The organism is Sphingomonas parva (ex Maeng et al. 2020), from assembly GCF_004564275.1.
Taxonomy (GTDB): Bacteria; Pseudomonadota; Alphaproteobacteria; order Sphingomonadales; family Sphingomonadaceae; genus Allosphingosinicella; species Allosphingosinicella parva.
Genome location: NZ_SPDV01000035.1, coordinates 1 through 89,634 on the forward strand (window position 1 = coordinate 1; position 89,634 = coordinate 89,634).

Below are 89,634 nucleotides of genomic sequence, written 5' to 3' on the forward strand. Positions count from 1 at the left end.
GGCCGAGGCGCTCCTCGACCGGACCAGCATGCGCGAGGACGGCTATTTCGACCCGGCGATCGTCCACCGCCGCTGGGAGGATCATCTGAGCGGGCGGCGGGACTCCACGCCTGCCCTCTGGGCCGTCCTGATGTTCCAGGCCTGGCTGCGGGACGCCAAGCAAAGCTGACGCTGCTCCCTCCTCCACGGCCCGCTGCCGGACCGCGCCCGGCGCCTTGCTGCCGCCTGCGACTGCCCCTAAGCCGCGAGATCACGAACGGAGGGATTGATGAGCAGCGCCGCTGACCGGACCGACCGCCGGGTGACGCCGGTGATCCTCTCGGGCGGATCGGGGACGCGCTTGTGGCCGCTGTCGCGGGCGGATCGCCCCAAGCAGATGTTGCCGCTGCTCGGAGACCGGCCGATGCTGCGGATGACGCTCGACCGCGTCGCCGACGACGCCTTGTTCTCGACGCCGGTCGTCGTGGCGAGCGAAAGCCAGGTGGAGCAGATCGCGGAGCAGATCGGCGATGCCGACGCCGGCACCTACCGCCTCATCCTCGAGCCGGCAGCCCGGAACACGGCGCCGGCGATCACATTGGCGGCGATGGCGGCGGCGCCCGACGACCTGCTGCTCGTCATGCCCAGCGACCATCTGATCGGCGATCCCGCCGCCTTCACGGCCACGGTGCGCAAGGGCATCGACCTCGCCGAACGCGGAGCGCTCGTGACCTTCGGGATCAGACCGACGCGCCCGGAGACCGGCTACGGCTACATCCGACAGGGCGCGCCGCTGGGCGATGGCGCGTTCAGGGTGGAACGCTTCGTCGAGAAGCCGGACGCCGAACGCGCGGCCGCCTATCTTGCCGCCGGCGATTATCACTGGAACGCCGGCATCTTCCTCTTTCGCGCGGAAACCTTCCTGCAGGCGGTTCGCAGCCATGCGCCCGCGGTCGCCGAGGCCTGCGCGGCCGCCTTGGCAGGGATTGGTGAGGAGGCACGCGTGCAGCCGGATCCCGCATGCTTCGCCGCCGCGCCCAGCATCTCGATCGATTATGCCGTGATGGAACATGCCGACAATATCGCCGTCGTGCCGATGAGCGTCCCCTGGTCGGATGTCGGAAGCTGGCAGTCACTCTACGAGGTCAGCCCCTCCGACGAATCAGGCAATTCCATCGCCGGGGATTGCATGATGATCCGTTCCACCGGATGCCTCGCTCGCAGCGACGGGCCGCTCGTCGTGGCCATCGGGGTCACGGATCTGGCGATCATCGCCACCCCGGACGCCGTCCTGATCGTTCCGCGCGAGAACAGCCAGGACGTCAAGGACGCCATCGACCTGCTGAAGAGTCGCGACGACCCGCGACTTTAGGCCCGCTGGGTTTCCACGTCCGCCAATCGCCGCCGCTCTAACGGGCGCCAGAGCCCGTCATCACCGTCTTCACGGTTCCGGCGATGATCAGCACGTCGAGCCAGAACGAGAAGTTCTTGATGTAGTAAAAGTCGTACTGGAGCTTCCACAGCACGTCGCTCACCTCGGCGACATGCCCCTGCCGCACCTGCGCCCAGCCGGTAATGCCCGGCCGCACGATGTGCCTGTAGCGATAGAAGGGCAACTCCGCCTCATACCAGTGGGACAGCGGCACCGCTTCGGGGCGCGGGCCGATCCAGCTCATGTCGCCGCGGATGATGTTGACGATCTGCGGCAGCTCGTCGATCCGGCTACGCCGAAGGAAACGGCCAACGCGCGTGACGCGATCGTCGCCGTCTCTGGTCATCGCCGCCTGCCGGGCGTCGACGGCGTCCGACCCGTGACGCATGGTCCGAAACTTGTACATGTTGAACGGATGACCGCGATATCCCATCCGCTGTTGCCGGAAGAGCACCGGGCCGGGAGAATCCCACCGGATCGCGAGCGCGACGAGCAGCAGAAAGGGCAGGAGCAGCGGCAGCGCCACGATGGCGAGGCCGAGATCCCACGCCCTTTTCACCTTGGCGTAGACGATGCCGGGGATCAGCGAGCCGAGGTTGTTCTCCGACAGATGATCGATCGCGACCCGGCCGGTCAGCGATTCCTCCATCTGCTTGACGTGCATGACGAGCGTGCCGTCGAGCGCCCGGTCGGCAAGGAAGCGCTCCCATTCGTCGGGGATGTCGGCACGCAGATCGGCGACGATGGCATCGTAGCGCTCGTCGATGTCGGCCTTGTCGCTCAGGTCCACCCAGGCGACATCGGGGAGCGCGAGCAGATGCTCGACCTGTCCTGCGGGCACGATCCCGATCCGCAAGCGCTGCTGACGCTGCAGCTTGAAATAGACCACGTAATACCAGCCGATGCAGAGCAGGAAGCTGGCGAGGAAGTGAAGGCGGCTGTAGTCGAGGCGAAGGAAGAAAAAGACCGTCAGGATGATCGCATAGGCTGCGGCGAAGGACGGCAGGATGTTGTACGACGCGCGGACACCCGGATAATGGGAGACGCGGCGGAAGCCGTAATAGCCGGCCACCAGCGCGACGATCGTCCCCACGAGCGAGTTCTGCAGACTGTCGATATCGGCACTGCGCACCTCGTAGCGGAAGCGCACCGCCCACGGCAGGAGCACGGCAAGCAGCAGCCCGATCCCGAGCTGGAAGCGCATCCGATGCCATAGCGTCCTGCGGACACTGGCGATTTTGGCGGGCTGAAGAGACACGAAAGAGAGAGCTCTGGTGCTGAAGAGGGACTGCGGAGTTTCCGCGGTTCGATAGAGGCAAAAGGCGCTGCAAGTCCACAGAGATACGTCTGGGGCGCGTGGCCGGAGGCTGCTCGGCGATCTCGGCGCCCGGCACCGCGGTGCGCAAGGCACCCGTGCCCCTCTGCCGATGCTTTGGTTTCAATCGGAAATGATCTTTCGGCAGATGAAAGTATCCTCAAGAACACGCAGGGTCCACGAACGACTCTGCCACGACAAAGTCCGCAGAGCCATTTCCCTCCCGTTGAAACGAGAGTAGCTTTTCACCCAGTTGCGTTGCGTTCCCGCGTCGGTGACCTGCACAGGGAGCAACAATCATGAACAAGACGAGGATTCTGATCGGCGTTGCCATCGGCGCCGTGGCAGCGGCCTTGAGCCCGACTCCGGCGTCGGCCCAGTGCACCGCCGGTGCGGCCGCCGGAAGCACGGAGTGCGACGCGCCCGGCGCGCCGGCAACGGCGAGCGGTGTCAATTCGACAGCCAGCGGCAATGGCGCGGTCGCCTCCCAGCCAGCGGCGACTGCAATGGGCTTCGGAGCCACCGCCGGGGGCGGCAGCACCGGCGAGGCCGCGAGCGCTTATGGTGAGCGTGCCTTCGCCACGGGGAATTTCTCGACCGCCATCGGCACCTTGTCGGGCGCGACCGGGACATCGTCTGTGGCCGTCGGCGACGTCTCCACCGCGACGGCGGCCAACGCCACCGCCGTCGGCCGCAACGCCAATGCGAACGCCGCACAAGCCACAGCTTTCGGTTTCAATTCGGTCGCGACGGGCACGAACGCCAGCGCGCTCGGCCCCACGACGACCGCGACCGGCGCATCGGCCCTGGCGGCCGGCCACGGAGCCTCCGCGACGGCTGCGGACGCGTCCGCCGTCGGCCACGACGCCGCCGGCACGGGCGCGCAAAGCGCGGCGTTCGGATTCGACGCCGTCTCGAGCGGACTCGCCTCGACCGCTCTCGGTCAGAGCGCAGAGGCTGCCGGCGACGTCGCGACCGCTACCGGATCGGGAGCGCGGGCGCTGAGCCTGGGCGGCACGGCGATCGGCGCCAGCGCCTATACCGACGCGAATTTCGGCGTGGCGATCGGCCGCTCGGCGAGCGCAACCGGGGTCTCGTCCATCGCCATCGGTGACAGCCCGACGACGACGGGCGCCAATTCGGTCGCGATCGGTCGCAGCACCGTCGCCACCAACCAGAGCACGACTGCCCTCGGCAACGCGGCGAACGCCGGCGGGGTGACCAGTGTGGCCGTGGGCAACGCCGCCCGGGCCGCCGACGAGGATGGCGTCGCTATCGGCGACTTGGCGGGAGCGACGGGGTTCCACGCCACCGCGGTCGGCGGCGAGTCGACCGCCTCGGGACGGGGGGCGCAGGCTTTCGGCTGGCAGGCGCGCGCGACCGGCAATCTGTCGCTGGCGAGCGGCCATCAGGCGACCGCCGCTGGGAACCAGTCGACGGCAGTAGGCAAGAGCGCCTCGAGCGCGGGCGCCAACGCAACCGCCCTCGGCTTCTCCGCCTCGGCCGGCGGGCCTTCCTCCACCGCCCTCGGGGACACCGCCGCCGCCGCAGGGACGAACGGCACCGCGGTGGGCGTTCTCGCAAGCGCCGGCGGCACCTCGTCTGCCGCATTCGGCGCCGCCGCAAATGCCTCCGCACTGACCAGCGTCGCCGTGGGCAACGGCGCACAGGCGACCGACGAGGATAGCGTTGCCGTCGGCGATCTCGCGACCGCCACCGGCTTCCATTCGACCGCGGTGGGCGGAGAATCGGTCGCTTCCGGGCGCGGCGCCCAGGCTTTCGGCTGGCAGGCGCAGGCCAGCGGCAACCTCTCTCTGGCGAGCGGCCATCAAGCGGTCGCCGGCGGGGTCCAGGCGACGGCGGTGGGCAAGAACGCGGCGGCGGCGGGGACCAGCGCGACCGCGCTCGGCTTCGGCGCGTCGGCTGCGGCAGCCAACTCCAGCGCGCTCGGCACCGGGGCGACGGTCGCCGCCGCGCATACCAACTCGACCGCGCTGGGCAATGGCGCCGCGACCACGGCGGCAAACCAGGTAACGATCGGGGGCGCCGGCTCGGCAGTGCGGCTGGGGGGTTACACGACGCCCGGCGTGCTGGTGAACGACGCCAGCGGCAACGTCACCAGCAACACGACTCTGCTGGGCAACGTGTCGACGCTTCAAACGACGGTGGCGACGCAGGGGAGCTCGATCGCGGCGCTGCAGACGTCGGTCGGCAGTCAGGCGAGCGCGATCGCGGCGCTCGAGGGGCAGACCACCACCCTGTTCGATCTGGCCGACATCAACCGGCGCGACATCCGCAAGGCGAACGAGGGTGTCGCAATGGCTCTTGCGATGGAAAGCCCGGGGGTGCCCGCCGGCGCCAGTTTCGCGGTGTCGGGCGGCTTCGGCTATTATCAGAATCGGGTAGCCGGAACGGCGGCTTTCTCGGCGCGGATCGGCCAGATGTCGTCCTTCTCCGCTGGGCTGGGCGTCGGCCTCAACAGCGGCGAGGTCGGCGCGCGTGCCGGCTTCCAGGCAGCGTGGTGAGCGGCAGCGCCCGCCGCGTCGATGCGCCGGGGCGTCCCGCCCCGGCGCGTCTGGCGATAGCCGCCTGGCTCGCCTTCGCTCCGGTTCCGGCGGTTGGGCAATCCGCTGCCGAACCGGGGCGGAGCATGGCGGCGGCCTCGCAGGCATTGCTCCCGGACGAGCTCGTCGTCATGAAGCTCGTCTGGTCTTCCCTCATCGCGCTGGACCAGGCGAACCAGACCGGCAATTATTCCGTTCTGCGGGATCTCGCCGCTCCGACGTTCCAGAGCCGCAATTCGGCTGCGACCCTGGCGGGCATTTTCCAGGCGTTGCGCAACCAGCGCGTCGATCTCGGCAACGCGCTGCTCGTCACCCCCACGTTCGATTTCGCACCTGCGCTCGTCGAGGGCGGGCTGCTTCGGGTGCGCGGGCGCTTCCCCTTGCGGCCGACCGCGATCGCCTTCGATCTCCTTTATCAGCCTGTCGATGGACAATGGCGACTGTTCGGCATCGCCGCAGTGCCGGTTGCAAACGGATCGCCGGCGCCACCATCACGGCGCTGAAGCCCCTGGGCTCCCGTCGGCGCTTCGCCTCGGCTAGGGTCGGCCGATGGCGCGCCATGACTATACCCTTTTCGGCCTCCGCATTCGATCGGAACTGCTCCTCCCCGAGCTCCCTCCGGACGCGGGGGACGCGCGGCCCGACGTGGCGGTGCGGATCGGCCCGGTCTCGGAAGAGGGCCCGGAGTCCGGTTACGCACCGACGGCCGCAGGCTTACTGCTCTCGGCGCCGGGGATCGGCCGTTATCTGATCGTCGATGGCCGTGAGATCGTGATCGATCCCGCGCCGGGTGCGTCCGAGCGCAACCTTCGCCTGTATCTGCTCGGCTCCGCCTTCGGGGCGCTCCTCCATCAGCGCGGCATGATGCCCCTGCACGCCAACGCGATCGCCGTCGACGGACGTGCGATCGCCTTCTGCGGCCATTCCGGCGCCGGCAAGTCCACCCTCGCCGCCTGGTTCAACGATCGGGGCCACGAGGTGCTCGCCGACGATGTCTGCGTCATCGGCTTCGATGGCGGCGGAACCCCGGTCGCCAAGCCCGGCCTGCGCCGCCTTCGCTTGTGGATCGACGCTCTCGCCGCGACGGGCCGGACTGCGTCGGATTATGAGCGCTCCTTCGACGGACTGAGGGATGTGCGCGAAAAGTATGACGTCCCGATCGCGAGGCCGGAGCATGTCGCGGAGATCCCGCTCGGCGCGATCTACCTGCTCGACCGTGCTCCGGAAGGAAGCACAGAAGGCCGTATCGTACCGCTTTCCGGCGTCGACAGGATCGATGCGATCGTCGCCAATACCTACCGCGGCGGCCTGCTCCCGACGCTCGGCGGAACCGCCGAGCATCTCGCAACGTGCCTGCGCATCGCGGCGCGTGTGCCCGTCTTCAGGGCTGAGCGGCTTTGGGGGCACGAGTCGTTGGACATCGAGGCCAGCAGGATGGCCGCCCATGCGCGATCGATCCTCGACCCCTGAGTTCCTCGGCGCTCACGCCCGCCCCCTTTCGGTCGAGGGTGCCGCGACCAGCTCTTCGTAAGAGCCCTCTGCAACGATCCGGCCGCCCACCAGGCGGACCAGCCGATCGCAATTGGCGAGGGTGCTGAGCCGGTGCGCGACCACCAGGACGGTGCGTCCGGCCGTTCCCTTCGAAAGGGCGGTCATCACCGCCCGCTCGGTCGCATCGTCGAGCGCGCTCGTGGCTTCGTCCAGAACCAGCACCGCGGCCTGCTTGTAGAGAGCCCGGGCGATCCCGAGCCTCTGCCTCTGCCCCCCGCTCAGCCGGATGCCTCTCTCGCCGATCGACGCCTGGTAGCCGCCGGGCAAGCCCTCTATGAAGTCGGCGATCTGCGCCTGCTCCGCTGCGGCGCGGACGCGCGCCATGTCGCGCTCCTCGGCCGACACGCCGAAGGCGATGTTCGCTGCGAACGAGGTGTCGGCGAGATAGATCGACTGGGGAACGTGGGCGATCTGCCTCTGCCACCGCCGTCGCGTCGCATCCCGGAGCGGCGCGCCGTCGATCAGGATCTCGCCGGCCGTCGGCTCGAGCAGCCCCATGATCAGATCGAGCAGGGTGCTCTTCCCGCTCCCCGTCTCGCCGATGAAGCCAACCCGCTCGCCGGCGGCGATGTGCAGATCGACCCCGGTCACCGCGCCACGGCTCGAATCGGGATAGGTGAAGGAGACGCCCCTAAGCTCGATCGCCCCGGTCGCCGGCAGGGGTGGCTCGTCCAGCGGGACGTCGATCGTGGAGGCTCGGGCGAGCCGCGCCAGCTCGTGGATCGTATGGACCGAACCCGCGGTCCGCGTAAGCGCGACATAGACCAGCTGCAGCAGGGGCAGCAGCCGTTGCGCGCCCAGGGCAAAGGCGCCGAGCAGCGGTATCGCCGCGGGCAAGCCGCCGGACTGCCGGCTCATGTAAAGCGCGAGCACGGCGACGAGGATGATCACCGCCGATTCGATCACCACCCGGGGAACCGTGGCGATATAGGTCACGAGCAGCTGGCTGCGCCGCAGACGGCCGTCGAGCTCGGCGAAGCTGCGCTCGAAGATCGGCTGGGAGCGATCGAGCAGGATGTCGCGAATGCCGCCCAGGCCTTCCTGCACCTGGCGCATGCGCTCGGTCTGCGCGTCGTTGATCAGTCGGGAGCCGTGGTGGAGCTTGCCTCGGGTCACCGCCCCGACACCCGTGTAGAGCAAGCCGACCGCCGCAGCGGAGAGCAGCGCGATCACCGGCTGGAGCGCGATCAGCAGCGCCATGATGCAGAGCGCGAGAACGGCGGCGACCAGCCCCTGGATCACGGGCAGCAGGACACCGATCACCGAATATTGCACCTTCTCCAGCGCCGCCAGCCCTTCGCTGCTGTTTCGCTGCGTGTGGTACAGGTACGGCTGGCGCAGCAGTCCGCTGTAGATCCGCACGCCGAGCTCGTGGCCGAAGCTGAACACGAAAGCGTGCGATACCCAGGTGAGCAGCAGCCGGATCGCGGCCGCGACCGCCGCCGCCCCGCAGAGCAGCAGGGTTGCCGGGAGAATCGCTTCGGAGCCGCTCCGCCAGCCGAACGCCGCGAAGACGGCTGGCGCATGGGGGATGCGGCCGAGGCCCTCCGGATCGGAAATGAGGGCAAGGAACGGAAGCACGGCGCCGATCGTGAACAGCTCCGCCGCGGCGCCGGCGAACATCACCAGGAAGCAGAGTTGGAGATGACGCCGGCGGCGTGGGCTCAACAGCCGGTAGAGCGCCGCCAGCGCGGACACCACGCCGGCCGATCCCGGCCTCTCGCAACCCTGCTCCTGCGGCATCATCAAGGTGCTACGGGCAAAGGGGATCGCGAGTCCACATGCCGATTGAGTTGGCGCCGCGCATTTGCTTAAGGGTCCGCTCCTCGGAACCATTCAGGCAGGATCGATGACCACTCTCGTGACCGGCGGCGCCGGCTTCATTGGCTTTCACGTGAGCGAGCGGCTGCTGGCGCGCGGCGAGGAGGTGATCGGCCTCGACAACGTCAATGATTATTACAGCACGAAGCTGAAGCGTGATCGCGTCGCGCTGCTGAAGGAGCGACACGAGCGCTACGAGTTCATCGAGGCCGATTTCGCCGACAACGCCGCCCTCCAGCAGGCGACCGCAGGCAAGAGGTTCGACAAGATCGTCCACCTCGGCGCCCAGGCCGGTGTCCGCTACTCGATCGAGAATCCTTATGCCTATGTGCAGTCGAACCTGGTCGGGCATCTCAACATGCTCGAGCTTGCGCGCCACCGCGAGCTCGGCAACTTCGTCTACGCGTCCTCCTCGTCCGTCTATGGCGGAAACGACACCCTGCCGTTCCGGGTCGAGGATCGGGTGGACCACCCGCTCTCCCTCTACGCGGCGACGAAGAAGTCCGACGAGCTGATCAGCGAGACCTATTCTCACCTCTATCGGCTCCCCCAGACGGGCCTCCGCTTCTTCACGGTCTACGGCCCGTGGGGTCGGCCCGACATGGCCATGTGGCTCTTCACGCGGGCGATCTACGAAGGCAAGCCGATCCAGGTGTTCGGCGAAGGCAATATGCGCCGGGACTTCACCTATATCGACGACATCGTCAGCGGCATCGTCGCCTGCCACGACAATCCGCCGCCGGACGATGGTCAGGTCAAGGCGGGCGGCAGCCGCAGCCCGCATCGCCTCTACAACATCGGCAACAACCGCTCGGAGGAGCTCACGCGCATGATCTCGCTGATCGAGCAGGCGTGCGGCCGCGAGGCGGTGAAGGAGCTGATGCCGATGCAGCCCGGCGACGTGCGCGACACCTATGCCGACATCAGCGCCATCCAGCGCGATCTCGGCTACGCGCCCACCACCACGATCGACGTCGGCGTTCCGCGCTTCGTCGAATGGTACAGGACCTACCACGGCCTCTGAGGCCACGGCAGGCTCGGGCGGCAGCCTCGGCCGCCGCCCGATCCTGCTTCAAAGGCTCCAGCGCCTCACCCCGGCGAGCGGCCGGCGCGCGTAAAGGTTCTTGAGGTCGGCAAGCAGGCCGCCTTCGCTCAGCAGCCCGGACAGCTGCTCGTCCGACAGGTCCGAGTAGCTTTCGTGCGGCACTGCGACGAGCACGAGATCATACGCGCCTTCCAGCCCGTCGGTGGCGAGCTCGATGCCATATTCGTGCTGGGCCTCGGCGGCATCGGCGAGCGGATCGTGCACGGTGATCGTATGGCCGAGCGCCTCGAGACGGCGGATCACGTCGATCACGCGGCTGTTCCTGAGGTCCGGCACGTTCTCCTTGAACGCCAGCCCCATGATCAGCGCCTTGCCGGGCCGGCCGAGCTGCGCGTGCAATTGGTCCGCGACCCAGGCGCCCATGCCGTCGTTGATCGAACGCCCGGAGAGGATCACGTTCGGATCGAGACCGAGCTGCTGCGCACGGTGGCTGAGATAATAAGGATCGACGCCGATGCAGTGGCCGCCGACGAGTCCCGGCTGGAACTTCAGGAAGTTCCACTTGGTCCCGGCCGCCTCGAGCACGTCCCAGATCGAAATGTCGAGCTTCGAGAAGATCTGCGTGATCTCGTTCATGAAGGCGATGTTGATGTCGCGCTGCGCATTCTCGATCACCTTCGCCGCTTCGGCCGCCTTGATCGAGCGGGCCCGGAACACGCCGGCGCTGGTGACGGCGCCATAGACGCCGGCGAGCCGCTCCGTGACCCGCTCGTTCTCGCCGGCGATCACCTTCACGATCCGGTCGACCGTATGCTCCCGGTCGCCCGGGTTGATCCGCTCCGGCGAGTAGCCGAGGAAGAAGTCGCGACCGCGCACGAGACCCGATTCCTGCTCGATCAGCGGCCCGCAGATCTCGTCGGTGACGCCGGGATAGACGGTGCTCTCGTAGACGACGATCGGGCTCCGGCCGGCGTCCAGCAACTTGGCGAGCGTCTTGGTCGCGCCGATCACCGGGCCGAGGTCCGGCTGGTTCGAATCGTCGACGGGGGTGGGCACCGTGACGATGTAGATGTCCGCACCCGCGCACTCGGCCGGCTCGCTGGTCAGCTTCAGCGGCGAGGCCCTGAGCACGTCCGCCTCGATCTCGTTGGTCCGATCGTGGCCGTCCTCGAGCTCCGCGACGCGCCGGCGGTCGATGTCGAGGCCGATCACGTCGAAGCTCTTGGCGAGCGCAACCGCGAGCGGAAGCCCGACATAGCCGAGGCCGACGACGACGATCTTATCGTGAGTGGACGCGTTCATGCGGCCTCATTGCTTGGAGAAATGGACTGGAATGGAGAACCCCGGCGACGCGCTAACGGCAAAGGCCGCAGGGATGTCAAGCCGCTGCTTGATCCTCAGGGCGCGTGCGTGCGGTGGAACGTGCCGCCACGCGCCGCGATCAATGTGCGGTTCGCTTCGGTGATCGCTTCCAGGAAGGAACGCGGCTTTTTCATCAGGCCCTTGCGCGGGGCGCCGTCCATTCCGATCGCCGAGGCGATCTCGCCGACGAAGTGAATGCAGTTCGCCTTGTCGAGGCTGTAGGAGGGCTGTCGCGCTGTGCGCCAGCGCTCGATCACCGCCATGACCCGATCATATTCCTCGTCGGAAAGCGTCACGGTGAAATGCTTGTCGCTCCCCTTCACGTACGAATCGGTGTGATCCGAAATCACCTCGCCCTTCACCGCTCCGAACAGGATCGCCGGAGTGACCGCTTTGGCGGTGAAGCCGTAATCCTCCTCGATTCGGCTCCCGTCGCGATCCAGCTGGCCCTTCATGATCACGAAAGCGTGCGGGAACGAGGAGCCGAGCTCCTTCGAATAGAAGGTGATGTCGACCGCCGCCGCCGGCGCGGCACCGAGGACCAGCGCCAGCAGCATGAGGAGGGCGGCAAGGCGCGAACGTACGAAAGCAAAAGGCACGCAGGCCTCCCCCGTGGTGAACTCTGCGAAGCTTCTGAAAGAAATATGCTTTTCCTGCAACTCGCTTCGCCTCGGGAGCGCCGCTGTCGCAGCTTTGCAACAGTCCGGGACAGAACCGCCGGATGCTGAACCTTTTGGAACCGGCGGCGTTTCGCGCTTCAGTCTTCGTAAACTTCCAGGAGTTTAGGGGGCGCTTCCCAGTTTGGATGCTGACACGTTTCGGGGTAGACACGCGAGTATGCCTCGGATAGTTAAGGCGGGAAATCGAGAAGATCAGGCTTGAGTACGAAGGGAGAAGCTGACGTGGGTTTCAAGGGACTAATTGCTGCGACCGCTGCGGTTGCGTTGATGACGGCGCCGACCGTTGCCGCTGCGCAGAGCGCGGCTGAGGTCGCTCCGGCAAGCGAGTCGGTCGATGGCGGCAGCGAGCTGCGCGGCGGCTTCATCATCCCGCTGATCGCCATTGTCGCTGTCGTGCTCGGCATTCTCGCCGCGACCAACGACGACGACGACGATCTGCCGACCACCCCGTAATCGGGCGTCGCAGAGCGAATTCAGGCCGGTTGGGGCAGCGCCCCAGCCGGCCTTTTTTATGTGCGCTGCCTGTGCACCGGCCCGGGACGCGGATAAGCTGTTGCGGCGCCTCGACTTTGCGCCCTACGGTTCGGCCGTGACGCGCCTCCTCCTCCGATCGTGCATCCCGCTCCTCCTGTTTGCCGCACTGCCGGCAGGGGCAGCAGGGAATGCGCCGTCCAGTCCATTCGCGGCGTCCACGTTGCGAACCGAGGATGCCCGCGTCGCGGCGGTCGCCTACCGCCTGGCGCTCGCCGGAGAGACGCTGTGCCCCGAGCCCTCTCCGCTCACCGGAATGCTGTTCCATCACCTCGCCGAATATCTCCCGGCCGATCGGCTGCTGATGATCGAGCGCTACGGCCTCGACCGCGGTCCAGGAGTGCTCACCGTGCTGGCGGGCTCGCCGGCCGAGCAGGCGGGGCTCGTCGCAGGCGACGTGCTGCTGAAGGTCAACGGGCGGCCGCTTCCCACCGGCGCGAGCATCGCCGCCGATCCCGAGCGAAAGAGCTGGCGCAGGCGAATCGAGGCCACCGAAGCGCAACTCGAGGCTGAGCTCCGCAAGGGCGCGGCGGACATCGTTGCGCTGCGGGAAGGGCGCGAGCTGCGGCTGACCCTCGGCTCTCGTCCCGGCTGTCCGGCCCGGGTCCGGCTGGCCCGATCTCCCCTTCCCCAGGCGAAGGATGGCAGCGCCCCCCCGACGGATCGGCTCGAGCGCCTCCGCCTCGCCCGCGATAAGGATGTCAACGCCTTCGTCACCGACGGGCGCGTGACGATCACGACGGCGATGCTCGACTTCATCGAGAATGACGACGAGCTGGCCCTGATCCTGGCCCACGAGATGGGGCATCTCATCCTCAAGCACCCGCCGATGCACGAGGGCGACAAGCTGCTCGCCTCGATCGGCATCCGCTCCGGCACCTTCTGGAAACGCGAAGAGGCGGCCGACCGGCTGGGCATCCGGCTGCTTGCCGCAGCCGGCTACGACGTCGAGGCGGTGATCCCGTTCTGGCGCCGCTTCCTGCGCGCCTACGATACGCCGCAGATCTTCCGCTATCATCCCAGCCTCGGCGCCCGCGAGCGGATCGCACGCGAGGAGATCCAGGCGATCCGGGCTGCGCGGCCGTCGCTTTAGACCTGGATTGCGTCAGATCCGCGTGCGGAGTGACCAGAGTTCCGGGAAGGCGCGCTTGCCGATCGTCGACTGGAGATAGGCGACGCCGGCGGTGCCGCCGGTCCCGCGCTTGGCTCCGATGATCCGCTCGACCGTCACCACGTGCTTGTGGCGCCAGGTCGCAAGCGAATCGTCAATGTCGACCAGCTTCTCGGCCAGCTGGTAGAGCGGCCACCAGCGCTCCGGCTCGCGATAGACCTCGGCCCAGGCCTCCTCGACCTTCTCGTGGGGCCGGTAGGGCTCGCTCCAGTCGCGGGCCAGTGCTTCCAGAGGTAGATCGAAGCCGGCGCGCGCGAGCGCCGCATTGGCCTCGTCCCACAGGCTCGGGCTGCGCAACGCCGCGACGAGCGCCTCACGCGCGGCCGAGCCTTCTTGCTGGAAGCGCACGTGCGACCCGTCCTTCAGCCCGAGCCGGTATTCGAAGGTCCGGAACTGCCAGGACTGGAAGCCGGAGCTCGATCCGAGCACGTCCCGGAAGCTCGAATAGTCCGACGGGGTCATCGTCGCGAGCACGTCCCAGCTCAGGGTCATCACCGCCTGGATCCGCGACACTCGGGAGAGGCTCTTGTGCACCTGGATCAGCGAATCCGCTCGGATGAGCTCGGACGAGAGCTCGATCTCCCGCAGGATCTGCTTCAGCCACAGCTCCTTGGTCTGGTGGATGACGATGAAAAGCAGCTCGTCATGCTGCTCGGAGATCGGGTGCTGCGCGGAAAGGATCGGCTCCAGCGACAGATAGTCGCCATAGGTCATGGCGCGGGCTTCGCTCATCGCCTCAGCCGTGGGTCGCGAAGACGGAGCGTTTGCCCCCCGCCGAGAATGCGAAGACCTGGTAACGCTGCCGGTGGTCGTGCCCGACGTCCATGCCGGGGCTTCCCGCCGGCATTCCGGGGACGGCGAGGCCGCGGACCCCGGCGGGGCGGCGCGCGATCAACGCCTTCACGTCCTCCGGCGGCACATGCCCCTCGACCACGACGCCATCGACCAGCGCGGTGTGGCACGAGCGCAGGTCGTCCGGCACGCCCTGGGCCTGCTTCACCGCCGGCATGTTGGGCGCATCGACGATGCGCAGCGGCCGGCGGAAGGCTGCTTCCATCCGCTTGGCCCACTCGGTGCAACAGCCGCAGCCGGGATCGCGCCACATCGTGATCGGCGCCGGCGCCGCGGCCGCGGGGCGTGCGAGCGCCGGGAAGGCGGCGGACGCGCCGAGGAGCGCGAGAAGGGCGCGGCGATCGAGGCTGGTCATGCGTCCTCTCTTACAGGCGTTCGGCGCTGGCCACCACTTCGGTGGCGCGCAGCGCGGCGATGATCCGCATCAGATGCTGCACGTCGTGCACCTCGATGTCGAAATGAAAGGTGTGGAAGCTTCCGTCGCGGCTGACCTGGTCCATGCTGACGATGTTGGCGCCATGGCTTCCGAGAATGCCGGCCACCACGGCCAGCGAGCCGGGCTCGTTGCGGATGACGATGCACAATTGAGCGGCGCCGCCGTCCGATTCGTCACCCCAGGCGAGATCGACCCAGTCCGCATCGATGCCGTCGGCCAGGCGCTCGCAGCCGATCATGTGCACCTCGATCTCCGCGCCTTCGCGGCGAAGGCCGACGATCCGGTCTCCGGGAATCGGGTGGCAGCAGGGCGCGAGCTGGAAGGCGACGCCCGGGGTGAGCCCCTTGATCGAGATCGCCGTGCGCTGCGGCGGAGGCTTCACGCCGGCATTGCTGGTGGATCCCGGCATCAGCGCTTCCATTACGGCAACGTCGGAAATTCGCTTCAGCGCGATCGCCTCCATCAGGGCGTCGTCGTCATGGATGTTGAGCCGCTTCATGGCCTCCGCGATCGCCTCCCAGCCGAGCGCATTGGGCAGGCGCTGCACGATCTCGTCGAAGATCTTGCGGCCGAGCGCCACCGTCTCCTCGCGCTCCTTCGATTTGACGAAGCGGCGGATCTTCGCCCGCGCCTTGCCGGTGACGACGAAGCTCAGCCAGCCGGGCTGCGGATGCTGGGCCTTGGACACCAGGATCTCGACCTGGTCGCCGTTCTCCAGCGGCGTGCGCAGCGGCATGACCCGGCCGTTGATCTTCGCGCCGACCGTCTGGTCGCCGAGATCGGTATGGACCGCATAGGCGAAATCGACCGGCGTGGCCCCCTTGGGCAGCTGGATCAGCTCGCCCTTCGGGGTGAAGGCGAAGATCCGGTCCTGGTACATCGCCATGCGGGTGTGCTCGAGCAGCTCCTCGGCGCTCGCCGCATGTTCGAGGATCTCGATCAGGTCGCTGATCCAGGGGTGCTGGGTCGATGCCGCGGCCTTGCCTTCCTTGTAGGCCCAATGCGCGGCGAGACCGTGCTCGGCCCGGGCGTGCATCTCCCGATCGCGAATCTGGATCTCGATCCGCATCTGCTCGTCATGGATGATGGTCGTGTGCAACGACTGGTAGCCATTGCGCTTGGGCGTGGAAATGAAGTCCTTGAACCGCCCGGGCACCATCGGCCAGCGCCGGTGGACGAGCCCGAGGGTGCGGTAGCATTCCTCCTGGCTGGAGACGATCGCGCGGAACGCCATCACATCCGAGAGCTGCTCGAAGCTGACGTGGCGCTCGGCCATCTTCCGCCAGATCGAATAAGGGTGCTTCTCGCGTCCCTGGACCTCCGCTTCGACGCCATTGGCCTCGAGATGCGCCTTGATGCCGCGTGCGATGCGCTCGATCAGATCGCCTTCGCCGCGGTGGAGCTGCTCGAGCCGCCGGGAAATCGAGGCATAGGCGTCCGGCTCGATCTCGCGAAAGGCGAGCGTCTGCATCTCGGTCATGAACTCGTACATGCCGATTCGCTCCGCGAGCGGCGCATAGATGTCCATCGTCTCGCGGGCGATCCGCTTGCGCTTCTCCGGATTGGCGATGAAGTGGAGCGTGCGCATGTTGTGGAGCCGGTCCGCGAGCTTGACCAGCAGCACCCGAATGTCGCCGGACATGGCGAGCAGGAACTTCCTGAGGTTCTCGGCGGCGCGCTGGCTCTCGCTCTGCGCCTCGATCTTCGAGAGCTTGGTGACGCCATCGACCAGCCTGGCGACGCTGGGGCCGAAAAGCCGCTCGATCTCCTCGTGGGTCGCGACCGTGTCCTCGATCGTGTCGTGCAGGATGGCGGTGACGATCGTCTCGTCGTCGAGATGGAGGTCGGTGAGGATTCCGGCCACCTCGATCGGGTGGCTGTAATAAGGATCGCCCGACGCCCTCTTCTGGCTGCCATGCGCCTTCATCGAGAAAACGTAGGCGCGGTTGATCATCGCCTCGTCGGCGTCCGGGTCGTAGCCCCTTACCTTTTCGAGAAGTTCATATTGCCTCAGCACCGGATCGACATTGGGTGTGTCGTTGCCGCGTTGCAACCCCGTAGAGGCCCGTGCGGTCGGGCCGGCCGCTGTTCCATTTCGTTCGCACCGGCGTCGCGGACCGGCCGTAAGCCCGTGACAAAGCCGAAAAAAGGTCTAGGCTCGGAGTTGGACGAGCCCAGCGGAGGCAATAGTCGCATGACCCGAGCGGAGCATTTGAAGGCGCTGTTCACCGGATGCGGGATCGCCGCGGCGCTTGAGGTGGTCGGGGAGCGATGGTCGTTCCTGATCCTGCGCGGGGCGTTCAACGGCCTCGAGCATTTCGAGGAATTCCAGTCGACACTCGGGATCGCCCGCAACATCCTCTCGAACCGCCTGGTTCGGCTGGTCGAACATGGCATCCTCGCCCGGGAGCCGGACCCCTCCGACCGGCGGCGCGTCGCTTACAAGCTCACCGAGAAGGGCGCCGAGCTGATGCCGGTGCTGATCGCGCTCCGGCAGTGGGGCGAAAGGTGGATCTGTCACCAGCCGGGCAATCTCGTCCTGGTGGACAAGAGAACGAGAATGCCGATCCCGCCGATGACGGTACGCGCGACCGACGGCAGGATCCTTGCTCCCAACGATCTGGAATGGGTGGAGCGGGCGCACACGCCCGAGGAAGACGCCGCCTGAACCGCCGCGGTCGGGCAGGCGCTCGGAGGTCTCGCCGAGCCTGCAAAGCGAAAGGGCCGACGTCACCGCCGGCCCTTCCTGCTTATTCGTAGTCGCCGCCGGCGTTGTTGTTACGGGGCGGCGCCGCTGCGGTCAGGCGCAGCGCCTCGGCCGAGGCGCTGAGCGAGCCGACCTCGTCCGGAGCCTCGTCATCGTCGATCTGAACGCGCTGCAGGTTGCCGACGAGCGCGTCGGCGAGCTGCTTCGGCTTCACCGTCTCCTCGGCGATCTCGCGCAGGGCGACGACGGGGTTCTTGTCGCGATCGCGGTCGATCGTCAGGTCGGCCCCGCCCGAAATCTGGCGCGCCCGCTGGGCGGCAAGGAGGACGAGATCGAAGCGGTTCGAAATCTTGTCGACGCAATCTTCGACGGTAACGCGTGCCATGGAGCAGCTCCGCTCAAACGTGAGGCTTTAGGAGAAAGGGGCAGCTAATCACGAGAGGCGCGATTGTCAATTGCGGCAGGGGGTTGCGCTTGCCCCGGCGGACCCGCATGTGCCGGCCATGGCCGACGCCGCGCCCAACGAAGCCGCACCGACGCTGATGACGGAGGTCGACGGAAACCGGCTGACGCTGCTGCCGGACGGACCCCAGCGGCTCGAGGCGCTGATCGCCCTCATCGAGGGCGCGAGCGAAAGCCTGCGTTTTCTCTATTACATGTTCCTCGACGATGCTGCGGGGACGCGGGTACGCGACGCCTTGATCGCCGCCGCCAACCGCGGCGTGAAGGTCTGGCTGCTGGTCGACGGCTTCGGCTCGACTGCCAATGCCGACTTCTTCCGGCCGCTCGCCGAAAGCCCCGCCTCCTTCTGCACCTTCATCCCGAAATGGGGACGGCGCTACCTGCTGCGCAACCATCAGAAGCTCGCCCTTGCCGACGGACGCAAGGTGATCATCGGCGGCTTCAACATCTCCGACGATTATTTCGGTACGCTCGAATCCGGTGCCTGGCGCGATCTGGGGCTCCAGGTGGAGGGCGGCGGCGTCTCCTGTCTCGGCCGCTATTTCGACGATCTCTTCGCCTGGGCGCAACGCCCCGCCGGGCGCATCCGCGACCTCCGGCGGATGCTTCAGCAGCACAGCGTCACCGACGGGCCGCTGGACTGGCTGTTTGGCGGGCCCACCCGCCGGCTCTCGCCCTGGGCGCGTGCGGTGCGGCGCGACATGAAGGGCGCCCGGCGGCTGGATATCGTCGCCGCCTATTTCGCGCCCAGCTTCGGCATGCTCCGCCGCATCGCGCGGGTGGCCCGTGGCGGCCGGGCGCGCCTGGTCACGGCCGCGAAATCGGACAACAAGGCGACGATCGCCGCCGCGCGGAGCACCTATTGGTGGCTGCTGAAGCGCGGCGTCGAGATCTACGAATACCAGCCGGCCAAGCTGCACACGAAATTGTTCGTCGTCGACGACGCCGTCCACATCGGCTCGGCAAATTTCGACATGCGCAGCCTGTTCCTGAATCTCGAGATGATGCTCCGGGTCCAGGATGCGGGCTTTGCAGCCGACATGCGCCGGTTCGTCGACGGCGAAATCGCGCGCAGCCGCCACGTGACGATGGAGAGCCACAGCCGGGAGCGGCGGCTGTTCACCCGCTTGCGCTGGGCGCTGGGCTATTTCCTGGTGGCCGTCGCCGATTATCGAATCGCGCGACGGCTCAACTTCCGGCGCTGACCGCGCCGGATCCCCGGCAGGCTCCGGTCAGTCCTTCCAGCACCAGAAGAGCTGGGCCGGCGGCACGTTCACCCATTCCATCGCCCGATCGATCCGCTCGAAATTCGGGCGAAGGAAATCGAGAACCTTGGGCGAGAACTGATAGACCAGGAACGCACCGCCGGGCCGGAGCGCGTCCGCAGTCGCCGCGGCAATCGCCGGGCCGACACCGGCCGGAAGGGTCGAGAAGGGCAGACCCGAAAGGATGTAGTCCGCTTCGTCGAAGCCCACGTCGGCCATGATGCGGCGGACGTCCGCGGCGGAGCCGGTGACGGCGCGCAGCCGGGAATCCCGGAACTTCGCGTTGAGATAGGCGGTGAAATCGGGATTGGTGTCGATCGTCAGCAGAACGGCATCCGGCGCCATGCGGTCGAGGATGTGCTGGGTGAAGGTGCCGACCCCCGGCCCGTACTCGACGAACAGCTTGCAATTGGCCCAATCGACCGGCTTCAGCATCCTGTCGATCAGCGTCTTCGAGGAGGGGATGATCGATCCGACCATCACCGGATGTTTCAGAAAACCTCGCAGGAAGTGCCAGAGTGGGTTGCCGGAGCCATGCCGCGCGAACGCGCGGGTTCTCTGCACCTGTTCGCCGGGAAAAGTCATGCCGCGTCCTGTAAAGGTCTGCTTTGAGAGTGCGTTGGCAAATCAACGCGCCGATGGCAAGGGCGAGGCGCCCCCGGCCGGCATTTACCACGGTTTCGGGACAGGCCGCACCTTTTCCGGGACCTTTCCATGATGGCGACCGCCTCCGGCCTTTCGAAGGAACGATTTTCGCTGTTGTTCGGGGTCATGCTGGTTGCCGCGTCGGGCAACACGGCCCTGCAGTCGCTGATGCCGTCGATCGGCAGGGTATTGGGCATTCCGGACGTCTGGGTGGCGGTAGCGTTCAGCCTTTCGGCGGTGATCTGGGTGCTGACGGCGCCGCATTGGGCGCGCCGCGCCGACCAGCGCGGTCGCCGTGCGCTGATGCGACTCGGCCTCTACGGCTTCGTCGGATCGATGCTCGTCTGCGGAGGCGTGCTCGCGGCGGGCCTTGCCGGCGCGCTCGCGCCGACCGCTGTGTTCGTAATCTTCATCTTCGGGCGCACCATCTACGGCGCCTGGGGCTCGGCTTCACCGCCCGCGGTGCAGGCCTACATCGCCGCGCGGACCGATGGCAGCGAGCGGACCCGCTACCTTGCTTCGATCGCCTCCTCCTTTGGCCTCGGGACGATCATCGGCCCGGCCATCGCCCCTTTGTTCATCTTCGCGCCTCTCCGCCTGTCGGGCCCGCTGATCGTCTTTGCCCTGATCGGCCTGATCGTGCTCGCGGCCATCGTCCTGCGGCTGCCCGACGATACGCCGCGCAACCCCGCGCGCGGCCGGATCGCTGATTTCCCGGCGGTCGGCGCGCCGAGCGCGGACGGCGTGCGCGACGACAGGGAGACTGCGCCGCTGCGCTGGCGCGACCCGCGGGTCCTACCCTGGCACCTGATCGGCGTGGTGGGCGGGCATGGCCATGCGGCCCTGCTCGGCGTGATCGGATTCCTGGTGATCGACCGGCTCCGGCTCGATCCCGCCGATGCGCAGCATTCGATCGCGATCGTGCTGATGGGCGGCGCGGCCGCCACCCTGCTCGCGCAATGGGGGCTGATCCCGCGGCTCGATCTGACGCCGCGGCAGCTCGTGATGTGGGGGGCGACCCTCGCGGCGGCGGGGGCCTGGGTGACCGGCTTCTCGGCGACCATGTACGGCATCACCATCGGCTTCGCCCTTGCCTCGCTCGGCTTCGGCTTCTTCCGGCCGGGCTTCACCAGCGGTGCCTCACTGGCGGTCAGCCCGGCCGAGCAGAATACGGTCGCCGGCATGGTGACGTCGGTGAACGGCGTCGCCTACATCGCCGCGCCCGCGGCCGGCGTCGCGCTCTACGGGGAGGGCCGGTTGCTGCCGTTCCTCACCATCACCGCGCTGATGGTGCTTCTGGCTCTCGGCGTCGCCTTCCGCTTCAACCCTTCGGACCGCGCGGGGTAAGCATGCCGGGCGCGATGAAGCCGATCCCGCCGGCGCCCGAGCTCATCGCGTCCTGCTTCAGGCTCTGCTGGATCTTCTCGTAATCCTTCTCCATCTCCGGCGTGACGGAGGCGCGCGTCTCCTCCAGCGCTTTCTCGAAGTCCGCCGCAGTGACCGTGCTGGCGTCGAGCGAGTTGCGCAGCGCGAACAGACCGGCCCGGCGGACGAGATCCTCGAGGTCGGCGCCGGTGAAGCGCTCCGTCCGCGCCGCCAGCGACTCGAGATCGACGTCGTCGGCCAGCGGCATTTTCGCGGTATGGATGGAGAGGATGTGACGCCGTCCGTCCTTGTCGGGCACGGCGACGTAGATCAGCTCGTCGAAGCGCCCCGGACGAAGCAGGGCCGGGTCGATCAGGTTCGGCCGGTTCGTGGCGCCGATCACGACCACCGAGCCGAGCTCCTCGAGACCGTCCATCTCGGCGAGAATGGTGTTCACCACCCGCTCCGTCACCTGCGGCTCGCCGAGGCCGCCGCCGCGCGCGGGCACCAGGCTGTCGAGCTCGTCGATGAAGATGACGGTGGGCGCCACCTGGCGCGCCCGGGCGAACAGCCGTGCGATCTGCTGCTCGCTCTCGCCGTACCATTTCGACAGCAGGTCCGAGGATTTGGTGGCAATGAAGTTCGCCTCCGCCTCGCGCGCGGTAGCCTTGGCCAGCAGGGTCTTGCCCGGTCCCGGCGGTCCGTAGAGCAGGAAGCCCTTGGCGGGACGGATGCCCATCCGCTTGAACGCCTCGGGGTTCTTCAGCGGCAGCTCGACGCCCTCGCGGAGCCTCTCCCGCGACTCGTCGACGCCGCCGATGTCGTCCCAGCCGATCGTCGGCGCCTGGACCATCACCTCGCGCATCGCGGACGGCTGGACCCGCTTCAGCGCCTCTTCGAAATCGCGGCCCTGGACGGAGAGATTCTCGAGCACCTCGGGCGGGATGGTGCCCTCCTCGAGATTGATCTTCGGCATGATCCGGCGAACCGCCTCGATCGCCGCCTCGCGGGTCAGCGCGGCGAGGTCCGCGCCGACGAAGCCGTAGGTCCGCCGGGCAAGCTCGGGCAGGTTGACGCCGCCGTCGAGCGGCATGCCGCGGGTATGGATCGCCAGGATTTCGCGCCGGCCGCGCTCGTCCGGCACGCCGATCACGATCTCGCGGTCGAAGCGGCCGGGGCGTCGGAGCGCCTCGTCGATCGCCTCCGGGCGATTGGTCGCGGCGATGACGATCAGATTCTGGCGGGGCTCGAGGCCGTCGAGCAGGGTCAGGAGCTGGGCGACCAGCCGCTTCTCGGTCTCGCCCTGCACCTGGCCGCGTTTGGGCGCGATCGAATCGATCTCGTCGATGAAGATGATCGCCGGGGACGCCTTGGCGGCCTCCTCGAACACCTCGCGGAGCCGCCGCTCGCTCTCGCCATAGGCCGATCCCATGATCTCGGGGCCGGCGATGTGGAAGAAGGTCGCGTCGCTCTCGTTCGCCACGGCGCGGGCGAGGCGGGTCTTGCCAGTACCGGGCGGGCCGTAGAGAAGCACCCCCTTCGGCGGATCGACGCCCAGCCGCTCGAAAATCTCGGGATAGCGCAGCGGCAGCTCGACCATCTCGCGGATCTGGTCGACGGTCGCGCCGATGCCACCGAGATCGTCATAGGTCACGTCCGCGCGGCGCGCCTCGCTTGCCTCGGTGAACTCGGGCAGGAGCTCGACTTCGGTGTTCGCGTCGATATGGACGATGCCCTTCGGCACCGTGGACACCACGGTGAGGCGGATCTCCTGCAGCGCATAGGCCGGTGCGTAGAGCATCTGGCGAAGCTCGGGCGGAATGTCGCCGCGCTGGACCTGCTGCTGGCCGGTGGTCGCGACGACGTCGCCGGCGGTGAGCGGCTTCAGGCCGAAGCTGCGCTTCAACGCCTGGGCCGAGCCGTGGAGACGCAAATTCTTCTGGGCCGGCGCGAAGACGACGCGCTGTGCCGCCTTGCTCTCGGTCTTGCGGATCTGGACGAAATCACCGGAGCCGATTTCGGCGTTGGCGCGCTGCAGGCCGTCCAGACGAATGATGTCGAGACCTTCATCCTCGGGATAGGGGCCGACGGCGCGGGCCGGCGTCGCCCGCTTGCCGGTGACTTCGATCACGTCGCCTTCGGCGAGCTCAAGGGCCGACATCAACCGCCGCGGCAACCGTGCAAGGCCGCGGCCGCTGTCCTCGGGCCGCATCGTCGCAACTTGCAGGCGCGTCGGCTGCTTTTCCTCATCGGCCATCGGGTCGGCTCTCCTTCTTCGTGTCTGCCGGAAGATAGGAAGCGACAACGGCAGCGCCAGCCGGGAGGTCCACGGCGTCTGAAAAAGCGCATCGCATCCGCGCGCAGCGCTCGTCGACTCGGCGCCGCAAGGCACTGGCGCCGCAGCGAAAAAAAAGGCCGATCGCGAACGACCGGCCTGAAAGTTTTTAGGAGAGGATGCCTGAAAGGCCCCACCTTTCTGACCTTTGTGAGATTATTGTGCAAGTGCGAAGAAAGATGCTACAAGTGCATATGTTGCATCCACCGCCTCGGAGGTGGTAACCGGTTACCGACACGCGCCGCGTCGGATGTGCAGTGCACAAAAATGAGAGGATGAACGATCATGCGCAGGCTGCCGCCGCTGACGGCGATCGAAGCATTCGTGCAGGTAGCGCGGCTCGGCTCCGTCAAGGAGGCCGCCGCCGCTTTGTCCCTCTCCTCCCCAGCCCTCAGCCGGCGCATCCAGGCGCTGGAGCGCCATCTCGGCCATCCCTTGTTCGAGCGCCGGCACCAGAGCGTGCACCTCAATTCCGACGGCGAGCGGCTTCTCTCCGAGATCGGGCCCTCGATCGACGCTCTGTCGCTGGCGATGGAGCGTGCGGTGGGTAATCGCGAGATGATGCGTCTGCGCTTGGCGGTGCCCTCCTTGTTCGCGATGCAGCGGCTGATGCCCTATCTGCCGAGCCTCCGGGAGCTCCATCCGGATCTCCACATCGATCTCGACACCGGCGCCAATCGAATCGCGCGGCTCGACGAAGGACTGGACGCGGCGATCGCGATCACCACCGAGGTCGATCCCTCGCTCTATGCTCGCCGGATCGACAGCAACCGCGTGATCGCGATCGGATCGCGCGCCATTCAGGATGGCCCCAATGCGATCACCGATCCGGCGCAGATCGCGAACACCACGATCTTCCTGCACCGGGACATGCCCGAGACCTTCTCGTACTGGCGGGAAGCGGTCGGCATGCCGCAGCTCGAGCCCGCTGCGATCGATCATTTCGACGCGGGCCAGCTGATCCTGGACGCGGCGGCGCAGGGCCTCGGCGTCGCGTTCATGCTGGAAAGCCATCTCTCCGCCTCGCGCGACCCACGCCTCGTCCGCCTGTTCGACCATCAGGTGGAGAGCCCGTACAGCTATTGGTTCGCCTGCCGGCGCTCGTCGCTGACGCGGCGGCCGGTCCGGATCTTCCACGACTGGCTGTTCGACAGCCTGCTGAACGACAGCGGCGAGGCGGTCGCCGCCTAGATCTTCAAGCGGGCGACGATCCGGCGCATCGCGGCACGCGGCATCGCCCGGCTCGACTGGGCGGTGATCTTGTTCATCACCCCGGGAACGACCACGGCCTTGTTCCGCTCGAGGCCCGCAAGGCCCGCGGCGACCACGGTCCGCGCGTCGGCCGAGAAGCGATCGAAGCGCGGCCCGGTCACGCCTGCGACCGCGCCGAACTCGGTTGCCGTTGGCCCGGGGCACAGCGCGGTGACCCGGATATTCTGCGCGCGCATTTCCTGGTGCAGCGCTTCGCTGAACGAGAGAACGAAGGCTTTGGACGCGAAATAGACGCCCATCCCAGGACCTGCCTGGAAGGCCGCGGTGGACGCGACGTTGAGGATTCCGCCCTCGCCGCGCGCGATCATCGCGGGGAGCGCGAGGTGGCAGAGCGCCACCAGGCTGGAGACGTTGAGATCGATCATCTGCCGCTGTCGCGCGAGGGGCAGCGCCGCGAAACGGCCGGCCAGGCCGAAGCCGGCATTGTTGATCAGCCGGCCGATGCCGAGGCCGAGCGCCTCGACCTCGGCGACGAGCCGTTCCGGCGCGGCCGGCTCTGAGAGATCGGCGGCGATGATATGGGCGCGGCCGAGCTCCGCCGCCAGCGCCTCGAGGCGGTCGCGCCGCCGGGCGACGAGCACGAGCTCGTCGCCACGGGCGGCGCATTGTCGGGCGAATTCCGCGCCCAGGCCTGCGGACGCGCCGGTGATCAGCGTGACCGTCCGCGTCACCTCAGGGTTTGAGGCTGGCTTTCACGATCTTCCCCGGGTTGCGCGGCGGCTCGCCGGTGGGCAGCGCATCGACATGCTCCATGCCCTCGGTCACCTCGCCCCAAACGGTATATTGGCCGTCGAGGAAGGTGGCGTCGTCGAAGACGATGAAGAACTGGCTGTTCGCGCTGTGCGGATAGTTGGTTCGCGCCATCGAGACCGCACCGCGGACGTGCGGGGCCTGGGAGAATTCGGCCTGGAGGTCCGGCTTGTCCGATCCACCGGTGCCGGTGCCGGTCGGGTCGCCGCCCTGTGCCATGAAGCCCGGAATCACGCGATGGAACACGACGCCGTCGTAGAAACCCTCGCTCACCAGCTCCTTGATACGCGCCACGTGGCCCGGCGCCAGGTCCGGCCGCAGCCGGATCACGACATCGCCGCCGCTGTCGAGATTGAGAACCAGGGTGTTGAGTTCGTTGGCCATGTCGTGCCTTTCCTGCAGGATATCTGCCGAGCACTTAGGCGCGGCGACAGGCGTTCGCCACCCCTTTGCAGGCGATCGGACAAGATCGCTGCGCGCTCCCCTCCCTTCCAAGGCGCGCCACCCCCGGCTCCGATCACGCGCTATGTCGACACGCTGGAAAGTGCGGCTTAGGAAGCGGCCATTCCGAAATGTCCGCAGAAGAGGGTGGGATGAGCGAGAGCGATATCGATCTTCCCCCCGGTGCCGCGCCCGCCGAGGCCGATCGCCTGCACGATGCCGACGATCGGCTCCGCCCGGAATATGTGCGGCGGGTGATGGCGCACGTCGAGGCGGGCGAGACCGAGTCGGCCCGCGCCCTCGTCGAGCCGCTCCACCCCGCCGACATCGCCGATCTGTTCGAGCTGGTCGATTCCGACGAGCGCCGCGCGCTCGCGGCCGCGCTCGAGGAGGTGCTCGGCGGCGAGGTGCTCGCCGAGATGAACGAGCACGTGCGCGACGAACTGATCGACACGTTCGAGCCGCACGAGGTCGCCGAGGTCGCCGGCGAGATGGAGACGGACGACGCCGTCGCCATGATCGAGGACATGGAGGAGGATGAGCAGCGCGCCGTTCTCCGCGCCCTCGACCCGGACGATCGCGCCGCCATCGAGGAGGCGCTCACTTACCCGCTGGAGTCCGCCGGCCGCCTGATGCAGCGCGATCTGATCGCGGTGCCCGAGCATTGGACGATCGGCCAGGTGATCGACTATCTGCGCGCGGGGGCGGAGCTCACCACCGATTTCTGGGAAGTTTTCGTCGTCGACGGCCGGCACCACCCGGTCGGCACGTGCATGCTGAGCTGGATCCTGCGCACGCCGCGCCATGTCGCCGTCGCCGATGTAATGAAGCGCGAGCAGACGCTCATCCCGGTCGACATGGACCAGGAGGAGGTCGCCCTCCGCTTCCAGAAATACGCCTTGATCTCCGCCGCCGTGGTCGACGGCAGCGGCCGACTGGTCGGCATGATCACGGTCGACGACATCGTCCACATCATCCAGGAGGAGGCCTCCGAGGACGTCCTCCTCCTGTCCGGTGCCGGCGAAGGCGACATCAACGAGCCGGTGCGCGAGAGCTACAAGAGCCGGGTGCGCTGGCTGATCGCCAATCTCGCAACGGCGCTCGTCGCCGCATCGATCATCCACATGTTCGAGGACACGATCTCGCGGATGGTCGTGCTCGCCGCGCTGATGCCGATCGTCACCGGGGTCGGCGGCAATGCGGGGACCCAGACGCTGGCTGTCACGGTCAGAGCGCTCGCCACCAACCAGCTCACCCAGTCGAACACCTGGCGGGCGATCGCGCGCGAGATCCGGGTCGCCTGCCTGAACGGCCTGACGGTCGCGCTGCTGCTCGGCGTCGGGGTCGCCGTGTTTCTCGACAATTCGCTCCTCGGAATGGTCATCGCCGCGGCGATGCTGACCAACATCCTGATCGCCGGCCTCGCCGGCGTGATGGTCCCCCTCGCGCTCGACCGGGCGCGGGCGGATCCCGCCGTCGCCTCCTCGATCTTCGTGACCATGGTGACCGATTCGATCGGCTTCCTCCTTTTCCTCGGCCTCGCCACCGCCTCGGGGCTGGTCACCTGAGCCGCACTACCGGGCGCTGATCTTCGCGCTGCGATCTGCTAGGATCGCAGGCGGAGAGGGCACGGCGATGACTCGTGACCAGAAGATCGTGGCGACCGGTGCGGCGAGCGGCGTCGCCGCGATGGCCGTTCTTTTATGGCTCCTGTCGACCTGGCTGCCGACGCCACCCGGCGCGGATGCGCTCGATCGACGGATCGCCTACGCCCTGCGCTGGCAGGCGCTCGCTGCGCTACCCTTGTTCCTGATGGTGGTGGCGGTCGGCAACGCCCGCTTCGCCAGCGATGCGATCGATCCGACCGCCGGCGCAGAGGATCGTGCGATGATCATCAACGGACGCGTCGCGGACAACACGCTGCAGCAGTTCGCCTTGTTCGTCGCAGGCTCGCTCGCCCTCGCCGCGAGCATTCCCCCCGATTACCTGCAGGTGATCGGCGCGGCGGCCATCGTCTTCGTGATCATGCGGCTGCTGTTCTGGATCGGCTATCGGATCGATCCGCTCTACCGCGCCTTCGGCTTCTCCTCGACGGCCTATATGAACCTTGGCCTGCTCGCCGCGGCGCTGTGGCTCGCAGCCGTGTGAGAGCCGCGCGGATCGCCGCCTAACAGCGTGTAAACAGACGATTTTCCTGTTTAACTCCGGGCGCGGCTGGCGTAGGCGATGGCCAGCTCTCAATCATCCGGGACGAATTGGTGACCGCCTACGCGCATGAGTTCGAGGTCGCGGCTGCGCCGCTCCACATGAGCAAGGTCGCGGTCGGCTGCGCCAGCATCGCGGCGCTGGGCAAGCGCCAGCAGCTGCGGACAGTCGGCGGCGAGGTCCCGCTGGTGACTCGCTTCATGCCCAAGCGGGCGAGCGAGATGGTCGGCGGCTCGATCTACTGGATCGTCAAGCATCAGCTGGTCGCGCGGCAGCGGATCATCGGCTTCGCCGAGCGCGACGAGGACAAGAAGACGATCGTCCGCCTCGATCCGCAGCTCGTCGCTGTCCGGCCCTTCCCCAAGCGGGCGCATCAGGGCTGGCGCTATCTCGCCGCGGCGGATGCGCCGCCCGACCTCGGGGCTGCCGGCGAGGCCGAGACCCTTCCTTCGGAGCTGATGCGGCGGCTGATGGCGCTGGCCTTGATCTGAGAAGAAGCCGGACAGCCCTGTTTCAGCCGAGCCTCGAGCCTGCCAAGTCCTCGGTTCCCGCAGCCTCAAAGCCGGCCGGAGAAATTTTTTCGGCTGTGACATAATCGGCTCACCGACGCCGCGGAACGGCTCGTCGCGGCGGTTTTCCGCGACTTTTGCGCCGAAGAGGCGGGTCGGTTCGTCCCCGGATCGACCTCGTTCATCCTAAGGCCATGAAACTCTTCAGAGTCATCGCTCGTTGAGGCGGCAAGTGAGTAGAAAGGAGCCAAGTATGGCGACGAGTATCCTTGAGGCCCGCGGCGGCTGTATTGTTCCGAAGGCGGAGACGCGTGGTTATCACATTGTCTATCGCGAGCATGAGACCAACTATTGCCCAGGTTGCGGGCGCACCCATTGGTACATCGGCCGTTCGATGGCCGAGTGCGCGTTCTGCACGACGGCGCTTCCACTGGAGAATGCCCCGATGATCGCGGGCGGACAGATCGTCCGAACCATTCGCCGGCCGGTGTTCGGCAACGAGCCCGCCTACGCGGCCTGAGCCGGAACGGCTTCATCTGCTGTGCTGATCTGGGCGGCGCTTCCTTCGGGAGCGCCGCCGCCCCTCAGGCGGGACGCTTGCGTACCGGCACCGGCACGTTGCAGACATCCACGCCACCGGCTGGCCGCTTGAAGAAGTCGCCGCCGCGGTTCGCACGACCGGTCACGTAGCGGCTGAACGCCTCGCTGTCGGACCGCAGCACCTCATAGGACGGCCGCTCGCCTTCGGGAATGTCCGAAGCGAGCCGCACGCGCGCGAAGGGCACATGGTCCTTCGCCTCCTTGTAGAAGCCGAGCGCTTCGGTGCCCCGCGGCCGTGCGGAGAGAAGTCCGATCCCCTCGATGACCCTGCCGATCAGGGCGATGTTGAGATCGAGGTGGCGCGGCGCGTGGCCGATGATCGCGTAGAGCTCGCCGCCGGTGCCGGTGTCGGGCGCCAGGTCGCGGCCGACTCCGACCATCGCATAGCAATGGGTGAGCCAGGCGCGCCCCTCCTCGGGATCGTAGCCGACGGGCCAGCTCTGCGCGTGCCCGACCATCGGCGCGTAGCTGTCCGGATAGCCGAGCGGACGCACCGCCAGGCCTTCCAGCGCGCGATGATATTCGTGCGGCGGCCGGCGCACCACGCCGGCAGGCAACGGGACCTCGGCGTCGCCATTACCCCATTGCGCTACATAATTGTCCTGCACGCGATAGACCGCGGCATTGTTCCACCAGCCGTTGCGCGCGAAGGCGCGGACGTTGGCGACGTGGACCGGCGCGAAATCCGGCGCCAGCTCGATCAGGACGCGGCCCCCTTCCTTGAGCTCGACCACCAGCAAGTTCTGCGGATCGATCGCGCGCCAGGCCTCGGCCGGCGCCTCCTCCACCACCTTTGCAGGGTCGGGCGCCTCGACGACCGGCGCCGGTCGCCAGAAGGCGTAGCGGGCGCTCGGCTCGACCTCCTCCCCTTGCGGCGGCGCGCCCGCGCAGCCCGCGATCAGGGCCATGGTCGCTGGCAGTAGCAGGTGGCGCATCGTCCGTTCCCCTCGTTTCGAGCTCGCCGGCTTATCGCCGGTCGTTACGGCGCCCGCAACCGCTGCCGCTTGCATCCAAGGCGAGGGAGGATCATTTCACCGCCATGGATCCGATCGCGCCCCAGGACATGACCCTCGACGAGCTGCGGCTCGCCCTCGCCCCGCTCATCCCGGCGCACGCCGTGTTCGACGGCTGGGATGACGAGGCGCTGGCCATGGCGGCAGCGGAGATCGGCGTGCCCGCGCCTCGCGCGCGGCTCGCCTTCCCCGGCGGCGCGACCGACATGATCGATGCCTGGTTCGATTCGATCGACCGCGCGAGCGCGCTGGCCTTCCCGCTGGAGCGGATCGAGGCGATGAAGATCCGCGATCGTATCCGGGGTCTGGTGATGCACCGGCTCGAGGTGATCCATCCGCACAAGGAAGCGCTTCGCCGCGCGCTGGCGATCCTCGCCTTGCCGCAGAACCTTCCGCTGGCGGCGCGACTCGCCTGGCGAGCGGCCGATCGGATGTGGCGCATCGCCGGAGACCAGGCCACCGACTTCAATCATTATTCGAAGCGGGCACTGCTCAGCGGTGTCTACGGATCGACCACCCTGGTCTATATCGACGACGACAGCGAGGGACTGGCGGCGACCCGCGCCTTCCTCGATCGTCGGATCGACGACGTGATGAAGATCGAGAAGGTGAAGGCGAACTGGCGCGGAAGCCGGGAGCGGATCCCGTCGCTCAGCCGCTTCCTCGGCCGGCTGCGCTACCCGGTGGTGTGACGTGCCCGACGGAGCGACGGCGATCCGCAAGGTAGGAGAGATCGCCAGCTACCACGCGCACGTCTATTTCCGTCCCGACATCGACAAGGAGGCCGCTCTTTCCCTCCGCGAAGCGGTCGGCGCGCGCTTTCCGGTGCGCCTCGGCACCGTCTGGGACCGTCCCGTCGGTCCGCACAGCCGCGCCATGTTCCAGATCGCCTTCCCGCCGGCCGTGTTCGCCGGGCTGGTCCCCTGGCTGATGCTCAACCACGGCGGCCTCTCCATCCTCGTCCACCCGAACACGACCAATCCGCGCAGGGACCATCTCAGCGACGCCGCCTGGATCGGCGAGCCGCTGCCGCTCTCGGGCGAAGTGCTGCCGGAGGCCCAGGAAGCGGATCTCGCCGGCCCGGCGAACACCCTCCCGAACGTGGAGCCTTGAAGCGTCTATCTTTCGACTCCACTTATTGATAATAGTTCGCAATAGAAATGACGCTCCGCCTCGACCAGCTTCCGTTCCGCACGCCCGCCACCGTGACGGCGATCGACTGGGCGCGCCTCTCAGAGGTCGACGCCCGGCGCCTGCGCAACCTCGGATTCGACGAGGGCGTCGGCATCGAATCGCTCCACGGCGCGCCCTTCGGGAGGGACCCGCTGGCCGTTCGGATCGGCCGAATGACCGTGGCCATGCGCCGCGCCCAGGCTCAGGCGATCACGGTCGAAAAGAACGCGGCATGACCTCCATTCCTTTGGTGGCGGTGGTCGGCAATCCCAATGCCGGCAAGAGCGCCCTGTTCAACATGCTGACCGGCGCGCGCCAGAAGGTCGGCAATTATCCCGGCGTCACCGTCGAGCGGAAATCGGGCCGGGTGTTCCTGCCCGATGGCCGGCCGATCGAGCTGGTCGACCTTCCCGGCGCCTACAGCCTCGATCCGTCGAGCCCGGACGAGGAAGTGACCCGCGACGTCGTCCTCGGCAAGCAGGAGGGGGAGAGACTTCCCGACGCGCTGCTTCTCGTCCTCGACGCGACCAACCTGGACAACCATCTTCGCTTCGCCCTGCAGCTGATCGCTTTGGGCCTGCCCACGGTCGTGGCGCTGAACATGGTGGATCTCGCCCGGCGCGACGGCCTGGAGATCGATCCCCAGGTCCTCGAGCGCGAGCTCGGCGTGCCGGTCGTCTCCACCGTGGCCGTGCGCCGGCGCGGGACGGACGAGCTGCGCGAGGCGATCAGCGAGGCGGTCACCGCGGCGCGGCTCGTCCGGCCCGGCACCGGTACGGCGGAGAGCTTCACGACGGTGCAGCGCCGGGCCCGCGAGATCGCGCGGGCCGCGATCGTCGGGGAGACGGTGGTGCGCCGCACGACCCATCTTATCGATTCGGTCGCCCTCCATCCGGTCGCGGGTCCGATCATCTTCGGCCTGATCATGTTCTTCATGTTCCAGGCGGTGTTCGCCTGGTCGGCGGTCCCGGCCGACTGGATCGATGGGCGAGTCGGCGATCTCCAGGGCGCCATTGCCGCTGCGCTGCCCGAGGGGCTGCTGCGCTCGCTGCTGGTCGACGGGGTCGTCGCCGGGGTCGGCGCGGTGATCGTCTTCCTCCCGCAGATCCTGATCCTTTTCCTGTTCATCCTGCTGCTCGAGGCGACAGGGTACATGGTCCGTGCCGCCTTCCTGATGGACCGGCTGATGGCGCGGGTCGGACTCTCGGGTCACGCCTTCATTCCCCTCCTCTCCTCCTTCGCCTGCGCCGTCCCGGGCATCATGGCGACGCGGACGATCGAGGATCCGAAGCACCGACTCACCACGATCCTGATCGCGCCTCTGATGACCTGCTCGGCGCGCCTACCCGTCTACGCGATCATCATCGGCGCGTTCATCCCGGAGCGGGCGGTCGCCGGCGCTTTCGGACTGCAGGGGCTGGTCCTGTTCGGCCTCTACGTGATCGGGATCATCGGTGCGCTGGTCGCCGCCCTGTTCCTCCGGTTGAGCGTCACCCGCGGCACGCACCGCGGCTTTCTCCTCGAGATGCCGAAATACCAGCTGCCCCAGCTGCGCGACATCGTCCTCGGCCTCTGGCAGCGCGCCCTGATCTTCCTGAAGCGGGCCGGCACGATCATCCTCGTCTCGACGATCCTGCTCTGGGTGCTGCTCTCCGTCCCGCAGCCCAGGCCGGGAGAGACGGCGCTGGAAAGCTCGATCGCCGGCAAGGTCGCGTCGGGTCTCGAGGTCGTCGTCAGGCCGATCGGCTTCAACCATGAGATCGCGCTCGCGCTCATTCCCGCCATGGCGGCGCGCGAGGTCGCCGTGTCCGCGCTCGCGACCGCTTATGCGATCGACGCCGACGACGAGACCGCCGCCGAGCAACCGCTGAAGGAGCGCCTGCGCGGCCGCTGGTCGCTGCCCACCGCGCTCGCCTTCCTCGCCTGGTTCGTCTTCGCGCCGCAATGCTTATCCACAATTGCCGTCACCCGGCGCGAGACCAACGGGTGGAAATGGCCGGCCTTCATGCTAGGCTATCTCTTCACTCTCGCATGGCTGGCGGCAGGCGCGACCTATTGGACGGCGACCGCCCTCGGCCTCTAAGGAAGGACTGAACATGGCGGGCGTCAACAAGGTGATCCTGGTCGGCAATCTGGGAGACGATCCGGAGAGCCGCTCGCTGAACAACGGGGGCGAGGTCGTGAACCTGCGCGTCGCCACCTCCGAGACCTGGAAGGACCGCGACGGCCAGCGCCAGGAGCGCACCGAATGGCACCGCGTGGTGATCTTCAACGAGAATCTGGGCCGGGTGGCGAAATCCTACCTCCGCAAGGGATCGAAGGTCTATCTCGAAGGCCAGCTGCAGACCCGCAAATGGACCGACAACAGCGGCCAGGACAAATATTCGACCGAGATCGTGCTCCAGCGCTTCCGCGGCGAGCTCGTCCTCCTCGACTCCCGCGGCGGCGGCGGTGGCGGCGGCGGCGGGTTCGGCGAGGATGCCGGCGGCTATGACAGCGGCTTCGGCGGCGGCGGTTTCGGCGGCGGCGGCGGCGGTGGCGGCGGCTTTGGTGGTGGCGGCGGCGGCGGCGGCGGAAATCGCCCGCAGTCGCGGCCGCAGCCGGCGTTCGACAGCGACCTCGACGACGACGTTCCGTTCTGAGCGCGACGCGCGCTTAGCCGGCCGCAGCCAGTGGGCCCGTCCGCACCCTCGGTCAGGCGCCGCCAGCCGATCGGCTGGCGCGGGCTCCTGCTGCTGGGGGAGGCGGTGGTCGCTGTTGCGCTCGCCTCGCTGTCCGTGCGCCTGCTGCCGTTCCGCCGTGTCGTCGCGGACCGCGCGCCGCGGCCGGTGCGCGCTGCCGCAACCATCGACCTTCGCCGGCTGCGCTGGGCGGTAGACGCAGCTGCGCGCCGCGTGCCGTGGCGGGCCGTCTGTTTTCAGAGGGCCGTCGCGCTGCGCGCGATGTTGCGCCGCCGCGGCATCGCCTCCGTCCTCCATTACGGTATCGCGCATGAAGGCCCCGATCGGCTCAAGGCCCACGTCTGGCTGAGCGTCGCGGGGCAGGTGGTGATCGGCGGGGAGGCGGCGGCGCGATTCGCCTGCGTCGGCAGCTTCCCCGATGGGGATGTTTGAGCCCGAACGGCGGGACGCGCGGGGGAGAGCGAAGATCGGCAAGCTGGCGGGGGACGCGATCGATCGACAGGCGCCGGCCGAATTCCGCCTGCTGATCGCCTGCTGCCGCTGGCCGCTTCTGCCGGCGCAGGTCGCATCGCTCGCGTCGGCGGCTTCGATTGATTGGCCGCTGTTCGTCCGGATGGCGCAGCGGCACCGCGTCGAGGCGCTGGCGCGGCGCGCGCTGGAGAAGGCGGCGGTCGAGATCCCGTCGGAGGCGGCGGAGCCCCTCGATACGGCAAGCAGCCGCATTGCCGCCGAGAATCTGATCATTGCGGCCGAGACCGCCCGCCTGGTCGCCGCCCTTACCGAGGCGGACATCCCCTTCCTGTTCGTGAAGGGGCTGAGCCTCGGCGCGCTCGCCTACGGCACGATCCTGGTGAAGGCAGGATGGGACATCGATCTGCTCGTTGCCCCCGAGGCGCTCGAGCCTGCGGCGGATCTCCTCCAGCGGCTCGGCTACCATCTCGCGGTTCCGCCGGGCGATGCCGCCCCGGCACGCCTGCACGCCTGGCATGCGCGGTCGAAGGAATCAGTCTGGCGCAATCCAGGACGCCGCGCGACCGTCGAGCTCCACACGGCGCTGACCGATCAGGCCGCCCTTCTCCCGACGCTGGACGTCGATGCGCCGCGCCAGATGGTGGCGATCACGCCGACCCTGGCCGTGCCGACGCTCGCGAGGGACGAGCTCTTCGCCTACCTCACCGTCCACGGCGCCTCGAGTGCCTGGTTTCGGCTGAAATGGCTCGCCGACGTTGCCGCGCTCCTTGCCGGAGAGGACGAAGCGGAGGTGGAGCGCCTCTATCGCCGCGCCCGGACGCTCGGCGCCGGACGCGCCGCCGCCGTCGCCCTGCTGCTCTGCCGGGACTTGTTCGGCACCTGCGCGGGGCCGAGGCTGATAGCGGAGCTCCGCACCGACCGCGTCAACAGGTGGATGGCGAGGGGCGCATGGCAGAGTCTCGCCGGCCGCTCGATCGCGACCGAGGTGACGCGGCTGCGCGGCGGCACGCTCTGGATTCATCTCCTGCAATTCGGACTCGTGCCGGGGCTGCGCTACAAGCTCGGCGAGCTACGGCGTCAGCTCCGCACCTTGCGGCCCTTTCCGGAGCCGCCGCGCGCCTAGCGCTTGTCGCCCTTCAGCGCGGCGAGCGCTGCGAACGGGCTCCTTTCGGCTCGCGCCTCCTCCTCGCTCTTCACGCCCGCAGCGCGCAGCGCCTCCTCGGCACGCGGCGAGCGCGGAAACGGGTTCAGCGCGAGCGACACCGTCTCGGCAACCGCCTCGCCGAGATCGATCGCCGCGGCGTCGTAGAAAACGACGTCCATCTCGCCCTCGCTGAGCTCGATTTCCTCCTCGCCGCCGGCGCTCTCCGGATGCGGCCGGAACTCGATCCGGAACTCTTCCTCGACCGCGTCCTCGACCGGCTCGCCCGTGGCGACGCAGCTCTGGGTCACCGCCGCAGTCACTGTCCCGCGCGCGGTGATCGTCTCGCCATTGCGCGAGAGCGTTGCCTCGGCGCCGAGCCGTGCGATTCCGACCAGGCCGAAGCGGGCCGCAAGCGCCGTCCGCTCCCCCTCGTCCGCGTCGATCGAGACCTGGCGGGGCGCCTGGCCGAGCGTATCGATCCGGTAGGTGCGGCTGAATTCCGGGCTCATCGGCCGATCTCCCCGGCGAGCACAGCGTCGGCGCGGCGCTCCGCGAGAGAGGCATGGAAGCGCTCCAGCCCCGCCGCGACGAACGCCACCGCCGCATCGGATGGCGCGGCATCCCGGAAGATGTTGCGACGCACCGCCTCCCGGAGATCGCCCTCTCCGGCAAAGGCGTCGCGAAACGCCCCCATTCGCCCTCCGAGGGCGCCCATGATCTTGCCGACTCTCTTGCCGACGACGAGGTCGCCGATGCCGAGCTGGCGCAGGCTTCCGTCCATGTCGTCGATGAAGATCTCGGTGAGCAGCACCGTCTCGCGCCGGCTTGCCTCGCCTTCGCGTTCGAGCCGGAGCAGGACGATCGAAAGCAGGGTGGAGAGCATGTCGAACCGTCCGTCGATCGTGTCGGGCACGCCGCCGTCGCGATACCAGGCCGGCTGACGCGCCTCGCGTACGACGGACTCGTAGAGCGGCCGCAGCGCCGCGCGCTCCTTGGCCGGGCGGCCGAAGATGCGGGAAAGGAAGGTCAAGGGCAGCTCCGCGCGAAGGGGCGCGTACTTGCGCCGTTCAGCTTTTGTCGGATATTGGGGGCTCGCACCGCTGCCGACAAGGCGGCGGCCGACGCCGCGTACTTCGCGCCGGCCGTTTCGGGAGAAATTTCAAGATGATCGTTGGGCACGGACGCACTTTTGCATTGGGTCTCGCTGCCGCCGGCGCCCTCCTCGCCAGCGGCTGCACGCGGATCAGGGACCATCAGGGCTATATCGCCGAGGAGACGCTGATCAGCGCCGTCCAGCCCGGCGTCGACAATCGCGATTCCGTTCTCTCGACGCTCGGCCGGCCGACCTTCGTCGGTCAGTTCAGCGAGAACGATTGGTATTACGTCTCGCGGAACACCCGTAACCTCGCCTTCAACATGCCGCGCCCCGACTCGCAGACCGTGCTGCGTGTCCGGTTCGATCAGGCCGGAAACGTCGCGTCGGTCGATCGCAAGGGCCTGGAGCAGGTCGTGTCGATCGATCCCAGCAACGACAAGACGCCGACGCTGGGCCGCGAGCGCGGTTTCATCGAGGAGCTGTTCGGCAACATCGGTGCGGTCGGCGCGACCGGTCAGAGCGGCGGCAGCGCCGACAATCCGAAGTAAGCGGCCTTCCACCTCAACGAACCAGCAAGGGGCGCCCCGCGGGGCGCCCCTTTTCGTTTCAGCGGACGATGCCGCCCGCGCCGAGCACTGCGAGCGTGACGAGGTCCGAGGCGCTCGCCGTCATCGGCGCGATCTGGACCGGCTGCGCCATACCGACCAGCATCGGCCCGACCACCGCGTCTCCCCCGACCTCGGCGAGCAGCTTCGCCGAGAGATTGGCCGATTGCAGGCCCGGCATCACCAGCACGTTGGCAGGCCCGGTGAGGCGGCTGAACGGATAGACGCTCTGCATCGCCGGGTTGAGCGCGACGTCCGGCGCCATCTCGCCTTCATATTCGAAATCGACGCCGCGGCCGTCGAGCAGCCGCACCGCGCCGCGCACGCCCTCGAGGAACGTGCCCTCGGGATTGCCGAAGTTCGAGTAGGACAGGAAGGCGACGCGCGGCTCGTGTCCCATCCGCCGCGCGACGGCGGCGGTCTGGATGGCGATCTCGGCAAGCTGCTCGGCGTCCGGCCGCTCGGTGACGGTGGTGTCCGCCATGAAGATCGTGTGGGTCTTGCCGACCAGCGTATGAATGCCGAACGGCGTGCAGCCGGCCTTGGGATCGAGCACGCGGCGGACCTGGCGCAGCGTCTGCGCATAAGGCCGGGTGACGCCGCTGATCAGCACGTCGCCTTCGCCGAGCGCGAGCAGCAAGGCGGCGAAGGTGTTGCGGTCCTGGTTCACCATCCGCTCCACCTCGCGATGCAGCCGGCCGCGGCGCTGCAGCCGCTTGTAGAGATAGTCGACCATCTCCGGCACCCGCTCATAGGTGCGGCTGTTGATCAGCTCGAAGCTCTCCGGCTTTTCGACGCCCAGGGCGCGGAGCCGGTCGTGCACGTCGTCGCGGCCGACCAGCACCGGCACGCCGTAGCCGCCGTCGCGGAAGGCGATTGCGGCGCGCAGCACCACGTCCTCGTCGCCCTCGGCGAAGATCACCCGCTTCGGATTGGCGCGGGCCGCTTCATAGGCCGCAGTCAGCACCGACGTGGTGGGATTGAGGCGGGAGCGCAGCGCAGTGCGGTAGGACGTCATGTCCTTGATCGGGAAGCGGGCGACGCCCGTATCCATCGCCGCCTGGGCAACGGCGGCGGGCACGACCTCCATCAGCCGCGGATCGAACGGCGCGGGGATGATGTAGTCGGGCCCGAAGCTGTGGGCGCGGCCGCCATAGGCCGCCGCAACTTCCTCGGGCACCTGCTGCCGGGCGAGCTCGGCGAGCGCCTGTGCCGCGGCGATCTTCATCTCGTCGTTGATTCCGGTCGCCCGCACGTCGAGCGCACCGCGGAAGATGAACGGGAAGCCGAGGACGTTGTTCACCTGGTTCGGGAAGTCCGAGCGGCCGGTGGCGACGATCGCGTCCGGGCGCGCCGCCTTGGCGTCGGGCGGCATGATCTCCGGATCGGGATTGGCCATGGCGAAGATGATCGGCTGCGGCGCCATGTCCTTCACCATCTCCGGCTTCAGCGCGCCCGCGGCGGAGAGACCGAGGAACACGTCAGCCCCGACCAGGGCCTCGGCCAGCGTGCGCCGGTCGGTGGGCACGGCATGGGCGGACTTCCACTGGTCGAGGCCTTCGCGGCCGACCCAGATCACGCCCGAGCGATCGCACATCAGCACGTTGTCGTGGCGCACGCCCATTGCCTTGATCAGTTCGGTGCAGGCGATCGCCGCCGCGCCGGCGCCGTTCACCACCACCTTGATGTCCTTGAGGTCGCGGCCGGTGAGATAGCAGGCGTTGATCAGGCCGGCCGCGGTGATGATCGCGGTGCCGTGCTGATCGTCGTGAAAGACCGGGATGTTCATCCGTTCCTTCAGCGTCTGCTCGATGATGAAGCATTCCGGCGCGGCGATGTCCTCGAGGTTGATTCCGCCGAAGCTCGGCTCGAGCAGCGCGACCGCGTTGACGAAGGCGTCCGTATCCTCGGTCGCGACCTCGAGATCGATCGAATCCACGTCGGCGAAGCGCTTGAACAGCACCGCCTTGCCTTCCATCACCGGCTTGGAGGCGAGCGCGCCGAGATTGCCCAGGCCAAGGATCGCGGTGCCGTTGGAGATGACCGCGACCAGATTGCCTTTGGCGGTGTAATCATAGGCCTTGCCCGGATCCTCGGCGATCGCGCGGACCGGCACCGCCACGCCGGGCGAATAAGCGAGGCTGAGATCGCGCTGCGTCGCCATCGGCTTCGAAGCGATGATCTCGATCTTCCCCGGCCGGCCTTCGCCGTGGAAGTTCAGCGCTTCCTGCTCCGAGAATTTGACGTTGCTCTCGCTCATCGTTCCGCCTTCTGCTGATTTTGGTCCCCTCTAGGACCTTGCGGCTGAACGGAGCAACCCGCCGAATGCTCCGCCTTGCCCGCGGACGCTACGGAAGCCGGCACCGGCGAAAAGCTGGGGACGAATGGCACGGACCCCGTTCCGCTTTGCCGCGCAAGCCTTTATCGCTCTTGGCATGGCCACCAAGGCAAAGACCGAGCCCGGCGCCGTCGCGAGCGCTCCGACGCCGATGATGGCGCAATATCTCTCGCTCAAGGCCGAGGCGAGCGATTGTCTGCTCTTCTACCGGATGGGCGACTTCTTCGAATTGTTCTTCGACGATGCCAAGGCGGCGGCCCAGTGCCTCGACATCGCGCTGACCGCACGCGGCGAGCACGAGGGTGAGCCGATCCCGATGTGCGGCGTGCCGATCCATGCCGCCGAGGCCTATCTTGCGCGTTTGATCAAGGCCGGCCACCGGGTCGCCATCGCCGAGCAGACGGAGAGCCCGGCCGAAGCGAAGAAGCGCGGCTCCAAGTCGGTCGTCAACCGCGCCATCGTCCGCGTCGTCACCGCCGGAACGCTGACCGAGGAGGCGCTGCTCGATTCGCGTGCGGCGAACTGGCTGGTCGCCGTGGCGCGGGCGGGCGACCGCTTCGGCATCGCCGCCGCGGACATCTCGACCGGCCGGTTCGAGCTCGGCTCGATCCCCGCTGCCGCGCTCGACGCCGAGCTCGCCCGGCTGGCGGCGGCCGAGATCATCGCCCCGGAGCCGATCGCTGGTGTCGAGGTGCAGGCGCGCCGCGCCGGCTTCGACAGCATCGGCGCCGAAAAGCGGCTTCGCGACCGCTTCGAGGTCGCGACGCTCGACGGCTTCGGAAGCTTCGACCGGGCGGCGCTCGCCGCCGCCGGCGGCCTGCTCACCTATCTCGACGAGGTCGCGCGCGACTCCGTTCCCTATCTGCGTCCGCCGGTGGTCCGCTCGTCCGGAGATCACATGATGATCGACGCCGCCACCCGCGAGAGTCTGGAGCTGGCCGTCTCCTCGACGGGCGGGCGGACCGGCAGTCTCCTCCACGCCGTCGATCGCACCGTCACCGGCGCCGGCGCGCGCCTGCTCGCTGCGGACATCGGGGCGCCGCTCCTCGACCGCGCGACGATTGAGGCCCGGCTCGATCTCGTCGCCTTGTTCGAGCGGGACGCCGGCACGCGCGACATGCTCCGCCGCCAGCTGAAGGCGCTGCCCGACATCGGCCGTGCGCTCGGCCGTCTGGTCGCCGGACGCGGCTGCCCGCGCGATCTCGGCCAGTTGCGCGACGGGCTCAGCGAGGCCGGCAGGCTCCACGACCGGCTTGCCGCCCTCCCCGACCGGCCGGCGCTGCTCGACGCATTGCTCCCGGCCCTCACCGGCCATGGCGCCCTGGTCGATCTCCTCGCCCGCGCCCTGGTTCCGGCGCCGCCGATCGACGCCGCGCAGGGCGGCTATATCGCCGAAGGCTATGACGCCGCGCTCGACGATCTGCGCGCCACCGGCGGCGAGGGCCGCCGCGCGATCGCCTCGCTGGAGGCGCGCTATCGGCAGCAGACCGGCATCGCCGCCCTCAAGATCCGCCACAACGGCGTGCTCGGCTATCATATCGAGGTTCCGGCCCGGCACGCCGATCCGCTGATGACGCCGGACTCCGGCTTCACCCACCGCCAGACGCTTGCCGGCGTGGTGCGCTTCAACGCGCCCGAGCTCCACGAGCAGGCGATGCGGGTCGGCCAGGCCGGCGGCCATGCCCTCGCCGCCGAGGCCGCCCATCTCGAGACGCTGATCGGCGCCGCGCTCGGCCAGGCGGAGGCGATCGCGGCCGCCGCCGACGCCCTGGCCCGGTTCGACGTCGCCGCCGGGCTCGCCGAGCGCGCTGCGGAAGGTGGCTGGACCCGACCGCTGTTCGTCGCCCACAATTGCTTCGACATCCAGGGCGGCCGCCATCCCGTCGTCGAGGATGCGGTTCGCGCCGCCGGCGGGCGGTTCGTCGCCAACGACTGCGGCCTGTCGGAAGACGAGCGGCTGTGGCTGGTCACCGGCCCCAACATGGGCGGCAAGTCGACCTTTCTGCGTCAGAACGCCCTGATTGCCGTGCTCGCCCAGGCCGGCGCCTATGTGCCGGCCGCCCACGCCACTCTGGGGCTGGTCGACCGCCTGTTCAGCCGCGTCGGCGCCTCGGACAACCTCGCCCGCGGCCGCTCGACCTTCATGGTCGAGATGGTCGAGACCGCCGCCATCCTCTCGCAGGCCACCGAACGCAGCTTCGTCATCCTCGACGAGGTCGGGCGGGGCACCTCCACGTACGACGGGCTCGCCATCGCCTGGGCCGTCGTGGAGGCGATCCATGATCGCAATCGCTGCCGCTGCCTGTTCGCGACCCATTATCACGAGCTGACCCGGCTGGCGGAACGGCTCGACGCCCTCTCGCTCCATCATGTTCGGGCCCGCGAATGGAAAGGCGATCTCGTCCTCCTCCACGAGCTCGGTCGCGGGCCTGCCGACCGCAGCTACGGCCTCGCGGTCGCCAAGCTCGCGGGGCTGCCGGGCCCGGTCCTCGCCCGCGCCAAGTCGGTGCTCGCCAAGCTCGAGGAAGGAAAGTCGGCGACCGGCGGGATCGCCGCCGGCCTGGACGATCTGCCGCTCTTCGCCGCCGCCGCGCAGGCCGAGGAGGAGGCCGCGGACCCGCTTCACGCCGCGATCGCCGACGTCGACGTCGACGCGCTCAGCCCCCGCGAGGCGCTCGATCTCGTCTATCGGCTGAAGCGGATCGCCGCCGAAGCCGGCTGATGGCAAGCCGCTTCGCCCAGGTCCCGGCCAAGCGCGCGATCGTCGACCGCCGCGGCCTTGCCGACCGGCTCGGAGCGCTCCCCGGCGACGATGCGGCACGGCGGCTGGCGGCGACCTCGCTGCTCAAGGAAGCGCTGGCCGGCGGACGCGGCGAGATCGCGCGGCGGCTCGAGGAGCGGCCGTGGCAGGGCAGCGAGACCGCCGCGGCCTACGCCTTCCTGACCGATCAGATCCTGCGCCTCGCCTATGATTTCATCGTCACCCGGCTCTACCCGCTGCACAACCCGACCGATGCCGAGCGGCTGCTGCTGATGGCGGTCGGCGGCTACGGCCGCGGCGAGATGGCGCTCCATTCCGACGTCGATATCGCCTTCGTCACGCCGTGGAAGCCGACGCCCTGGACGGAACAGGTCATCGAATCGATGCTCTACCTGCTCTGGGATCTCGGCTTGAAGGTCGGGCATTCGAGCCGCTCGATGGCCGAGCTGGTCGCGGTCGCGAGCGCCGATCACACGGTCCGCACCGCGCTGGTCGAGGCGCGCTACCTCTGGGGCGACGAGAGCCTGTTCGAGGAGTTCGAGGGACGCTTCCGCAAGGAGGTCGTCGCCGGCAACGTGCGCGCCTTCGTGGTCGAGAAGCTCGAGGAGAGGAACGGCCGCCACGAGAGGATGGGCGACAGCCGCTACGTCGTCGAGCCGAACGTCAAGGAAGGCAAGGGCGGGCTTCGCGATCTCCACACGCTCTTCTGGATCGGCAAGTTCGCCTATCAGGTCGGCAGCGTCGCCGAGCTGGTGGATGTCGGCCTGCTCACGCCCGACGAGCTTCGCCAGTTCCAGCGCGCCGAGCGCTTCCTCTGGGCGGTGCGCTGCCACCTTCATTTCGTCGCCGGCCGCGCCGAGGAGCGGCTGACGTTCGACTATCAGCGCGAGATCGCGGCGCGGATGAACTACGCGCAGCGGCCTGGCACCTCGCCAGTCGAGCGCTTCATGCGGCACTATTTCCTGCACGCGAAGATGGTGGGCGACCTCACCGGCGTCTTCCTCGCGCATCTCGACGAGAAGTTCGCCCGCCGCGGCCACCGCTTCGGCCTTCCCGCGCTCAGGCCCCGGCGTCGCAAGCTGGAAGGGTTCGTCCTCGATCGCGGCCGCCTCGCGCTTCCCAACGACAATTTCTTCCACGAGGATCCGGTGCGGCTGCTCCAGATCTTCGCCTTTGCCGACCGCGACGGGCTCGAGATCCACCCGATGGCGATGCGCGCCGCCGCGCGGGACGCCAAGCTGATCGACCGCGCGGTGCGTGCCGATCCCCGCGCCAATGCGCTGTTCCTCGACGTTCTCACCTCGCCGCGGGACCCCGAGACGGTGCTCCGCTGGATGAACGAGGCAGGCGTCTTCGGGCGCTTCGTTCCCGAGTTCGGCCGGGTCGTCGCGCAGATGCAGTTCGACATGTACCATCACTACACGGTCGACGAGCACACCATCCGCGCGATCGGTCTGCTCGCCCGCATCGAGCGCGGCGAGTTCAAGGAAGATCATCCGCTCTCGACCTCGCTGTTCCGCTCGATCGGCTCGCGGCGCGCCCTCTACGTCGCGGTGCTGATGCACGACATCGCCAAGGGCCGCGGCGGCGATCACAGCGTGCTCGGAGAGGAGGTGGCGCGCAGCCTCGGTCCGCGGCTCGGCCTCACCGAGGCGGAGACCGACACCGTGGCCTGGCTGGTGCGCTGGCACCTCTTCATGTCGGCCACCGCGTTCAAGCGCGACCTCTCCGATCCCAAGACGATCCAGGACTTCGCGGCCCATGTGAAGAGCCTGGAGCGGCTGCGGCTGCTGCTGATCCTCACCGTCGTCGACATTCGCGCGGTGGGCCCGGGGGTGTGGAACAGCTGGAAGCGTCAGCTGCTGCGCGAGCTGTTCGATTCGGCCGAGGAGGTGCTCCGCCTCGGCCACAAGGAGACCGGCCGAAAGGAGCGGATCGCGGCGACCCGGGAGGATCTCGCCGCCCGCCTGCGCTGGGATGCGAGCCGCTTCGAGCGGCTCGTCTGGCGGCTTCCCGAGAGCTATTGGCTGGCCGAGCCGATCGCCGTGATCGAGGGCAATGCCCGGCTGATGGATGCCGCGGACCGGGATCCGGCACGCGCGAGTCCGCTCGTCACCTCGGTCCAGGCGGAGCGCGGCGCGACGCTGGTCAGCGTCTACACCCAGGACCAGCGCGGCCTGTTCTTCCGGCTCACCGGCGCAATCAGCCTCGCTGGCGGCAACATCATCGACGCACGTATCCACACCACCAACGACGGCATGGCGGTCGACAATTTCCTGGTCCAGGATGCGGCCGGTGGCCCTTATGCCGACCGCCACCAGCTGAAGCGGCTGGAAGAGGCGGTGCTCCGCGCCGTCCAGGGCGCCGAGACGGAGATGGGTCGGCTCGAATCCAAGGCGTTGCCGCTCACCCGCGCCGAAGCCTTCACCGTTCACCCGGACGTCTTCATCGATAATAATGCATCGAGCCGCTACACCGTGGTCGAGGTCAACGCCCGCGACCGCGCGGCCCTGCTGAGCGGCCTCGCCCGCGCCCTGTTCGAAATGAAGGTGGCGGTCCATTCGGCGCACATCGCCACCTATGGCGAGCGCGCCGTCGACGTCTTCTATCTCACCGATCTGGCCGGCGAGAAGATCGTCGCGTCGGCCCGGATCAAGGCCCTTCGCGGCCGCCTGCTCAAGGCCGCGGAGGGCGGCGCGCCGGGCCGCAAGGCCGCCTGACGAGCCGCGGGATCGGCCACCTCCCTTTCGGCTGAGCCTGTCGAAAGGCCAGTCCGGCGATGCTTCGGCCGCCAGAGTTCGCTACGACGCCTCAGGCGCTCGCTGACACATGAAAAAGGGCCCCGGCTTGCGCCGAGGGCCCTCTCCCCCTGTTGTTTCGCTCAGAAGCGGAAGCGGCCGGTGATGCCGTAGGTCCGCGGCTCGGCCAGGAAGGCTCCGAACAACTGCGTTGCCGGCGTGCCGAAGGCCGCCGTCTGGGCATAAGAGGTGTTCGAGCCCTGCAGCGTCGCGTTGAACGCGACCTGCTTGTAATCGACGTCGAACAGATTCTGTGCCCAGAGCTCAAGGCTCCACGAGCGGTCGCTCGCTCCAATTCCGGCGCGCGCGTTTACCACCATGACTCCTTCTTGCACCTTTTCCGGGAAGAGATCGGAGCCGGTGTTGAACTCGGACTGGTAGCGGAAATCCGCGTACAGCAGCCCGCGAAGATTGGAGGAGACCTCGGGAGTCCAGGAGGCGGAGCCCGTCACCACATATTCGGGCGCGTTCGACAGACGGGAGCCCGGCAGCAGGAACAGCGCCGGGATCAGCGAATTGCCGTTCGCCGGCTGGTAGAAGGACGGCGTGCCGGCAAGGTCCCTGCGATACCTGGTGTCCGCCAAGGTGAATCCGGCCGAGACGGTGAAGTCCGGCGCGGGGTACATGAACGCCTCGAGTTCGACGCCCCTCGAGACGACGCCCGAGCGAGTCTCGCTGCAGATGCTGTTCCCGAACGTGAGATCCTCGTCGGTCGTGCCGAGGTCGTTCTTGCAGCCCCGGATGTCGGTGACGAAGAAGTTCGTTCCGTCGAACGTGTTGAGCTGGAAGCTCTTGAACATCTGGTAGAAGGCGGCGACGTTGAGGTCGAAACGGCGACCATCGAACTTGGCGCCGATCTCGAATGCATCGACCTTCTCCGGGTCGAACTTGAGCACGTCCAGGTCGTTCGTGGAGGCCAGCGTAACCGGGCTGAACAACGGCGCGCGGTCGAGGTTGAACCCGCCTGCCTTATAGCCCCGGGAGTAGCTGCCGTAGACGAGAAGGTCGTCGGTGGCCTTGTAGCTCAGCACCGCCGTTCCCGACCATTCGCTCTCCTTCTTGCGATCGGAGAAGCTGCCGTTGACGCTGTTGATCACGCACACCAGCGGCGCACCTGCCGAGTAGATCCCGGTGCCCGGTGCAGCCAGCGCGCCGGCAAGACCGGCGATCGCCGCGTTCAGCCCGCCGTTGCCGCCCGGGTTGGCCGCTGCACCAGCGGCCAGAGCACGCAGGCGGTTGATGTTCGCGACGTAAGCCCCGCAGGACGACGTGCTGTTGAGTTCTGCGTCGAGAGACTTGCGCTCGCTGGTGAAGCGAGCACCGAGGGTCACCGACAGACGGTCTGTCACGTTGAAGATGTTGTGCGTGAACAGAGCGAAGTTGCGGCTCTTCTGCTCGTACAGGTCGTCGACCGCCGCCCCACTGAGGGGGACGTTCACAACCTGGCTGGCAATCGCGTTGACGACGAGCGGCCGCGCGAACGCCGGAACCGCGGCAAAGGCCGGGTTGGTGGCGAGCTGCGAATTGACGAAGGCCTGGGTGAAACCGTTCAGGTTCTGGAAGCCGAACAGCGGGAAGGCGCCGAGAGCTGGGCTGAGCGCGGCTACGCGTGCCGCGGCGAACTGGTTGTAGTCGGCGCCATATTCGATGTTGTCGCCGACCTTCAGCGTCTCGTCGGCATAATAGCCGCCGACCAGCCAGTCGAGAACGCCGTCGAAGGCTGTGCCCTGAAGCCGCAGCTCCTGCGTGAAAGTCTTGAAATCGTTGAAGGAGTCCCCGTCACCTGCACGCGCAATGATGTCGAGATTGTTGAAGTCGCCGTCCAGACCCCGGGTAAGATGGTAGTCCCGATAGCCGGTGATCGACGTCAGCGTCGCGGGACCGAACTCGATGGTGGCCTCGGCCGAGAGGCCCCAGTCCTCGACGTCGGAGCGGAAATCCCGGCCTGGAGTGATCGCGATGCGGCGCGCGAACGTATCATCGAGGATCTGGCCCTTGCCCGCACCGGGAACGACCGAAGTCAGGTTACGAATGATCGCAGCGGTGCTCGACGGAGCGAAGGTCAGCTGTCCGTTGGCATTCCGCACCGCGTCGCGCGCCGGCAGGTAGGTGGCGGCGCAGCACTCCTCGTCGCGCTTGGTATAATCGCCGGTGACGAGCAGCGAGACGTCGTCGCTCGGCTCGAACAGCAGCTTGCCGCGCACGAGGTAGCGGTCACGATTGTTCACGCGGCGGCCGGAGATCACGTCCTTCAGGAAGCCGTCGCGATGAAGGTAGATACCGTCCACCCGATAGGCGAGGCTTTCCGTCAGCGGCCCGGTGATGCCGGCGCCGAGCCGATAATAATCGAAATTGCCGTAACTCGCCTCTCCATATGCCTCCTGGTCGCGGCGAGGGCGGGCGGTCACGACGTTGATCAGGCCCGCCGATGCGTTGCGGCCGAACAGCGTCCCCTGCGGTCCTCTCAGGATCTCGACCCGCTCGACGGGGCCGAGCTCCGTCAGACCGATGCCCGCGCGGCTCCGGTAGACGCCGTCGATGAAGGTCGCGACCGAGCTCTCGAGGCCGGGATTGTCGCCCACGGTCCGGATGCCGCGGATACCGGCGCCGCCGGCGCCCGCTTCCGAGGAGGTGGACGAGACATAAAGCGACGGCGTTACCTGATTGAGCTGGCGCAGATCGCTGGCGCCGCTGTTCTGCATCGTCTCCGCGGTGACGGCGGAGACCGCGACCGGGACGTCCGCCAGCGGGCTGGCGCGACGGGTCGCGGTGATGATGATCGCGCCGGTCTGGTCTTGCTCAGCCTCGGTGGTCGGTGCCGCCAGCGCGGTATCCGGCGTCTGCTCCTGACCTTCCGGCGTATTGTCCTGCGCATAAGCCGGCGATGCGGCCAGCGCAGCGATGCCGGCCGACATCAACCAAAACGATCTCGCCATCATACCCTCCCTCGGATTTCTATTTTGGGAGGAAGGCTAGTGAAACTTCGCGCGACGGAGAAGCCGAAAACCGCGCATTTCCGCCGATTCCGCGAATTTCATGGCGTTTACGCAACAATCCGGTAGCGAAACGAAACCGGGGCCGCGCCGCTTCCGTTACGGCATCCTTGCTTTGTCGCGAAAAGGCCCTCCCGCGCGGGACGCGGGAAGGCCTTTGAGATAATCCGTCAGGGCGGGATCAGCGCGGCGAGAGCACCATCAGCATCTGCCGGCCTTCCATCCGAGGATGCTGCTCGACCTTGGCGATGTCGGCCACGCCTTCCTGGACCCGCTGCAGAAGCTGCATGCCGAGCTGGCCGTGGGCCAGCTCTCGGCCGCGGAAGCGCAAGGTGATCTTCACCTTGTCGCCTTCGTTGATGAAGTCGACGACCTTCTTCATCTTGGTGTCGTAATCGTGGTCGTCGATGTTCGGACGCATCTTGATCTCCTTGATCTCCTGCGTCTTCTGCGATTTCCGCGCCAGATTGGCCTTCTTCTGGGCCTCGTACTTGAACTTGCCGACGTCCAGGAACTTGCACACGGGGGGATCGGCGTTCGGCGATACCTCGACCAGGTCGAGGCCGACATCGGCAGCCTGCTCGATCGCTTCGGCCGTGAGCATCACGCCGATATTCTCGCCATTCTCATCGATCACGCGCACGCGCGGCACGGAGATGAATTCGTTGAAGCGAGGGCCGTTCATCGGCGGGGCGACAGGGCGCCTCATCATGGGCGGACGTATAGCAGTTTCTCCATCAAAGCCTTTAGAGGCGCACAAGTAGTCAAAGCCGCCCCGGAATAAAAGATGGGCGGCGTTCAAGCCGTTGATTTTTCGTCCGGGCTGTTGCCCGCTCGCCGCGGCAGGCGGAGCGGGACAGCCGGCCGAACGATCTGGTCCCGTCAGCGCCCGCGAAGGTCGGGCGGGCTGGCGTCGGCAGCGAGCCGCGCGACCAGCGCGTCGAGCGGCAGCACCTCCTGGCGCGCGTCGCTGCCCAGCGGACGCAGCGCCACCGTCCGCTCCTCCGCCTCGCGCTTGCCGAGGACGAGCAGGTTCGGGACCTTCTTCAGGCTGTGCTCGCGCACCTTGTAGTTGATCTTCTCGTTGCGAAGGTCGGCTTCGGCGCGGATGCCGGCCGCCTGCAGCGCCGCCACCACCTCGCGGGCATAATCGTCGGCGTCGGACACGATCGTCGCGACCACCGCCTGCACTGGCGCGAGCCAGAGCGGAAAGCGACCGGCGTGATGCTCGATCAGGATGCCGATGAAGCGCTCGAACGTGCCGAGGATCGCGCGATGCAGCATCACCGGCCTGTGGCGCTGCCCGTCCTCGGCCACGTAGGAGGCGTCGAGCCGCTCGGGCAGCACGGTGTCGGCCTGGATGGTGCCGACCTGCCAGGTCCGGCCGATCGCGTCGCGCAGGTGGAACTCCAGCTTGGGCGCGTAGAAGGCGCCTTCGCCGGGCAGCTCTTCCCAGCCGAACTCCGGCGTGTCGCGACCCGCGGCGTGGACGGCGTCCCGCAGGATCTGCTCGGCTCTGTCCCAATCGGCGTCGGAGCCGAAGCGCTGGTCGGGGCGGAGAGCGAGCTTGATCGCATAATCCTCGAAGCCGAGATCGCGATAGACGCTGTCGAGCAGATCGCAGAAGTCGCGGATTTCCTCGATCAGCTGGTCCTCGCGGCAGAAGATGTGCGCATCGTCCTGGGTGAACTGGCGCACGCGCATGATGCCGTGCAGCGCGCCGTGCGGTTCGTTGCGGTGGCAACAGCCGAACTCGGCCATGCGAATCGGCAGGTCGCGATACGATTTGATCCCCTGGCGGAAGATCAGCACGTGCGCCGGGCAGTTCATCGGCTTGAGCGCCATCAGGTCCGCGTCGCCGGAGAGCACCGGGCCCTCCTCCTCGGTGCTCGGGATCTCGTCGGGAACGACGAACATGTTCTCGCGATACTTGCCCCAGTGGCCGGACTGCTCCCACTGGCGGGCGTCCATCAGCTGCGGCGTCTTCACTTCCTCATAGCCTGCCGCGTCGAGGCGGCGACGCATATAGGCTTCGAGCGCGCGCCAGATCAGATAGCCCTTGGGGTGCCAGAACACCGATCCCTGCGCCTCGGACTGGAGATGGAACAGGTCCATCTCCTGGCCGATGCGGCGATGGTCGCGCTTGGCCGCCTCCTCGAGCCGGACGAGATGCGCGTCGAGCTGCTTCTTGTTGAGCCAGCCCGTGCCGTAGATGCGCGACAGCATCGCGTTCTTCTGGTCGCCGCGCCAATAGGCTCCGGAGACCCGGGTCAGCTTGAACGCATTGGGGTCGAGCTTCCCGGTGGAGGCGAGGTGCGGACCTCGGCAGAGATCGACCCAGTCCCCCGAGCGGTACATGGTGATCGTCTCGTCGGCGGGCAGCTCCATCACCCACTCGGCCTTGAACGCCTCGCCCGTCTCCTCGAAATATTTGCGGACGTCGTCGCGCGTCCAGACCTCGCGAACCAGCGGCGCGTCCTTCGCGATCACCCGGCGCATCTCCGCCTCGATCGCCGGGAGGTCCTCGTCGGTGAACGGCCCCCGGTCGGACGCCGGCGCGAAGTCGTAATAGAAGCCGTCCTCGGTCGCCGGACCGAAGGTGATCTGGGTGCCGGGGAAGAGGTTCTGCACTGCCTCGGCGAGAACGTGGGCATAATCGTGGCGGACGAGCTCCAGCGCCTCCGCCTCGTCGCGGGCGGTGATCAGGGCGAGCTCGGCATCGCCTTCGAGCGGCCGGTTGAGGTCGCGGACCTCGCCGTTGACGCGGGCCGCCAGCGCGGCCTTGGCGAGGCCGGGCCCGATCGCTGCGGCGACGTCGCCGGGCGTGGTGCCCTCCTCGACCTCGCGGACGGAGCCATCGGGAAGGCGGATTCGGAAATGCTGCGTCATAGGCGCGTGCATGTAGCGACGCGCATCGCCTTCCTCCAGCCCCGCCCCGCGATTTCGTGCGGGCACGGCCCGCGGCAGGCGGCGAGGTGCGGCGATCCGAAGGACGCGTTGCGGCACCGCCACCCTGAGTGGCGCTCAGGACACGATCTGGAACTTAATCCTTGCTCAACTCTTGAACGGCATTGTACAGATTGTACATTCCAGCGGCGTCTGATCCTCTTTGAATGCGGCGCACGTGCAACAGGAGCAAGTCGATGGTGCTTCATACCGAGGAAGACCCTTTCGCCGGAGTCAGGAAGATCGACGCGACCGACGCCCGCCAGTCGTTCAGCGATCTTGTGAGCCAGGTCGCAGTCGGCCGCCGAACCTTGCTGATGCGGAACGGCAAGCCGGTATGTGCGATCGTCTCCCTACCGGACCTGCATCTGCTGCTCGCCCGCGACGCCAGCCGCGACGAGGTCATGCGACAGTCGCCGCCGGCTGAGGGACGCGGACGATCGTTCAGCGAGATCCGCAAATCCGGCGCGGTCGCGGATGCGCTCGGCACTGCGAGTTCCTCTTCGACAGCGGTTCAGACAGCCGCGGCGGACGATGCGGCGACGGCCATCGCGCAGCTGGTCGAGGCAACCTCGCGCATTGTGATCGAGCGCATGCGCGAACGCGGGCCCGCCGAGAGCGTCGAAGAGGAGAAGGCCGAGATTGCCGAGCTCGTTCTTGCCTCTCTGTCCGGCCAAGCGGTATATTCGCAGGAACAGGCCGAGGAGCGGGAGGCTGCCGGGAGCTGGTGAGCGAGAGACGCATCCCGGTCGGACCGTACGAGCTGGTGGTTCCGGAGGAATGCGTTACGGCCTACCGAGTGAGCGTCTCGATCCTCGAGAAGCTCCATGTACCGTGGGAAGACTTCGATCTGGAGATCGACGGGCTGCTCGCCGAGTTCGATCAGGGCTACATCCCCGAAGACGCTGTCGCCGTCACGGGTGAGCCGGACACCTATGCCTTCACGCGCTGCGGCGTGAGGCTCCACATCAGGATCGACCAGGGGTTGATGGATCTGGTTGTCGTCCGCATTCAGCCTCCGTCGCAATGGATCTTGCCGAGGTCTTTCTGACCGGCGCCGGTTGCGCGTCGATGACCACCGGGAGCGGCTCGATGGCGCGATCTGCGCGCAGCACCAGGACCCCCCGGGCTCCGGGCAGCCCCCACGTCTCCGCACGGACGCGAAAGCGAAGCCACGCCGCGAGCCGGCGCCCGATCACCGTGCGCACGGTGAGATTGACCAGCTCGCCCGCAGCGATCGCTCGCCCATGCTGCGGGCTGGCTTCCAAAGCTGGTCCGGCCGCGCCTCTGCGGACCCGCAACTCGCTGTGCAGCCCCCGGAACCAACCGGGCAGGCGGAGACGAGCGCCGGTCAGCTGGAGACTATGCTGGGGCTGGAGCGAGACACGGGTTTGCACCAGCGAACCGTTCAGCAGCAGGTGGGCATCGCCCTCCGTGCGATCGTAGAGGAGCCGCCTTGCCCTGGTCTCGCGCAAAGCAACGAGGCCGTCTCCCAGCACGCATAGCGCCGCCAGGCCGAACCACAACCAGGGCGACACGGATTGGCTCAGGTCGATGACGACGTGCGCGAATCCCGCTTCGGTGCCGGCCGCGCCGACGGCGTCCGCACGCAACGAAAATCCCAGCGGCAGCGCCGAGGCGGCGACGATCAGGTGGAATCCGCGACGGTAGATCATCGCGGGATTTCGCGCGATCGACAGCACGAAATAGGCGAGAGCGGCGCCCACCCCCAGCTTCACCGGAATCCATTGCAGCCATGCCGCGAGCGTGACCAGCGTCCCGACGAAGGTGCTCGTCAGCATTGTCTGACCGAACCAGCTCATATCGCCTCGCACTCCCGGCGCCGCCGAGCGCCCGATGTTACGCCCAACTTCGCAGTTGGGCCAAGGCGCAATGGCCTTGGCGGCGACGCGGCATGTCCGCGGCGCACCCCGGCGCACCCCGGCGCAGTGGGCTTCACAGGATCCCCCCGCTACACGGGAGCGATGACCGAGATCCGCCACCTGTCCGCTCGGGGCCTGCGCCTCGCCTATCGCCATCGCCCCGGCCGTGGCCCGACCATCGTCTTTCTGCCCGGCTACATGTCGGACATGGAGGGCGGCAAGGCGAGCGCGCTCGACGGCTGGGCGGAGGCGCAGGGCCGGGCGATGCTGCGCTTCGATTACGGCGGCTGCGGCGTCAGCGAAGGAGACTTCGCGGCGCAGAGTCTCGCCAATTGGCGCGACGACGTGCTGGCGATGCTCGATTCGGTCGTCGAAGGGCCCGTGGTGCTGGTCGGCTCGTCGATGGGCGGCTGGCTGATGCTGCTCGTCGCGCTCGCCCTGCCGGAGCGGGTGAAGGGCCTGATCGGCATCGCGGCCGCGCCGGATTTCACCTCCTGGGGATTTGGCGACGCCGACAAGGCCGCGATCCTCACCGCCGGCCGGCTGGAGGAGCCCTCGCCTTATTCGGACGCGCCCTACGTCACGACGCGCATCTTCTGGGAAAGCGGGGAATCGCTGAAGCTGCTCGACGGAGAGATCGGGATCGACTGCCCGGTCCGGCTGCTGCACGGCACCGCCGATGAGGACGTGCCCTGGCGCCTCTCGCTCGAGCTGATGGACAAGCTCCGTTCAGCGGACGTGCAGGCCCATCTGGTCAAGCAGGGCGATCATCGCCTCTCCCGCGACGAGGACATCGACCTTCTGATCGCGACCGTGGGCCGTCTCCTGGAGCACCTGTGACCGCATTGCTTCTTCTCGCCTTCGCCCTCCAGGCCGCGGCCGGCCCCGCCGGTCCCGCGGCGCCGACCAATGCTGCCGATTGCGCCGCGCTGGCCCGCAGGGCGCCGGACAGCGCGATCGCGGCGGCCGACGCCTGGCGGCTCAAGGGCGGCGGCCTTGATGCCCGCGCCTGCCTTGGCCTCGCTTATGCGGAGGCGGCGCGCTGGCCGGCGGCGGCGGCCGCGCTCGAGGCCGCGGCGCGCGAGGCGGAGAGCAGCAAGGATCTGCGCAGCGCCGATCTCTGGGTGCAGTCGGGCAACGCCTGGCTGGCCGGCGGCGAAGGCGCCAGGGCGCGCCGCGCCTTCGAGGCGGCGCTGGCGACGCCGACGCTGGGCCGGGAGCTGCGCGGCGAAGCGCATCTCGATCGCGCCCGCGCTTCGGTCTCGCTCGGCGAGCTGGCGGCGGCGCGCGCCGACATCGACCAGGCGCTCGAGCTCGTCGCTGGCGATCCCTTCGCCTGGTACCTCTCGGCGGCGCTGGCCCGGCGGCAGGACGATCTGGCGCGGGCGCGGACGGACATCGCCAAAGCGGTCGAGCTCGCCCCTTCCGAGGCCTCGATCCTGCTCGAGGCGGGCAACATCGCCGGGCTCTCGGGCGAGGTCGACGCCGCCGCGGGTCTGTTCGCCCGCGCCCAGCGCGCCTCGCCCGACTCGGAGGCCGGGGGTGCCGCGGCGGCGGCACTCGCCGCCAACGCTTCGCCGGCCGCTCAGCCCGCGCAACCGCCCGCCGGCGCCGCGACCTCGCCGGACTGAGCCGGCGGCGTCACCGCCGCGGGGCTCCGTCGGGTGTCTCGAGGACACCGGCCGCGGCGGGTTCGCTGCGCACCAGCCGGTTCAGCGCTTCGACATGGGCGGCGAAGGCGGCCCGACCCTTTCTCGTCAGACCCGCCCAGGTGCGCTGGCGCGACGCCACCGTCGCCTTTCGCAACGTGACATAGCCCGCATCCTCCAGCTGTTTGAGGTGCTTCGAGAGCACCGACTCGCTCACTCCCGTTTCGTCCCGGAGCAAGGCGAACTCGGCCTCGTCCGTCGCGGAGAGCATCGCGCAGATCTGCAGCCGCACCGGTGCGTGAATGACCGCGTCGAGTCCGTGCGGCGGCATCAGAGCTGCTCCGTCATCTCGGCACGCCAGAGCCTGTCCCACGCCGCGCTGGCGAAGGCGGCGACGATGGCGGCCACTGCCCCGCAGGCCAGAGGCACCCACGCCTTGCCCTCGTCACGGCCGAAATGGACGGCGACGAAAGCCAGACCGAGGATCACGGCGAGGAAGCCGAGGGTGAGCGGCAGCGTACGTCCGCGGCGATAGCCGTTGACGCTCAGGCCGGTCTTCGCCTTCCAGACCGAATAGAGCGCGGCGACGAACAACAGGCAGACGACCGATCCGGCTACGGGCCAGGGACCGGGCAGGCCAACGCTGGCGACGATTCCGCCCGTCCCGAGGCCGTAGAGCGGCGCGTACCAACGCGGGGAAGCGGCGCGCGCGGCGAGTCTCTGTCGCGCGGCAGTGGCAGTGGCAAGGGCCTGGCGGGGTTCGAAATCGTCGGTCATGTTTCCTCACTTTCCAAGTTGGAAACTAAAGTGACTTTCCAACTTGTCAAGTGACAAGCACGGCCGTGCATTTCGTCGTGACGAACCGTGCCGCTCACTCCTCTCCCTGGAGCATTTTCGTCCGCTCGATCGTCAGCCAGGCGGCAAGGCTGTCGGAGGGAACGCCCGGCCACTTCAGCTTCGCGAAGGCGACAAATGCGTCACGATAGCGCAGCCAGGCGCGCTGCGCGTCGCGTATCCCCACCTGCGTGACGGCTCCGATCCCGCGCCCGGTGTCGGCTTCGCGTATCGCCTTGCGGTAAGCGGCGTTGAGCGCGGCGTCGGCGGCCCGATATTGGGCGCTGGTGTAGCGGGGCGCACGCCCGGTCGAGAGCCGCCGCAGCATCTCGGTAAAGGCTTCGCGCGCCGCCTCTTCGGCGCCGATCTGCATCGCCGCCCGCGCCGTCCCGCTCAGGTCCACCTCGCCGCCGCCGTGCGCGTCGACCCAGGCGTCACGAGCCTTCTGAAGCGGCGCGAACGCCTGGCGCTCGGCCGGAGTCCAGCCGCGCATGAGCACCGCCAGCGCGGCGGCCCGCCGCGCAGTATCGATCCGCTCGTGGTGACCGGCGCAATAGCCCATCGCCAGGCCGCTGGTCACGTCGTCGCAGAAGTGGAAGTCGCTGCCCGTCCAGCCCTCCATTTTCGCCCCGGCGAGATGCCGGACCCGTCCGTCCGATTCGAACGGCGCGCCTTCGATGCCGCAGGCGAGATGCGTCGCCACGTCGAGGTCGCGCCTGGCGCCGACCCCATTGGCGTAGATCGTCATCAGCATGATGCTGCCGCCGAACACGCCGTCATCGCCCGCGTCCCGCTCGAGAAAGGCACATTGGCGGGCTTTCACCGGATCGGCCTTCATCCCGATGCCGTAATAGAGCGCCTCGGAATCGCAGCCCCTGAGCGCGGCCACGGCCTTGGCGTCGGGCCGATCGGCGCGCGGCGGCTCCTTGGCCTTCAACGCCCGGCAGATCGCCTTCGATTCCTCGAATCCTTGCGTGAACTCGCCAGTCGCCTCGGACCAGTCGTAGCTCTGTCCGGCGGCCGCTGCGCCGAGCAGCGCCGCCGCCGCAACCGCGATGAGCTTCATCCGCCGTGCCCCTCCACAAAGCAGCGCGGAGGCTACGCTTCGCGCCCGTGGCGCGCAACGCCGCTGGATCCCAACATGAGTCAAGGCGTTGTCCCCGTCCGGCTTGTGTTTTCCGGAGAAGGCGATGTCGCGTTTCTTCTTCCATCTGCGCGGTCAGGGGCTTTCCGTCCGCGACGAGATCGGAACCGAATGTCGCAATGCCGATGAGGCAAGGACCTTTGCCATCCGTGTGGCGGAGGATCTCAGGCGTGCCGACTCCGGCAATTATCCGCTTTGTGCCCGGCTCGACGTGGAGGACGACGAATCGCGTCCCGTCTTCCTCGTGCCCCTGCGACTCAGCGTCTCCGAGCGCTGATCGGCGCGTCGCGCCGCTGGAACCGGCGGCGCCCCGCGGCCATATAGCCGGCGAAAGGACGCTGGCATGAAATATCTCCACACGATGATCCGGGTCTCGGATCCAGAGGCGACGCTTCGCTTTTTCGAGCTGCTCGGGCTTCGCGAGCTGCGGCGGATGGACAATGAAAAGGGCCGCTTCACCCTGATCTTCCTCGCCGCGCCCGGAGACGAGCAGGCGCAGGTCGAGCTCACCCACAATTGGGACGAGCAAGGCTATGGCGAGGGCCGCAACTTCGGCCATCTCGCCTACCGGGTCGACGATATCTACGAGACCTGCCGGCGGCTGATGGACAATGGCGTGACGATCAACCGCCCGCCTCGCGACGGCCACATGGCCTTCGTGCGGACGCCGGACAACATCTCGATCGAGCTGCTGCAGGCCGGCGACGCCAGGCCGCCGCAGGAGCCCTGGGCCTCGATGCCGAACACCGGGCACTGGTGATGACGCCGGGGCGCTGGCCGGATCGACGCTTCGCGGCGTTGCTCGGCAGCCGGCTCCCCCTGGTCCAGGCTCCGATGGCGGGCGCCGGCGGAGTCGCGCTCGCCGTCGGCGCGATCGCCGGTGGCGCGGTCGGATCTCTGCCCTGCGCGATGTTGCGCGCGGACCAGGTGCGCACCGACGCGGCGGAAGTCCGCCGCCGCGCCGCGGGCCCGCTGGCGCTCAACTTCTTCTGTCACCGCATGCCCCGGTCGAGCGACGACGCGGCGTGGCGACGCCTTCTCCAGCCTTTCCACCGCGAATTGGACGTCGACCCGGAAACGAGCGGCGGCGCCGCACGCCGACCGTTCGACGAGGAGATGTGCGCGGCCGTGGAGGAGATACGCCCTGAGATCGTCAGCTTCCACTTCGGCTTGCCCGACCCGCCCTTGCTCGAGCGGGTACGCCGGACCGCAGCGAAGGTTCTCGGCAATGCGACGAGCGTGGCCGAGGCGCGGAGCCTCGCCGCCAGCGGCGTCGACGCGATCATCGCCCAGGGCTGGGAGGCGGGAGGCCATATCGGACGCTTCCTGGACGCGCCCCACGAGCGCCAGCTCGGTCTCTTCGCCCTCCTGCCCCAGATCGTCGACGCGGTTCGGCTTCCCGTGATCGCGGCCGGGGGCATCGCGGACGGCCGCGGTGTCGCCGCGGCGATGATGCTCGGCGCCGCGGCCGTTCAGATCGGCACCGCCTATCTGCGCTGCCCGGAGAGCCTGATCGCTCCGGCGCATCGGCAGGCGCTCGCCTCTCCGCTCGCGGAGCAGACGGAGTTCACCAATCTCTACAGCGGCGGGCTCGCGCGTGGCCTGCCGACCCGGCTGACCGAGGCGCTCGGCCCGATCCGCGACGAGGTGCCGTCATTTCCGCTCGCCTCCGCCGCGCTGGCGCCGCTGGCCGAGGCGGCGGAGCGGCGCGGCGAGAGCGGCTTCAGGCCGATGTGGGCCGGCCAGTCGGCGGCGCTCGCTCCGGTGCTGCCGGCGCGCGATCTTACCGAGCGGCTCGGCGCCGAGGCGCTGGCCTTGCTTGGGCGTGAGGACTAATCTCGCAGGATGATCGAGATCGTCCGCGTTCCCGCGCTCAGCGACAATTACATCTGGCTCGTGCACGAACCCGAGAGTGGCGAGACCGCAGTCGTCGATCCCGCCCAGGCGGAGCCGGTCCTGGCGGCCGCCGCGGCGCGCGGCTGGACGATAAGCCAGATCTGGAACACCCACTGGCACGGCGATCACACCGGCGGCAACGCGGCCATCAAGGCCGCGACCGGCTGCACGATCACGGGTCCCGCGGCCGAGGCCGCGCGCATCCCCACGCTCGACCGCGGCGTGCGCGAAGGTGATCTGGTCATGCTCGGCCCGGTGCGGGCGACGGTGATGGAGGTGCCGGCCCATACCGCCGGCCACATCGCTTATCATTTGCCTTCGGAGAGCGTCGCCTTCGTCGGCGACACATTGTTCGCGATGGGCTGCGGGCGGCTGTTCGAGGGCAATGCCGAGCAGATGCACGCCAATCTCCAGCGGCTCGCCGCGCTGCCGGCGGAAACCCAGGTCTATTGCGCGCACGAATACACCCTGTCCAACGGCCGCTTCGCCCTCGTCGCGGAGCCGGACAATGACGACATTCGCGCGCGGATGGTGCGGGTCGAGGCCGCCCGCGCCGTCAACGAAGCGACGGTGCCGACGACCATCGCCCTGGAGCGCGCAACCAATCCGTTCATGCGCGCTGCTTCTGCGGCGCAGCTCGCCGAGCGCCGACTGGCGAAGGATAATTTCCGCGGCTGAAGGCGCGATTCCGTCACGCTCGCGTTGAGCAGATGAGGAGGATCGGACGATGAAGGCATTTCTCGCTGTGTGCGCGCTGGGGCTGGTCGCCGGCTGCGCCGATCAGGCTGCGCCCGAGCTGAGCGAATCGGACGAAGCCCGCCTGGGGGCGGAGCTCGCCAATTACGAGCAGGCCGGCCGCACGGTCGATTGCGTCAACAGCCGCGACCTGCGCGGCAACCGCAGCGCCGGTGAGGCCGCGATCATCTTCGATGGGCTCGGCCGCCGGGTCTGGGTCAATCGTCCCCCGGCCGGTTGCCCGAGCCTCGAGCACGGACGTGCGCTTCGCACCTCCACCCCCTCCACCCGACTCTGCCGCGGCGACATCGCCACGGTCTTCGATCCGGTGAGCGGCATCAGCTACGGCAGCTGCGGCCTTGGCGCGTTCACGCCCTACGAGCGTCGGCCCAGCGCCGGCTGAGGCGCCGCGCCCGGGGCGCAGAACGGCCCGGCTGCGCAACGTCCCGTCCCGCCTCTGCCCGCCCGCCGGCCGATTATGGAGAAAGACTGCCCTTCGGGAGTTTCATCGTCACCGTCGCCGGCTTCGAGCCGCGACATGCGCGTGTCCGTCATACGGCACGCCCCGTTCTAACTAGGGAGACGATGTGATGAGAGTAGCTGCATTTGCGATCACGCTGATGCTGGGCGGCGCGGCCATCGCCCAGACCACCACGACGACGACCACGGACCAGAGCACCGGCATGTCCACCGGCGTGAGCACCCAGGTCGGCACGACCGGCGTAGAAGCCGATGTCGACGTGAATGCGCAGGCCACCACCAGCATGCCGAGCACCAGCACGACCACCACCACCCAGTCGAACACCAGCTGGAATACCGGCCAGACCACGATGGCCAGCAACATGACCGGCCAGACGGTCCAGCCGAGCAACGCCAATCCGGAACGCGACGCGCGCGGCATCCGCGTGATCTCCGATCCGGCCGTTGCGCCGGCCGGCTATAACGGCACTGCCGGTACCGGAATGGGCGGCCCCGTGGCCGACACCAGCGCGATGGGCAGCGACTCCTCGGCTCCGGCCTGCTCGAAGACGGTGACGGACAATTGCGTCCAGACCTACGAGCGCGGCCGCTCGCCGCGCTGAGCAGCGACTGACCCAAGCCAGGAAGCCCTGGCCCGCACCAGCGGGTCAGGGCTTCATGCGTTTCAGGGTCGCTCGCCGAGCTCGGTCGAGCGCCGCCTATTTCTTGTACAGGGCGTCCAGCCGCTCGCCATACACCTCGCGGATGACGTGCCGGCGGATCTTGATCGAGGGCGTGAGCTGCTGGTTCTCGACCGTGAACGCCTCGTCGGCGACGATGAAGCGCCGCACTTTCTCGATCACCGAGAGATCGGCGTTGACGCGGTCGAGCGCCTTGCCAAGGGCGCGGTGATAATCCGGGTCGTCGGCGAGCCCCGTCCGCGGTCTGCCGTTCGCCTTCGCCCATTCCGCCGTCCATTCCGGGTCGGGGACGATCACCGCGACCAGGTACGGCCGCCGGTCGCCGACGACCATCGCCTGCAGGATCTCGGGCTGGATGGTGAGCATGCCCTCCACCTTCTGCGGCGCGACGTTGTCGCCCTTGTCGTTGACGATCAGGTCCTTCTTGCGGTCGGTGATGACGAGCCGCCCGCGCGCGTCGAGATGGCCGATGTCGCCGGTGTGCAGCCAGCCGTCGATCACCGCCTTCGCGGTCTGCGCCGGATTGCGCCAATAGCCCTTCATCACCAGCGGGCCGCGCACAAGGATCTCGCCGTCCTCGGCGATCCTGACTTCCGCATTCTTCAGCGGCGGACCGACAGTGTCCATCTTGATCCCGGCGCGCGGCCGGTTGCAGCTGATCACCGGGCCCGCCTCGGTCTGGCCATAGCCCTGGAGCAGGGTAAGGCCGAGGGCGTGGAAGAAGATGCCGACGTCGGGGTTGAGCGGCGCGCCGCCGGAGACCATCGCCTTGATCCGCCCGCCGAAGCGGGCGCTGACCTTCGGCCGCAACGTGCGCGAGAGGATGAGGTCCATCGGCCGGTCCCACAGCGGAATCCCCCCGGCATAGTCCTTCGCGCCGATCGCGAGCGCCCGCTGCATCAGGTAGTTGGAGAGCCTGCCCTGCTTCTCGACGGACTTGAGGATGCGCTGCCGCAGCACCTCGAACAGGCGGGGCACGACCACCATGATGGTCGGGCGTACCTCCTCGATGTTGGAGGCGAGCTTCTCCAGCCCTTCGGAATAATAGATCTGCGCGCCCAGGCCGATCGGGAAGAACTGACCGCCGCTATGCTCATAGGCGTGGCTGGCGGGCAGGAACGAGAGGAAGACCTCGTCGTCGATCCCGAAATCCTCGGAAATGACGGTAGTGCAGCCCTCGACATTGTGAAGGATCGCGCCGTGATGCTGCATCACGCCGCGCGGGGCGCCGCCGGTGCCGGACGTGTAGATCAGGCAGGCGAGGTCGTCGCGGCCGGTCTGCTCCGCCTCCGCCGTCAGGCCCGCGACGTCCGCAGCGCCGCTGTCGACCAGCGTCTGCCATTGATGGAAGGCGACATCGCCGGCCTGGCCTCCGGGCAGCGGCTCCATGCCGATCACATGCTCGCAGCTGTTCGATCGGATCGCCGCCGGCAGCAGCGGCTTCGCGAGCTTCGCCGTCGAGACGATCACGGCCCGCGCGCCGCTGTCGTTCAGGATGTGGGTGTGATCGCGCTCGGTGTTGGTGGTGTAGGTCGGCACCGTCACGCAGCCCGCGGCCATGATCGCCAGGTCGGACAGGCACCATTCCGGCCGGTTCTCGGACACCAGCATGACCATGTCGCCCCTGGCCAGACCGATGGCGCGCAGCGACGCAGCCAGCGCCGCGACCTGGTGCGCCGCCTCCCGCCAGCTGATCGATTGCCAGCGGCCATCCTTCTTCGCCCAGAGGAACGGCGCATCGCCGCGCTCCGCCGCCCGTACGAAGAACATCGTCACCAGGTTCGGAAACGTCTCGACTGGCCGCAACTGCCCTCTCCCCAAAGGCCTGGATCGCGCGAGGCTGAATCAGCCCCGGAGTCGAATCAAGGCCGTAACCAGCCGATCCCGGCCTGCTACCCTATTTACTGGCTGACGGCCGCGCCTTCGCTGCGCGGATCGGCCGCACCGGCCCAGCGGCCGGCGGTCCACTCGATGGCGTTCGCCTTGTAGCCCGGCTCGACCAAAACGACCTCGTGCCCGAGGGCGCGCAGCGCCGGCGCCATTGCCTCGAGCCGGGTGCCGCGCTCGAGCCGCACCTGCTCGCCGAAGCCCATCAGCTGCGGCAGCGCGATTGCCTCCTGGGCGGTCAGCCCCCAATCGAGCACGCCGACCAGCGCCTTGGCGACCTGCGCGATGATCGTGGTGCCGCCGGCCGCGCCGATCGCGATCCGCACCTCGCCGTCAGGGCCGTAGACGATCGTCGGCGCCATCGAGCTCCGCGGTCGCTTGCCGCCCTCGACACGGTTCGCGGTCGGTTGGCCGTTCAGATCGGGCACGATGTTGAAGTCGGTGAGCTCGTTGTTGAGGAAGTAGCCGTTGACGGCGAGACCGGAGCCGAACGGACCCTCGATCGTCGAGGTATAGGAGGCGACGTTGCCGCCCCGGTCGACGGCGACGAAGTGCGACGTGGACGGCACCTCGCCGTCCTTTGCCGCGGCATAGGCCGGCGCGCCTGCCGGCTTGCCGGCGGCGACGTTGACGATCGCGCGGCCGGGCTGGATCAGCGCCGAGCGGCTGCGGAGATAGCCCTCGTCGATCAGGCCGGCGACCGGCACGCGGACGTGGTCGGCGTCGCCGAGATAGACTTCGCGGTCGGCGTAAGCGAGGCGCATCGACTCGGCGAGAAGATGCCAGGCGGCGGGATTGTCGGCGCCGAGCGCCGCCATGTCGAAACGCTCGAGCTGCTTCAGGATCTGGAAGACCGCGACGCCGCCGGAGGACGGCGGGGCCATGCCGCAAATCCGGTACTGGCGGTACTTGCCGCAGACCGGCGCGCGCTCCTTGGCCTCATAGGCTGCCAGATCCTCGGTCTTCATCATCGACGGATTCTTGGCAGCTTCGTTGACCGTGCGGACCAGCGCGGAGGCATTGGGGCCGGTATAGAAATAGCCGGCGCCGCGGCCGGCGAGCTCGGTAAGGAAATCGGCGAGCTGGGGGTTCGTGACGATCGTGCCGACCGGCTTGGGCACGCCGGCGGCATCGTAGAAGGTCGCGCGGCCCCACGGCGTGGACGCCGCCAGCCGGGCATTGCTCTTCAGCGACGCATGGAGCCGCGGAGTGATCGCATAGCCGTTGCGGGCGAGCCGGATCGCCGGCTGGAACAGATCGGACCAGGGCAGTTTGCCGTAACGCTCGTGCGCCTCCAGCATCAGCGCGACGTTGCCGGGGACGCCGACGCTGCGGCCGCCGGGGATCGCCTCGCGATAGGGGAGCGGCTCGCCGTTCGGCCCGAAGAACCACTTCGGTCCGGCCGCCGACGGCGCTTCCTCGCGCCCGTCGATCGTGCCCAGCCGATCGGTTTTCTCGTCATGGTAGACCAGGAAGCCGCCCCCGCCGATGCCGGACGATTGCGGCTCGACCACGGTGAGCGCCAGCATCGTCGCCAGCGCCGCGTCGGCCGCGGAGCCTCCGGCGTCGAGGATCTCGCGGCCCGCCGCCGCCGCGCGGGGATCGGCGGCCGAGACCATGCCCGGTGCGCCCTGGACCCGCGAGACGGTCTCGGGGGCCGGAGCGGCGGCACAAGCGGACAGGAGAAGGGCGAAAGCGAGTGAAGCGGAGCGAAGCATGGCGGCGGACATAGACGCTCCTCGGGCGACGGGGAAGCGCCTGGCGACGCACAGGCCACCCTGGATCGGTTATGGGTGCTAGGCGAGGCTGCCGCGCCGCCGTGCCAGCAGCCGCTCGAGCCAGGCGCGCCGGCCGCGCTTCCAGGCTTTCTCGTGGAAGAAGAAGGCGACGGCGTTGATGCACGGCTCGATCAGGGCGATTCCGCCGGCGACGCTCACCGATCCGGTGAACCAGTAGGCGACGCTGAACCCAATGGTCAGGTGGATCGAGAGATAGGTCAGGGTCTTGATCAGGTCGGTCGGCATGGCGGAATTCCTAGCCCGAACTCAATGCCTTGAGCAGGCAGGCGGTTCCAGACGAGAAACTCGCTTTCTGTGATCGACCGAGGCACGGCCGCCGCCGGTTAGCTTTCCGAACCGCGCGGTTAGGAAAGAGAACTCCGGCGGCGCGAAGCTGATGGAGCTAGGCCGCGCTCCCCACCGCCTCGGCGAGGCTGGCGAAGCCCTCCCGCGCAAGCAGCACATCGAGACCCCGTACGATCCGCGCAGCGAGGCCCGGCCCTTCGTAGACCAGCGCGCTGTAGATCTGGACGAGGCTGGCGCCGGCGCGGACTCGCGCCAGAGCGTCCTCGGCGCTGGCGATGCCGCCGGCGGCGATCAGCGGGATCGCGCCGCCGGTCGCGGCGCGGAAATCCCGCAGGCGCTGCAGAGCCAGCGCCTTCAACGGCGCTCCGGAGAGGCCGCCGGGCTCGGCGGCATGGCGCGACGCAAGGGCCGGGCGCGTGATGGTGGTGTTGGAGACGATCAGCGCGTCCATCCGGCCGACGGTCAGCGCGGCGATGTCGTCGATGTCCTGCGGTTCCAGGTCGGGCGCGAGCTTCAGGAAGACGGGGGGCCCGGAGTCGCCCCGCGCCTCGAGCACCGCGGCGAGCAGGGCGTCCAGCGCCGCCTTGTCCTGCAGTGCGCGCAGGCCGGGGGTGTTGGGCGACGAGATGTTGATCGTCAGATAGTCGGCGAGCGGCGCCATCGTCCGAACGCCCGTCGCATAATCGGCGATGCGGTCGGCGCTGTCCTTGTTGGCGCCGACGTTGATGCCGACGATCCCTGCCCCGCGCGGACGCCGCGCCAGCCGCGCGGACGTCGCGGCGAGGCCCTGGTTGTTGAAGCCGAAGCGGTTGATCACCGCCCGGTCTTCGGCGAGGCGGAACAGGCGCGGCCTCGGATTGCCCGCCTGAGGACGCGGCGTCAGCGTCCCCGCCTCGACGAATCCGAAGCCGAGACCCAGCATCTGGCCCGTGACCTCGGCGTCCTTGTCGAAGCCGGCGGCGAGCCCCACCGGGTTGGGGAAGCGCAGGCCCGCCACCTCGACGGCCAGGCGCGGGTGCGGCAGGGTGGAGCGGCCGGCGGGGAGCAACTTCAGCGCGTCGATCGTCAGGCGATGCGCGCGCTCGGCGTCGAGGGTGAAGATCAGCGGCCGGAGGAGGGGGTAGAGCGCCATGGCAGGGGGCTATGGCAAAGGGGCGGAGGCGGGTCAAAAGGCGCCGCGTCCCCACCGGCTTGATTTCGCCGGCATTCGCCGCCACATGCGCAATCGGACAGATTCGATCCGATTGGAGCCATGCGCCTCACCTCCCTCGCCGATTACGCCGTCGTGATGATGGCCGCGGCCGCCCGCCGCCCGGCGGGGGCGCGGCTGTCGGCGACGATGCTCGCCGAGGAGACGGGCGTGCCGCTGCCGACGGCGCAGAAACTGATGGGTCGGCTCGCCACGGCGGGGTTGCTGCGCTCGGCGCGGGGCACCGGCGGCGGCTTCGCTCTGGTCCGCGCGGCGGCCGAGATCAGCCTTGCCGACATCGTCGAAGCCGTCGAAGGACCGATCGCGATGACCACATGCGCCGACGAGGCGCGCAACGATTGCGCGCTCGACGGCAATTGTCAGGTCAAGCCGCATCTCCTTGCGGTGAACGGTGCGGTGCGCGGCGCGCTGCAGGGCGTCAGCCTTGCCAGCCTCGCGCTCGCCCCGAGCCCGGCCAGGACCGAAATTACCGGCTTCGCGCCGGCCGAAACGCAAGGTGATCTGAAGTGAGTGACGTCAGGAATCGCGAAGCCCAGGAAGCCGCCGAGCGGGCGGCCACCTACGAATGGGGCTTCACCTCGGACATCGAGCAGGAGTTCGCGCCCAAGGGATTGAGCGAGGACACCGTTCGCTTCATTTCGGCCAAGAAGAACGAGCCCGAGTGGATGCTCGAGTGGCGTTTGAAGGCCTATGCCAAATGGCTCGAGATGCGCGCGCCGGACTGGGCGAAGCTCAACGTCCCGCCGATCGACTATCAGGACGCTTATTATTATGCGGCGCCGAAGAAGAAGCCCGAGCTCAAGTCGCTCGACGAGCTCGATCCGGAGATCCGCCGCACCTACGAGAAGCTCGGCATCCCGATCGAGGAGCAGAAGGTGCTCGCCGGCGTCGAGGGCGCGCGCAAGGTCGCGGTCGACGCGGTGTTCGACAGCGTCTCGGTCGCCACCACCTTCCGCGAGGAGCTGAAGAAGGCGGGGGTGATCTTCCTCTCCATCTCCGAGGCGATCCGCGAATATCCCGAGCTGGTGAAGAAGTGGCTCGGCCGGGTGGTGCCGATCCACGACAATTACTTCGCGACGCTGAACAGCGCCGTCTTCTCGGACGGCACCTTCGTCTACATCCCGGAAGGGGTGCGCTGCCCGATGGAGCTCAGCACCTACTTCCGGATCAACGCCGCCAACACCGGCCAGTTCGAGCGGACGCTGATCGTTGCCGACAAGGGCTCCTACGTCTCCTATCTCGAGGGGTGCACCGCGCCGATGCGCGACGAGAACCAGCTCCACGCCGCCGTGGTCGAGCTGGTCGCGCTCGACGACGCCGAGATCAAATATTCGACGGTCCAGAACTGGTACCCGGGCGACGCCGAGGGCAAGGGCGGCATCTACAATTTCGTCACCAAGCGCGCGCTCTGCCAGGGCCGCAACTCGAAGGTGAGCTGGACCCAGGTCGAGACCGGATCGGCGATCACCTGGAAATATCCGTCCTGCGTCCTCGCCGGGGAGAACAGCGTCGGCGAATTCTATTCGGTCGCGCTGACCAACAATCGCCAGCAGGCCGATACCGGCACGAAGATGATCCACCTTGGGCGTAACAGCCGCTCGACGATCGTCTCAAAGGGGATCAGCGCCGGCCGCTCGGACAATACCTACCGCGGCCTCGTCCGGGTCGGCCCGACCGCCGAGAACGTCCGCAACTTCACCCAGTGCGATTCACTGCTGCTCGGCGATCAGTGCGGCGCCCACACGGTGCCGTACATCGAGGTCCGCAATCCGAGCGCGCAGATCGAGCACGAGGCGACGACCTCGAAGATCAGCGAGGACCAGCTCTTCTACGCGATGAGCCGCGGCCTTTCCCAGGAGGACGCCGTCGCGCTGATCGTTAACGGCTTCGCCCGCGAGGTCCTCCAGCAGCTGCCGATGGAATTCGCCGTCGAGGCGCAGAAACTGCTCGGCATCAGCCTCGAAGGGAGCGTCGGATGACGCCGACCATTTCCATGAACAACACGGCGGCCGACGCCGCCCAGGAACCGACATGCTGAACATCACCAATCTCCACGCCGCCGTCGACGACAAGCCGATCCTGAAGGGGCTCAGCCTCTCGGTGAACGCCGGCGAGGTGCATGCGATCATGGGGCCGAACGGCGCCGGCAAGTCGACGCTCGGCTACGTGCTCGGCGGGCGCGAGGGCTATGAGGTGACCGACGGCACGGTCACGTTCGACGGCAAGGACCTGCTCGACATGGCGGCCGACGAGCGCGCCGCCGCCGGCCTGTTCCTCGGCTTCCAATATCCGGTCGAGATCCCCGGCGTCTCCAACGTCCAGTTCCTGCGCACCGCGATGAACGCGCAGCGGCGCGCCCGCGGCGAGGTCGAGATCTCGGCGGGCGACTTCCTCCGCCTCTCCCGCGCTCAGGCCGACGCTCTCGGCATCTCGATGGACATGATGAAGCGCCCGGTGAACGTCGGCTTCTCCGGCGGCGAGAAGAAAAGGAACGAGATGGTCCAGATGGGCATCCTCGATCCCAAGCTCGCCGTGCTCGACGAGACGGACAGCGGCCTCGACATCGATGCGCTGCGCGTCGTCGGCGAGGGCATCAACCGGATCATGCGCAAGCCCGACAAGGCGGTGCTGCTGATCACCCACTACCAGCGCCTGCTCGACATCGTGCAGCCGGATTTCGTCCACGTCCTCGCCGGCGGGCGGATCGTTCGCTCCGGCGGGCCCGAGCTCGCCCACGAGCTCGAGCGCGAGGGCTATGGAGCGATCGCGGCATGACCCTGCTCGCCCTTCCCTCCAACCGCGAGGAGAGCTGGCGCTGGAGCGATCTCTCGGCACTGCCCGAGATCGCCGCCCGCCAGCCGCAGGGCGGCGTGCCGGAAAGGCTGCCGTGGCTCGATTGCGCAACCGGCGGCCCACGGCTGCTGTTCGTCGACGGCCGGCTGGTCGCCGCCGAGAGCAATCCGGGCATCGTCGGCATCGGCGCCGTCGACATCGCGCCCTCCGATCATGCGCTCGCGCGGCTGGTCGGGCATGAGGGCTGGACGCTGCGCCTGGCGAGCGGCCACGCGCCGCTCGGCCTCGTCCAGGTGATCCACGCCTCCACCGGCGCGGCCGATCACCTGCCCGCGCGGATCGAGCTTGACGTCGACGCCCAGGCCTCGGTGGTCGAGACCTTCCTCGGCCACGGCTGGACCAATCGTCTCTCCGAGATCACGCTCTACAAGGGCGCGCGGCTGATGCTGGCACGGCGGATCCTGAGCGAGGCGGGCTATGTCAGCCTCGCCGATCGCGTGACGATAGGGGAAGGCGCGAGCTTCACCCTCACCACCCTCGCTGCCGGCGGTGCCGACACGCGGCTCGATGGAGAGGTCCGGCTCGCCGGCGACGCCGCTTATGCCGAGGCCGGCGGCGCCCTGCTCGCCCGCGGCCGCCAGCGCCATGACGCCAACCTCGTCGTCCGCCACGAGCAGCCGCACGGCGTCAGCCGACAGGTGTGGCGCTCGGTCGCCGACGACCAGGCGACCTGCTCGGTCGCGGCCCGGGTCGAGGTCGCACGCGGCGCCCAGAAGACCGACGGCGAGCAGTCGCTCAAGGGGCTGCTGCTCTCGCGCACCGGAACGATCAATTCCAAGCCGGAGCTCGAGATCTTCGCCGACGACGTCAAATGCGCGCACGGCGCCACGGTCGGCGAGCTGAACCGCGACGCGCTCTTCTACTTCGCCAGCCGCGGCGTTCCGGCCGAGGAGGCGAAGGCGCTGCTCACCGGGGCGTTCGTCGCCGATGCGCTGGAGCGGATCGGCGAGGAAGCGGCGCGCGAGGCGTTCCTCCAGGATGCGGGCGCATGGCTCGCCGGCAAGCAGGCGGACACCGAGTGATGGATACGCTCGTCGCCACCCGTCCGCTCGACCACGTCGCCGATTTTCCGGCGATCCCCGACGGCTGGTCCTATCTCGATACCGCCGCGACGGCCCAGAAGCCGCGGCCGGTGATCGACGCGATCGCGCGCGGCTATGGCGAGACCTATGCGACGGTCCATCGCGGCGTCTACCAGCGCTCGTCGGAGATGACTCTGGCGTTCGAGGCCGCGCGCAAGCGGGTGGCGCGATTCATCGGCGCGCCCAGCGCCGACGAGGTGATCTTCGTCCGCGGCGCCACCGAGGGCATCAACCTCGTCGCGCAGAGCTGGGGCGGCGCCAGTCTGAAGCCCGGCGACCGGATCATGCTCTCTCTGCTCGAGCATCATTCGAACATCGTCCCCTGGCAGCTGATCGCCGAGCGGACCGGCGCGGCGATCGACGTCGCGCCGCTCACCGCGGACGGGCGGATCGATCTCGACGCGATGGCGGCGATGCTGACGCCGCAGCACAGGATCGTCGCCCTCGCCCATGTCTCGAACGTGCTCGGATCGGTGCTCGACGCGCGGCGCGCGGCCGCGCTCGCCCACGGGGTCGGCGCGCTGCTCCTGCTCGACGGCTGCCAGGCCGTGCCGCGGCTGCCGGTCGACGTCGCGGCCCTCGACTGCGACTTCTACGTCTTCTCGGGCCACAAGCTCTATGGGCCGACCGGGATCGGCGTGCTCTGGGGGCGGGGCGACCTGCTCGCCGCAATGCCGCCCTGGCAGGGCGGCGGCGCGATGATCGATCGGGTGAGCTTCGAGGGCACGACCTATGCTCCGCCGCCGGCGCGCTTCGAGGCAGGGACGCCGCACGTCGTCGGCGTGCTGGGGCTCGAGGCGGCGATCGACTATGTCGAGACGATCGGCCTCGACGCGATCAGCGCGCACGAGGATGCCCTCGTCCGCGACGCCCGAGAGGCGCTGTCGCAGATCAACAGCGTCCGCCTGTTCGGCCCCGATGACAGCGCCGGCATCGTCAGCTTCGCGATCGAAGGGGTGCATCCGCACGACGTCGGCACCATATTGGACGAGAGCCGGGTGGCGATCCGCGCCGGCCATCATTGCGCGCAGCCGCTGATGCGCCACCTGGGTGTCGACGCGACCGCGCGGGCGAGCTTCGGCGTGTACAACGGGCGCAGGGACATCGAGGCGCTGGCGCGCGGCATCGAGAGAGTGACGAGAATCTTCGGATGAACCAGGAACGCAAGATCGAGATCGAGGAAGTCAGCGAGGCGCCGAGCCTGCCCAAGGCGCGCGTATCGGACGCCACGGAGAGCTTCGAGCGCAAGCGCGACTATCTGGAGGGCTTCCTCGCCCGTCAGGCGCCCGCCGAACCCGATGCCGAGGTGCCGGGCGGCGATCTCTACGAGGCCGTCATCGACGCGCTGAAGGAGATTTACGACCCCGAGATCCCGGTCAACATCTACGACCTCGGGCTCGTCTACAATGTCGAGATCACGCCCGAGCACCACGCCAGGGTGCAGATGACGCTGACCACGCCGCACTGCCCCGTCGCGGAATCGATGCCGGGCGAGGTCGAGCTGCGTGTCGGTGCGGTGCCGGGCGTCGGCCATGCCGAGGTGGAGCTGGTCTGGGATCCGCCCTGGGATCCGCAGAAGATGTCGGACGAGGCCAAGCTCGAGCTCGGGATGCTGTGAGATGACGGACGCAACCACCACCACCGCCCGCCGCCCGCGCCCGGCCGCGCTCACCCTCACGCCGAGCGCCGAGGCCCGGATCGCCGCGCTGATGGCGAAGGCGCCGGAGGGCACGATCGGCGTCAAATTGTCGACGCCGCGCCGCGGCTGCTCGGGCCTGGCATATTCGGTCGATTACGTGGCCGAGGCGAAGCCGTTCGACGAGCGGATCGAGACTCCGGCGGGCCCGTTCTTCGTCGACGGCGCCTCGATCCTCTATCTGATCGGATCGACGATGGACTGGCGCGAGGACGATTTCACCGCCGGCTTCGTGTTCGACAATCCCAATGCCAAGGGCAGCTGCGGCTGCGGCGAGAGCTTCACCGTCTGATTCGGCCGTGCGGGCCGCTTGTTTCGGCGACGTTCCCGGAACGAGCGGCACGTTCGCTCGTATTCAACGTCCCGCGCCCGCGGGAGGATGAGGAGAGAGATAGCCGAGGCCTGCTATGGTTAGCGTCCCGTTAACCCCCAGGAGTCATGATGGGGATCGTTCCACACCCGGCGCGGGGAGGGCGAGATGAGCGGTGACGGCGATTTCCTGCGGCAGCTGCAGGGCTACGGCCTGATGACGGCCGAGATCAGCTATTACATGCCGGACCATCCGGCGCTGATCCAGCTGTTCGTCTGGCAGCAATATGATCTCGCGCCGCGCTTTCCCGTGCTTCACCGTTTCCTCGACCATTGGCGCACCGACGTCGAGGCGGCGATCCATTCGGTCCGCATTGCCCATCAGCACCTCGTCCGCCCCGCGGAGTGGCGAGCCGTCGACGGCGTGATCACGATCAACTGATCCTCCCCGAGATGGCTCGGGGAGGGGGACCGCCGCCAGTAGGCGGTGGTGGAGGGGGGTCGCTGGACGGCGCCGGCGCAACCGCGCATCGCGGGTCTCCAAACCCCCTCCACCATGCTCCGCATGGTCCCCCTCCCCGCAGAGCGGGGAGGATTAGAACCCCAGGGTGTAGCGGATCGCGCCGCCGAGGTCGGGATCGGCTTCGGCGACATGGCCCGGCTGGCGGCGGACGAAGCCGTTGGCGCTGACATAGCCGCCCCACAGGCCGCGCCCATAGGCCGCCTCGAAATCGATCTCGCGGCCGGTCGGGGCGAGATTGAAGAAGCGGCTCTCGTAGCCGACGCTTCCGTCCGCATAATAGTAGGAGACCGGCAGGCTGATGCCGTAGCCGCCGGAGCGAACGCGAAGCGGCTGCGTGATGCGGAACGCGAGCTGGTCGCCCGACCGGAACGCATCTTGCCTGGAAAGGTCGACGGCCCAGGCGTCGGTGGTGAGGCGACCGCTCTGCGCCATCGGGCCAAGCCCCATGGCAGTGGTCCCGCGGCGATAGCTGGCGTAGCCGGCCCAGCCGGCGCCGAGATCGATCGATGCGGTCGCGTCGCCGAACCAGCTGGTCGCGCCGCCGGCGCCGAAAGCGGAGGTCAGGCGGCCGCCGAGGATCGTCGCCTCCTCGTCGAGGCGCGTCGCGCCGAGGGTGACCCGCGCCCGGCCGATCCGTCGGTCCAGCGTCGCCGAGGCGATCGAATAACGGGGATCGACCGCGAGGGTCCGCGGGAGCCCGTCGCGCAGCACCTTGCCGCGCTCGCCGGTGACGGTGAGTCCCACCGGTCCAAGATCGTGGCGAAGACCGAGGCTCGCCGCATCCTTGCCGTAGAAGCCGGTGCGGCTGGTCGGGTCCCGCGCCACCAGGAAGGCATTGGTGTAGCTGTCGGTCAGGCGCTGCTGGAGCGTGCGGCTGCTCTCCGACAGGCCCATGGCGATCTTCGTGCGGGCGTCGAGCCGGCTGACGATCACGCCGGAGAGGAGCTTCGCCTGGCGCGCGTCCTCATAGGTGAGGCCGAGCTGCGCGAGACCGACCCAGGGCTGGCGGCTGCGCGTCCGGTCGAGCGTCAGGGACACCGCGACCATGTCGTTGCGGACCGTGGCGCTGCGCTGGTCTCCCGAAAGCGCGCGGCCGAGCGGCCGGTCCTGCGGCGCGCGGTTGAGGCGGGTGGCGAGATCCATGACGAAGGCGCGCGAATAGCCGTCCAGGATGATCGCGCCGGCCATAGCGTTCGGCGCCGCGGTCGCGTCGCCCATCGCGGTCGAGGCATCGCCGCCACTGGTGCCGACGGGCACCGGTGCGTTGCTGCCGGCCATCGCGACGCCGCCCTGCGGCTGGAAGGCGCGCGCGATGTTGAGCAGGCCGCGCCCGTAGACCGCGTCCGACCCGGGAGCACCGGCGTCGTCGGCGGTGGTGAGCAACAGCTGGACGATCTGCCGGCCGGTCAGGTTCGGGAAGGCCTGAGCGAGCAGGGCGGCGGCGCCCGAGATCACCGGCGCCGAGAAGGAGGTTCCGCTCCACAGGGTCGCGGCGCCGTTCTCGTCGATGGTCCGCACCCGGGTGCCGAGCGCGGTGAGGTAATAGGTCTGGTTGGTGCCGGCGCGATTGGAGAAGCTCGCGATCGCACCCGTCGAGTCATGGGCGCCGGCGATGATCACCAGACCGTTGCTCTGGCGCGCCGCGCCGACGGCGAAACCGCCCGGCTCCGCTTTCTCGTCATTGCCGGCGGACATGACGATGACGACGCCGGCCGCGGTCGCCCGCTGGACGGCGTTCAGCATCACGCCGCCGATGTCGTCGCCGCCGAGCGAGATGTTGATCACCCGCGCGCCATTGGCGACGGCGACGTCGATCCCGCGCGCAATGTCGTTGTCGTTGTGCTTGCAGCCGTCTTCCTCGTCGCAATCGTTCGGGTTCGAGCTGTTGAGCGAGATGATCGTCGAATCGAAGGCGAGACCGAGCGCGCCCGTGCCGTTGCGCGCCGCGGCGATCACGCCGCTGACCGCCGTGCCATGGCCTTCGGTATCGCTGAGGCCGCGGCTGGCGACGAGATCGCGGCTGGCCGGGTCGATCCGGCCGGCGAACTCGGCGAGGTTGGCGTTGATCCCCGAGTCGATCACGCCGACCTTGATGCCACGGCCGGTCGCGCCCGCGTTCCATGCGGTGATCGCGCCCGATGAGACCGCGCCGTTCGAGCGCTGATATTCGCTGTCGTTGTAATTGACCGCGGTCGGCGCGGAGGCCGGAGGGGGCGGCGGCGGAGGCGGCGGAGGGGGTGGCGGAGGCGGCGGCGGAGGCGCAGCCGGGAGCGGCGCCGGGCGCGTGCCGCCGCCGCCGCCGCCGCCGCCGCAACCCCCCAGTGCGAGCGCGACGACGCACACCGAAAGGATCAGCGCTTTCCGTCCGCGACCGTCCATAACACGCACTCCCACCTAACCAGCCAGGCCCATTAGGGATTTCCTAACCATAACATAGAGTTGCGATGCTTTCGATTTGATGAAGCACTGCTTCCGGCGAATTCCGCGGCGACGCTCGCGCGGCCCTTGCCTGCGGCGCGGAGGCCCCGGCGCTTCCCCGTGCGCGACGGGCGGTCTAGGGGCGCCGAATGCTGCCTGCCCTTCGCCATATCGATTGCTGGATCTTCGATCTCGACAACAGCCTCTATCCGGCCTCGGCCGATCTGTTCGCGTTGATCGACATCAGGATGGGCGAGTTCATCCAGCAGCTGGTCGGCTGCGATACCGCCGAGGCGCGGCGGATCCAGAAGAGCTACTTTCACGAGCACGGCACGACCCTCGCCGGGCTGATGAAGGCGCACGGCACCGAACCGCGCGAATTCCTCGACTTTGTACACGATATCGATCTTGCCCGCATCTCCGCCGATCCGCGGGTGGTGGCGGCGCTCGACACTTTGCCCGGACGCAAGTTCGTCTTCACCAACGGGGACGAGGCCTATGCCAAGCGGGTGCTCGACAAGCTCGGCCTCGCCAACGCCTTCGACGGGCTGCACGACATCCATGCGATGGACTACGTGCCCAAGCCCGACCCGCGGGCCTATGAAGCGATGTGCGCGCGGTTCGGGATCGAACCCAGCCGCGCCCTGTTCGTCGAGGACATGGCCCGCAATCTCGTCCCGGCGAAAGCGCTTGGCATGACCACCGTCTGGGTCGACAACGGCTCCGAGCAGGCCGGGCGCGATGCCGATCCGGCCTTTATCGATTACCGAACCGCCGATATCGGCGAATGGCTCACCGAGATCGTCAAAGAGGACATGCCATGACCGACGCCGCCCTTCAGCAGACCATCGAGGCCGCGTGGGAGTCGCGCGAGACGCTCGGCGGCGGCGACGACGTCCGTGCCGCGGTCGAGGCCGCGATCGCCCTGCTCGATCGCGGCGAGGCGCGCGTGGCGGAGAAGGGCGCTGACGGCTGGACGGTGAACCAGTGGCTGAAGAAGGCGGTGCTGCTCTCCTTCCGCCTGACACCGATGGCGGCGATCTCGGGCGGTCCGGACGGCGCCCGCTGGTGGGACAAGGTGCCTTCCAAGTTCACCGGCATGAGCGAGGCCGATTTCGGCGCCGCCGGGTTCCGAGCCGTTCCCGGCGCGATCGTCCGCCGCGGCGCCTTCGTCGGCCGCAACGCGGTGCTGATGCCCAGCTTCGTCAACATCGGCGCCTATGTCGACGAGGGTACGATGGTCGATACCTGGGCGACGGTCGGCAGCTGCGCCCAGATCGGCCGCAACGTCCACATCTCGGGCGGCGCCGGCATCGGCGGCGTGCTCGAGCCGCTCCAGGCGGGACCGGTGATCATCGAGGACAATTGCTTCATCGGTGCCCGCTCCGAAGTCGCCGAAGGCGTGATCGTCGAGGAAGGCGCGGTGCTGGCGATGGGCGTGTTCCTCGGCGCCTCGACCAAGATCGTCGATCGCGACACCGGCGAGACGTTCATCGGCCGCGTCCCGGCCTATTCGGTCGTGGTGCCCGGCACCCTGCCGTCGAAGAGCGGCGGCCCCAGTCTCGCCTGCGCCGTCATCGTCAAGCGCGTCGACGCCCGCACCCGTTCGAAGACCAGCATCAACGAGCTGCTCAGGGACTGACATGGCGGCGGCGCTCGCTCTGTTAGCCTTCGCGGCCGCCGGAGCCCCATCGCCGCCGCAACTGGGCGCCATGGGCCCGACGCTGACCCGCCGCGAGGTTCAGGCGATGACGCCGGACGCGCTCACCGGGAAGCTGTTCGGCGACATGGCCGGGATGCTCTACCCTGTTCCTTACGCGATCCCGGAGCGGAGACGGTCGGCGCGCCGATCCTGGCTCACGTCGCTGGAATTCCTGACCCGGCCGCGTGCCACGTACCGCGCAGGTGTCTGCGAGACCGACGCTTTGCGCGTCGAGTTCGTGCCGGCAATTGTGAGGGTCATGCCCGAGCGGTCGCCGGCTCAGCGGAGCCCGACCCACGAGCGCACGGCGCCGGCTCCGCACGACGGCGCCGCCGACTGGCCCGTGGAGCCGCGTCGGATCACCCTCAGGACTCGCTATTTCGTTCAGGATGCCGCGCTCGCCCGGCGGGACGAGCCTCCGGGAGAGGGGCAGAGCGGCGCACTCGATGTCGCATGCGCGGCGATCGATCCGCGCGAGCGGCCGCCGATCTTCGCCGGCTCCGAGCATGAGGCTGCGAGCGGCGTGCGGCTGCTCTCCTCGCTGATCGACGACAATCGTCGCCGGGGCACAATGCCGCTCGAGTGCATCGACTTGAGCGGAGCGCGGCTCGGCAACGAAGCGTGTCGCAACGCGATCCGCGCCCTCGACGTCGACGCCCTGATCGATGTCCAGACGATCGCGAAGTGCACGGCGGAGCCCGACGTCTATTGCGTCCGGTTGGGCCTTCGCTGGGATCGAGACCTTCGGTTCGAGATGAGACAGGGTATCGCGTCGCCGCTGCGGGCGGTGCTTCGAGCGCTGCCCAGCGTGGACGAGGTCATCTAGCCTCGCCGCCGCCGCCGGAGGCTTCGCCGATCAGCTTCGCGGCCTCGACGCCGGTCCAGTCCTCGTCGCCGGTGAAGCGCCAGACTTCCTTGCCATCGGCATCGTAGAGAATCGTCGTCGGCAGGGTCGCGACGCCGAGCGCGGTCATCATCTTCATCTCCGGATCGAGCCACGCCTCCAGGTTCGGCAGCTTCCGACCGGCGAGGAAGGTCTCGACCTTGTCGCGCCCGTCCGTGTCCTGGCTGAGCGTCACCACCTGCAGCTTCTCGGCCTCGCGGGCGGCGAGCGCGTCGAGGGTGGGCAGCTCCTTGATGCACGGCGCGCACCACGTCGCCCAGAGATTGAGGAGGAGCGGCTTGCCGCGGAAATCGGCGAGGCTGGCGGGCGCCCCGTCCGGATCCTGGAAGCCGGCATCCGGCGCGGCAGTGCCGGCATGGCTGCGATCGACGCCCACCCGGGGCGTGCTCGGCGCCTGTCCGGCGACCTTCTCGGCTTGGCGGGGCGCGTTGCCGTCCTGCGATCCGCAGGAGGCGAGGGCAAGAAGTAGAAGAAGATGGAACCGGCGCATGGCCATTGCGGTTACGATCCAAGGCGCGTCCTGCGCCAGCGTTTTTCGATTCGACCGTCCACCCGCTCCCGGTTTATGCCTCGCTCATGAGAAAGAGCCTGTTCCTCGTCGTCCTCCTGCTCGCCGCCTGCGGCGAGGTCGAGCCGCTGCAGCCCGCGGCCGGGGAGAGCCTGCCGCCCGCGCCCGAGCAGGCGGCGCGGGCGCCGACCACCGAGGAGATGCTGACCCCGCCGCCGATCGCGCGGCCGGTGCGTCAGGAGGATACGCTGCGCCGATCCGAGGAGAGGGAAGACGATCCCTTCGACCTGCCGCCGACAGCCCGTTGAGCGGCTTCCTTCCCCAGCGTTCGGAGTTCGAATGAAGAAAGTCAGAAAGGCGGTCTTTCCCGTCGCCGGCCTCGGTACCCGCTTCCTTCCCGCGACCAAGGCCATGCCCAAGGAGATGCTCACCGTCGTCGACCGGCCGCTCATCCAATATGCGGTCGAGGAAGCGCTGGAGGCGGGGATCGAGCAGATGATCTTCGTCACCGGCCGCAACAAGACCGCGCTCGACGACCAGTTCGACCTCGCGTTCGAGCTCGAGGCGACGATGAAGGGGCGCGGCAAGTCGCTCGAAATTCTCGATTCGACGCGGATGCCGCCGGGCGCCATCGCCTCAGTGCGCCAGCAGGAGCCGCTAGGCCTTGGCCACGCCGTCTGGTGCGCCCGTCATCTGGTCGGCGACGAGCCTTTCGCGGTGCTCCTCGCCGACGACCTGATGTTCGGCAAGCCTGGCTGCCTCGCCCAGATGGTCGAGGCCTATGACAAGGTCGGCGGCAACATCGTCTGCGTCGAGAACGTCGCCCGCGAGCGCACCGCCAGCTACGGCATCATCACCCCCGGCGCACAGGACGGCAATCTCACCGAGGTGAAAGGCCTGGTCGAGAAGCCGAAGCCCGAGGAGGCGCCGTCCACGCTCGGCGTCGTCGGGCGCTACATCCTCCAGCCCGAGGTGATGGCGATCCTCGACGCGAAGGAGACCGGCGCCGGAGGCGAGATCCAGCTCACCGACGCGATGGCGAAGCTGATCGGCCGCCAGCCGTTTCACGGCGTCACGGTCGATGCCGAGCGCCACGATTGCGGCGACAAGATCGGCTTCGTGAAGGCGAACATCGCGATCGCGCTGCAGCGCGACGACGTCGGCCCGGCGATTCGGGACTGGCTCGCCGCGCGATGAGCTGCGCGGCCGTCCTCGTCGGCGACGGCGCCATCCGGCACCTGAGCCCCGAGGACGCCGCAGCCTATGAGGGGCCGGGCTTCGTCTGGATCCACCTCGAAGGCACCGAGGAGGAAGACCGGCGCATCCTCTCCGGGCAGGGCATTCCGGACATTGCCGCCAATGCGCTGGTCGCGACCGAAACCCGGCCGCGCTGCGACCGCTTCGAAGAGGGCGCGCTGATCAACATCCGCGGTCCGGCGGCGGACGAGAGCGCGGGGAGCGATCGGCTGGTCTCGATCCGGCTCTGGGCGCGGCAGGGCAAGGTGAATTCGGTCACCCGCCATCCGCTCGCCGCGACGGCCATGGTGATGCAGCAGATGGAGGCGGGGCGGATCCTGGATCCGGGCGATCTGGTCGCCGCCTTCGCCCGCGCGATCTCGAAGCAGCTCGATCCGCAGGTCGCCGACCTCGGCGACCGGCTCGATGATTGCGAGAGCGGCCTCGATGACCGCAATGCCCTCTACCGCCTGCGCACCGAGATCGCGCGCATCCGTTCGGAAGCGATCGCCTTTCGCCGCTTCGTGGCGCCGGACCGCGATGCGCTCTCCACCCTGGCCGACCTCGATTACGAATGGATCGCCGAGGAGGACCGGCTCCACATCCGCGAGGCGGCCGACCGCTTCGCCCGGATGACCGAGGAGCTCGAAGCGGTCCGCGAGCGCGCCGCGCTGCTCCACGAGCAGCTCACCGATCTGCGCGGCGAGCTGATGGAGTCGCGCTCGCTGCTGATCTCGATCGTCGCCTTCATCTTCCTGCCGCTGACCTTCGTCACCGGCCTGCTCGGCATGAACGTCGAGGGTATCCCCTATCAGCACGAGCCTTGGGCCTTCTGGGGCGTGGTCGGCTTCTGCACATTGATCGGCCTGGCGGTGCTCGCCTGGTTCGTGCGCCGGCACTGGCTGAACCGATAGGCACGAGCGCGCCGCCTCGGCTCAGTAGATCACGGTGACGATGAGGACATCCGAATAGGAGCCGGCGCTGACGTTCTGCCCAGCGGGTATCCGGCCGTAGACGGTGTAGCTGGAGGTCTTTTTCGGCGCGGAGATGCTGAGCGTTCCGCCGGTACCGTCCCCCCAGACGCTCGTCAGCCCCGCGTCGGTGTAGAGATTGTAGTTGAGCGTGCTGCGGCCGTTGCTCATCCGGCGCTGGAGCAGATTGCCGCCGAGACCGGCGCCGAGGGCGATCACCGGCCTCGCGTTCGGGTGGCAATCGAGGCTGATGCGGCCGAAGCCGGTCCGCGGCGCGCTGCTCTTCGGATCGTAGGTCCCGAAGGCGACGCCCACCGCCGAGATCGTGCACGCCTGAGCAGGGCCTGCTGCAGCGGCGATCGCCAGGAGCGCCGACAGGTAGAGGCTATTTCGCGGCATAGACGCCACCCTTGCTGCAGATGAGGTTTTCGAGACGGGGCTGCGCGTCGTCGCCCGACGGCCGGGCCGCGACGAAGCTGCAGCGGCCGCCGGGCCACGAGGCGGTGAGGCGGGTCGGGCCGCCGAGGCCATCGACATAAACCTGGCCATTGCCGGCAGACACATGGACGCGGTCGCTGCCCTCGGCGAGGACCTGCGCCCCTGGCGGCAGGGGGCGGCCGTCCTCGAGGAGGACCCGCATCAGGACTCCGCCCGATCGTTCGGCGGCGAAGCGCACCAGCGTCGCCGCCTTGGCAAACGGGCGAACCGCCAGCTCGTTGGAGGCGAGCGTCACATCGAGGGGAAGATCGGATTCGTCGATGCGGATCACGTTGCGCTCGAACGGCCGGAGCGCGGGAATGATCGCCGTGCCGCTGGCGTCGGTGACCGCGACGAGCTGGTTGTCGGCATAGACTTTGACGCCCTGAAAATCCCCGACCTTCACCGCCGCGAAGCTGGACCCGATCGTTCGAGAGGCGAAGACCCGTTTGCCGGCGAAGCCGATGCTGCCCGAAGCCGCGGCCCGCACGCCGGTCCGGCCGTGCGCGTGGCTGACTTGGGCGGTCAGCGCGGCCGAGCGCAGGTTGCGCGTCACCACCGCGTCGAGCCCGTCGAGGGCGCCGGCGGTTGCGGCGATCCGATAGCCGGTGCCTTCGCCGGCCGGCGGGTCTTTCTGATAGGAGAGTCGCAGCGACGTGCCGCCCTTCGCCTCCATCCCCGCCGACGCGCTGCGCCGGCCACCGAACAGGAAGGCTGCGTGCAACCCGATCACCGTCTGGCGCTCGCCGGCAATGGCCCGGCGCGCGTAGAATTGCAGCGACGCGGACTTGCCGAGACGATGGTTGACGAACAGGCCGGCCAGACGCTCGTCCGGCTGGCCGCGAAAATCCCGGGCGATGATGTTGAGGCCGGCGGCGCCGCGCGCGAACGGCACATCGGCAAAGGCCTGGACGGTGCGGCGCGGCAAAGGCTCGCCGTCGGGCAGGCCGATGAAGGCGTAATTGCGCGACGAGCTCTCGGCACGCACGCCGAGCGAGAGACCGCTGGTCCGACGCTCGAACGAGCCGGCGAGACGCACGCCGTTGCCGCGCTCCGAATGGCTGAACGAAGCAGCGCCGCCGGCCACGCCGAGATTGCCGAGCGCGAAGGTCGCGCCGACGCCCGCCATCTGGGTGCGCCGGCTCGCCTGCAGATGCCCCTCCAGCGTGATGCCGTCGGTAAGCCCGTAACGATGCGTCGTCGAGGCCATGGGAGTGCCGTAATCGTTGCTGCTGAGGCCGAAGGCGCGGCGGACCAGGCCCGCTTCCCAGGAGAAATCATGGAGGCCGCGGCGCAGCAGGATGCTCGAGGCGTAATAGGATTGCTCCGACACCGTCTCGCGGCCGAGCAGGTCGCGCGTGACGATCTGGACCTTGCCGCCGCCCGACTGCACCGGCACGTCGGTGAGCTGGAACGGCCCGGGCCCGACCTCCCGCGTCGCCTGCAGGACGTTGTTGACGTAGATGTCGACCACGCCGGGCAAGGTGGCGCTGCCGCCATAAGTCGGCAGCGGCATGGTCAGATAGCCGGGCTGGACGGTGAAATTGCGCCCATATTGCACGCCGCCGAAGCGGACCGGCACGGAGCCGGGCCCGGAGGAGGAGATGCTGTCGCCGATCCTAAGCGTGGTGAGGGTCCGCGGCCGATCGAGTGTCCAGCCGCTCTCGAGCCGCACGAGCTTCTTCCCCGCGTCCCCGATCGTGCCAACGAAGGTGGTGGTCAGGACGCCGCGGCGTACGGCCATCCCGGCCTCGAACGCGCCGTTCAGGCTGGTGTCGCCGCGAGCATGCTCGACGAGCAGGTCGTAATTGAGAAAGCCGCCCGCCGCCGCGGGCGTCATGGCCATCGGCGCGGCCGGAGCGAGCGCGCTGGACTGCAGCTCGAACCCTTCGGCGGCGACCTCGATGGCGAGCGACTGGTCTTCTGCGGAGAGGCGCAGGCGCAACGCCTGGATGGTGTCGAGCCGGTACCAGCTCTCCCCTTCCCACGCGACCGGCGGCCCGGCGGGCGGGCGGAGGCGCCACAGCCGAAGTGTGGCCGCGGTGGCGTAGAGGCCGCCCTGGCCGTCCTCGAGAAGCATCGCCGGCTCGCGCGAGCGCTGGCCGTTCACGCTGACGTCGAGCAGCGCCGGCCGCAGACCAGCGGCCGGCTCCGCCGCCGCCGCCGGCACGCCCATCAGCGCGAGCAGGACGGCAGCGGCGAGACAGAGGCTATTTCGTGCCGGAGACACCCGTATTCTGCCCGCTCTTCTCGGGGAGGCGGAGCGATTCGAAGCGCGCCTGGTCGGCGATCTCGATCCGCTCGCCGAGCATCCACCGGCGCCGGCTGCCCGGAAGCACCGTGCCGAAGGTGACGCCGGAGAGGCGCAGCCCGACGGCGGCGCCGAGCTCCTCGGGCTCGACGCGGACATAGCCGCTGCCGCGATTGGCGGCTTCGGCGATCCAGCCGCGTTGCGCGTCGCGCCACACGCTCCACGCGAGCTCGCCGGGCTTGCCGGGCTGGAGCCCCGCGTAGAGCGGAATATCGAGCCGCAGCGCGACGCGGACGCCGGTGCCGACAGCCGCTTCCGGCACTTCCTCGACGATCAGCCGATAGGCGCCCTCGCTCGCGGCGGGGTTCCTGAGGCCAACCCGGACGATCTGCGTGCCCCCGGGCGGCACGGTGAAGATCGGCGGCGACACGATCACCGCCGCGCTCTCCTGATAAGTGTCGCCGCCGTCCTGTTGGCTCCAGCCGAGGGCATGGGCCTGGATCGTGACGGGGGCGTCCTCCACGTTGCGGACGGTGAGGCTGGCGGTCTTGCGCGCCTTGCCGATCTCCAGCCGCACGGGATCGATCTGCAACGTGCCGGCGGCGGCGGGAGCGCTGAGCCCCGCCGACGCCAGCAGAAAAGCACAGACCCCGCCGGCCAGCGCCCAATCAAGTTTCCGTCTTGCCATGCGAGGTGCTCCAGTCATCAATAGGTGATCGTCACCGCGACGGTGTCCGAATAACTGCCGGCCGGGACCGATGTCTGACCGGCCGCGACACGGCCGTAGACGGTGAAATCCTGGGCGAGGCCGGTGCCGGTGTTGGCGACCGTCGCGGTGCTGCCGGTGCCGTCGCCCCAGACGCTGCTGCGGCCGCTGTCGGTGTAGAGATTGTAGCTGAGCTGGTTCGAGCCGGCGGTCATGCGGCGGTTGCCGAGGGTGGCGCCGGTGCCCGAGCCCGCGTCCGCCGACGCGGCCCAGGCCGTGCCGTTGGTGCAGGTGACGGTGACGCCGCCGGTGCCGTCGACGTTGGAGCTGCTGAGCGTGTTCACCGCGCCGAACGCGATCGGGCTGGTCGTCACCGTGCAATTGGCGGTGACGGTGGCCGATACGTCGAGGCTCGAGCTGGCCGTCTGCGCGAAGGCCGGTGCGGCGCCGAAGCCCAGGGCCCCTGCGGCCGCGAGGACGGCGCCCGCACGACTGAGGTTGAAGACATTCCGATGCATGCTTGAGTCTCCCATCAACTGAGGCAGCGAGCCGCCCTTCGACTTGGCTGCACGCCGCTCACCTCTGCGCAAGGTGCGCAGTGCCGGGAAAATACGCAGGGGATGGTTAAGAAACTTTTTAGCATGTTTTGAGGGCGGTCGAGCCGCTCCGGACAGGGTGCGGAGACGGGCGCGCGGCCACCGCAGCGGGTGCGCTGCGGAGTGGAATTGCGGCTGTGGCGGCGGTTGAGCGGCGCGGCGCGCCCGGCGTCAGTAGCGGACGGTGATCCGGATCAGCTTGGCCGGCTCGGCGTCACGATATTGCCGAGGCTGCGGGCGAGCCTCACGGTCGGCAGAGGCAAGCGCCTCCGCCGGCTCGGCCTGTTCGTCGGTCGTCGCGGACCAGGAGGTGCCGCTGGTGCAGGCGATGTCGAGCATCTCCGCGCCGCGGGCGCTGCCGCGGGCCTCGACCTGCGGTTTCTCGATGCGCGACGGCGCCGAGACGGCGCAGCTCGGCTCGACGATGATGCTCACGCCGAGCAGGGCGCGGTCGTCGGCGCTGGCGCCGCTCGACATCGCGGCCAGCGAGACTCCGGCGAGCAGGGCTGCAGCCCGTCCGGTGGATCGCAGGCAAAGGCCGCTGGACATCGAAGCTTCTCCGCTCGCCTGGGCGCCCGTGCGGGCGCCGAACGCTTTCCCTCTTACTATAGAGGGGCGCGGCGGGCGCGGCCGTGAATCGCGGCTTCGGGCGACTGTCCCAGAAGGGCGCAGCCGATCGACGAGAGCTTCACGCCGCCGGTGGCGGATAGAGCGCGATCCGCGCCTCAGGCCGATTCAGCCCGAGGCGATCTCGGTCTCAAGCGAAACGTTCCTTGAGGCCGAGCATTGCGATTGCGGCCTTGGCCGCTTCGCCGCCCTTGTCCTTCTCGTCGCGGCGGGCGCGGGTGAGCGCCTGGGCCTCGTTCTCGACGGTCAGGATGCCGTTGCCGATCGGCAGGCCGTCCAGCGTGAGGGCCATGATCCCACGCGCGCTTTCGTTCGAAACCACTTCGAAATGGTAGGTTTCGCCGCGGATGACGACCCCCAGCGCCACGAAGCCGTCGTAGCGCCCGGTCTCGGCTGCCAGGGCGATCGCCGCCGGCACTTCCAGAGCACCGGGAACGGTCACGGTCTCGTGGCCGTGCCCCGCCTCCTCCAGCGCGCCGCGCGCGCCTTCGAGGAGCAGGTCGTTCAGATGGTCGTAGAAGCGGGCTTCGACGATGAGGAAGCGGGCCAAGTCAATTCTCCAGCGGGATCGGTCGCTCGCCGACGATCTTCAGGCCATAGCCTTCGAGCGCGATCGGGGTGTGGTGGGTGTTGGTGAGCAGCACCATGTCGTGGATGCCGAGCGCCGACAGGATCTGCGCGCCGCCGCCATAATCGCGCAGCTGCTCCATGTCCTTCGTCTCGCCCTTGCCCGAGCGCGCATCGAGGATGTCGTGGATCGGAACCTGGCGGGTGAGCGCGACAATAACTCCGGAGCCTTCCGCGGCGATCGCCTGCATCGCGCCCTTCAGCAGCCCGCTCCGCGGGCTCGCCTCGCCGAACATGTCCTCGAACAGGCCGAGCTGGTGCATGCGCACCAGCGTGGGCCGCGAGGGATCGATCGTGCCCTTGATCAGCGCCACCGTCTCGGTGCCGAGCGCCTTGTTGAGGAACGAGCGGGCCGTCCAGGTGCCGCCCCAGATGCTCTCGAACGTCGCCTCGGCGGTCGGCTCGACGAGATGATCCTTCTTCAGCCGGTAGGCGATCAGGTCGCGGATCGTGCCGACCTTCAGCCCGTGGAGCTGGGCGAAGGCGACGAGATCGTCCATCCGCGCCATCGTCCCGTCTTCCTTCATGATCTCGCAGATCACGCCGGAGGGGTTGAGGCCGGCGAGCCGGGCGATGTCGACCGCCGCCTCGGTATGGCCGGCGCGGATCAGGACGCCGCCGTCGCGTGCGACGAGCGGAAAGACGTGCCCGGGCGTGACGATATGCTCGGGACCCTTGGAGGCGTCGATCGCGACCGAGATGGTGCGCGCGCGGTCGGCGGCCGAGATGCCGGTGGTGACTCCCTCCTTCGCCTCGATCGAGGTGGTGAAGGCGGTCTCGTGGCGAGTGCCGTTGTGGCGGCTCATCAGGCCGAGGCCGAGCTGATCGACCCGTGCCTTCGACATGGCCAGGCAGATCAGGCCCCGGCCGTGCCGCGCCATGAAGTTGATCGCGTCGGGCGTCGCCATCTGGGCGGGGATGACGAGATCGCCCTCGTTCTCGCGATCCTCGTCGTCGACCAGGATGAACATCCGGCCGTTGCGCGCCTCGTCGATCAGCTCTTCGGGGGTGGAGAGAAAACCGCGTTCCATCAGCGTCTCAGCTCCATCATCCTGCCGATATAGCGGGCGAGGATGTCGATCTCGATGTTGACCGGGCGACCCGGCGCGAGTGCGGAGAAGGTGGTTCGCTCGGCAGTGTGGGGAATGATGTTGATCGCGAAGCGCACGCCGTCGCTGATCGGCTCGACCTCGTTGACCGTCAGCGAAACGCCGTCGAGCGCGATCGAGCCCTTGGCCGCGACATAGGCCTCCACGATCGGTGGGGCCACGATCGTGACGCGGGTCGATCCGCCGACCTCGGCCACCGCTTCGATCTCGCCGACGCCATCGACATGGCCGGTGACGATATGACCGCCGAGCTCGTCGCCGAGGCGGAGCGAACGCTCGAGGTTGAGCCTGGCGCCCTCCTGCCAGAGGCCGGCGGCGGTGCGGTTCAGCGTCTCGGCCGAGACGTCGACCGCGAACCAGTCGTCGCCCTTGTCGACGACGGTGAGGCAGACGCCCGAGCAGGCGATCGAGGCGCCGAGATCGATTCCGGCCATGTCGTAGCCGCAGCCGATGACGAGGCGGAGATCGCCTTTCTGCTCGACGGCGCGGACATGTCCGACGTCGGTGATGAGTCCGGTAAACATCGTCTTCCGATCAGGTCCCGCGCGCGTCTCCGCGGCCGATATTTGCTTCGGTGGGCGGCGGGGGTGAGTGTCTGTCGCGCTCGTAGACTTCCAGGCGGTCGATTCCAAGCATCCGCGAATCGGACATCCGCCAGCGGCGATGTGCCTCGGCGATGCTGGTCAGGCCGACATAGCCGATCGACGAGCGTCCCTCGCCGATCAGGATCGGCGCGCGGTAGATCAGCATCCGGTCGACGAGGTCCGCCTGGAGAAAGGCGGAGGCGGCGCCGGAGCCGCCCTCGACGAGCAGATCGTTGACGTCTTCGAGCGCGAACACCTCGTCCGGGCTGCCAAGCCTCGCCCATCCCTCGACACCGTTGCCGCGGGTGAGGATGGCCCGCCGCGGCGACCAATCCTCGAGACCGGGCAGGCGAACGTCGAGCCCCGGCCGATCGGCCTCATAGGTGCCGCGGCCGACCAGGATCATGTCCGATCGGGCGCGCTCGCCATGGACGTGGGCGCGCGCGTCTTCCCCTGTGATCCAGCGGCTCTCGCCCGAGGGAAGGGCGATCTTGCCGTCGAGCGACATGGCGAGCTTGAGCGTGACGAACGGGCGGCCGAGCCGAACGCGGGTGAGGAAGCCGGCAAGCGACGGCTCGGCGAGCGCGGCGCCGCAGCCGGTCTCGACCGCCACACCCGCGGCGCGGAGACGGGCGATGCCGCGGCCGTCCGTGCGGGGGTCCGGGTCGCCCAAGGCGATGACGACGCGGGCGACGCCGGCCTGCGCCAGCAGGTCGGCGCAGGCGGGGCCCCGCTCGCTGGGATGGGCACAGGGCTCGAGCGTGACGTAGACGGTGGCGCCACGCGCTTCCCGCCCCGCCTGGTCGAGCGCCATCGCCTCGCCATGAGGGCGCCCGCCAGCCTGTGTCCAGCCGCGGCCGACGAGGCGCCCTTGGTTGACGATGACGCAGCCGACCGACGGATTGGGCGCCGTGCGCCCGCGGCCGCGCTCGCCGAGGGCGACCGCGGCCTGCATCCAGCGCAGGTCTTCGCTCAAATGCCGAGCCGATCCAGGTCTTGGTCGAGCTTCTTGAACTGGCGCTGCCGCTCCTTCTGCAGCGCCTCGCGCTTCGCCTGATCCTTCTTCTGATCGGCGATGATCTCCGCGTCGGTGCGATTGGCGCTCCAGCTCTCGACGTAGATCATCTGCGGGCCGGGCTGGATGTTGGTCTTCCCGTCGGCGACGAAGAGCGCGATCAAGGCGGTCGGCATGATGATTGCGACGGCGGCAGCCGCCCATTGCACGGGACTGCGCTCGGCGGTGAAAGCGCGAACGTCGGCCCAGAGGGCGCGCGGGGACGAAGGACGGGGCAGCGGCATGGCCCGAAGATAGAGTTTCGCCCCGGTTTTCGCCACCCCCTCCTCCCGCCACGGGATGCGGGAGGAGGGGCCGAACGTCACTCCGGCAGGACCCACTTGATCGCGTTGGAGACCGTGTCGGTGGTCGGGTTGCCAGCGCTGTCGCGCGCCGGGGTGAAGCGGGCGCGCTGCTTCATGATCCGGCAGGTCGCGGCGTCGAGCGCGGAGGAGCCGCTCGAGCCGGTGATGGTGCAGCCGGTCACCCGGCCGTTGGTGCCGACGCTGAGCTGGAAGCGGGCAACGCCCTGCTCCTCGCCGCGGATCGCCGCCGCCGGATAATCGGCGTCGGAGACGTAGGAGGCGAGGTTCGCCCGGGCGCGGGCGCTCTCGATCTTCTTCGGCTCGGGAGCCGGAGGATCGGCGAGCGGCTTCGCCTCGGTGATACCGGGAGGAGTCCAGGCCGGCGGATCGACACGCGGCGTCTGTGTGGTCTCGACGAACACCGGTGCGACGGGTGTCGCCACGATCGGTTCGGGGACAAAGACTTCGGAGATATGCTGCGGCTCGACCTGCTTCTTCACCTGCTCCACGGGTTTGGGGGGCGGTGGCGGATCCTTGGGCAGAGGGATGCTGGTGACCTCGATTATGCCTGGGGGCCGCTTGAAGACCTCGGTCTTGGCCAAGGCCAGTGCGGTGATCCCGGCGGCGTGCATCGCCATCACGATGGCGATGGCGGTGCCGTTGCTCCTGGTCGGTTGGGCGAAGCTGCCTTGCATGTCCTTCTCCTCTCTCACCTTCTTATGTGACTTTATCTCATAACATGATGTTACAACATATCGTGAAAGCGGGAGCAACAGAAATGTTCCGGCACCCTGGGGGGCGAGCGGCTGACCCGTTCAGTCCACGGATGTCGCTAGCACGTAAAGATGTCCGGCTTTCGTAGCACATCAAATGTCCGCTTCTTTCCTGTTCGACCTGTGGGATCGTGGGCGGTGCGGAGCACCGACCAGGAGGCCACAGGTCGGCCGCCGAGCAGACTTAAGCGGCCGATTTCGTGGGTCCTCCCTGTTCGATGACCAGGCGGCCATCGCTCATGTAGCCGGCGAGGCGCCTCGGACCGTGATAGATCGCGATGGAGCCGTCGCCTTGCTGACGCACCTGGACGGTCGCCTTGACGTAGTGACGGCGGTGACGCTGCTCGGGAATTTGCAGCACCAAGCCCTCGAAGCGGATGCAATTGTCGTTGCTGACGACCCGCTCGTGCTTGGCGCAGAGCACGCCGGCGAGATCGCCGACGAACGGGACAAAGGCATCACCCTCCTCGGCCGCAGCGACCGCGAAGCGGTCATTGTGCTCGAAGATGTAGCTCTCGCTGAGGAAG

Annotated in this window: 91 protein-coding genes; 50 read left to right on the plus strand and 41 right to left on the minus strand. The window is 68.5% G+C overall.

The annotated features are described in order from the left end of the window. Positions 1-169: asparagine synthase-related protein (locus E2493_RS15885; RefSeq protein ID WP_135088586.1), on the plus strand; the 169-nt coding region annotated here is incomplete at its 5' end. Between the two features lie 99 nt (positions 170-268). After that, positions 269-1,351 carry a mannose-1-phosphate guanylyltransferase/mannose-6-phosphate isomerase gene (locus tag E2493_RS15890; RefSeq protein WP_135088589.1) on the plus strand — a complete coding sequence of 361 codons (1,083 nt, stop codon included), beginning with the start codon at positions 269-271 and terminating at the stop codon, positions 1,349-1,351. Positions 1,352-1,388: 37 nt separating this feature from the next. Here E2493_RS15890 and E2493_RS15895 read toward each other — a convergent pair whose 3' ends face one another. Then, positions 1,389-2,615, minus strand: a complete 1,227-nt coding sequence (locus tag E2493_RS15895; protein WP_135088592.1) for a sugar transferase — start codon at positions 2,613-2,615, stop codon at positions 1,389-1,391. Positions 2,616-3,025: 410 nt separating this feature from the next. Between E2493_RS15895 and E2493_RS15900 the strand changes: the two genes are divergently transcribed. Genes E2493_RS15900 through E2493_RS15910 form a run of 3 tightly spaced genes read left to right on the plus strand, consistent with a single transcriptional unit; the run spans position 3,026 to position 6,760 of the window. Beyond that, entirely contained in the window at positions 3,026-5,251 is a 2,226-nt protein-coding gene (locus tag E2493_RS15900; protein ID WP_135088595.1) for a hypothetical protein, read from the plus strand. Next, entirely contained in the window at positions 5,248-5,793 is a 546-nt protein-coding gene (locus tag E2493_RS15905; RefSeq protein ID WP_135088599.1) for a hypothetical protein, read from the plus strand. Before E2493_RS15900 ends, E2493_RS15905 begins: the two co-directional genes overlap by 4 nt. A 46-nt stretch (positions 5,794-5,839) precedes the next feature. Continuing rightward, the gene (locus E2493_RS15910) at positions 5,840-6,760 is read left to right on the plus strand and encodes a phosphoenolpyruvate carboxykinase (ATP) (protein ID WP_135088603.1); all 921 of its coding nucleotides are present in this window, start codon (positions 5,840-5,842) and stop codon (positions 6,758-6,760) included. A 12-nt stretch (positions 6,761-6,772) separates the two neighbouring features. Here E2493_RS15910 and E2493_RS15915 read toward each other — a convergent pair whose 3' ends face one another. Beyond that, positions 6,773-8,587, minus strand: coding sequence for an ABC transporter ATP-binding protein (locus E2493_RS15915; RefSeq protein ID WP_167737571.1), 1,815 nt, complete (start codon positions 8,585-8,587; stop codon positions 6,773-6,775). Positions 8,588-8,690: 103 nt separating this feature from the next. Between E2493_RS15915 and E2493_RS15920 the strand changes: the two genes are divergently transcribed. Continuing rightward, positions 8,691-9,686 carry a GDP-mannose 4,6-dehydratase gene (locus E2493_RS15920; protein WP_135088609.1) on the plus strand — a complete coding sequence of 332 codons (996 nt, stop codon included), beginning with the start codon at positions 8,691-8,693 and terminating at the stop codon, positions 9,684-9,686. 48 nt (positions 9,687-9,734) lie between these two features. Here E2493_RS15920 and E2493_RS15925 read toward each other — a convergent pair whose 3' ends face one another. Beyond that, on the minus strand, positions 9,735-11,009 hold the full coding sequence (locus E2493_RS15925) for a nucleotide sugar dehydrogenase (protein ID WP_135088612.1): 1,275 nt from the start codon (positions 11,007-11,009) through the stop codon (positions 9,735-9,737). 95 nt (positions 11,010-11,104) lie between these two features. Beyond that, positions 11,105-11,626: a hypothetical protein gene (locus E2493_RS15930; RefSeq protein ID WP_135088621.1), complete on the minus strand. Its 522-nt coding sequence runs from the start codon at positions 11,624-11,626 to the stop codon at positions 11,105-11,107. 345 nt (positions 11,627-11,971) lie between these two features. On the opposite strand from E2493_RS15930, the gene E2493_RS15935 reads away from it, so the two are divergent. Then, positions 11,972-12,202: a hypothetical protein gene (locus E2493_RS15935; RefSeq protein WP_135088624.1), complete on the plus strand. Its 231-nt coding sequence runs from the start codon at positions 11,972-11,974 to the stop codon at positions 12,200-12,202. 241 nt (positions 12,203-12,443) lie between these two features. Continuing rightward, positions 12,444-13,373 (plus strand): M48 family metalloprotease, encoded by a 930-nt coding sequence (locus tag E2493_RS15940; RefSeq protein ID WP_167737573.1) that lies wholly within the window; start codon positions 12,444-12,446, stop codon positions 13,371-13,373. Between the two features lie 12 nt (positions 13,374-13,385). Here E2493_RS15940 and E2493_RS15945 read toward each other — a convergent pair whose 3' ends face one another. Genes E2493_RS15945 through E2493_RS15955 form a run of 3 tightly spaced genes read right to left on the minus strand, consistent with a single transcriptional unit; the run spans position 13,386 to position 16,756 of the window. Continuing rightward, entirely contained in the window at positions 13,386-14,183 is a 798-nt protein-coding gene (locus E2493_RS15945; RefSeq protein WP_135088630.1) for a tryptophan 2,3-dioxygenase, read from the minus strand. Positions 14,184-14,187: 4 nt separating this feature from the next. Continuing rightward, positions 14,188-14,658: a DUF411 domain-containing protein gene (locus E2493_RS15950; protein WP_135088633.1), complete on the minus strand. Its 471-nt coding sequence runs from the start codon at positions 14,656-14,658 to the stop codon at positions 14,188-14,190. Between the two features lie 10 nt (positions 14,659-14,668). Continuing rightward, positions 14,669-16,756: a RelA/SpoT family protein gene (locus E2493_RS15955; protein WP_135088819.1), complete on the minus strand. Its 2,088-nt coding sequence runs from the start codon at positions 16,754-16,756 to the stop codon at positions 14,669-14,671. Positions 16,757-16,933: 177 nt separating this feature from the next. Here E2493_RS15955 and E2493_RS15960 point away from each other — a divergent pair, with 177 nt between their 5' ends. Continuing rightward, the gene (locus E2493_RS15960) at positions 16,934-17,407 is read left to right on the plus strand and encodes a winged helix-turn-helix transcriptional regulator (protein WP_135088636.1); all 474 of its coding nucleotides are present in this window, start codon (positions 16,934-16,936) and stop codon (positions 17,405-17,407) included. Between the two features lie 82 nt (positions 17,408-17,489). Here E2493_RS15960 and rpoZ read toward each other — a convergent pair whose 3' ends face one another. Next, positions 17,490-17,831 (minus strand): DNA-directed RNA polymerase subunit omega, encoded by a 342-nt coding sequence (gene rpoZ, locus E2493_RS15965; RefSeq protein WP_135088638.1) that lies wholly within the window; start codon positions 17,829-17,831, stop codon positions 17,490-17,492. A gap of 118 nt (positions 17,832-17,949) precedes the next feature. Between rpoZ and E2493_RS15970 the strand changes: the two genes are divergently transcribed. Further along, the gene (locus E2493_RS15970; RefSeq protein WP_135088641.1) at positions 17,950-19,113 is read left to right on the plus strand and encodes a phospholipase D-like domain-containing protein; all 1,164 of its coding nucleotides are present in this window, start codon (positions 17,950-17,952) and stop codon (positions 19,111-19,113) included. Between the two features lie 27 nt (positions 19,114-19,140). Here E2493_RS15970 and E2493_RS15975 read toward each other — a convergent pair whose 3' ends face one another. After that, positions 19,141-19,758: a class I SAM-dependent methyltransferase gene (locus tag E2493_RS15975; RefSeq protein WP_135088643.1), complete on the minus strand. Its 618-nt coding sequence runs from the start codon at positions 19,756-19,758 to the stop codon at positions 19,141-19,143. Between the two features lie 132 nt (positions 19,759-19,890). Between E2493_RS15975 and E2493_RS15980 the strand changes: the two genes are divergently transcribed. Next, entirely contained in the window at positions 19,891-21,165 is a 1,275-nt protein-coding gene (locus E2493_RS15980; RefSeq protein WP_225421532.1) for an MFS transporter, read from the plus strand. Here E2493_RS15980 and E2493_RS15985 read toward each other — a convergent pair. Next, the gene (locus E2493_RS15985) at positions 21,140-23,440 is read right to left on the minus strand and encodes a CDC48 family AAA ATPase (protein ID WP_135088650.1); all 2,301 of its coding nucleotides are present in this window, start codon (positions 23,438-23,440) and stop codon (positions 21,140-21,142) included. The genes E2493_RS15980 and E2493_RS15985 overlap by 26 nt on opposite strands. A gap of 363 nt (positions 23,441-23,803) precedes the next feature. Here E2493_RS15985 and E2493_RS15990 point away from each other — a divergent pair, with 363 nt between their 5' ends. Further along, on the plus strand, positions 23,804-24,709 hold the full coding sequence (locus tag E2493_RS15990) for a LysR substrate-binding domain-containing protein (protein WP_167737574.1): 906 nt from the start codon (positions 23,804-23,806) through the stop codon (positions 24,707-24,709). On the opposite strand, the gene E2493_RS15995 is transcribed toward E2493_RS15990, so the two are convergent. Together E2493_RS15995 and E2493_RS16000 are read right to left on the minus strand one after the other, a co-directional pair. After that, positions 24,706-25,461 carry an SDR family NAD(P)-dependent oxidoreductase gene (locus E2493_RS15995; RefSeq protein ID WP_135088653.1) on the minus strand — a complete coding sequence of 252 codons (756 nt, stop codon included), beginning with the start codon at positions 25,459-25,461 and terminating at the stop codon, positions 24,706-24,708. The two genes, E2493_RS15990 and E2493_RS15995, sit on opposite strands and share 4 nt — an antisense overlap. A 1-nt stretch (position 25,462) precedes the next feature. After that, positions 25,463-25,924 carry a peptidylprolyl isomerase gene (locus E2493_RS16000; protein WP_135088656.1) on the minus strand — a complete coding sequence of 154 codons (462 nt, stop codon included), beginning with the start codon at positions 25,922-25,924 and terminating at the stop codon, positions 25,463-25,465. Between the two features lie 209 nt (positions 25,925-26,133). Between E2493_RS16000 and mgtE the strand changes: the two genes are divergently transcribed. The 4 genes from mgtE to E2493_RS16020 all read left to right on the plus strand — a co-directional run bounded on the left by mgtE (position 26,134) and on the right by E2493_RS16020 (position 29,215). Next, positions 26,134-27,549 (plus strand): magnesium transporter, encoded by a 1,416-nt coding sequence (gene mgtE / locus E2493_RS16005; protein WP_135088659.1) that lies wholly within the window; start codon positions 26,134-26,136, stop codon positions 27,547-27,549. A 67-nt stretch (positions 27,550-27,616) separates the two neighbouring features. Beyond that, positions 27,617-28,129, plus strand: coding sequence for an MAPEG family protein (locus E2493_RS16010; RefSeq protein ID WP_135088662.1), 513 nt, complete (start codon positions 27,617-27,619; stop codon positions 28,127-28,129). Positions 28,130-28,239: 110 nt separating this feature from the next. Continuing rightward, positions 28,240-28,677 (plus strand): DUF1489 family protein, encoded by a 438-nt coding sequence (locus E2493_RS16015; protein ID WP_225421533.1) that lies wholly within the window; start codon positions 28,240-28,242, stop codon positions 28,675-28,677. Between the two features lie 271 nt (positions 28,678-28,948). Continuing rightward, entirely contained in the window at positions 28,949-29,215 is a 267-nt protein-coding gene (locus E2493_RS16020) for a hypothetical protein (RefSeq protein ID WP_191993012.1), read from the plus strand. A 64-nt stretch (positions 29,216-29,279) separates the two neighbouring features. Here the strand turns inward: E2493_RS16020 and E2493_RS16025 are convergent, their stop codons facing one another. Next, complete coding sequence (locus tag E2493_RS16025) at positions 29,280-30,230, minus strand: peptidylprolyl isomerase (RefSeq protein WP_225421534.1); 951 nt, start codon at positions 30,228-30,230, stop codon at positions 29,280-29,282. A 104-nt stretch (positions 30,231-30,334) separates the two neighbouring features. Here E2493_RS16025 and E2493_RS16030 point away from each other — a divergent pair, with 104 nt between their 5' ends. The 7 genes from E2493_RS16030 to E2493_RS16060 are packed head-to-tail and all read left to right on the plus strand — an operon-like array spanning position 30,335 to position 35,756. Then, positions 30,335-31,000, plus strand: a complete 666-nt coding sequence (locus tag E2493_RS16030; protein ID WP_135088665.1) for a COQ9 family protein — start codon at positions 30,335-30,337, stop codon at positions 30,998-31,000. Position 31,001: 1 nt separating this feature from the next. Then, the gene (locus E2493_RS16035; protein ID WP_135088668.1) at positions 31,002-31,421 is read left to right on the plus strand and encodes a DOPA 4,5-dioxygenase family protein; all 420 of its coding nucleotides are present in this window, start codon (positions 31,002-31,004) and stop codon (positions 31,419-31,421) included. Positions 31,422-31,468: 47 nt separating this feature from the next. Continuing rightward, complete coding sequence (locus tag E2493_RS16040) at positions 31,469-31,717, plus strand: FeoA family protein (RefSeq protein WP_135088671.1); 249 nt, start codon at positions 31,469-31,471, stop codon at positions 31,715-31,717. Further along, entirely contained in the window at positions 31,714-33,564 is a 1,851-nt protein-coding gene (feoB, locus tag E2493_RS16045) for a ferrous iron transporter B (RefSeq protein WP_135088674.1), read from the plus strand. The genes E2493_RS16040 and feoB overlap by 4 nt, the downstream gene beginning before the upstream one ends. A gap of 13 nt (positions 33,565-33,577) precedes the next feature. Next, positions 33,578-34,123 carry a single-stranded DNA-binding protein gene (ssb, locus tag E2493_RS16050; RefSeq protein WP_135088676.1) on the plus strand — a complete coding sequence of 182 codons (546 nt, stop codon included), beginning with the start codon at positions 33,578-33,580 and terminating at the stop codon, positions 34,121-34,123. A 30-nt stretch (positions 34,124-34,153) separates the two neighbouring features. After that, positions 34,154-34,594 (plus strand): lasso peptide biosynthesis B2 protein, encoded by a 441-nt coding sequence (locus E2493_RS16055; RefSeq protein WP_135088679.1) that lies wholly within the window; start codon positions 34,154-34,156, stop codon positions 34,592-34,594. Then, complete coding sequence (locus tag E2493_RS16060; protein WP_135088682.1) at positions 34,581-35,756, plus strand: nucleotidyltransferase domain-containing protein; 1,176 nt, start codon at positions 34,581-34,583, stop codon at positions 35,754-35,756. The genes E2493_RS16055 and E2493_RS16060 overlap by 14 nt, the downstream gene beginning before the upstream one ends. On the opposite strand, the gene E2493_RS16065 is transcribed toward E2493_RS16060, so the two are convergent. Then, positions 35,753-36,286, minus strand: coding sequence for a YceD family protein (locus E2493_RS16065; protein ID WP_135088685.1), 534 nt, complete (start codon positions 36,284-36,286; stop codon positions 35,753-35,755). The two genes, E2493_RS16060 and E2493_RS16065, sit on opposite strands and share 4 nt — an antisense overlap. Continuing rightward, positions 36,283-36,807, minus strand: coding sequence for a ubiquinol-cytochrome C chaperone family protein (locus E2493_RS16070; RefSeq protein ID WP_225421535.1), 525 nt, complete (start codon positions 36,805-36,807; stop codon positions 36,283-36,285). Before E2493_RS16070 ends, E2493_RS16065 begins: the two co-directional genes overlap by 4 nt. A gap of 134 nt (positions 36,808-36,941) precedes the next feature. Between E2493_RS16070 and E2493_RS16075 the strand changes: the two genes are divergently transcribed. Continuing rightward, positions 36,942-37,421: an outer membrane protein assembly factor BamE gene (locus E2493_RS16075; protein ID WP_135088688.1), complete on the plus strand. Its 480-nt coding sequence runs from the start codon at positions 36,942-36,944 to the stop codon at positions 37,419-37,421. Between the two features lie 58 nt (positions 37,422-37,479). Here E2493_RS16075 and E2493_RS16080 read toward each other — a convergent pair whose 3' ends face one another. Beyond that, positions 37,480-39,738 (minus strand): NADP-dependent malic enzyme, encoded by a 2,259-nt coding sequence (locus E2493_RS16080; RefSeq protein WP_135088691.1) that lies wholly within the window; start codon positions 39,736-39,738, stop codon positions 37,480-37,482. A gap of 175 nt (positions 39,739-39,913) precedes the next feature. On the opposite strand from E2493_RS16080, the gene mutS reads away from it, so the two are divergent. Beyond that, positions 39,914-42,538: a DNA mismatch repair protein MutS gene (gene mutS, locus E2493_RS16085; RefSeq protein ID WP_225421536.1), complete on the plus strand. Its 2,625-nt coding sequence runs from the start codon at positions 39,914-39,916 to the stop codon at positions 42,536-42,538. Continuing rightward, positions 42,538-45,297, plus strand: coding sequence for a [protein-PII] uridylyltransferase (locus E2493_RS16090; protein WP_135088694.1), 2,760 nt, complete (start codon positions 42,538-42,540; stop codon positions 45,295-45,297). The genes mutS and E2493_RS16090 overlap by 1 nt, the downstream gene beginning before the upstream one ends. A 161-nt stretch (positions 45,298-45,458) precedes the next feature. Here the strand turns inward: E2493_RS16090 and E2493_RS16095 are convergent, their stop codons facing one another. From E2493_RS16095 to thrS, 3 genes are all read right to left on the minus strand, one after another. Further along, the gene (locus E2493_RS16095) at positions 45,459-48,311 is read right to left on the minus strand and encodes a TonB-dependent receptor (protein WP_135088697.1); all 2,853 of its coding nucleotides are present in this window, start codon (positions 48,309-48,311) and stop codon (positions 45,459-45,461) included. A gap of 238 nt (positions 48,312-48,549) precedes the next feature. Beyond that, a complete protein-coding gene (gene infC, locus E2493_RS16100) occupies positions 48,550-49,080 on the minus strand; it encodes a translation initiation factor IF-3 (protein WP_135088837.1) in 531 nt (176 codons plus the stop codon). Between the two features lie 170 nt (positions 49,081-49,250). Then, positions 49,251-51,257, minus strand: a complete 2,007-nt coding sequence (gene thrS, locus E2493_RS16105) for a threonine--tRNA ligase (protein WP_135088840.1) — start codon at positions 51,255-51,257, stop codon at positions 49,251-49,253. Positions 51,258-51,514: 257 nt separating this feature from the next. Between thrS and E2493_RS16110 the strand changes: the two genes are divergently transcribed. Together E2493_RS16110 and E2493_RS16115 are read left to right on the plus strand one after the other, a co-directional pair. Beyond that, positions 51,515-52,045, plus strand: coding sequence for a type II toxin-antitoxin system Phd/YefM family antitoxin (locus tag E2493_RS16110; protein ID WP_167737575.1), 531 nt, complete (start codon positions 51,515-51,517; stop codon positions 52,043-52,045). Then, positions 52,042-52,365: a hypothetical protein gene (locus E2493_RS16115; RefSeq protein ID WP_135088703.1), complete on the plus strand. Its 324-nt coding sequence runs from the start codon at positions 52,042-52,044 to the stop codon at positions 52,363-52,365. Before E2493_RS16110 ends, E2493_RS16115 begins: the two co-directional genes overlap by 4 nt. Here E2493_RS16115 and E2493_RS16120 read toward each other — a convergent pair. Beyond that, positions 52,283-53,137 (minus strand): hypothetical protein, encoded by an 855-nt coding sequence (locus tag E2493_RS16120; RefSeq protein ID WP_135088706.1) that lies wholly within the window; start codon positions 53,135-53,137, stop codon positions 52,283-52,285. The genes E2493_RS16115 and E2493_RS16120 overlap by 83 nt on opposite strands. A 162-nt stretch (positions 53,138-53,299) precedes the next feature. Between E2493_RS16120 and E2493_RS16125 the strand changes: the two genes are divergently transcribed. Both E2493_RS16125 and E2493_RS16130 read left to right on the plus strand, forming a co-directional pair. Continuing rightward, complete coding sequence (locus tag E2493_RS16125; protein ID WP_135088710.1) at positions 53,300-54,037, plus strand: alpha/beta fold hydrolase; 738 nt, start codon at positions 53,300-53,302, stop codon at positions 54,035-54,037. Next, on the plus strand, positions 54,034-54,828 hold the full coding sequence (locus E2493_RS16130) for a hypothetical protein (RefSeq protein ID WP_191993013.1): 795 nt from the start codon (positions 54,034-54,036) through the stop codon (positions 54,826-54,828). Before E2493_RS16125 ends, E2493_RS16130 begins: the two co-directional genes overlap by 4 nt. Positions 54,829-54,838: 10 nt before the next feature. Here E2493_RS16130 and E2493_RS16135 read toward each other — a convergent pair whose 3' ends face one another. From E2493_RS16135 to E2493_RS16145, 3 genes are all read right to left on the minus strand, one after another. Next, on the minus strand, positions 54,839-55,177 hold the full coding sequence (locus E2493_RS16135) for a winged helix-turn-helix domain-containing protein (RefSeq protein WP_135088713.1): 339 nt from the start codon (positions 55,175-55,177) through the stop codon (positions 54,839-54,841). Then, complete coding sequence (locus E2493_RS16140; protein ID WP_135088716.1) at positions 55,177-55,623, minus strand: hypothetical protein; 447 nt, start codon at positions 55,621-55,623, stop codon at positions 55,177-55,179. The genes E2493_RS16135 and E2493_RS16140 overlap by 1 nt, the downstream gene beginning before the upstream one ends. Positions 55,624-55,717: 94 nt before the next feature. Continuing rightward, on the minus strand, positions 55,718-56,746 hold the full coding sequence (locus E2493_RS16145) for a lysozyme inhibitor LprI family protein (protein WP_135088719.1): 1,029 nt from the start codon (positions 56,744-56,746) through the stop codon (positions 55,718-55,720). 88 nt (positions 56,747-56,834) lie between these two features. Between E2493_RS16145 and E2493_RS16150 the strand changes: the two genes are divergently transcribed. The 6 genes from E2493_RS16150 to E2493_RS16175 all read left to right on the plus strand — a co-directional run bounded on the left by E2493_RS16150 (position 56,835) and on the right by E2493_RS16175 (position 60,537). Beyond that, positions 56,835-57,101: a DUF6894 family protein gene (locus E2493_RS16150; RefSeq protein ID WP_135088722.1), complete on the plus strand. Its 267-nt coding sequence runs from the start codon at positions 56,835-56,837 to the stop codon at positions 57,099-57,101. A 66-nt stretch (positions 57,102-57,167) separates the two neighbouring features. Further along, positions 57,168-57,584, plus strand: coding sequence for a VOC family protein (locus E2493_RS16155; RefSeq protein WP_135088725.1), 417 nt, complete (start codon positions 57,168-57,170; stop codon positions 57,582-57,584). Continuing rightward, on the plus strand, positions 57,584-58,660 hold the full coding sequence (locus E2493_RS16160) for an NAD(P)H-dependent flavin oxidoreductase (protein WP_135088843.1): 1,077 nt from the start codon (positions 57,584-57,586) through the stop codon (positions 58,658-58,660). The genes E2493_RS16155 and E2493_RS16160 overlap by 1 nt, the downstream gene beginning before the upstream one ends. 9 nt (positions 58,661-58,669) lie before the next feature. Next, positions 58,670-59,398, plus strand: a complete 729-nt coding sequence (gloB, locus tag E2493_RS16165; RefSeq protein WP_135088728.1) for a hydroxyacylglutathione hydrolase — start codon at positions 58,670-58,672, stop codon at positions 59,396-59,398. A gap of 49 nt (positions 59,399-59,447) precedes the next feature. Continuing rightward, on the plus strand, positions 59,448-59,858 hold the full coding sequence (locus E2493_RS16170) for a hypothetical protein (RefSeq protein WP_135088730.1): 411 nt from the start codon (positions 59,448-59,450) through the stop codon (positions 59,856-59,858). 187 nt (positions 59,859-60,045) lie between these two features. After that, positions 60,046-60,537 carry a hypothetical protein gene (locus E2493_RS16175; protein ID WP_135088733.1) on the plus strand — a complete coding sequence of 164 codons (492 nt, stop codon included), beginning with the start codon at positions 60,046-60,048 and terminating at the stop codon, positions 60,535-60,537. 96 nt (positions 60,538-60,633) lie between these two features. Here E2493_RS16175 and E2493_RS16180 read toward each other — a convergent pair whose 3' ends face one another. The 4 genes from E2493_RS16180 to E2493_RS16195 form a co-directional block, all read right to left on the minus strand. Continuing rightward, positions 60,634-62,421, minus strand: a complete 1,788-nt coding sequence (locus tag E2493_RS16180; protein WP_135088736.1) for an AMP-dependent synthetase/ligase — start codon at positions 62,419-62,421, stop codon at positions 60,634-60,636. 95 nt (positions 62,422-62,516) lie between these two features. Beyond that, on the minus strand, positions 62,517-64,232 hold the full coding sequence (gene ggt, locus E2493_RS16185) for a gamma-glutamyltransferase (RefSeq protein WP_135088739.1): 1,716 nt from the start codon (positions 64,230-64,232) through the stop codon (positions 62,517-62,519). Positions 64,233-64,298: 66 nt separating this feature from the next. Next, complete coding sequence (locus E2493_RS16190; RefSeq protein ID WP_135088742.1) at positions 64,299-64,526, minus strand: DUF2061 domain-containing protein; 228 nt, start codon at positions 64,524-64,526, stop codon at positions 64,299-64,301. Between the two features lie 157 nt (positions 64,527-64,683). After that, complete coding sequence (locus tag E2493_RS16195; RefSeq protein WP_135088745.1) at positions 64,684-65,718, minus strand: quinone-dependent dihydroorotate dehydrogenase; 1,035 nt, start codon at positions 65,716-65,718, stop codon at positions 64,684-64,686. Between the two features lie 120 nt (positions 65,719-65,838). Between E2493_RS16195 and E2493_RS16200 the strand changes: the two genes are divergently transcribed. The 8 genes from E2493_RS16200 (at position 65,839) to E2493_RS16235 (ending at position 72,178) form a co-directional block, all read left to right on the plus strand. Further along, positions 65,839-66,306 (plus strand): RrF2 family transcriptional regulator, encoded by a 468-nt coding sequence (locus E2493_RS16200; RefSeq protein WP_135088748.1) that lies wholly within the window; start codon positions 65,839-65,841, stop codon positions 66,304-66,306. After that, positions 66,303-67,775 carry a Fe-S cluster assembly protein SufB gene (gene sufB / locus E2493_RS16205; protein ID WP_135088751.1) on the plus strand — a complete coding sequence of 491 codons (1,473 nt, stop codon included), beginning with the start codon at positions 66,303-66,305 and terminating at the stop codon, positions 67,773-67,775. The genes E2493_RS16200 and sufB overlap by 4 nt, the downstream gene beginning before the upstream one ends. 52 nt (positions 67,776-67,827) lie before the next feature. Beyond that, the gene (sufC, locus tag E2493_RS16210; protein WP_135088754.1) at positions 67,828-68,571 is read left to right on the plus strand and encodes a Fe-S cluster assembly ATPase SufC; all 744 of its coding nucleotides are present in this window, start codon (positions 67,828-67,830) and stop codon (positions 68,569-68,571) included. Then, positions 68,568-69,671: a SufB/SufD family protein gene (locus E2493_RS16215; protein ID WP_135088757.1), complete on the plus strand. Its 1,104-nt coding sequence runs from the start codon at positions 68,568-68,570 to the stop codon at positions 69,669-69,671. Before sufC ends, E2493_RS16215 begins: the two co-directional genes overlap by 4 nt. Then, on the plus strand, positions 69,671-70,885 hold the full coding sequence (locus E2493_RS16220; RefSeq protein WP_135088846.1) for a cysteine desulfurase: 1,215 nt from the start codon (positions 69,671-69,673) through the stop codon (positions 70,883-70,885). The genes E2493_RS16215 and E2493_RS16220 overlap by 1 nt, the downstream gene beginning before the upstream one ends. Next, a complete protein-coding gene (locus E2493_RS16225; protein ID WP_135088760.1) occupies positions 70,882-71,349 on the plus strand; it encodes an SUF system Fe-S cluster assembly protein in 468 nt (155 codons plus the stop codon). Before E2493_RS16220 ends, E2493_RS16225 begins: the two co-directional genes overlap by 4 nt. 1 nt (position 71,350) lies before the next feature. Beyond that, a complete protein-coding gene (locus E2493_RS16230; RefSeq protein ID WP_135088763.1) occupies positions 71,351-71,719 on the plus strand; it encodes a HesB/IscA family protein in 369 nt (122 codons plus the stop codon). 186 nt (positions 71,720-71,905) lie between these two features. Beyond that, positions 71,906-72,178, plus strand: coding sequence for an usg protein (locus E2493_RS16235; RefSeq protein WP_135088766.1), 273 nt, complete (start codon positions 71,906-71,908; stop codon positions 72,176-72,178). A 153-nt stretch (positions 72,179-72,331) separates the two neighbouring features. On the opposite strand, the gene E2493_RS16240 is transcribed toward E2493_RS16235, so the two are convergent. Continuing rightward, entirely contained in the window at positions 72,332-74,638 is a 2,307-nt protein-coding gene (locus tag E2493_RS16240) for a S8 family peptidase (protein WP_167737576.1), read from the minus strand. Positions 74,639-74,826: 188 nt separating this feature from the next. Here E2493_RS16240 and E2493_RS16250 point away from each other — a divergent pair, with 188 nt between their 5' ends. From E2493_RS16250 to E2493_RS16260, 3 genes are all read left to right on the plus strand, one after another. Further along, the gene (locus tag E2493_RS16250; RefSeq protein WP_135088769.1) at positions 74,827-75,501 is read left to right on the plus strand and encodes a pyrimidine 5'-nucleotidase; all 675 of its coding nucleotides are present in this window, start codon (positions 74,827-74,829) and stop codon (positions 75,499-75,501) included. Next, positions 75,498-76,319 carry a 2,3,4,5-tetrahydropyridine-2,6-dicarboxylate N-succinyltransferase gene (gene dapD / locus E2493_RS16255; protein WP_135088772.1) on the plus strand — a complete coding sequence of 274 codons (822 nt, stop codon included), beginning with the start codon at positions 75,498-75,500 and terminating at the stop codon, positions 76,317-76,319. The genes E2493_RS16250 and dapD overlap by 4 nt, the downstream gene beginning before the upstream one ends. A 70-nt stretch (positions 76,320-76,389) precedes the next feature. After that, positions 76,390-77,205, plus strand: coding sequence for a hypothetical protein (locus tag E2493_RS16260; protein ID WP_135088775.1), 816 nt, complete (start codon positions 76,390-76,392; stop codon positions 77,203-77,205). On the opposite strand, the gene E2493_RS16265 is transcribed toward E2493_RS16260, so the two are convergent. Beyond that, the gene (locus tag E2493_RS16265; RefSeq protein WP_225421537.1) at positions 77,198-77,773 is read right to left on the minus strand and encodes a TlpA family protein disulfide reductase; all 576 of its coding nucleotides are present in this window, start codon (positions 77,771-77,773) and stop codon (positions 77,198-77,200) included. The two genes, E2493_RS16260 and E2493_RS16265, sit on opposite strands and share 8 nt — an antisense overlap. An 86-nt stretch (positions 77,774-77,859) precedes the next feature. Between E2493_RS16265 and E2493_RS16270 the strand changes: the two genes are divergently transcribed. From E2493_RS16270 to E2493_RS16280, 3 genes are read left to right on the plus strand one after another with little or no spacing between them, the layout of a single operon-like run. Further along, positions 77,860-78,099 carry a hypothetical protein gene (locus tag E2493_RS16270; RefSeq protein WP_135088781.1) on the plus strand — a complete coding sequence of 80 codons (240 nt, stop codon included), beginning with the start codon at positions 77,860-77,862 and terminating at the stop codon, positions 78,097-78,099. Between the two features lie 31 nt (positions 78,100-78,130). Beyond that, positions 78,131-78,988: a UTP--glucose-1-phosphate uridylyltransferase GalU gene (gene galU, locus E2493_RS16275; protein ID WP_135088783.1), complete on the plus strand. Its 858-nt coding sequence runs from the start codon at positions 78,131-78,133 to the stop codon at positions 78,986-78,988. Beyond that, the gene (locus E2493_RS16280) at positions 78,985-79,941 is read left to right on the plus strand and encodes a zinc transporter ZntB (protein ID WP_135088786.1); all 957 of its coding nucleotides are present in this window, start codon (positions 78,985-78,987) and stop codon (positions 79,939-79,941) included. Before galU ends, E2493_RS16280 begins: the two co-directional genes overlap by 4 nt. Before the next feature lie 21 nt (positions 79,942-79,962). Here the strand turns inward: E2493_RS16280 and E2493_RS16285 are convergent, their stop codons facing one another. The 12 genes from E2493_RS16285 to E2493_RS16340 form a co-directional block, all read right to left on the minus strand. After that, complete coding sequence (locus E2493_RS16285) at positions 79,963-80,397, minus strand: Csu type fimbrial protein (protein ID WP_135088789.1); 435 nt, start codon at positions 80,395-80,397, stop codon at positions 79,963-79,965. Continuing rightward, the gene (locus E2493_RS16290; protein ID WP_167737577.1) at positions 80,384-82,705 is read right to left on the minus strand and encodes a fimbria/pilus outer membrane usher protein; all 2,322 of its coding nucleotides are present in this window, start codon (positions 82,703-82,705) and stop codon (positions 80,384-80,386) included. The genes E2493_RS16285 and E2493_RS16290 overlap by 14 nt, the downstream gene beginning before the upstream one ends. Further along, positions 82,686-83,414 carry a fimbrial biogenesis chaperone gene (locus E2493_RS16295; RefSeq protein ID WP_167737578.1) on the minus strand — a complete coding sequence of 243 codons (729 nt, stop codon included), beginning with the start codon at positions 83,412-83,414 and terminating at the stop codon, positions 82,686-82,688. Before E2493_RS16295 ends, E2493_RS16290 begins: the two co-directional genes overlap by 20 nt. Before the next feature lie 17 nt (positions 83,415-83,431). Beyond that, positions 83,432-83,950, minus strand: coding sequence for a Csu type fimbrial protein (locus E2493_RS16300; RefSeq protein WP_167737579.1), 519 nt, complete (start codon positions 83,948-83,950; stop codon positions 83,432-83,434). A 249-nt stretch (positions 83,951-84,199) separates the two neighbouring features. After that, on the minus strand, positions 84,200-84,577 hold the full coding sequence (locus E2493_RS16305; RefSeq protein WP_135088801.1) for a hypothetical protein: 378 nt from the start codon (positions 84,575-84,577) through the stop codon (positions 84,200-84,202). A 208-nt stretch (positions 84,578-84,785) separates the two neighbouring features. Then, positions 84,786-85,205, minus strand: coding sequence for a 6,7-dimethyl-8-ribityllumazine synthase (gene ribH, locus E2493_RS16310; RefSeq protein WP_135088804.1), 420 nt, complete (start codon positions 85,203-85,205; stop codon positions 84,786-84,788). A 1-nt stretch (position 85,206) separates the two neighbouring features. Then, the gene (gene ribB, locus E2493_RS16315) at positions 85,207-86,313 is read right to left on the minus strand and encodes a 3,4-dihydroxy-2-butanone-4-phosphate synthase (RefSeq protein ID WP_135088807.1); all 1,107 of its coding nucleotides are present in this window, start codon (positions 86,311-86,313) and stop codon (positions 85,207-85,209) included. After that, positions 86,313-86,915, minus strand: a complete 603-nt coding sequence (locus E2493_RS16320) for a riboflavin synthase (RefSeq protein ID WP_135088810.1) — start codon at positions 86,913-86,915, stop codon at positions 86,313-86,315. Before E2493_RS16320 ends, ribB begins: the two co-directional genes overlap by 1 nt. A gap of 10 nt (positions 86,916-86,925) precedes the next feature. Next, positions 86,926-87,930: a bifunctional diaminohydroxyphosphoribosylaminopyrimidine deaminase/5-amino-6-(5-phosphoribosylamino)uracil reductase RibD gene (gene ribD / locus E2493_RS16325; protein WP_135088852.1), complete on the minus strand. Its 1,005-nt coding sequence runs from the start codon at positions 87,928-87,930 to the stop codon at positions 86,926-86,928. 17 nt (positions 87,931-87,947) lie between these two features. Further along, positions 87,948-88,310, minus strand: coding sequence for a hypothetical protein (locus E2493_RS16330; RefSeq protein WP_135088813.1), 363 nt, complete (start codon positions 88,308-88,310; stop codon positions 87,948-87,950). Between the two features lie 41 nt (positions 88,311-88,351). Beyond that, positions 88,352-89,029: an energy transducer TonB gene (locus tag E2493_RS16335; RefSeq protein ID WP_135088816.1), complete on the minus strand. Its 678-nt coding sequence runs from the start codon at positions 89,027-89,029 to the stop codon at positions 88,352-88,354. A 262-nt stretch (positions 89,030-89,291) separates the two neighbouring features. Further along, on the minus strand, positions 89,292-89,634 hold a 343-nt coding region (locus E2493_RS16340), incomplete at its 5' end, for a hypothetical protein (RefSeq protein WP_225421412.1).

What these genes read in the sequence shown, in the direction of transcription:
- E2493_RS16075 (WP_135088688.1), top strand. Translation starts at nt 36,942, where the DNA reads ATGATCGTTGGGCACGGACGCACTTTTGCATTGGGTCTCGCTGCCGCC.
- E2493_RS15945 (WP_135088630.1), bottom strand. Translation starts at nt 14,183, where the DNA reads ATGAGCGAAGCCCGCGCCATGACCTATGGCGACTATCTGTCGCTGGAG.
- E2493_RS16220 (WP_135088846.1), top strand. Translation starts at nt 69,671, where the DNA reads ATGGATACGCTCGTCGCCACCCGTCCGCTCGACCACGTCGCCGATTTT.
- E2493_RS15985 (WP_135088650.1), bottom strand. Translation starts at nt 23,440, where the DNA reads ATGGCCGATGAGGAAAAGCAGCCGACGCGCCTGCAAGTTGCGACGATG.
- E2493_RS16155 (WP_135088725.1), top strand. Translation starts at nt 57,168, where the DNA reads ATGAAATATCTCCACACGATGATCCGGGTCTCGGATCCAGAGGCGACG.
- E2493_RS16025 (WP_225421534.1), bottom strand. Translation starts at nt 30,230, where the DNA reads ATGCGCCACCTGCTACTGCCAGCGACCATGGCCCTGATCGCGGGCTGC.
- E2493_RS16260 (WP_135088775.1), top strand. Translation starts at nt 76,390, where the DNA reads ATGGGCCCGACGCTGACCCGCCGCGAGGTTCAGGCGATGACGCCGGAC.
- E2493_RS16140 (WP_135088716.1), bottom strand. Translation starts at nt 55,623, where the DNA reads ATGACCGACGATTTCGAACCCCGCCAGGCCCTTGCCACTGCCACTGCC.
- E2493_RS16285 (WP_135088789.1), bottom strand. Translation starts at nt 80,397, where the DNA reads ATGCCGCGAAATAGCCTCTACCTGTCGGCGCTCCTGGCGATCGCCGCT.
- E2493_RS16095 (WP_135088697.1), bottom strand. Translation starts at nt 48,311, where the DNA reads ATGGCGAGATCGTTTTGGTTGATGTCGGCCGGCATCGCTGCGCTGGCC.
- E2493_RS16065 (WP_135088685.1), bottom strand. Translation starts at nt 36,286, where the DNA reads ATGAGCCCGGAATTCAGCCGCACCTACCGGATCGATACGCTCGGCCAG.
- E2493_RS15975 (WP_135088643.1), bottom strand. Translation starts at nt 19,758, where the DNA reads ATGACTTTTCCCGGCGAACAGGTGCAGAGAACCCGCGCGTTCGCGCGG.
- infC (WP_135088837.1), bottom strand. Translation starts at nt 49,080, where the DNA reads ATGATGAGGCGCCCTGTCGCCCCGCCGATGAACGGCCCTCGCTTCAAC.
- E2493_RS16010 (WP_135088662.1), top strand. Translation starts at nt 27,617, where the DNA reads ATGACTCGTGACCAGAAGATCGTGGCGACCGGTGCGGCGAGCGGCGTC.
- E2493_RS16145 (WP_135088719.1), bottom strand. Translation starts at nt 56,746, where the DNA reads ATGAAGCTCATCGCGGTTGCGGCGGCGGCGCTGCTCGGCGCAGCGGCC.
- E2493_RS16125 (WP_135088710.1), top strand. Translation starts at nt 53,300, where the DNA reads ATGACCGAGATCCGCCACCTGTCCGCTCGGGGCCTGCGCCTCGCCTAT.
- E2493_RS16250 (WP_135088769.1), top strand. Translation starts at nt 74,827, where the DNA reads ATGCTGCCTGCCCTTCGCCATATCGATTGCTGGATCTTCGATCTCGAC.
- E2493_RS15970 (WP_135088641.1), top strand. Translation starts at nt 17,950, where the DNA reads ATGGCCGACGCCGCGCCCAACGAAGCCGCACCGACGCTGATGACGGAG.
- E2493_RS15950 (WP_135088633.1), bottom strand. Translation starts at nt 14,658, where the DNA reads ATGACCAGCCTCGATCGCCGCGCCCTTCTCGCGCTCCTCGGCGCGTCC.
- E2493_RS16020 (WP_191993012.1), top strand. Translation starts at nt 28,949, where the DNA reads ATGGCGACGAGTATCCTTGAGGCCCGCGGCGGCTGTATTGTTCCGAAG.
- ssb (WP_135088676.1), top strand. Translation starts at nt 33,578, where the DNA reads ATGGCGGGCGTCAACAAGGTGATCCTGGTCGGCAATCTGGGAGACGAT.
- E2493_RS15990 (WP_167737574.1), top strand. Translation starts at nt 23,804, where the DNA reads ATGCGCAGGCTGCCGCCGCTGACGGCGATCGAAGCATTCGTGCAGGTA.
- E2493_RS15895 (WP_135088592.1), bottom strand. Translation starts at nt 2,615, where the DNA reads ATGCGCTTCCAGCTCGGGATCGGGCTGCTGCTTGCCGTGCTCCTGCCG.
- E2493_RS16090 (WP_135088694.1), top strand. Translation starts at nt 42,538, where the DNA reads ATGGCAAGCCGCTTCGCCCAGGTCCCGGCCAAGCGCGCGATCGTCGAC.
- E2493_RS16135 (WP_135088713.1), bottom strand. Translation starts at nt 55,177, where the DNA reads ATGCCGCCGCACGGACTCGACGCGGTCATTCACGCACCGGTGCGGCTG.
- ribD (WP_135088852.1), bottom strand. Translation starts at nt 87,930, where the DNA reads ATGCAGGCCGCGGTCGCCCTCGGCGAGCGCGGCCGCGGGCGCACGGCG.
- E2493_RS16060 (WP_135088682.1), top strand. Translation starts at nt 34,581, where the DNA reads ATGGGGATGTTTGAGCCCGAACGGCGGGACGCGCGGGGGAGAGCGAAG.
- E2493_RS16175 (WP_135088733.1), top strand. Translation starts at nt 60,046, where the DNA reads ATGAGAGTAGCTGCATTTGCGATCACGCTGATGCTGGGCGGCGCGGCC.
- ggt (WP_135088739.1), bottom strand. Translation starts at nt 64,232, where the DNA reads ATGTCCGCCGCCATGCTTCGCTCCGCTTCACTCGCTTTCGCCCTTCTC.
- E2493_RS16120 (WP_135088706.1), bottom strand. Translation starts at nt 53,137, where the DNA reads ATGAGCTGGTTCGGTCAGACAATGCTGACGAGCACCTTCGTCGGGACG.
- E2493_RS16200 (WP_135088748.1), top strand. Translation starts at nt 65,839, where the DNA reads ATGCGCCTCACCTCCCTCGCCGATTACGCCGTCGTGATGATGGCCGCG.
- sufC (WP_135088754.1), top strand. Translation starts at nt 67,828, where the DNA reads ATGCTGAACATCACCAATCTCCACGCCGCCGTCGACGACAAGCCGATC.
- E2493_RS16000 (WP_135088656.1), bottom strand. Translation starts at nt 25,924, where the DNA reads ATGGCCAACGAACTCAACACCCTGGTTCTCAATCTCGACAGCGGCGGC.
- E2493_RS16215 (WP_135088757.1), top strand. Translation starts at nt 68,568, where the DNA reads ATGACCCTGCTCGCCCTTCCCTCCAACCGCGAGGAGAGCTGGCGCTGG.
- E2493_RS15920 (WP_135088609.1), top strand. Translation starts at nt 8,691, where the DNA reads ATGACCACTCTCGTGACCGGCGGCGCCGGCTTCATTGGCTTTCACGTG.
- mgtE (WP_135088659.1), top strand. Translation starts at nt 26,134, where the DNA reads ATGAGCGAGAGCGATATCGATCTTCCCCCCGGTGCCGCGCCCGCCGAG.
- feoB (WP_135088674.1), top strand. Translation starts at nt 31,714, where the DNA reads ATGACCTCCATTCCTTTGGTGGCGGTGGTCGGCAATCCCAATGCCGGC.
- E2493_RS16270 (WP_135088781.1), top strand. Translation starts at nt 77,860, where the DNA reads ATGAGAAAGAGCCTGTTCCTCGTCGTCCTCCTGCTCGCCGCCTGCGGC.
- E2493_RS16265 (WP_225421537.1), bottom strand. Translation starts at nt 77,773, where the DNA reads ATGCGCCGGTTCCATCTTCTTCTACTTCTTGCCCTCGCCTCCTGCGGA.
- E2493_RS16305 (WP_135088801.1), bottom strand. Translation starts at nt 84,577, where the DNA reads ATGTCCAGCGGCCTTTGCCTGCGATCCACCGGACGGGCTGCAGCCCTG.
- thrS (WP_135088840.1), bottom strand. Translation starts at nt 51,257, where the DNA reads ATGACGCAGCATTTCCGAATCCGCCTTCCCGATGGCTCCGTCCGCGAG.
- E2493_RS16295 (WP_167737578.1), bottom strand. Translation starts at nt 83,414, where the DNA reads ATGGCAAGACGGAAACTTGATTGGGCGCTGGCCGGCGGGGTCTGTGCT.
- E2493_RS16160 (WP_135088843.1), top strand. Translation starts at nt 57,584, where the DNA reads ATGACGCCGGGGCGCTGGCCGGATCGACGCTTCGCGGCGTTGCTCGGC.
- E2493_RS15960 (WP_135088636.1), top strand. Translation starts at nt 16,934, where the DNA reads ATGACCCGAGCGGAGCATTTGAAGGCGCTGTTCACCGGATGCGGGATC.
- E2493_RS16230 (WP_135088763.1), top strand. Translation starts at nt 71,351, where the DNA reads ATGACGGACGCAACCACCACCACCGCCCGCCGCCCGCGCCCGGCCGCG.
- E2493_RS16280 (WP_135088786.1), top strand. Translation starts at nt 78,985, where the DNA reads ATGAGCTGCGCGGCCGTCCTCGTCGGCGACGGCGCCATCCGGCACCTG.
- E2493_RS15915 (WP_167737571.1), bottom strand. Translation starts at nt 8,587, where the DNA reads ATGATGCCGCAGGAGCAGGGTTGCGAGAGGCCGGGATCGGCCGGCGTG.
- E2493_RS15930 (WP_135088621.1), bottom strand. Translation starts at nt 11,626, where the DNA reads ATGCTGCTGGCGCTGGTCCTCGGTGCCGCGCCGGCGGCGGCGGTCGAC.
- E2493_RS16195 (WP_135088745.1), bottom strand. Translation starts at nt 65,718, where the DNA reads ATGGCGCTCTACCCCCTCCTCCGGCCGCTGATCTTCACCCTCGACGCC.
- E2493_RS15910 (WP_135088603.1), top strand. Translation starts at nt 5,840, where the DNA reads ATGGCGCGCCATGACTATACCCTTTTCGGCCTCCGCATTCGATCGGAA.
- E2493_RS16040 (WP_135088671.1), top strand. Translation starts at nt 31,469, where the DNA reads ATGACGCTCCGCCTCGACCAGCTTCCGTTCCGCACGCCCGCCACCGTG.
- gloB (WP_135088728.1), top strand. Translation starts at nt 58,670, where the DNA reads ATGATCGAGATCGTCCGCGTTCCCGCGCTCAGCGACAATTACATCTGG.
- E2493_RS15890 (WP_135088589.1), top strand. Translation starts at nt 269, where the DNA reads ATGAGCAGCGCCGCTGACCGGACCGACCGCCGGGTGACGCCGGTGATC.
- rpoZ (WP_135088638.1), bottom strand. Translation starts at nt 17,831, where the DNA reads ATGGCACGCGTTACCGTCGAAGATTGCGTCGACAAGATTTCGAACCGC.
- E2493_RS16190 (WP_135088742.1), bottom strand. Translation starts at nt 64,526, where the DNA reads ATGCCGACCGACCTGATCAAGACCCTGACCTATCTCTCGATCCACCTG.
- dapD (WP_135088772.1), top strand. Translation starts at nt 75,498, where the DNA reads ATGACCGACGCCGCCCTTCAGCAGACCATCGAGGCCGCGTGGGAGTCG.
- E2493_RS16300 (WP_167737579.1), bottom strand. Translation starts at nt 83,950, where the DNA reads ATGCATCGGAATGTCTTCAACCTCAGTCGTGCGGGCGCCGTCCTCGCG.
- mutS (WP_225421536.1), top strand. Translation starts at nt 39,914, where the DNA reads ATGGCCACCAAGGCAAAGACCGAGCCCGGCGCCGTCGCGAGCGCTCCG.
- E2493_RS16320 (WP_135088810.1), bottom strand. Translation starts at nt 86,915, where the DNA reads ATGTTTACCGGACTCATCACCGACGTCGGACATGTCCGCGCCGTCGAG.
- E2493_RS16235 (WP_135088766.1), top strand. Translation starts at nt 71,906, where the DNA reads ATGAGCGGTGACGGCGATTTCCTGCGGCAGCTGCAGGGCTACGGCCTG.
- E2493_RS15900 (WP_135088595.1), top strand. Translation starts at nt 3,026, where the DNA reads ATGAACAAGACGAGGATTCTGATCGGCGTTGCCATCGGCGCCGTGGCA.
- E2493_RS15925 (WP_135088612.1), bottom strand. Translation starts at nt 11,009, where the DNA reads ATGAACGCGTCCACTCACGATAAGATCGTCGTCGTCGGCCTCGGCTAT.
- ribB (WP_135088807.1), bottom strand. Translation starts at nt 86,313, where the DNA reads ATGGAACGCGGTTTTCTCTCCACCCCCGAAGAGCTGATCGACGAGGCG.
- E2493_RS16080 (WP_135088691.1), bottom strand. Translation starts at nt 39,738, where the DNA reads ATGAGCGAGAGCAACGTCAAATTCTCGGAGCAGGAAGCGCTGAACTTC.
- E2493_RS16225 (WP_135088760.1), top strand. Translation starts at nt 70,882, where the DNA reads ATGAACCAGGAACGCAAGATCGAGATCGAGGAAGTCAGCGAGGCGCCG.
- galU (WP_135088783.1), top strand. Translation starts at nt 78,131, where the DNA reads ATGAAGAAAGTCAGAAAGGCGGTCTTTCCCGTCGCCGGCCTCGGTACC.
- E2493_RS16335 (WP_135088816.1), bottom strand. Translation starts at nt 89,029, where the DNA reads ATGCAAGGCAGCTTCGCCCAACCGACCAGGAGCAACGGCACCGCCATC.
- E2493_RS16240 (WP_167737576.1), bottom strand. Translation starts at nt 74,638, where the DNA reads ATGGACGGTCGCGGACGGAAAGCGCTGATCCTTTCGGTGTGCGTCGTC.
- E2493_RS16170 (WP_135088730.1), top strand. Translation starts at nt 59,448, where the DNA reads ATGAAGGCATTTCTCGCTGTGTGCGCGCTGGGGCTGGTCGCCGGCTGC.
- E2493_RS15980 (WP_225421532.1), top strand. Translation starts at nt 19,891, where the DNA reads ATGGCGACCGCCTCCGGCCTTTCGAAGGAACGATTTTCGCTGTTGTTC.
- E2493_RS16030 (WP_135088665.1), top strand. Translation starts at nt 30,335, where the DNA reads ATGGATCCGATCGCGCCCCAGGACATGACCCTCGACGAGCTGCGGCTC.